Below are 109,315 nucleotides of genomic sequence, written 5' to 3' on the forward strand. Positions count from 1 at the left end.
GAGGCTGGCTGGTTTTCGATCGATTCGAGCCGGAATGCAGGCGGTGATGCACGACATCACGGCACTGCTGGCGCTGGTACGGCGACAGCCGCAGCCCAACCTGTGTTGAAACTTTGAATCAGCCCTGGGTCAAGGGACTAGTCGCAATGGGCTCACTACTTCCTCGCGCTCCCGGCTTATACTGAATGAGCTTCTGGCTCGTGTCACATGGCTCAAGAAACTTGGAACGTCAAGCTCATTGACAAGGGTCGCACTATGACCGTTCAAGTTCAAGCTACTGGGCAGGCAGAGGCTCGGCGCATTGCTGAGCATCAATATCCCGGATACAAGGCTATGACCGCGCAGAGAGCTTGATGGTCCGGCTCGGCTAGCTCAGCCCATACGGAAACATGATTCATGGCGTCAAGTGAGCAGCTCCGCGGCGAGATCTAGATCAGGCCATGTTTCCTTGCCATTGAAGCTGCTATAACAAAAAACTGTATTGCCATATCGCGCTGCAACGAAAATAATATGTCCTTCCATTCCGCGAGTGATGAAATTCTCGTGATCATTGAACTCTTCAATCTCTATGCCATCATAAGAATATCCGGTTGTCACTCTGTAGCAGGGGTGACCGCGCTTCCCATGGCTTATCGCCTCCGGGACCAAAACGGTGATGGAAGTTTCTTCAAGTAAGGCTGGGTCATAGATGCTTCCTGGGTCGAGCTGAAATGAGATAGAGCACTTCGAGGGTTGCGTGTTGACAACGAAGACTCCGTCTTGAAACGACCCGTCTGCGTTCTGAGGAGCGCCAATAATGGGAGTCTCCGAATCTGCGATGACTCCCTCGTTTCCAGTGTCTCCAACAGAGCCGCTCACAAGCAAGGCCTCGCATTCCTCTAGGTTGCCGTCAGTATTTTCAAGAATCTCGAGCAATATCTTGCTGATTTGCTGCTCCCTGCAGGACGCATTCAATAGCCTGACTTGCTCCTCCGACAGCTGCCCGAAGGCAAGATAGCCTGCTAGCTCTGTCTTGATGTAGATCGTCTTCGTCGCACGAGCTTGGCATCATCCATCATCTCCTGGCATCTCTCATACGACCCTAAAGCTGCGATGCTCTCCTTGGAGTGTTATGCATCCCGTGAATAGTTGAAGAGAGCTTCGGCTTTGGTTGCACGTGGGAAGCCAGGCGTTATTCGCACGAGCCATATGCCTCCACGGGCTCCCGGGCATACTTTGAGTTCATGGCCGCTGGCACCCTGTGGTCCCCAAGTCTTCGTTCTCCTCTCGCATGGCTCGGTTTGTTCCTTCCCGTCAGCTCGCGTCTTCAGCTCTTGGCGCAACATGGGGTTTTCTTAGACGTACTCCACCACTTGTCTTCGCCATGGCCGTTCTCGGCCTCGGTCTAACCACGGCTAGCGGAGTCCTTGTGAGGGGTATCCGCAATGCGAATGACACGATCACGGTGACAGGTGCCAGTACCGAACGCATCACCTCTGACTATGTTGATTGGTCTGTTGAAGTCACCCAGAGCGGTCCCACTCAGCAGGCTTCGTACCAGGGTCTTCAACCTGCTGTTGAGAAGACTGTTGCCTTCTTGAAGGCTCAAGGAATTCAGCCTGATGAACTGGAGCTGGACTCTGTGAAGTCAGAAAAGGAGATCGTTCGCGACCCCCGTACAGGTGAGCTTCGCTCCACCGTATGGACGACAAAACAGGCCGTTCTGATCGGTAGCTGGGACGTCGACAGGATTTACAAAATCTCTGGTCGAATTGGGCAGTTGATCGGTCAAGGCGTCCCTCTCACCATCAACGAACCGGCTTACACCTACACGAAGCTTGCCGAAAAGCGAGTGGACATGCTCGCCAAAGCAACGCGTGATGCCCGCAACCGCGCCCGAGCTATCGCCCGCCAGGCTGGTTCGAGCATTGGTGCGATCACCAATGCCGATACGGGCACCTTCCAGATCACGGTTCCCAATTCCACGGAGACGGCTGATTTCGGGTCCTACGACACCAGTACCGTTGATAAGGACATCACAGCTGTGATGGCCGTCACGTTCAGGGTGGATTGAGCATGAGGCCTGAAACACCCTTGGCGGCTCTTTTGCTGCTCATACCTATTCAGTCCCTGGCCCAACAGCCCGTGCAACCCCTCCCAAAAGTGGGAGGGTGCCCGCTGGGGTATTACGCCTCTGGGAGCTACTGCGCTCCGTCCAAGACCGGCAACACCCGTGGTGCCCTTGAGAAGATTGGCGGTAGCTGCCCGATCGGCTTCTACACCTCTGGCGCGTACTGCGTGAGCAGCCCCAGCAACCAGCGGCAAGCCATTCAAAAAACGGGAAGCAGCTGTCCACTGGGCTGGTACAGCTCCGGGAGCTACTGCGTGAAGAGCCGCTGATTGACAGCGGCTCCGTCTGGGTCAGACGACTCAGTCCTCTTCTACGGCGCCTGAGGGAATCAGCTTGATCTGTTTACGGCCCAGCTTGATCTCAAACTCATCACCCGGCTTGAGATCGAGCATGGCGGTGTAGGCCTTGCCCACCAGCAGGTTGCCGTTGCCTTGCACGGTGGCGGTGTAGCTGAGCTTGCGCCCACCCTTGCCCCGGCCAGCGCCGTCGTTACCGAGGCTCAGGCCTTTGGCCTCCAGCAGGGCTTCGTAGAAGGCGGTGAAGTTCAGGCGCTCGCTGCCATCTTTCTTGGTGCTCACGTAGCCGCAGCTGCGCACCAGATCGGATTTCGAGGCATCGCCCAGTTCCTTGACTTTGGCGAGCAATTCAGAGCCGGCGAGCATGGAAGCTGAGATTGAATCGACCTGACCGTAACGCGCTTCAGTGCCTGTCGCGAGGCTGATTCACCCCATTGTTCCCATAAAAAAGGGAGGCCTTGATGGACCTCCGCTGGATTGCAGGTTGTCATCCTCTGAAGTGGTTCGAGTGTAACACGCTGAACACCAGATCTGCCACTCAAAGGCTCTGCAGCAAACGCTCCAAGCGCACCAGTTGATAGCGATTGGCTTCTGTGGGCAGGGCGTTGTACATCGCCCAGCACGCTGCGCTTCCAGGCCAACTCGTACGTGGTGATCGTTGTGCAGGGGGATGGGTGTCATGGCTGGGTTGTAGTTCATGGAACTCGGAGCAACTGAAGAAAGTGTTCCCCGCTTGGGCGCCTCAGGCCCCTTGGTTGATCTCGATCCACCAACCCGTTCCGGTTCCTTCCACCATCCAGCGGCGACCCCAGTTGCGCTCGGAGTAGCGCAGGCCCTGGCCACTGCCGATGGCGGTGCTCACATAGCCGCCATTCACCAGATCGGCTTCTCCATTGGGGTCGTGGATCAGGAGCTGGCGCTGGGCTGGATCCCACCCGATCACCAGGCTCCAGTGGCCGCCTCCGGAAGGGGATGAGACAGGGCCCTTGTGCAGCCAACCCACCGGGGAAGGCATACCCCGCTTGAGCTGCTCATTAGCTGTTCAATGCAGCCATCCGTGCGGAAGCGCGCCTGCAACCCGAGGCTCTGCAAGGCCTTCACTTGGGCATTGGCATCGGTGGTGTCGCCATGGCGCTGCACCAACGCCAGATATTGATCGTCCCTTTGGCCGGGGCCTTTCAGGGCGCTCGGTTTCAGGAAAACAGCGGCCATGGCGCAGCTGGAGGAGAAGCACATGCGCGGGCCTTGGCTGGTGGCGCTGTCGTTCTGGCTCAGGTAGGGAACTGCCAGCTGAATCAGGGCAGAGGGGCTGACTTGCTTGGCCTGAGCGGCAGGTAAGGGCAGTGTGGTTTGTCCATTCCCTTGAGTGTGTTGCAGCTCTGCAGCCCTCCGCCGCTTGAGCCCTTCCACCGGCCCGTTTGGTCCTTTGCACCAGCGCGGCAACTCCTGCGCGATCACCACCGAAGGCGATTCGCCAGCCAAGCAGCGGCGCCGCAGGGTGGAACGCTCAAGGGCTCCCGCGCCGACGTTGAAGCAGAAGCTGATCAGGGCATCGCGCTGATGCGGCGTGAGGGTGACGCCGGAGAAGAGTCGATCCACTGCGCCGGCAGCCTCGGCCACGTCTTGCTTGAGCCAGGCCTCCGCTTCCTCCTGCGTGATCGTTAGCCCCGGCACCACCTCCGCACCGGTGTGGCCGTAGCCGATGGTCCAGGGAGCACCGCCACTGGCGGGGTCGGGGTAGGCGCTCAGGCGGCAGCCCTCCCAGGTTTTGAGCAGGGTCCAGCCCTCAGGGGTGAGTGGCATTGAGGAATCGCAGAGAACCCTTGAGGGTTCCGGCGCCCTCGGAACCCTTTCAAGCAGTTCGAACGCACTCCATGGATTCCCGCCGCCTGGTGGTTTGGATCTCCACCGGGATCCTCGGGTTCCAGGGAGCCACGCTGGCCTTTGACCTGCTCAACTGCACCGCCCTGAGCTGGCTCTACGTGCGAGCCCATGGGCTGGCGGCGCTGGAGCGACAGCCACAGCGACCCTCCGCCAGACCAATAACCGAGCACCCTGTAGCTCTGTTCTGCACTCGCCCCCAGGGCCGCATTGATGAGGCGGTGAACCAAGGGCTGAGCCTCCTGGCTGGACTCGCTTTGGGCGGTTCGGTCAGCGGTAAAGATCAGGGTCAGCCCTGAGGCTCAGCCCTTGATTGGCACAGCCTGGGCCCGGGCTCGTTTGAACGCGGCCACGACGCCGGCCTCAGAGGCCCACGGGTAAGAGCGGCAATGCACCTCGTAGGAATGTCCCATCGCCGCTGCCGCTGAGCCGCCGTCAATACCCCGCTGGTGGCACCGCAGGCTGTAGCTGTGACGGAAGCTGTAGGGAACCAGTCGCTCACCTGCGGTAGCCATCACCGCCTTGAGCTGGGTCCAGGCTGTCTGGCGGTTGAGGTAGGTCTTGAGACATTCGGCCGCACCATTGCCGCTCTCCAATGGGGGCAGCGTGATGTCACCAGTCAACCAACGGTTGAGCAGATCCCAGTTCTGCACAACACCGTCCTGGTCAATCAAAGGAAGCGGTTCCAGGCGTCGCGGCTCTGTGGCACCGCCGCCGCTGCGCTTGCTATAGCCGCACCACCAGTGGAATTCACGGGTGCTCGGATCACGCCGGATCGAGAGGTACAACAACTCGATGGGCCGTAGGCCCAGCTCACTGCAAAGCCGAATGGCATCGCTCCAGCGCCGGCCGGCCTCGTCATCCGGCAAAGCAGCAAGCAAATCGATGAGCTGCTGATCGGTGAGTGGATCCCCTTTGCGACTTGGCGATCCGTTGGCATGTTTCACGCCCACATGGGAACGCAGATCAGCTGGCGGGCTCCACAAGTCAGGAAAGGATTCACGCTCAACGCAGTAGCGCAGGAACTGACTAAGGCTCTGAGCACGGATCTGCCGCGCCCGACTGCCAGGCTCCCACTCGCGGATGCACTGATCCAGAAGATCATCGGGCCGACCAGGCGCCCTGTGACTGCTCAGCAGCTCAACTGCCATGGCAATCACCGGCTCGTAGTTCTTCTCCCAGGTGCTCGGCTTGATGGCATTGCCGTGCAGGATCTTCTGCTCTCGAAACCGCTCAGCGGCCTCCCGCCAGGGTTTCAGGGTCACCGGCGCCTTTCCCTCAAGCAGGTCTGCCGCTGAGCGGATCGAATGCCCCTCATCCACCAAGGCGTAGATGTTTCGAATCCGCACCAGGGCATCGCCGGTGGAGCGACGCGCCCAATCAAATGGCAGGGAGACGGTCTGCATCGAGCCGGCGGCATGCCGCACCTGGAGTCGCATCCCACCGCGATGCTCACGCACACTCCAGCCCTCGGCTGTCGAGGTGCGCACCGCGCTGCGGAACCCGGGAACCCAGGACTCTTCGAAACGGACAGACGGCATGGGTCACCGGAGCAGCCAAGACCAGCATGGGCCAAATGTGCGCAAGATGTGCGCAAGATGTGCGCAAACAGGCAGGACAAGGCAGGTCAGCGTCGCCGAGATCCCTTGCTATCACTAGAAATGCTAAATACGGCCAACCCCCTATCAGCTCTTTGGGAGCACTAGGTCGCAGGTTCGAATCCTGTCGCCCCGATTGATTTCTCAGGGATTGGGCTTTGATCTTCCGCTCAAATCCCGCTCAAAAACACGTTCGGATTGCGCTGGCTAACCCAGTCAGGGACTGCCCGGAGTTGGCATGGCCAGCCCCAGTAGCCTCCCGTGCGACCAAGCCTCAACGGCTGCGATCCCGTGTTGCGTCATCCCTAAACGCACCCATTTCCGTTCGCTGCTCCGCTGACGGATCGATCGCAGATCTCCTGCCCCCAGGAGCTCCTGTTCTTCGCATCCACACCGATGACCCACACCCCGCACTGGTCCGTGCAGCGTCAGGCAGGGACCCTGCATCGCTGGCGCTCCGCCGGCCTGCTCAAGCCAGGCGAGCACTTCCGCCGCAAGTTCCCGTCTCCCAATAGCCCGCTGCTGTATTACCTGGAACGGTGCGAGGAGGCCATGAACCACGCCTGCGCCCGCCCCTGGCAGCAGCTTGAGCGCGCACCCCAGTGCTCGCGTGAAAACCTCAGGCGGCGTTGAGCCTCAGGGCCAGCCTGGCAAGGAGGCTCAGCCCCTGGCTCACCGCCTCATCAATGCGGCCCTGGGGCCGAGTGCAGAACAGCGCCACAGGCTGCTCGGCTGTTGATCCGGCGGAGGGCTGCTCTGGCTGTCGCTCCACCACCGGCAACCCATGCGTCCGCACGTACAGCCAGCTCAGGGCGGTGCAGTTGAGCACATCAAACGCCAACGTGGCGCCCTGGAATCCCAGGATCCCGGTGGAGATCCAGACCACCAGCCGGCGGGACTCCATGGCCTGCGTCAACGAACAGCGCCATAGGGTTCCGGGGCCGAGCTCAGATCAGCTCGCGGAATTGCTGAGGCGTCAGGCCTGCATCGCGGGCGATCGCGCCCATCGTGATGGCATTGATCGGGTCATGGCGAGGGATGACCAGGCGGCGCTCGCCATTGCTCATGATCATGTGGCCGGATTCACGAACAACGCGGAAGCCGAGCTTCTGAAAGACCCGAACCGCTTCCTTCTGGCTGACCCCTGGCAGGCGCGGCATCAGACCGCTAGCTCCAGCGTCTCCACTGTCTTCACGCCGGCCTCCTCTGCCTCGACCTCCAGCCAGAGCTGGATGGCCTCGCGAATGTTCGCCAGAGCTTCATCGCGGGTGTCGCCCTGGGAGTGACAGCCGGGCAGATCAAGGCAACTCACTGACCAACCCTCGTCGGTTTCGAGCAGGCGTATGCGGTACGACATCCATGGCTCGGCAGTCTCTTCACCCTATCGGCGCCCACTGATAAGAAGCAGCCACTCGTGTGACCCCGCCGGAACCCTCAAGGGTTCTCTGCCTCGCCTCAATGCCACTCACCCCTGAGGGCTGGACCCTGCCCAAAACCTGGGAGGGCTGCCGCCTGAGCGCCTATCCCGACCCTGCCAGTGGTGGTGCCGCCGGTCGAGGCGCAAACGTCAATGGTGGCGTCAATCGGGTTGGTCGCCGTTAACCGGCTGAGCCAGGCCGGAGGCTGCTCAAAAGACTCGAGCCGCCAACCCGTGAGTGCTCAAGCCACGCCATGCCTGCTGCTGACCAGTTCACCGGTGCAGGCCACCGGCAGCAGGCTTGAGCGACCGCCCTCGTACCAGGCATCCACCAACGCCGTGGAGCACCTGGGTCTGATCCGGTGTGCCCACGTACCAAGGCGCCTCGGGATCGACCGACAGCTCCTCATGGAGCTGGAGCAGCCCCTCAAGGACGCAATCGGTGAGCTCGCTCTTCTCTGGCCAGTTGGCAGGCAAGGTCAATCATCCACCGATTTAGGCGCATCCAGGCTCGCCGGGTGAAGGCTCGGCCGCCCGTGCTGCCTACTCGCCGATGATGTGGCAGGCAATTCGCCGCCGTTGCGGTTTCGCCCTGTGTTCCCAGAGGTAAACCCCCTGCCAAATGCCTAGGAGCAGTTCTCCGCCATCAAGACTCAGCGTCAGGGTCTGGGCGGTGAGTGCCGTACGGATGTGGGCCGGCATGTCGTCGTCACCCTCGTCATCGTGCAGATAGGGGGTGCGCTTGCCGTTGCCGTCCAGGGGACCGCGGCCATCCTGCGGAACCACCGCATCCATCCAGGCCTGGAGATCCTTGAGCACCCGGGGATCGGCATTCTCATTGATGGTCAGGCTGCAGCTTGTGTGCAAGCAGCTCAGGTGCAGCACGCCCCGCTGCATGCCAGTGGAACGAATCCAGCGGTTGAGCTCCCCGTTGAGACGGGTGAAGCCTGGGCCTTTGGTCGAAACCTCGATCTGGTGGAGATGCTGTTGCATGGTCCAGGATTAGCAGGTCTGGACATCAAGCCCATGACCTCACTGCAACCCCACCTGAACAGGATGCTGGCTGGCTGTGTTGCGGTCTTGTTGCCGTTGCTGATTGGGCCTGTCATCGCCGCTGAGCACCAACTGCTGTTGCGACCGACCCAGGAGCGCTTTTCCAGTGGTGATCGGATCTGGTGGCTTGAATGGCGCCAGGGCAAGCAGGTGTTGCAACGCTGGGCTGCAGCCAGCGGCGCCGGCCAGAGCCAGGGATTGGACCGTCGCTGGAGCCCAGGCAATGGGGCGCCGCTGCCGGCTGGAACCTATGCCCTGGGTCGGCCAGAGCCATGGGGCCGCGATGTATGGATTGGGCTGGAGCCGCGGTTCTCAACGCGCCGCAGTGGGCTCGGCATCCACCACTGCTTCCCGGGAGTGGGGTGCATCTGCTTGCCGCAACGCCGTGAGCTCGATCAACTGGCTTCCTTGATCAGACGGCACGACATCCGCCGTCTGGTCGTAGTGCAGTGATACATGAAAGGATGGACTACGACAACTATTGCGGAGAAAAGAACTTAAGCCCGTTGCAAGCGAAGCAAATGACTCTGATGCTGCTTCAAAGGGTAGGGCCAGTATCTTCTATGGTTCCGGGCAAATTCTGTTTGAAGAATCTGTTAATCTACTTGTTCTTGGTGTATAGCAGGAATGGCCAGCGTCATGGCTGCGTTTCACGCTGCAGTGATCAGAGCATCGACTGATCCATTCTCCAGTAGACACCTTAGACGTGCTCTGCCCATTGACAATTAGAGTGTCTTCGTCATAGCATTGAGGCCACTTTAGTATAAAGATCCAATCTCGCCACCATGAAGCCTAAAGCTTTGCAGATCCCAAAGCGATTTCAAAAAAGGGAGCATGCTCCCGCTAAATCGTTTTAAGAAAAAACTTCTTGTCTGCATTGAATTCAATCATGCCGATGCCTGATGACAGCTTTCATGGGCCAATTGATGGGATTGACTTAAAGGATGCACTAGCCCTTGCGGCACACATAGAGCAGCTGCTCATGGCTGAGCAGCAATGGATACTGAATCGTTTGTCTTGGCTTTTCACCTCTCAATCCTTTCTGGTAACCGCTTTTGTTGTCCTTTTGGGCTCAGGTGATCATTCCTCCAGTGCCCATCTCTTGCGAATTGCACTACCTCTTTTGGGTCTATTCTGTTGTGTAACTGTAGCAATAGCCATTAGGGCTGCCGAGCGCGTGCGCAGGCCACTTGGAAACAGGCGCGCGTTCTTGTCAATGCTGATTAACGACATCGTTAAAAGCCCAATGCTGGTTCCCATGCTTGGATCAAGTAAGGCCCTTCGTGATCATCCATCGACGTTGCATCATGGTTCATTGCCGCACATTGTTTTGCCTTGGGCATTTGCCGTTCTATGGCTTCTGTTGTTAATGTCCCTGGGACTGTGAACTCAGGCAGTCTTTCTGCCACTCTCCTTCAATCGACGCCATAGCGCTGAATAGGCATGAGTCCCGTATTGCCGCCACTCGCCAACCGACTCTCCTGGGTGTTGGCGGCGAAGTAGTGAATCAAATTAAACACCAGACCACTCCATCCCGTCTGGTGGCTGGCACCAATGCCGGCTCCATTATCACCATGGAAGTACTCATAAAACAGCAGATGGTCCTTCCAGTGGGGGTCGCCCTGAAAGGTCTGCTGGCTGCCAAAGACTGGTCTAAGGCCTTCAGCATTGCGTGTAAAAATGGAGATGAGTCTGTGCGCGAGATGCTCGGCGATCTCATAGAGATTCGCCATCTGGCCGCTGCCTGTTGGGAATTCAACCTTGAAGTCCTTGCCGTAATACGTGTAGTAGACAGTCAAGGAGCGAATGATCGCGAAGTTGACTGGCATCCAGATCGGCCCGCGCCAGTTGCTGTTGCCGCCGAATAGGCCTGAATCGGACTCGGCCGGCAGGTATTGGACAACGTACTCCTGTTGATTGTGGACAAAGCGATAGGGGTCCCGTTCATGCCGTTTCGAGATCGAGCGAATGCCATGGTCACTGAGAAACTCATCAGGATCGAGCATGATCTTGAGCACGCGGCGAAGATTGGTTTCATCGAGGGCTGACATCATTTGTCGGTTGGCATAGCCCTTGAGCCTGATGTCGTGAAAAGAGCTTTGTTGGTCTGGGTATTTATCCCGCATCTGTTGCAAGATATCGCCAATTTCTGGAAATTGTTCCACGACATCCTGCTCGAACACCTGTACGGCGCACAATGGAATCAGCCCGACCATCGACCTGACTTTCAGCCGAGTTGAGCTGCCGTCGCTTTTGCGGAGGACATCATAAAAGAATCCATCCTGTTCATCCCACATGCTCTCGCTCGCATTGCGATTGACCATCGCGTGGGCGATTCTTAAATAGTGCCTGATGAATTTGGCTATGTATTCGCGATACATTTCATCGCTTCGAGCCAACTCAACGGCGATATTGACCATGGTCTGGGCGTAGAAGGCCATCCATGCCGTGCCATCGGCCTGCTCGAGCCGGCCGCCCATCTCTGTCGATTCAGTGCGGTCAAAAATGCCAATATTATCGAGACCAAGGAAGCCACCTTGGAACACACTATTATCATCGGCATCTTTGCGATTCACCCACCAGGTAAAGTTAATCAGAAGCTTGTGGAAGCTTTGTTTCAGCCACTGATGATCAGGTTGTCCGTGAAGTCCTGCATCGGTTAAGTAGACGAGATAGGTTGCCCAGGCATGCACGGGTGGGTTGACATCGCCGAAGTTCCACTCATAGGCTGGAATTTGCCCGTTGGGGTGCAGGTACCGGCTGCTCAGCATCAAGCTGAGCTGTTGCTTGGCGAAGCTCGGATCCACGAGTGAAAACGTCATGGCGTGGAAAGCAAGATCCCAGGCCGCGTACCAGGGGTATTCCCATTTGTCTGGCATGGAGATGACATCACAGTTGTTCATGTGATGCCACTGCTGATTTCTGAATCCCTGGCCGTTCATGGCACCCAGTGGGTCAATCCCACGTTGCTGGAGCCAGGGCGCAATGTCGTAGTTGTAGAACTGTTTGGACCACAGCATCCCTGCCACGGCCTGCCTGAGCACCAGCTGTTGCTCGGTGCTTAATCCAGCTGGCATCACCCTGGCGTAGTAGTCATCGCAGTCCTGTTTTCTGCGATGGAAGATCTGATCAAAGTCGTGATAGGCAGAATCGTTATTTGAGTCAGGCGTTGACTTGGTCAGTCGTAAGCGGATTGTGCTCGAGGCATGGGCACCAATCGAGAGGTGATGCACTGCGGATGCCTTAGTGCCGCGCTGGGATGGGTTGACAGCTGCCGTTTCGCCATGAACCAAGTAGCGGTTAATGCCACATTTGGTGTAGGGAGATTGATTGGGTTGTTGGAATACAACTTCTGTATTGGTTTCGTTGTCCGTGAACACCAGTTCATCAGCCCCCTGGCAGTGCAGCACGAAATCGCCAAGGTCGGGGTGGCTCGCATAGAGGCTGGTTGCACCTGATTCACCCGGCTGCGCCTGGATCAAGGGTCTCGCATTGCCGCCTTGCGTCCAAGTATTGCGACACCAGAGGGTGGGTAAAACAGCGAGGCTGGCCGGTTGATCGGAGCGATTGTGGACCGTGATCTGGATCAGTAGGTCTTCCGGATCAGCCTTGGCATACTCCACTTCAATATCGCAGTATTCATTGTTATCAAAAATTCCCGTGTCGATTAGTTCGTATTCTGGCTCATGGCGCGACCTTGCCTTATTTACGGTGACAAGATCATCGTAGGGAAAGGTGTTGAGCGGATACTTATAGAGGAAACGCATGTAGGAATGCGTTGGCGTTGAGTCGAGGTAGTAATAATATTCTTTGACATCTTCGCCATGGTTCCCTTCGCTGTTGGTCAGACCAAAGAGGCGTTCCTTGATGATCGGATCGTTGCCATTCCAGAGCGCTAAGGCGAAGCAAAGAAGCTGGCGGTCATCGCTGATGCCTGCCAGGCCGTCTTCTCCCCATTGGTAGGAGCGGGATCGTGCCTGATCGTGACTGAAGGATTCCCAGGCATTGCCATCGGGGCTGTCGTCTTCGCGTACGGTGCCCCACTGCCTTTCGCTCAGGTAGGGCCCCCATGTTCTCCATGGCTTGTGCCCCTGGTCGGCCTCCACCAGGCGCTGGTGTTCAGGCGACAGGGATTCTGAGGATTGGGTCTGGGACACCACCATGGTCGATGAACGTTTGAAATCAGGTCCAATCACCCTAAGAGTGGGTTGTTAAGTCTGATCCTGCTATCGGCTATTCGGTTGATGGCCCCCTGACTGACGGACACAAGCCCAAGAGCGTTTGCGCCGGAATGGGTCTCAAGTCATTGGGTGGGCAGGGAGCCATGAAAGGTTGGGGTTGCGACACCAAACCAATCTCTCGTGGATTCCCACGCCCGGCTCCATGCTGAGCTCACCGGCTTCGCCCCGTCTGCGACGAGCGTCACCTGGTGCTGTTGGGTTGGCTGGTCACCAGCCTGCTCCTCAACCAGACCGTCTGTTTTGACCAGGAGAAGCGATTCATCCCGCTGAACCGTTGCCTACCCGCCAGCTAGCAGCGCCGTTGCCGCCGTTGGTTCGCCAACGGTCAGATCGGTCCCGACGGGCTCTACGGCCCGCTGGTGCTCTGGGCAATTCAGCAGTGGCAAAAGCCAGGCCAGACCTTGCATCTGGCCCTTGACACCACGATGCTCTGGAACCTCTTCTGCGTCGTGGTGCTCTCCGTGGTCTGCCACGGCAGGGCGATTCCGCTGCTCTGGCAGACGCTGGAGCATCCCAGTGGCGAGCTGCTCGGTTGGTTGAGTCAGCAGTCGCGCTGGCGCTGTGAGGTGCGGCGTTTACGCCTGCCCCGCGGCCATTGCCGTGGGTTTCGGGATGTGCGGCTCTGGGATGGCGGCCACCGGGCCAATCTGGTTCTGGCCAGACCCGTTGGCATCACAGCCGCTGAGCCCTGATCGCTGGTCAGCAACCTGGAATCCAGCCTGGATCTGGTCTGGGCCGATGGCCAACGCTTCTGCACCGAGCAGCTCTTCCGCGACCAGACATCGGCAATCATCCAGTTGGAGCGCAGTGGCCTGCGAGATCCTGCTCGCATCCATCGGCTGCTGCTGGCGATCGCATGACCGTCTCTGATGAGATGTGTCCGTCAGTCAGGGGCTGGGCATCGGGCACCTGGAAGGCCGAGCGGAAGCCCCCTGGAGAAGGCCTCGAGGTGAGCAGGGGCCAAGGCCTTGACCGCTCCTGCAAAGCGGGGATAGCAGGCTGCCAGGCGGTTGAAGCAGCCCCAACAGAGCCGTGCCACCGCAGCCGCGGGAGGGGGGCTGTGCGTGATGAACCAACGCCACACGTCCCGGCGGCGGCAAGGAAACAACAGATCACGCGAAGCACCTGCGCCGTGTGACAACCTGAATTCCCTGCCGCCTAGTGGCGATCAGGGGCTTGCGGCTAATCCGTCTGCGCTAAACAGCAACTCAGGGCTGTGGGTGCCCCGGCTCAGAGGTTAACGATGGGGGCTGTCCAGAAAATCCAGTCCAGCTCAGGTTGTGGCAGCCACAGTCCATATTCTGCAGAGTTTAATCGCACAACTCCTGCAATTTACGCCGGCACAGCGATTTAGCATCGAACCCTATAGATATTGGCCAAGGCGAACAGTGTCTTTGGTTTGTGGTTATTCTTCTTGATGCCCCGGTGGCAGAAGTTCTGGAGTCCGAGTTGTCATTGGGTCACGCGAAATGGATGTTCCAGATTGTCGCGCACAGATTTGCGCCAACCGGCGGGACGCAAGCTAGAACTTCACGCTCAGTCCAGCCCATCCACCAGCAGCATAATTGATACCGTTGCCAACGGCTGCATCACCCCTGATCTTCAGAGCAACCGCACTTGAAAGATCAATCGTCACACCGGCCGTTACAGCAACAGAATGACGGCTAACAACTTCTGTGGGTAGTGCCAGCGACTGGCCAATCATGGTGACACCTACCGTATTGGCACCAACGCTTCCACGATACAGGTAGCCCACCTGCCCTTCTAGGACCATCTTGGTGTCTTTGCCCAAGGTTGTTTTCAGCATTCTCCGGGTGCCGATGCCAACGAAGCTTTGTCCGATGGCGACGTTTCGTCCGTTCACAGTGGCATTGGCAGAGCCACCACCAGATTCTGTGTAGGCACCCATCCATTGCTGGGCGTAGCGCAGCCGAGCTGTGGGCAGCAAGCTCCAGCCATTGAGTTCGCCTGCCTTGTATGTAATACCTGCCTCGGGTGCCAGCCACCAGCCACGAAACGATGCTTGGGTGCTGGAGTTACCGAGGTATGCCAGGTTGTCATTGACATAGCGTTGTTGCCTAAAGCTTTGAACGCCTCCGTAGAGTGCGAAGTCGAGGCTCAGATCTTTCCACCGCTTTTGTCCGTAAAGCCCCAAGAAGCCATCGTCACTCGAGTTGTTGTATGACTGCATCGCGCTGCCGTCTGTTGTTAGGCTTGTCTGTCCATATCCACCTAGTGCGCCCAGCATCAAGCTTTTGGAGCGCATGAAATCGTAGCCCATTGCGACGCCAGAGTAGATGTATTTTCTACTCAGGGTTGCGTCCGATCCTGAGTAGCTCGATGTCATTCCAAAGCCTCTTGCCCACAACGGATAGTCTTTATTGGTTCCGTTGAAGCGCCCAGGCGTGAGTGAGGATATGGTGCTTGTCATATCCCCCAAGGCATCAGTTGAGGCGGCAAAGAATGTTGGCTCGTAAGTTGCAAGCTGCTTTGTTGATGTATTGATAAAGACTGGAACAGGGCCATTCGCGCTGATGCCGCTAAGTGTGCCGGAGTAGTTGATGAGCTTTGAGTGGTTGGCGCCGGTCGTGATGCTGACCTGAGTGCCTGACCCAAGTTCAATTCCCCCGCCCAGGAATGAGCCATTAAGGAGGTTTAATGTGTTGCCGCTTCTTGAAAAGTGTATTGAGTTTCCGTGATAGCTAACAATTGTTCCCGAGTTGGTGACTGAGTTCGATCCGCCGCCTGCTCCGGCGCCAGCATTGATGCCTGCTGCTTCTCCGGGAGAAGTAGATGCACCTGTTGTGATGATAACCCCTGTGTTGGTAATCGTATTTAGGCTTCCGTTGGCGCGTATCCCTTCGGCATCATCGCCAGTCGTCCTGATTGTGCCATTGTTGATGATCCGGTTTGAATTGCTGCCCGTTGCGGCTGATATGCCGGTTGACAATACGGTTTCGATTAAGCCATTGTTGATGATCGCATTGCTATTGCCACTTACGCCTATCCCCCGAGCTGAATCCTTGAATGTCCGAATGGTTCCATTGTTGATGATGACACTAGATCCGCCAGTGGCGCTTATCCCATCTGCGTTACCTACGGCGCCGCTTCCAGTCGTCTGAATGCTTCCATTGTTGATGATTTGATTCGATCCTCCTGTTGCGCTAATGCCCTTGGCATCGTCGTCAGTGACGCTTATGCTTCCATTTGTTGTGACTGTTAGTGAATCGCTGCCGTTTAGCTCTGGCACCATGGGGCCCTGAGTCGTCGTCTGAGCACCGTTAATCGTTGTGTCAGCCGCGAGGCAATTGGGGTATGCGCTAAGGATCGCAAAATAGGCCAGTGCTTTTAATGGGTTGTTGTTTGAGGAACTTTTCATCTTTGCCGCATGAATAATCTGCATTAAAGCGCACCGCTCACCGGTTTTGTCTTTAAGCTTCTACTTTTTCATCTAAAACTTCGCTAAAGAAGCCGCCCGTCTCGACGATAATGGGTCAACTGCCTACCCTTTGCTGCGAGGTGAACAGGAGCGCGCCGGTTCCCTGTTCTCCGACGTCCCGATCGAGGATCGGAGTCCGGCCAGTCATCCGCTGTGGCCCCCGATTTCAGGACAGTTATCACCCCTCTGATCAGTACACCAGGGGGCTTGATGGAGCAGACCAATGCGTCGCTACAGCGAGGCCGCCAACGCTGATGTGAGAAGGCGGATGAGTCCGCCGCACCGCCAGACCGTCGCTCAGATCTCAGCAGACCTGGGTATTCACGTGGTCACCCTCTACAACTGGAGGAAGGCCTGGCGGTTGCAAGGAGCGCCAGGGAACGTTCACAGTGGTGCTGGAGACCGCAGGGCTCAATGCCACCGAGCTCAGCGCCTACAGCGGTGATTGGGGTTGGTACCTGGAGCAGGTTGAACGGTGGCGCCAGGCGTCCCAGGATGCCAACGAAAAGCCAGTGCTCGCCTTGTAGACGCTGTCCGGCGAGTTCGCCGAGCCGTAAGAGCAGAAGGAGCTCGAGAAGCTCCGTGCCCAGGATCAGAAGGCAATCAAGCGACTCCATCAGGAGCTCAGGCGCAAGGAGAAGGCCTTGCTGATCATGGATAAAGGCATGGCTGACTCCTATGGGTTGAATCAACGATGATTGAGCCATGATCCTCAGCTCCCCCGAGCGCCTCGCGTTCCAACAAGATCCTTGCCTGCCCGGGCATCCCGATCCCTATCCCATCTACGCAACCCTGCGGGAAGAAAATCCTGTGCAGTGGTGTGAGGGTCCCGGCCTCTGGGTCGTGCTCGGTCATCCGGAGTGCCAAGCCCACATGCGGGATGACCGCTGCAGCCGCCAGGACCACCTGGACAAGCTGATCCAGCGATTTGGAGACGAGCGCATTTTCCAGCGTCAGAAGGGAGATCTTCCCTTTATGGATGACAAGGTCCATGGGCGGGTCCGGCACCACGTGATGGCGGCCTTCCGCTCGATCGACCTGGAAGCGCTTGATCAGTTCTGTATTGAGTTCCTCCGCCAGCGGCTTGAGGGGGTACAGACGGGTGAATGGATCGACCTGATGCCTCTGCTGGCAAACCCCCTACCCGTTGTGGTTACAGGCCATCTCATGGGAGTGCCAGGCGAGCAACAAGGCCAGGTGCTTGAGCACGTTGGCGGCTTTGTGCGTGCCCGTGGTCTCACCCAAACGGAAGCGACGGCCAGCGGAGGTGATGCCGCGATGGACGTTTACCGCCGCTTCTTTGTTCCTCTGCTGCAAGAACGCCGCCGCCAGCCCGGGGACGATGTCCTCAGTCGACTGATCGGTACCCCCCAAGATGCCATCGAGCTCAGTGATGAGCAGCTGCTGCTGATCGTGTCCAGCAACTTCTATTCAGCTAGCATCTACACCGTGCCCCTACTGATCAGCAACGCCGCTTTGCAGTTGGCCCGGGAACCTGCACTCCTGCAACGTTTAAAGCAGGAGCCGTCTCTCCTGAACAGCTGCGTGGAAGAACTGCTCCGCTTTGATCCGCCAGCCCAGGCACTCAATGTGAGCGCGGTGCGCGAAACGATCGAGCTAGGCAGTTGCCGCATCCCTGCCGGCGATTCGGTCACGGCCTTGGTGGGAGCTGCCAACCGCGATCCGCGTGTGTTCGTTGAACCCAATCGCTTCCTCTTGGATCGCCAGCCCAATCCCCATCTCAGCTTTGCCCCTGGCGTGCACCAGTGCCTCGGCCTTCACCTGGCCCGGTTGGAGCTGCGGGCGGTGCTGCGAGCCTGGGTTGAACGATTCGAACGCCTGGAGGTGGATGAAGCGCGCAGCAAGCGTCTGGTGGGCGATCGCTTCCGTGGCTTTGAGCGGTTGATGATTCGCTTCTCCTAGGGACCGCCACTATGCCGATTCCTCAAGCACTGGTCGAGCGCTACCGGCGCCTTTTCCGCTTCTACGACCGCGATCGCGACGGTAGCCATTCCCTGTCAGGTGACTTCCAACCTGTTGCGGAGGAGCTTCATGGCCGCTGGGGTGATCGCCCGACGCCTTTCCCCGATTTGCTCGCCCTGCTGCTGTCCACCTACAGCCATGAAGTCGAAAGGCGCGATCTCGATGGCAATGGAGTCGTGGATGAGGAGGAATTTGTGGCCTCCCATGCCGTGGTGATCGAGGCTTTTGGCCGCTTGCCTCTGCAGGCGCGTGCCTTTATCGCCCAATCAGCGGGTCGATTTTTTGATTGCCTCGACCTCGATGGTGATGGCTGCTTGGATCTGGCTGATCTTGAGGCCTATGCCAGTGCCTTCGGCCAGCCAACTGGGGGTATTCAGTCCAATCTGGCGCGGATGCTGGCGGCGTTTGATTTGCCCCCCGATCGCCTGCCCAAGGCGGTGTTTTTGGAATTGGTGGCCCAGTATTGGTTTGATCCTTCAGGAGAAGCCCCCGGCCGCTGGCTGTTTGATTTGGGGGTGGAGTGTCACCCCTGATGGCCCCCCTGAGCTAACGCCCCGCTATGCGCAACGTCTCCAATCTGTTGGCGCCGCAGGAGCCAGAACTGCCTCCATCCTCTTCCCCATCCAGTTCTCCGCTGCCATCCCTTGGTCTGATGGCCATGGCGGTGGGAATCAGCGTGGCCAATCCTTACTACGCCCAGTCGTTATTGCCTTCCGTGGAGGTGGCCTTTGGCCTGCCAGCCGGCAGTGTGTTGTTGGGGCCGACGGCCACCCAACTCGGCATGGCCTTGGGCTTTTTGTTGCTGCTGCCGCTGGGCGATGGCACCGAGCGGCGGCGCATGCTCGCCCTCCTGGCCGCAGGTATGGCCCTGGCCTGTGGTGCTGTGGTGCTCTCGCCAACCTTTCCGCTGCTGGTGGTGAGCTGGTTTGCCCTGGGCCTGATGGCCCTGATTCCTTCGCTGTTGCCTCCGTTCCTCGCCGCCTTCACCCCCGAGCACCAGCGGGGCCGCATGCTCGGCATCGTGCTCAGCGGCCAGTTCAGCGGGATTTTGTTGTCGCGCAGCATCAGCGGTGTGGTGGCCCAGCTGTGGGGTTGGCGCGCGATTTATGCCATCTCTGCTGTGGCCATGGTGGCGCTGGCGCTGCTGTTTCGCCGCCTGCTGCCATCCTTGCCCCCTGCGGATACCCGGGGTTATTGGGCCCTGCAGCGCTCCTTGTTGCAGCTCTGGCGCGCCCATGCCCGGCTGCGGCGTTCCTGCTTCACCCAGGCCCTGCTGTTTGGCAGCTTCATGGCCCTCTGGAGTGCGGTGGCCCTGCATTTGAGCGCAGGCCCTTGGCATCTGGGCCCAGCCCTGATCGGTAGCTTTGGCCTCGTAGGCCTGACCAGCATCCTGGCGGCGCCAGGGGTGGGGCGCTTGGTGGATCGCCATGGCCCGGATCGGATTGTGGTCTGGGGTGTGGCCTGCGCCGGCTTGGGCGTGGTGGTGCTAGGGGTTTGGCCCAGCTCGCTGGCTGCCTTGGCCCTGGGCCTGATGGCGGTGGATTTGGGTGTGCAGGGCAGTTTTGTGGCCAACCAAGCCCGCATCTACGCCCTTGATCCGGCGGCCCGCAGCCGCATGAGCGGCCAGCTGTTTCTCACGGCTTACCTCGGAGCGGCAGCCTGTTCGGTTGCGATTTCTGTGTTCTGGAGCCATTGGCAGTGGCCAGGCACCACGGCCTTTGCCTTGGTTCTGGTCACCCTGGCATTGGTGTTGGAGTGCCAAGGGGCGGCTACGCCCCAATAGTAGGGAGGTAATAGGGAGGTAAAAGGTATGGGTTGGATGTTGTGCAGATTCTCTTCTCTCAGGGCTGGTCTTGATTCGCTGCGTAACCCCCCGGCTTCAGCACAGTTGTTGCCCTCCTGATTCTTGCATTCGATGGCTTGAGGACAAGATCTAACCTTAGGAATAGCTGAGCTCGTGAACAGGGCCAGCGCATAGACCTTGTGATTTGACAATGAGCTTCTGCTTTGAAGCGGAGGCCCAACGCCCACAGGGCTGACTTTCGGCCGGCCCTGCTGGGAGCCCTGGCCGCTGCGGCTCACCGGGATGTTGAACGAGCTGCCATCTCCGCCGACGTAGAGGGCGCTCAGTCCGCCCTTGGCAACGTTGAAGCGCAGTGGGCCCAGGCCGGCAGAGCGGCGGAAGTGGAAGCCCATGGCGATCAAAGGCTTGAGTGAACCCGCCGTTGCCGGATCGGCCCGCCAGCATGGGGATACCCGTGATCACCCCGTGCTTCTGAACCCCTTCTGCCCGCTCAGTACGGCAAAGGTGCTCGCCCTGAAGGCCACCGTGCTGTTGCTGCTCACCCTGCTGATCAAGGCCAGGGTGCAGATCGCGGCCGGCTCGGCCTTGGGCATCTTCCTCCTGTTGCTGCAGACCCTGGTGTTCCTGGCCATCAGCGGTGGCTTGGTGCTGGCGGCTGGTGGAGCTGCGGTCTACGCCACGCAGCGGCGCCGGTCGGCAGCAGCCTGAGCCTGCGCCATGGCCATTGAAGTCGCCCTCGCCATGCTGCAGCGGGATGGCCGCTGGCTGATGCAGCTCCGCGACGAGATCCCCACGATCGTTGCGCCCGGCTGCTGGGGACTCTTTGGCGGGCATCTTGATCCGGGCGAAACGCCGGAGCAGGCGCTGCGGCGTGAGTTGCTGGAGGAAATCAGCTGGCAGCCCCCAGCCCTGGAGCTGGTGATGGTGCATCACATCCATCGGCGCACGGCCCATGTGTTCCGAGGTGAGCTGTCCGTGCCGCTGGAGCAGCTGCAGCTGCTGGAGGGCCAGGACCTGGGCCTGGTGAGCCCGGAGGACCTCCTGTCGGGATCGATCTGGAGCACCAAGCTCGCCGCGCATCGCCCCCTGGCCGATGGACTGCTGGAGGTGATGCAGCATGTGCTCCAAGCAGAGGTCTGAACAAGACAAAGCCCGGAGCGTTGGACCTGTCCTGGCCAGGTCAGGAGCGCCTGCCCCTGGGCTGGCGTCAGGGCGACCTGCTGGTGGTCGAGCGCGACCATGGACACCAAGCTGAGTCACCACTGCAAGGGAAAGGCCGCGAAACCCTATGGGGTTGTTCGTTGCTGACTCCCTAATGCTGTGAGCCCAGCCCTCCGCGGTATGCCTTGATCTAGGGCCTCGGCCCTGCCGGTGGCCCCATCTCGGCTTTCTTCTCCTGTTGGACCCTTCGTTCTGGGTCAGCCGTGGTGCACCGCAGGGGAGAGCAGGTTCCCGGTGGTTTGCCTATGGGTCAATGTGCTGGATCGCACCGGAGCTGATCCTGGCTCAGCCCTTTCCGGCCTTGTCCTTGACGTCTTCGACGGCATTGCGGACATTGGCCTCGGCCTGCTTCGCCTTGCCGGCAAGACGATCTCCCTGGTTGCCAGTGACGTTACCAATCGATTCCTGAGTTTTGCCTTCAAATTCCTTCGCTTCAGCCTTGACGCGGCCTGCGGTGATGGCAAAGGGCATGGTAGATGCTCTGAAGATGAAGGCACTTGAGGCTTGGGCGGGAGAGCTGAAGAGCGGCATGGTCGTTAAGACCAGAAAGCTGAAGGCCATGCCCAAGCAAGTGGCGGCAAGCTGGCGCAGAGTACGCAGTTGGTTATTCATGGCGAGGATGGCGAAGGGTACAGGATGTTTGACGATAGGCAAAGACTGTGGCCGCCCATTCATCAGTACCAAGAATGGTCAAGATGCGGCCAATCATCGCTACTGTGTTCTGATCTTGACTATCTGACAAGAGAGTCGTGCTTCATGCCGCTATTCACAGCACGCTGCCCCGGCCTGCGACGAAGGAGATCAAGGCAAGCACGAGAAACACAACAAACAGAATCTTGGCGATGCTCATAGCAGATCCGGCGATGCCACCAAAGCCAAGGACTGCTGCGACGATTGCAATGACAAGAAAGGCTATGGCGTAATTGAGCATTAAAGAGCTCCTTAAAGGGTGTTGAGCATTTCGGAGATCTCTTGCTGGCTCTTGCCGAGCCTCTTCTGTAGATGGCCTAGGAATTCCTCTTCCTGGCCCTCTGCGTAGTTCACGTCGTTATCGGTGAGATCGGCAAACCTCTGCCTGAGTTTTCCTTTCAACTCGTGCCATTTACCCTTGAATTGGAGCTTGTTCATGATCAGGTCCGCAAGGTTCGTGGATCGATGTCAGAGCCTATGGAGCGACTGGATCACTGCCAAAGCAGAGACCGGATACCAGTGGCCTGTCACGCCATCGCTACTCTGATCTCACGATGGGTCTAGACTGGTTCTCTGAGTGCTGCAGATGTGCAGGAGATTTACGGCAATATCAGGTCCTTGTCGGGCTTGGCTGTTTCCAAGTGACCTCGGTCTCCGGTTGTCGTGCCTGCATCATTGTGATGGCCTACATGGCAGCAGCTATGGCTCATCGTTGCGCTATTGTCACCCGGCTGCAAAGAAGATCTTTGGCTTTAAAGTGCATGAGACAATTTGAATCATGCGAAGAGATGCGCAACTTTGGATTGCAGGCATCTGCGGTTGCAATGGGCAAAAAGACGCCTCGGAGAAGGTAAAGCCCGATGTGGCGGGATAGGGCATTTCCCTGTACACCCGGGACAGCAAAAAGAGGCCTCTTGTTCGGAGGTTATGTATGCATCTAACTTTACACGTCTGCTTCTGTTCGCAGGCAAGAAGATCCTGAGTGCACGTCAACCAGGAGGGGTGGCTAGGGGCTTGGCCGGCACCCAGGATGAAAATGCCTGGATATCCCTAAATGAAGATCGTCGAGGAGCCGTTAAGCGCGTTGCTGTTTCCAACAAAGTTAAATGAGTTGGTCGAAGATGTGAGCAATGGGACCACAATGATGGTTGGGCTCACTGAGATGCTTGGGCTAATCGAAACGGAAGGCGGCTGTGTGCTTGTAACCGGGGACGAGGTTGGGCGCTTTCTGCCGCCAAGAATCTGACTGCATTCGGCATCTCCAATTGCAGACAGGCCTTGATCTTGATGTTGCATGGATGCAGTAGATTTTGAGAGCATTTCTAAATCCGTATTTAGCGAAAGAAGATGAGGGGCGGACGAGAAAGGCTCGTGGGGGTCAACCCACGAGCCAAGGAGGCAAGCAGGTGCTTACTCCACAACAGCGAGCATCGCTAAAAAGCGATCTCAGCTCAGGGTGGAACCAATCGCATAGATGCCACTGCCGTTGAGGCTGTTGTAGTTGCTGTTGAAGTTGTAGCTATTGTTGGTGTTGTAGGAGTCCCTGATTCTGGTTACATAGCGATCTGCACGCGAGCTTCCACCGGAAAGCACTTCGCACTGCTTGTCTTCAAGAATGGCAAGGTTGGTCTTGGTGTTGTCTTGCGTAGGACTGGACCAATTGGTCCACCTCTCGTCTACAGGGCTTCGTTGGCTGAAGATGGTCGCCGCCACATCTGCTGCAGGTGAGAGGCAGGCGGTCATTCGATGTGCAGGCTTGTTCAGCGACTGTCATCACCCCTCCACTGGACGATCCAGTCACCCGTGCCGAGGTGCCGCTCCTCCGCCAGCTCCAGCGGACCAGCATCCGCGAGCACGATTCCCAAGGCACCAGCGCGGGCGATCTTCACGCTGCCGACTACAGGCACAGTGCCTGCCCCACCACCGCATGGGCGTGATGATGGCTTCCCATGCCCAGTGGAGCACCGTCCCTCCCGAAGCTGCGGGAGCTGGTGTTAGCAGTGGTTCGGCACAGTGAACCGCTGAAGCTGCCAGGGCTTTCCCCAGGCCGCCCCAGTCAGGTGGCGAACGCCCTGCTCAGCGCTCGGCGGTGACCAGCACCGGAGTGGGAGGAGCCGGCGTGCGGCCTCCACAGGTTTCCCAGCTGTTGAGTAGGGCAAAAAGTTCGGCCTCCAGGTTCTGCATCGCTGTGATCTTCTCGCTGATCTCACCGGCCTTGCGGCGGATCCGCGCCTTCAGGTCACGGCAGGTGCAGGCGCCCGAGCGCCGCGCCTCGAGGATCTGCCGCACATCCGCCAGAGGAAGCTCCATGGCCCGCAGGGTGCGAACCAGGCCCAGTTCCACGACTACCGCTTCATCGAAGAGCCGGTAGCCGCCCTCGCTGCGGCTGCTCGGCTGGATCAGGCCCTCGTCGCAGTAGAAGCGGATGGTCTTGACGGTGAGGCCGGAGCGGCTGGCCACCACACCGATCTGGAGGGACCGAGCAAGCACCACTTGACTCTCCACCTAGGGGAGACTGCATGGTAAGGCTGACCTCTTGTCCGTGTTCTGGCGATGCGCCCTGCTCTCTTCTCCCTGGCGCTGTTCGGCTTGCTGGCGGCCTTAGTCCCCGCCCGGGCCCAGTTGGATCCCCATCACGGCCACCAGCAGATGGTTGCTCCTGCCCCCGCATCAACGCCGCCCGCCGCCCATCACCATGAGCTCGGTCCGGCCGGCAGCACCTACGACCTGCGTTGGCTCGACGGCATGGTGCAGCACCACACAGGCGCCCTGCGCATGAGCGAGTTTGTGTTCGACATCGGCCAGCCCGGTGTGGGCGCACTGGCCAAGTCGATCTGGCGTGAGCAGGCCCAGGAGATCAAGGCGATGGGGCAATGGCGCAAAGCCTGGTATCCCGAAGCGCCGCTGTATCCCGTAGCCCTGAAGACCGGTGGCGATCCCAACAGCATCGAGAGCCTGGAGCGCATGAGCGCCGCCCACATCCAGGCGATGCAGATGATGGGCTCTACGCCCACACGGCAGAACCGCGTCATCTGGTTTCTCGAGGGAATGATCGCCCACCATGGCGGTGCGCTGGTGATGGCCCATGATGCCCTCAAGAAGAGCACCAACCCCACCATCTCGCGACTTGCCCGCGACATCATCGTGGCCCAGCGGCGCGAGATTCTCGAATTGCGCCGCATGCTCAAGCACGACGGTCTCGACAAACCCGAGTACTACCAATTCGATGCCCTCTTCTCGTTCTGATCAGCTTCCTCAAGGCCATGCCCGATGGCCAGCTGCCACATCCCCGGTGTCAACGACGTGGGGCAGTAGGTTTGGAGCAGCTGCTCAGCATCCTTGAGCTTGAGAGCACCTTGATCCAGGCGGATGCTCTTCACACCACGCAAGCGTTTTTCGCTGGTGCCTCGCCAAGGGGCCCGACGTGCCCCTGACGGTCATAGACGCAGTCTTCTCCGAAGGAGTAGGCAACCAGACAACCCTGCGGCGCCAGTTCCAAGGCACAACAACATGGCCGGGACACCTTCGTGACCCGCAGAGGCCATCAAGGGCCAAGAGCCCACGACCTCCTCACGAGCCTGCGGACCAAGCCAGAATCCTTAGTACGGCTGATCCGCCAGCGCTGGAGCATTGAAAACGGGTGGCACTGGCCGCGGGATACGCAGCTGCAAGAGGACGCGTACCGCTATGTGCACGCGGGCCAGCAGCAACGAAGCCACGACATCAAAGGAATGCTCGCCCTGGGAGGTGATACCTCTCGTGATGACTACCAGCCTGATCACCCCGATCCATGGGGACGAGAAAACAGCAGATTGATCTTGTCCCCATTCCCGGCGTGCAAGTCGAGTCAACAGGACACATCGATTCTGATGGCAGGCTGCCATTCAGCGCCCGACCCGAACTCCACGGATCGAGTTCATGAGGCCAAGCACATTGAGCAGCCAAACGACCACGGCTACCACAACCACCATGTTGAGGATCTGCTTGATCTTGCTATCCATTGGGATGTAGGTGTTGATCAGCCATAGCAGTACGCCAACGACAACAAGTACAACAATGAGCGAAATGAGATCCAATGGTGAGAGCCCTCAATTGATGGTGAACTGAGATACAGCAGAATGCCGCATGGGTATCGACGCACATAGGCGTGCTCACCGTGTCATCTTGACGAGCAAAGCTGCTCCAGAAGGTGCCATAAGCAGGGCCAATCCGCAGAGGCTGTGCACCATCCAGTTGATCGCAGCAGGTGCTGGCTTCAGCAATCTGCTCAGATCAGGCACAACCATGCTGAAACGCTCCGCCGCCCTTATGCTTGCGCAACAGGGTGGGGCTGCCAGCTGCCTGGTGTCGAACACGGCCGAGGGTGATCGGTTTCGCTTCCTTGGCGGAGCTCCTGGCTGGTCTGCCCGCCGTCAACCAGCAACGCTTGAAACCGTGATCCTGATGTCCCCAAACGGCACGATCTCAACGGTGGAATACAACGGACCTATTCGTGTTCGTCCAAATTAATCAGCCTGACGATTCCAAAGCCTAGGAAGGAATGATGGCTGGCCTCAAGCTCAAGGGTGACTAGAACAAAGTCAAGGGCAAAACCAAGCCAGTCGATGACGTCATCGAGGGTCTTTAGCTAGGCCGAGTCTGTGATCCGAGTTTTCTTGCTAGATCATCCCCGAATCCATGGTGTTTGACGGCTTGCTCAAGGAGCGAGGCTGGATTGGGGAGCAAGCTTGCTTCGGAGGTCGTGGAAGCTTGTCGCGTGTGGCATCCTTTGCGGATTCTCTGTTTTGGTTCGGTTCTAACGTTATTGAATTCAACATCATGGCAACGTTGAGATCATCGCGGGTTAGATGGCCATGGATATGATTGATAATGTCAGTTTCGATCCTGCCGCTGCCGACATGACCCAGGAAAAAATAGCAATCTTTTCCATGGCGCTCGGTGATCTCTTGGGCCAATGCATACCAGCGCATGGCTTGTTGGCACGTTGCAAACTGCCAACTCTTGTGCATATGGTGGCCTTCGAAGAAGGTCCATTCTTGGAGCTCCTGCTGGAAATGCTGGAATTCCCACGGGTCAAGCCCAGGCAAATGATCCACAAGTGTTGTCCTGATGTCAGGTCTTGATTTGCATTTGGGCATTAGGGTTGGTTGGTGCCCACTCAGAGCGCCGTAGATGAAGCCGCTGCATGGATGATGGCCTTGGTCGAATCCTCTACTTGCTGTGCAATATCCATGAGATCTGGATCGTGTGAGAGGGTGCTTAGCATGTCTACTGGTCGAATCATGCCAATCCGAGTCTGGCCGTCTTCTGTGTAGACAGAGATTCTGCAGGGAAGTGCCATATTCAGCGCCATGTCAGCGTTTAGCACTCTGGCTGCCTGGTGAGGATTGCAGACCTCGAACACACGGCAGTTTTCGTGGAACTCGATGCCCTTGATGCGTAGGGTATCGCCGAGATCATGCACAGCTAGTACTCCAAATCCATGGGATGCAACTGACTGCTTCAGGTCAGCACATGCCTGTTCGAATGATTTAATCGTTTTGCAGATGAAGAAAGGATTCATGTTGCTCATGCTTGTCAATGCAAGGTGTCTGTGTTCAGTGGCCGCCGATCAACCGTAGCAAGATGGTAACTATGGCAATCACTAGTAGCACATGAATCAGTCCTCCTAGCGTGAATGAGGTGACGACTCCAAGCAGCCAAAGGATGACCAAGATGATTGCAATTGACTCAAGTATGATTGTTGGATTTTGTCGTGAAAGTGTCTGGTCGGTAGGCATGGGTCTGATCGAGGATGGCAATGGCCAGTTCACCCGAAGCTATGCACCAATTTGCTTGGCTTTGCCTTTGAGTTGGTGCTCAGCATCACTTGGGAGTTCGCCATGGGACGATTTCAGGTGTCCTTCTTCTCCCTTGGCGGCTGCCCTGGCTTGGCTCGGCCATGCCATCGCGGGCAGGGACGTCAGCATGGCTAATGGGAAAACGGCGATGGATGTGAGCAGGGAAGCTGCAAATCTGCGGAGACTGCCAGCACATCTCCTTGAAGGATTCTGCATGGACCTATGGACCAGTTTATTCCTTTACAGTCCTAGTCACTCCAGGATCTAGCGAGTCGACATTCACCTCGATACCCCTACCTCGGAGAGTGCTTGCCCATCACAACGGAGTAGTCAAGCGCCCCTTCGAGGAGATCACAAGATATCAACGACTGCCCCCCATCTGCAGCGGTGTTATGCCTTCCGTGAAGGCATGATCGACTTCGCCAGTGCGCCGATCCCCGGCCAAGGTGTATGGATACGATGCAGCCTCCTGTAAGTGGAGGGTCCAGTGGCGGCTGAGCCCCTGAGAGTCGGCGAGATGGCGCAGCGCTTCGAACTCACCGTTCAGACGATCCACGTCTCAGGCGATGGTGGGTTGATCCAGCCCATCAGCCGCCGTGAGAGTGGTGACCGGTTGTGTCGCGGCGAGGTGTTCGCGCCGCTGACTCTGATCCGCACCCTCAAGGTGACGGACATCCCGCTCCAGGATCTGATCCGAATCCGGGACTCGTGGCTCGGACATCTGCACCAGGAGCTCAATGCGCTACCCAGTAGCTGGGAAGACTGCGGCGGACGCAACCCCTCAGCGGCCTGAAGTGCCATACCACTGGCGATACCACCTCGCCATCTGCTCAATCTCCTGGCTCTGTACGCGCACCATGGCGGCCTCCAGCTCCCGCAGCTTGGGGTGTTGGGTCTTCCACTGGGCATGGGAGGCCATCATTACCCCCATGCGGTGATGGGGAATCATCTGCTCGATGAAGGCGCGATCGAAATCGGGGGCCAGCTTCAGTGCCTCAAGGCTGGTGGCCATTCCAGGCATCCCCATCCCTGTTCCCATGCCCGGATGCCCTGTCCCCATGCCACCGGCTGTCCATGCCGGCACGTCGGTGCCGTACCACTCCCGGTACCAGCGGCGCATTTGGGCATTCTCTGCCGTCTGACTGGCCTTGATCTTCTGCGCGAGGGCCTTGAGTTGCGGACGCTTGGCGCGGGTGAGCGCCAGCTCAGCCATCGCGATCGCCCCATCGTGATGGGGAATCATCATCACCATGAAGTGTTGATCTGCGGACTGCTGGCCCATCGGCCCATGTCTTGGAGCCGGTGGATGGGCTGGTGTGATTGGTGCTGCACAAGCGGCAACGCCATGGCTGAACAGCAGGGCCGATACAAAGCCCGCACCCATGGACCATTGACGTGCATGTCCCCTGGTCATGCTGATTCCCCCCTGAGAACTGATGTCAGCTTGATCAGGTTTTGCTCGGTGCAAGACGGATCCGCCCCTGCCGGTTACGCACCACGTTGGAACCACCGTGTCCACTGTGATGGCCAAGGCCCGGGATGGTCATGGCTGTGCCGCTCGAACACAACCATGGAGCGTGCCAACGCCACTCGCCCACTGGGTGTTCTGAATCAGGCAGAACAGGCATCGCCCTGCCAGGCAGGCCGTCTTGGTGAACAGGAACAGAGCGTCGGGTCTAGCCCCCTCCAGGGCGGCACTGATGGCGAGCAGCAGTGGTAGTGGCATGGCGCAGAACTGATCCAGCAGTTCCTTCATCCCCAGCCCCAGAAGGGCTCCGGCGGCCAGCAAATCCAGGCCGGTGCGGTGGCTGCTGCCCTTGTCCATGTTGAGCAACAGCAGCAGGCCTATGTGCAGCGGCGAGAAGCCGATTGCCAGGCGAAAAGCGGCCAGCTCACCAACATCCCCCACCCCTATGACGCATGAGGGATTCTTGGTGCTCCTGTTGCTCTCCTCAGTTGCGGGATGCCGCGAGGTCTTCAAGCAACAGACGCACGCCGTGGCTCTGGCCTCGCAACGTTGTCCGGATCACCGTGTTGTGATCACCCGAGTTCACGGACTGAGGCTGGGAGTGCTTTGTGCTGCCGAGTTTGATCAAAAGTAAAAGGCGCCGTCTGTGGGATTCCGGCTCACGGCTCCGCAGCGGCTGGCGATTCGCCACAACGCTTGATGAATAGGAGTGGAGTCGTAGCGCACCAGATCCGGATAGCGCCTTCTCAGCAAATCCGTGCCCCGCCAGGCGTTGTAGTGGGGAATTCGGGAATTAACGTGATGACACACATGGGTTGAACCAATGCCGTGATGCAAGAAGTTGAGCACTGGCCCGTAGGGGCGGTCAACGGTTTGCAGGGCACCTTTGGTCCACGACCATTGCTCATTGGAGAAATGTGGAATCGTGATATCTGTGTGTTGGAGCCACGTGTAGGTAGCCAGCCAGAAGTTAATCACCAAGTAGGGAAGGCCATACACGCAGATCACGCGCACCGCTGAGGTCTGCATTGCCGCGAAGACCAATGCCAGCAGCATCACCAGCAAACCGAGATTTGAACGGATCATCAAGCCCCGGAATGATTTGGGGAAGAGCGCGCGTTGGCCATTGGCAAAGGGTTCCCCATTCCAGAAGTGGGAGGTGGGAGAGCCATAATCCTCGCCGCCAGTGGCTCCCAGGAATAGATACAGAGGCCAACCCAGGAGCAAATGGTTGATTAATGACAAGCTGCCAAAAAGCTTTGGTCCCAGCTGGGCTTTCAGTTTCTCAGTGATGCGCCCTGAGGTGGAGCTGTCCCTCGGTGGAACGTGGGTTTCACCGCCTTCCAAATGGTTGCAATGGGCATGGTGAACAGCGTGGCTGCGAACCCAACTGAAATAGGGAACCAGCAGCACGCTGTGCAACAGAAAGCCAACGCACGTTTCCAGCCGCCGATTGGGATGGAAGGCGTTGTGGCCACATTCATGGGCAATCACCCAGCAGCCCATCGCCACGGTGCCTGTGACAACGGCATAGACGATCCAAAGCAGGCTGGCGTTCAGCGTTAATGGAATTTGTGTGCCAACGCCATAGGCCAGCAGCGACAGGCCCACCGACATCGCCAGGCTTCCCCAGGCCTTAAGCGGGTGGAACTTGGTTAAATCCGATGGCAGGCAGCCCAGCAGCTCTGCCTTGCTGGGGTACGGATCGGCGGAGATGGGCTCCCCAGAGCCGCTTTGGCGCGAGAGAAGGGTGATGGGAGGCGTCAAGCGGGTTGCTGCATATCTGGGGGTCTTGGGCTGCAAGCTTGGATTTCCTTAACATTTTAAATCAGTGCGCACCCCGTCCGCGTGGGCCCGGGCGTTGCCCCTCAATCAAGGGCGTCGGGGTCACGTTTCACATTTCTTGACACTAGGCTGAGCTCCGTGCTGGCCGGCCCATGAACGACCTTTTGGCTGTTGTTTATCTCATTGGCTTTGCGGCGATCGGCGGTGGTGCCTTTGCGTTGATGACGCAATCTCTTCGCAGGCCACGCGGCCGGGGTCCGATCTCATCGACTCAGCAACCCCGAATGCTTCACCCTGAGGCCCCCGAACCTGGCCAGGAGGTGCTCTACGTGGATTTCAGCCGTGAACGGCTTGAGCTTCTGTATCAACAGAACCCTTGACTCTTCCGTTCAAGGAGCTCTGAAGAGCGCGATCCATCCAAGCAGCCTTGAAGGGGATGGCACCACCCATCTCTCCCTGCACGCAAGCGCCCTTCTGCTCACCCGCCTGTTGCGTTCCACACGGCTGTCGTGGGGCCATGCCTCCCAAACCGCTTGGCCCTCAGGGTCTGGGCCGCAGGACCAGCCAGGCAATCAGCAGGATGCTGCCGGTGCTCACCACCGTGAAGATCCAGTCGGCGTAGGGCGTCCAGGGCATCCAGCCAGCTTGCCGCAGCGATCGGCTGGTCTTCCTCTTCGCCAGCCTGATGGCCAGCGCTAACCCTTCAGTTCATCGGCTCCGTCTCCCGGGCTCTGCCGAGCAGCTGCTCTACCACCAGCTTGAGCAGCAGCGACACCAAGCCCACGCCGCCCAGCACAAGGGCAGCGCCGTAGGCCAGTTCGGTGTCGTACTGCTTGTAGGCGTCTTCCACAAACAGTGGAAGGGTTTGGGTCTGACCGGCGATGTTGCCGCTCACGACGGCCACGGCGCCGAATTCACCCAGGGCGCGGGCGGTGGTGAGGATCAGGCCGTACACCACAGCCCAGCGCACCGAGGGCAGGGTGACTTTCCAGAACACCTGCCAGTTGCTGGCTCCAAGAGTGCGGGCGGCCTCCTCCTGATCCCAGCCCTCCTCTTCCAACAGGGGGATCACCTCCCGGGCCATGAAGGGAAAGGTCACCACGATGGTGGCCAAGGCCATGCCTGGCCAGGAGAAGATGATCTTCCAGCCCAGGGTGCTCACCACGCCGCCCAGCAGGCCGTTGGTGGGGCTGTAAAGCAGCACCAGCATCAGGCCTACAACCACCGGCGATATCGAGAAAGGCAGGTCGATCACGCTGAGCAGTAGAGCTTTACCAGGGAACTGGCGACGGGCAATGGCGGTGGCGGCCGCTAATCCAAAGATCGTGTTGGCGGGTACGGCGATCAGGGTGCAGCGCAGCGTGAGCAGTACGGCGGAGCGCAGGTCTTCCGATTGGAAATTTTCCAGAAAGGGCGTCAGCCCCTTGGCAAAGGCTCCAGCCACCACTTCCAGGGCCGGTAGCAGGATGATCATGCCCACGTAGAGGCACGCGATCAGGGGGATCAGGAAGGAGGGTGAAGGTTTGGGAAAGGCTTGTGGCAGAGAGCGCAAGAACGCACGCATGGGAGCTCAGCGAAAGACAGGGTTCAGGCGGATGAGTGGATCGCAGTCGCCTTAGACGTTATGGGCGGGGTTGGCTTCCCAGTTACGCCCCCACACCTGCAATCCGTTGATCAGCAGCAGGCTGACTAGCGAGAACAGCAGCATCACCATGCCGATCACCGTGGCGGAGGCGAAGTCGTATTCCTCCAGCTTCTGGATGATCAAGGTGGGAGTGATCAGGTCTTTGAATGGAACGTTGGAGGAGATCATCACCACTGAGCCGTATTCACCCACGGCACGGCTGTAGCCCTGGGCTACACCAGAGAGGATGGCCGGCATCAGCTGGGGCAGCACCACCTTCAGTAGCGTTTGGCGAGGGCTAGCTCCGAGGCACCAGGCGGCCTCCTCCTGATCACGCTCCAGGGCTTCCAGCACCGGCTCCACGCTGCGCACCACGAATGGCAGTGAAATGAACACCATGGCAATCGCCACCCCCAGCCAGGTGAACGACACTTTGAGGCCAAAGAGCGCATTCAGCGGAGCTCCGAGCCAGCCGTTGGTGCTGTAGATCGCTGCCAGTGCCAGGCCCGCCACCGCTGTGGGTAAGGCAAAGGGCAGGTCGATGAGGGAATCCAACAAGCGCCGGCCCGGAAATGAACACCGCACAAGCGCCCAGGCGATCACGAGCCCGAAGATTCCGTTGAGCAGCGCTGCCAGCAGCGCCAAGCCGAAGCTGATTCGGTAGGTGGCCAAGGCCTCCGGCGTGGTAGCCAGCTCCCAGAACTGGCTAGGTCCTACGGCGGCGGCTTTCAGGGCCATGGTCCCCAGGGGCAGGAACAGCACCAGGGCCAGATAGAGCCACGTGATCCGCCATGACCAGCTCATCTGCAGCCAGCCCGGCCAGGTGAAGCCCCGGCGGCGAGCCGGGATTGCAGGTGCCATGAGCATGGTCGGCGAGATGGGCGGACCGTATCACCGCTTGCGGTCTCATTCAACGGTAGGCCGGTGGGGAAAGGGACAATGCTTTAGGCTTTCGGTGTTGCTTCCTTGGCTGTCGTCATGGGTATCCGGGTTGCCGGTGTGAGCAAGGAGTTCGGCTCCTTCAAGGCCGTTGACGAAGTCAGCCTTGATGTGGAGACGGGCTCCCTGGTGGCGTTGCTGGGGCCTTCCGGTTCTGGCAAAAGCACCCTGTTGCGCCTGATTGCTGGCCTTGAGGAGGCCGATGCGGGCCGCATTTGGATTACTGGTGAAGAGGCCACCTCCCGCTCGGTTCAGGAGCGCCAGGTGGGTTTTGTGTTCCAGCATTTCGCCCTGTTCAAGCACCGCACCGTGCGCCAGAACGTGGGCTTTGGGTTGGAGCTGCGTGGCTGGAAGCATGAGGCCATTCGCCGGCGCGTTGATGAACTCTTGGAGCTGGTGCAATTGCAGGGCTTCGGCAACCGCTATCCCTCCCAGCTCTCTGGCGGGCAGCGCCAGCGTGTGGCCCTAGCCCGGGCATTGGCCGTGCAGCCGAGGGTGTTGTTGCTGGATGAACCGTTTAGCGCCCTCGATGCCAAGGTCCGCAAAGAATTGCGTGCTTGGCTGCGCAACCTTCACGATGAGATGCACGTCACCACCGTGATCGTGACCCATGATCAGGAGGAGGCCATGGAGGTGGCCGACCGAATTGTGGTGATGAACCACGGCAAGATCGAGCAGATCGGCACACCGGCTGAGATTTATGACCAGCCAGCGAGCCCTTTCGTGATGAGTTTTGTGGGGGCCGTGAATGTCCTGCCCTCCCATGTGCCCCTTGCGGCCAACAGTCAAACGCAGGGGGATGTGTTCATCAGACCCCACGATCTGGAACTGCATCGCCATCCCCAGGACGGCAGCGTACCTGCTGTGTTGCGTCGCCTCACCCACATGGGCCGCGACATTCAGGCCGAACTCATCCTCGCCAGCGGTGAGGTGCTGATGGCTCAGCTGCCTCGGGAACGGGTTGATTACCGAGCCCTGAAAGCTGGTGATGAGCTCCATATCACCAGCCGTGAGGCTCGTACTTTTGTGCCGGACTTTGTGATCTGAGGCAGGACAGCCCACCCACATTGGGGCCATCGATGCAGGTGCACCGATGGCTTCTGCTTGATCGAGAGTGGGTGGTCAGGGCTGACTTGGAATCAGCAGATCGCTATCGCTCACACTGATCAAACGCCCTTCCAGGCGAAACCGGCTGAGTAGCTTCGTCACCGTCACGCGGGTGAGCCCGCAGAGATCGGCCAAGGCGCGGTGGGTGAGGTTCAGTTCACTCAGCGATAGCCGGCATCCATGGCTGTTCACCTGTCCGAAGGAACGGCCAATCCAGCTCAGTAGCGCCAGGAGCCGCTGTTCACCGGAGCGAATGCGGTGAATGGTATGAAGTTCCGCAAGCATCTGCCGCTCCCTGCGCAGGTAGCGGCGTTCATCCTCTCCCGATAACACAAGGTGCTCCACCACAACAGTGGTGAGGCATTGCAATTCAACAGGTTCCAGAGCTGGATGTTCCGAGCTGATTACATCACCGGGGCCCCAGAGCCCAAGGGTGATGCTCTCGCCGTCGAGGTCCCAGGTGGTTGTGCGGACATAGCCCTCATGTAGACGCCAGCTCATGCCCTCTGGGAGGGCGTCCTGGGGGTGAAGCGTCAGGCGCAAGGGTCGTTTCAGCAGAGAAGCGGTCATGGCGTCGCAGGGTGAAGGGGCGGTGCGTTCGTGGCAGATGGAACGTGGAACCACGGCATTCGCAGGCAACAGGCCATGGGGGGCGAGCAACGGCCTTTAGTATGCGATATCCCAATGGGCTTACCGGTATTTCTGGGCACATCCAGGTCCGTGCAGCGTCGTCACGCGGACGTTGATCGGCTGCCCTTGTGTTTTGAGGCACGTCGTCCAGGCGAGGGTGCCCGATACCTTCCTTTCGTTCCCGATCGTAAAACCGTGGATAGCTTCTCCTCGCGGCGGCGCGCGCTCCGTCGCCAGTTACTGCTCACCGGTTTGGCCGCGTTGCCCCTGGCTGCAACGGTCTCGGTCACCCTGGGCTCGTCGTTGGTTCAAGCTCAGCAACCGGCCAAGCCCCAGACGCTCACTGTGGTGTCTTATGCCGTGACCAAAACCGCTTACGACCAGATCTTCAAGCTTTTTGCCGCGGATTGGAAGAAGAAGACCGGTCAGGTGGTGAGCTTCAAGGGTAGCTACGGCGGCTCAGGCTCCCAGACACGAGCTGTGATTGACGGTTTGGAGGCTGACGTGGTCAGCCTGGCGATGGCTGCAGACGTGAGCAAGATTCAGCAGGCTGGTCTCATCAATCCTGGCTGGGAGCGCGAGAACCCCTATGGCTCCACGCCGATCAACTCCACCGTGGCGGTGTTCGTGCGGCCGGGCAATCCCAAGAAGATCAATGGTTGGAAAGACCTCGACAACAAAGATGTCGATGTGGTGCTCGCCAATCCGAAAACTTCAGGGGGTGCCCGTTGGAACTTCCTGGCCCTCTGGGGTGCCATCACCCGCACAGGCGGTACGGAGGCCCAGGCCCGCAGCTTCATCACCGGTGTCTACAAGAACGCAGACGTGCTACCGAAGGATGCCCGGGAAGCCACCGATGCCTTCGTCAAACGCCGCCAGGGAGATGTGCTTTTGAACTGGGAAACAGAGGCAATTCTGGCGAGGCGCAAAGGGGAATGGACGACGCCCTACCAGTTGTTCAGCCCCAACGTGCTCACAGAGCAGCCTGTCGCCGTGGTGGACAAGGTGGTGGATCGCAGGGGCAGCCGCAAGGTGGCGGAAGCCTTCGTGCGCTTCCTCTACACGCCTGCCGCGCAGAAGGTGTTTGCTGACAACGGTTTCCGGCCCACCACGCCGGAGGGCAAGGCCTATGCGAAGGGGAAATTCCAGGACGTGAGTTTCTTCAAGGTGGGCGACTTCGGTGGTTGGGCTGGAGTGGAGCGGAAGTTCTTCGGCAAGGGTGGGGTCTGGGATCAAATCTTTGCCAAGACCCGCTGATCCAAGAGCCTGACAGCGCGGCCTGCACCCATTGCCCCGGCGTCCAGCCGGGGCTTTTCCCCTGGAGTCAAACGCTGCAATTTGCCGACCGTCTAACCGTGGTAATTTTGAGGTCTTGTTGTCGATCGGTTTACGTGGCAATCACCTCGTCTCGGTTGCGCCCACTTCTGTTGGCCCTGGGCGGCTCGCTCCTGTTGGTGTCCTGCGGTTACTCCAAGGCCCCCTCCGCTAAGGATGGTGCCGGTGGGCAGCAGGAATTGCTGGTCGTCAGCTACGCCGTGACCAAGGGGGCTTACGACCGCCTTCTCCCTAAGTTCGTGGCCGACTGGAAAGCCAAGACCGGGCAGGAGCTCAAGATCCGCACGAGCTACGGCGGATCGGGCACCCAGACCCGCGCCATCATTGATGGCCTGGATGCTGATGTGGCCACCCTGGCACTCTCGGCAGATGTGCTCAAGCTGCAGAAGGCCGGTCTGATTCAGCCCGGTTGGGAGAAGGAGCTGCCTAGCGAAAGCATCATCACCAACTCAGCGGTGGCCTTCCTGACCCGGCCTGGCAACCCCAAGGGAATTCGCACCTGGAACGATCTGGTCAAGCCCGGCGTCACGGTGGTGACGGCCAACCCCAAGACCTCTGGCGGCGCTCGTTGGAACTTCCTGGGGCTCTGGGGCTCGGTCAGCCAGGCTGGTGGCAGCCAGCAGCAGGCTGAGGATTACGTCACCAAGGTGTACCAAAACGTCGAGAACCTGCCCAAGGATGCCCGTGAGGCCTCCGATGTCTTCCTGAAGCGGGATCAGGGTGACGTGTTGCTGAACTACGAAAATGAAGCCATCCTGGCCACCAAAACCGGTGATCTCAAGGCGCCCTTTGTGGTGCCGGAGGTGAACATCCGCATCGAAGGCCCCGTTGCCGTGGTGGATAAGGTGGTGGATCGCAAGGGCACCCGCAAGGCTGCTGAGGCCCTTGCTGCTTATCTCTTCACCGATGAGGCCCAGCAGATTTTCGCCGATGAGGGTTTCCGCCCCACCAATCCCACCGTGTGGGAACGGGTAAAGACGCGATTTGCGCCTGTGAAGCAGTTTTTCTCCGTGAATGATTTCGGCGGCTGGACCCAAGTGAATAAGGAGTTCTTCGACAACGGCGGCCTCTGGGACCGCTTGTTTGCCAAGTCGCGCTGATCCGGATGTGTGAACTGCTGGCCCTCAATGCCAACACTCCCACCGACATGGGGTTCTCCTTTCGCGGGCTGAGCCGTCGCGGCGGTGCCAGCGGCGAACATGCCGATGGCTGGGGGTTGGCCAGTTTCACTCCCGATGGCTCCGGGCTCAATTTGATTCGGGAGGACGCTCCTGCCGCCTTTTCTGGCCTCGCCGATCAGTTGGCGGACCGTTCGCCCAAGTCGCTGGTGAGCATCGCCCACATCCGCAAGGCCACCCAGGGATCGGTGGCTCTGGAGAACTGCCACCCCTTTGCCCGCAGCTGGCAGGGGCAAACCTGGGTGTTCGCCCACAACGGCAACCTCAGTGGAGATATCCCCGTGGGGGATCTCTACCGCCCGTTCGGCTCTACCGACAGCGAGGCTGCCTTTTGCTGGCTCCTCGAGCAGCTCGATCAATCCGGTGTGGATCCTCTCGATGGGCTGTTGCTGTTTGAGCAGCTGCACCGCTGCGCTGCCGAGCTGGCCGAACGGGGCACCTTCAATGCCTTGATCAGCAATGGCCAATGGCTCTTTGCCACCGCCACCAGCCGCTTGCACTGGCTGACGCGCCGGGCCCCCTTTCACAGCGCCACCCTGGTGGATCCCCCGCTGCAGGTGGATTTCTCTGTGCTCACCACGGCCAACGATGTGGTGACTATCCTCAGCACCGAGCCCCTCACCACCGACGAGTACTGGCAGCCCTTTCTCGCCGGTGAATCCCTGTTCTTCTGCGCCGGTGCGCTGCAGCAGCGCCGTCGCCATGGTGTGCGCCCGGCTCCCATGGAAGCGGTGGCCGTGCCCGGCGAATGATGGAGCCTGTCAGCCTCGCCGATGCCTCCCGTTTTTGGCTTCAGCTGGGGCTGGTGAGCTTCGGTGGGCCTGCAGGCCAGATCGCCCTGCTCCACCGTGAGCTCGTGGAGCGGCGGCGCTGGCTCTCGGAGCAGCGCTACCTACATGCCCTCAATTACTGCATGTTGCTGCCGGGTCCTGAGGCCATGCAGCTAGCCACCTATCTCGGCTGGCTGATGCACGGTGTGCCCGGAGGGCTGATCGCCGGTGCTCTTTTTGTGCTGCCCTCGGTGTTCGTGCTCACCGCACTGGCCTTCATCTATGCCCTCTGGGGGCAGCTGCCGCTCCTTGTCTCCGTGTTTGCGGTGCTGAAGCCCGCGGTTTTGGCCATTGTGGTGATGGCGGCATGGCGAATCGGCAGTCGCACCCTTCGCACTCCCCTGCTGGTGGGGCTGGCGATCACGGGGTTCCTATCCCTCACCCTGCTCAAGCTGCCCTATCCGCTGCTGGTGCTCACCGCTGGTTTGATCGGCGTGTTAGCCGCCCGTTGGCGACCCTCCTTGCTGCTGGCGATCAAGTCCCACGGAACCGGATCGAACACCGCTCGGCAGGATCAGCCTCGCCCCCTTCATGACGACGACTCCGAAACCCCGAACCATGCCCGCTTCTCAAAACGGCGGCTGGCGGTGACGCTGCTGGTCTGGGCCTTGGCGACGCTCTTGCCCCTGGCCGCACTGGCGAGTTTTGGCGGTTGGAACGGCATCCTGGCGGTGATGGGCCGCTTTTTCACGCGCGTCGCGCTGCTCAGCTTTGGTGGGGCTTACGCGGTGCTGCCCTACGTGGCCCAAGGGGCGGTGGAGCAGTTCCAATGGCTCTCGGCCTCCCAGATGCTCGATGGCCTGGCCCTGGGAGAAACCACTCCTGGCCCGCTGATCATGGTGGTGGCCTTTGTGGGCTTCATGGGCGGCTGGAACCAGGGCCTCGGCGCTGGCGTCGGCAACTGGCCCCTAGCCATTGCAGCGACACTGGTGACGGTCTGGTTCACGTTCCTACCGTCGTTCGGGTTCATCCTGGCCGGGGCTCCGCTGGTGGAAGCCAGTCGCGGCGATCTGCGCTTTGGCGCACCGCTGAGTGCCATCACCGCTGTGGTGGTGGGTGTGATCGCCAGCCTGGCGGTGTTCTTCGCTGGGCCGGTGCTCTGGCCCTCCGGTGTCTTCAATCCCGCCGCAGCCCTGGTGGTGGCCCTGGCGCTCTGGGCCCAGCTGCGGCTGGGCTGGAGCGTGCTCCAGGTGATCGGCGGCGCTGCTGCCGTTGGTGCGCTCCTGGCCCTGCTCACTCCGCTGCTGGGCTAACCCGCGGCTGGCGGCCCCCGGTGTGCCTCGCTTGAGTGGGTGGGCCAAGGCAGGTGCCTGCTGTGTTCGATCTCCCCCTGGCTGTGATCGCTGAGCCCCGGGATGGCTCGCCCGTGCTGGGTTTGGCCCGGGCGATTCAGCTGTCGGTGGCGCCGGTGTTCCTGCTCACTGGCATTTCCGCCCTTTTGGGGGTGTTGAGCACCCGGCTCACCCGCGTGCTCGACCGCGCCCGCCACCTCCAGAGCCAAACCCTGCCGACCAAGGGCGACGACCTCCAGGTGTTGAAACGCAGGATGCGGCTGCTCACCCGGGCGATCGAGAGTGTCACCGTGACCGGCGTGCTGGTGGCGGCCGTGGTGGCGGTCACCTTCGTGAGCGCTGTGGCGGTGGTGGACCTTGCCGCGATTGTGGTGCCCCTGTTTGTGCTGGCGATGCTCAGCCTGATCGGCGCCTTGCTGTTGCTGCTGCGCGATACCCAGATCGCCTCAGTGTTGATTGAGCGGCGGTTCTGAACGGCAGGCGCAGAGCGTGTCGAGGTCCGGGCGGCGGGTGAGGGCCAGGCGCCAGTGGGCCCAGAGGCCGTAGAGCCAGCCCGCCAGGGTCCCCACCAGGGGCCAGGTGGTGGGCGCATAGAGCCAGCCCAGGCCGATCAGCTCATAGGCAGCCCGGAACACGGCCAGGTCCTGGAGCACCGTGCCATCGGCACCCAGGGCATGGATTCGTCCCATGGCCTCGCGGTAGCTCACCCCGCCATGGTCCGATGGGTTGTAGGAGGCTGCATCAATGTCCACGAAGGCGAGTCTGGGGGCCTCGGGGTGCAGCGCCAGGTCGCGCCGCTGCAGGAATTTCACCTCGCGCAGGCAGAGCGGACAGCCCCCGTCGTAAAGCAGGGTGAGAGCGGCCACGGTTATTTCTTCCGGCAGTATTCGCCGCCCACGTTCATCCAGCCGGAGGGGCAGGCCTGGCCATTGGTGGGTTGCACCGTGTACTGCATCAACCCGAAGGTGCTGCATTTGCCGTTCAAGGTGTCCACATAACCCATGGGGCAAATGTTTCCCAGCTTTGGCACCACCCGTTGGGCTTGGACAGGGGCGATCGAACCCGCCAGCACCAGCAAAGCGCTGAGGCTGAGCAGGGCCTTGGTGCGCAGAGGGGTCATGGCGCTGTGGACTTCTGCCTGCAAGCCTAATGTCCCGTCCCGGAGACTTGCGTGCAAACTCGCTGGAGCTTCTCCAGGATTGAATCCGCCGTGGCGGACCAGTTGAACGGCGCCTTCGCCTTGTTGTAGGCGGCTACGAACTACTCGTGGCTTCCTGAAATAGTGCAGGCCAACTGCGCTGCAGTGGATCCGAGTAACTTTTGGCGGTAAAATATTCTTAAACGGGCGCAATTGCGCCCAAAAGCCGCCCAGAGTTTTCCACGTGTATCAGGGCTGACTGAATGTCATCTCATCGAGTTCCTGCAGTGCTGGGCGCCGACCCAGCCGAGCGTCCGGCCGATGTCATGCGCCACTGCCATCAGACCAGCCCGGATTGAGCGAAAGCCGTTGCAGCGCAACAGGTTGAGGGCCAAGGTGCGCAGCAGGGCCAGCACCTGAACACCATTCCGTTGGCTGTAGCGGTGGGCGTCCTCACCGAGTTGGGTGTCGCGGGGCCAATGCCACTGACGCCATCCGCGAGCGCTGGGTGGGTGCCAGCTGGATCGTTGAGCTGGTCAGCACCGGGGAAGTGCCTGTGGCCGCGGAACTGGGAGAGGATCTGCTGATACAGCCGGCGCTGGTTGTTTTTGACCGTCAGGAGCAAGTCGGCGCCCTGCTCTGTGGCGAGCTGAACAACGCGGCCGAGGTGTGCAGGGCATCTGTCTGGATCAGCACCCCCTCGAGTTCCATCGTGCTCAACAGGGCTTTCAGAGCCGCGCGCTCGTGGGAGTCGCCGGTGTCATTCGATCGCCGCTGGCAGGCTCCATAGGGTTATGCAGCCTGGCGGGTCGAACAGCTCGTGGCAGCGGCTGCGGGCCACCTCGAACACAATCCGTGCTTGGGCAAAGCAATGGGTCTTCGGGAAGCCTCGCTTCAGCACCGAGACGCCGCGAGGTCCCAGCACCCCCTGGGTGTTCCACCAACGCGCTGCGTCCATCTCGCCATGGTGGGCCACCACCAGGCGGAGCTTGAACAGGCGCTTGAAGTCAATCGTGGGGGACGAGCGGCGCATGGGTGGATTGTGCCCGTGCCGGGTGCTGACCAGTGGCCCTGCCATCAGTCCACCACCTCCGGATCCAGCTCCAGCCCCGGGTAGAGGAAGGCGCGGCTGAGCCGCTGGCAGTCGCCGGGGCTCACCGAGGCTTCACGCAGGGTGGCCTCCCAGCTGCTGGCCACGGCGTCGAAGATCCGTGTGGCGATCGCTTCGGCTTCCGCCGGCTTGAGCAGAAAGCGACCGGCCCCGGCCAGAATTGCCCGGCGATTGGCCCAGCGGCTGGGGCTGCGGTCCACCAGGCCGCAGGCCATGGCCAGGTCGCGGCGGGTCTCGGCTTGCAACGGTGCGGGCGTGAGGTCGTAGGCGGGGCTGAGCTGCCAGCTTGTTGACCTGGCCAGCAGCGCATGGTTGCGGGGGTGGTCGTCGATGTTCGAGACCGCGGCGTTGAAGCAGATCCGGCCGAACAGCTCCCGCAGATCCACCGTCGGCTGAGCACTGACGCGGCGCAGCTCATCGGCGAGCAGCAGATACGACCACCTGCCGCGATCGGTGGCGCTGTCATCAGCCTGCAGCAGGGTGATGGCGCTGACCATGCGATGGCGCCGGTATCCGTTCACGCTCCAGTCGCGGTCAAAGCGCTTGACCAGCAGCACATCGGCGTTTCCCACTCTGGTGAGGAGGCTTTCGGCCACCTGCAGCCCGCAGCGGCGGGCCAGCAACAGCAGGCCGTGCTCCACCCGTGGCTGGTTCCAGGTGTCAGAAGGCGCCGGGAACTTGGCCAGCCAGAGGGCGTTATCGGCCTCCACGGTGGTCTTGGGGCGGGCGCCGCCCATCGACGTGCCGGCCTGGCCAATCAGTTCCTCCACCTGCTCCAGGGCCGAGCCTGCGCGTAGGGGTTCCTCGCGGAGGATCGCATCAGCCGCCTGCTTGATGCGCTCCAGATCGAGGGTGCGGTGGAAGCGGCGCTGTGGCGCCGGTGGATCAACGCCGCGGCCAAAGCCCACCGCACCGCAGCGATCGTCCGGTCCGAGCAGCAGCAGATCGAAATCGCTGGGCTCCCCCAGGCCGCCATGGCGAGCGATCACCCGGCGTCCCCAGTGATCCGGCAGGGCATCGCGCAGCGCCCCGAAGAAGCCCCCCAGGCGGGCCCTCTCGAAGGGGCCCTGTCGCAGCCTCAGCTGCACCGGATCGAGCTCCACCGCGTCCGGCCGCTCCCGGTAGCGGCGGCCATAAACGAACGTGCCCACCGGCTGCCCCTGCCGATCGCGGCTCTGCGAAAACCGGCCCGCCGTGACGAACGCCGTGCTGCCCGGCAGGACCACATAGACGTAGCACTCGAGATCCGATGGCATGAGAGGAGAGCGCTAGAGCTGGGCGAGGAGGATCAGAAGTCGTCGTCGAAGCGTTGACGGCGAGGGGCCTGGCCGGGCTGGCGAGCGGCCTCCAGGGCCTTGCCTTCCGCATCCCGGTCGGGATCGGCCACTTCGGCCAGCTGATCGAGCAGCCCCAGCACCCAGAGGGCACCGAGGTAGGCGGCTATCGAGGTGCCGGGCTTGCCGCGCTCCACATCGGCCACGGTGAAGCGGCTCACGCCCATCCGCTCGGCCACATCCTCCAGGCGCCAGCGGCGCCGCAGCCGGGCGGTGCGGATGTTGCGGCCCAGCCTCTGCAGGGCCTGCTCCAGGGCCGCCGGCGGGTGCTGAACGAGGGGACTGAGCTGGGGCAAGCCGTCGAACCGAGCACGAAGGTGGGTTATGACAGCTTAAACGGCTTATAGGTTGCCTGATGGCACCATGAGCTACCACGGCAGAATCGGGGCCCTCTCCTGGGGCGTCGTTCCGTGGCTCCCTGCCGGTGCCCCGTTCCCCCGCCCTGACCAGCCAGACCCTGATTGCCCTGGGGCCCGAGCGACTGGCGGAGCTGCTGCTGGAGCTGGGCCGGCTCACCGAGGCGGCACCGCTTGACCCCGCCACGTTGGCGGAGCAGGTGTTCGAGGCCTTCTGTGACAACGGCTATGGGGTCTTCGACGGGGTGATTGGGCAGCTGAAGCAGGCGCTTGGGCCGGAGGGTCTGGCGCTGCTCAAGTCCCGGTTCGAGCAGCTGGCCGAGCAGCCGGTTCCAGTGCCGCCGCGCCAGGAGTGGCAACAGGTGGGCTGGGGCTCCGGCGGCCCCACCTACGCCCATGAGCGCGAGGAAAGCTCGCGGCAGTGGACCGTGAAGCTCGGCCTTCAGGACGTGACCACGGCGATGGGCGACATCGATGCCTACATCGCCCAGTACACGCCAGAACAGCAGGGCTATCCCCGTATTGCCGCTGGCCTTCCTCAGCGGCAGGACGAGGCCCAGGCCACCCGCTGGAACTTGTTTGCGCGCTGCTTCCGCAGTGACGTGCTGCGGGACTACCTCGATCGCCTGCCGGCCTTCGAGGATGCGCCGGCGGAGCTCATGCTGAACCGCCGCAACCAGCTCGATGGCGACCACTACACCCTGACGTCATCACCACCGCAAGCACCCGCAGCTGATGGCTGCACATCAACGCTGACCCATCCGCCTCGGACCTCCATGACGCTCAAGCCCGCCGACCTGATGGCCTACCTAAGGCGGCTGGTCGACCATCAGATGCTTCTCAGCCCAATGATCTGGGGCCCGCCGGGAATTGGTAAATCCAGCATCGTCGCCCAGGTAGCCGAGGCCTCGAACCTGGCCTTCATTGATGTGCGCCTCAGCCAGCTGGCACCCACGGACTTGCGTGGGCTGCCCGTAGCCATTCCCGCCAGCAAGACCAACCCCCAGAGCGGCATATCCGCCTGGTACCCGCCGGAATTTTTGCCGCGGGAAGGGCGTGGCATTCTCTTCCTCGATGAGTTGAACATGGCTCCCCCAGCGATGCAGGGAGTGGCCCAGCAGCTGATCCTCGACCGGCGTGTCGGCAGCTACGAGGTCCCGATGGCTGGTTCATCTGGGCGGCCGGAAATCGCAAGGAGGACCGGGCCTCAGTGTTCGAAATGCCGGCGCCCCTGGCCAACCGCTTCCTGCACCTCAGTGTCGGAGCGGACTTCGACAGCTTCAAGGCCTATGCCCTCAATCGGGGGCTGGCGGAGCCAGTGCTGGCCTTTCTCTCCTTCCGGTCAGGGCTCCTGCACCAGATCAGTCTCAAGGAACCAGCCTGGCCCTCGCCGCGCAGCTGGGAGATGGCCAGCCGACTGCATCTGGCGGGACTGGACGTCGACTCGGCGGTTGGCGAAGCTGCGGCCTCCGAGTTCCGGGCTTATCTCAGGATCTATGACCATCTCCCGAATCTGGAGCGGATTCTGGGAGGTAAAGGTGCGGGCATCCCCTTCCCCGAGGAACCCTCGAGCCGCTACGCCACCACCCTGGGGCTGACGCTGCGGGCCTCGGACGCCGATCAGGGACTCCGCGCCTTCGAGTGGCTGGTTGAGGCTGCGCCAGCTGAGTGGGTCCAGCTGTTCGCCAGTGACCTGATCGGCCAGATGCGGCGCAAGGGTCAGCTGGGGGCGCTGGCCCAACGCGTGGCAAAGGAGCCTCAGCTCCAGCAGTTTTTACGGGATTACCGGGAGCTCCTCCGTCAATGACAGGAGGACATGGCGGGTTCGATGCGCTGATCAGTGCCACGCGGCTGCGCTTGCGGATCCATGCCCCGTTCTTTGCTGCGCTGGCCCTCTTCGCCGAGATCCGGTTTACCGAGGCGGTGGCGATCGCAGCCACCGATGGCCGCACCCTCTACTTCAATCCGGATGCCTTTCAGGCTCTGACGCCCGCCGAGCGGGATGGCCTGTTCCTGCACGAACTGCTGCATGCTGCGCTGATGCACCCCATCCGTCGGGGGACTCGCGAGCTTGAACGCTTCAACATCGCGGCCGATATCGTGGTGAACGGCATGATCGTTGCCGACGGCAACACCCAGGTGCCAGCTGGAGCGGTTCATCGGCCCGACTTGGAGCATCTGAGCGCCGAAGAAATTTACGAGCTTCTGCACCAGCGGGGCGAGACAATCACGCTGCCCTTGTCAGATCTGCTTGCCGGGGGACCCGCCGAGACGAGTGGCCAGGGAGATGTCGATGCTCTTGCAGGCAGAGGAGCCCAGGCAGCCGGTAGCGGTGATGAGCTGATGGGGCTGCATGCGCGCCAGGCTTTGGAGGCTCACTGGAAGCAGGCGATTCAGCAGGCCCACGTTATGGCCCGCAGCCAGTCCCGCGGCGATTTGCCGATCGGCATCAGTCGTCATCTGCTGGCTGTGGCTGAGCCGGAACTGGATTGGCGAAACCAGCTCTGGCGCTACCTAGTCCATACTCCCAACAATTATTGTGGCTTCGACCGGCGCTTCTTCTACAAGGGTCTTTACCTCGACTGGCTGGAAGGTGAAAGCGTTGAGGTGTTTTGCTGCATCGATACAAGTGGCTCGGTGGGTACAGAAGAACTTGGACTATTCATGGGCGAATTGCTCGGCATTCTCTCGGCCTACCCGATGCTGCGCTGTCAGCTTTGGTATGCAGATGCCGACTGCTACGGTCCCTACTCGCTGGATGTCGATTCGGAGATTCCCATGCCGGAAGGGGGTGGCGGAACCAATTTCTGTCCCTTCTTCCGCGCTGTGGTTGATACCTGGAGTCGCCATCAGGAGGCAGTATGCATTTACCTCACCGATGGCTATGGCTCTTTCCCCGAAACCGAGCCAGAACTTCCGGTGCTCTGGGTTGTGATCCCCGGCGGTTTGGATTCCTCAGAATTCCCGTTTGGTGAGGTGGTGCGACTGCGGGGCCATCCCCCCTGAACTGCCTCCAGCTTTATCCGCCCCGTTTGTTGTTCACCTTTTCTTGAGATCTGAGTCATGTCATCTGATGCAACCACACCCGATCTCCGCGCACAGGCGCTGAACCCAGAGACGCCCCTAGAGGAACTCCTGACGCTGGCGGAGGACTACCCGAATGAGGTGCTCCGCAACCCAGTATTCGATCTCCTGCTGGTGGAGGACCCCGGCTTCCTCAGTCGGATGAGCGGTGCCGCTCAGCTGGCCATTCTCAAGGCCGATGGCTGTCCTGAATTCGTACGATCGCTGTTCGCAATCGGTAAGATCACCGTCTGGGCTCTTGAAGGCTACGAGGGGGAGTCGCATTTTTACGATTACACGCTTGATGACAAGGTGGTGCGACTCAAGGGAGTTGCGGGGGGCTGCGAGTGGTCCGAACTCATCCTGTCCCCTACCCTGGTGCCCTACTTCGTCGGCACTCTTCAGGATGAAGTGGAGAACGGCTATGGGGAACACCCAGCCACGACTTCTTTCCTGAGTGCGGTGCATCACCATTCCGAACAGACCGAAATTGGTGATTCGGGTAAAGACAAGCGTTACTTCATTCCTCCCACAGGTGCAGACGAAGGGACTGTCTTTCTGGATGGCAAGGAATACACCATTTATCGGGACCCCAAAGACCGGGACTGGAAGCGCCAAGATGCCAGCAAGATCAAGGATCTCAAGGCCATCGCCGAGCATTTCTTCCCGGCCTACGACGAGGGTGAACTGGATTACCAGGATGAATACGATGACAACGTGCGTCGTCCTTGGGAATATGACCACGTTGAGGGTTTCGAACTGTGCTGTAAGGCGGGACAGGGTTCTGTTGAGTTTGTTGAAGCTTCTGAAGATGAACTGCTGGAATTGACCTGGCAATTACCAGTCGCTGCACCCGAAGCGATTGGGGTGCTGGTGCATACCCCTCTGGGGGTCTGCGGAGACTACGGTCTGTTTGAGGAGATCGAGCAGCCTGAAGACATCGATGAGGTCGCCGACTTGGACGAACTGCGCTCACGCATCGAGGAGGAAGAGACTTGGGCCGAAGAGGTGGTCGAAACGTTCAGTCGTTTCGGCCAGCAGCTCCTGGCGAATATCTGCATTCTCGGTGTGGAGGATCCCGGACTGGTGAAGGTTCTGGTGCGCCCCTCAGATTCACCAGAACTCTTCGCTTCCCTTCATTACTGTGGTGGGCAGTCCTTCGCCTCGGGAAGTGTAGAGGAGGAGGATGTCCGCTTCCGTCTGGATGGGAATGAGTGGATAGCTCTGACTACTCTCTTGGAGGCGATTAGCGAGACAGGAGTATGGCGTGATCGTCTACTGTTCTCCGTTGCCACAGCAGATATCGAATTCAACTTCTGCGCTCCGGCCCAGACAACCTATATTAAGGGAAGTCTGGGCTGCGAGTTCAGTGCAGCCGTTGATCTGGATCTGGAACTGATCCAATGTCTGCCGCTGATGGATAATGAGCACGTCTGTATCCTCCAAGGCTATGACCATGGTGAATTCGAGACGGGCATCATGAACTGCGGCTTCTCTGGCGGTGGCTACACCTACACCCACCGTTCCCTGGAAGGTACCGTCTGGGAAGGGCTCGGGCTTGAACCGGCAAAGCCCTGAGTCGCCCCAGTCCCCTCGACTGCTGCAGGAGGCCATTCAGGTCTCTCTGCAGCGGCAGGGCCAACGGATTCTGAAGCGATACCACTACCCCCATGCCCGGGAAAGAGAGACTGCCCTGGATCGTCTTTCGCGCTGGGTGGATTTTAGTCGTGACTCCCCAGTGGTTCCTCGCCTCGAGGTCGGAGCGGTGCAGCTGTCCTCATCGGGGCTGACCGTTGAGGTTATTCAGGAATGCTGTCGTCGTTTGCCCCATCGCACTGGTACGGCAATGCTGCCTTATCTGGAACAATTGCAGGATGCTCTCGAGCAAGCCTGGGCTTCCGGGCTTGTTCACGGGGATCTCAACCGGAAGAACATTTTGTTGACGGCCTCGGGGTACCAACTTGTAGATATCGAGCCTTTGGTCTGTGTTCCACTTGCCTCAGGCAGTGTGTATCTACGGACAACACGACCCTATCTCGCCCGTGCCGATCGCGAGAAGGGTTCCGTCACCGTGATGTCCGACCGTTTGGGTTGGAACTGCTTCTCCGCCTGGATCAGAGAGGCTATTTCCCGTCCGGCTCTCGCCGCTAGTCAATTTGAGCCACAACGCCAATGGTCAGCCGACTGTTGTGCCTCTCGCTGATCGCTTGTACGGGTGGCATGCAAGGGAGACGTCATCCACTTGCAGTGATCGATCGTCAATCAAGTGATTGAGCACAAGTGCCAATCAGGAGCGTTGTCGGTGTGGACCATGGCGGACTTGGCGCCAGGACGGTACATCACGGCCACCAGTTTCAGCTCCTGGGCATCTGGCAGGCGATTGATTTCTGGGAGCTTCGCACTGCTGGTAGCACCAGGATGTTGACGCTCCACCTGCTTGGTGATGGAGGTGATGGTCGGCCCTGGCGCTTGGGTCCTTGTTTCCATGGGGCATCCCCGTGGTGAGATGGGGGCGCTAGCCGATTCCACCATGTCTCCCACTGCCGACCCTGTGGCCGCTCTGCAGGCGGATCTGACGGCGCTCCGCCGGGAATTGCGGGAGCTGCGGGGCATCGTCCTGGAGCTGCGGGATGGGGTGTTGGCTGGGCAGTCACCCGCTCGGCAGGCCCCCTCCGCGGTCGGGGGGGCGGCCGCCCTGTTAGCGCGGCGCAATGCTGAGCGTCTGGCTGGAGAGGTCCAGCGGCGCCACGCCCTTGGTCATGAAGATGAGGCCGATACGGAGATGGATCTCCTGATTGATCGGCTGCACGATCTAGCCCTCGACACTCGCGATGGAGCGCTGCGCCAGCATGACCACTTCGGTTGACGTTCCCCTCGCCATGACCGCCGTTCCCCTGAACGCCGCACAGATCACGTCTCTGTCCAGTGAGCTGCCGTTCTGGAGCTTGGTGAACGGCAAGCTGCAGCGGGAGCTCCGTTTTGTTGACTTCGTTGAGGCCTTCGGCTTCATGGCCAGGGTGGCCCTTGTGGCCGAGTCCATGGGTCACCACCCGGAGTGGAGCAACGTCTGGAATCGGGTGGTGATTGCACTCACCACCCACGACACCGGCGGACTTTCAAACCTGGATGTGGAGCTTGCCCGCCGGATTGATCGGCTGCTCTAACCAGCTGTTGGTTTAGACCAACACCGGCAGCTTGGCTGGTTCGCACTGCTGGAACCGTAGGTTGGGCTTCTCGCCAGCGCTGTCCACATCCACGCTGATGGTGTGGCCCGCGGTGAACGTCCCAGCCAGGATGCCTTTGGCGATCGGGGTTTCCAGTTCACGCTGGATGGCCCGCTTGAGCGGCCGGGCGCCATACACCGGGTCGTAGCCCACACCGGCTAACCAATCCAGGGCATCGGCATTGAGCTGTAGTTCCAGCTTCTTGTCCGCCAAGCGCTTGGCCAGCCGCTGCACCTGCAGTTCCACGATCTCGCGCAGTTCCTCCTGCTTGAGGCTGTGGAAGATGATCGTTTCATCCAGGCGGTTCAGGAACTCGGGGCGGAAGTGGCCCCGCAGGGCCTCGTTCACCCGCGCTTCCATCTCGCCGTGGCGAGCCGGATCGCCGGCCAGATCGAGGATGGAGGCGCTGCCGATGTTGCTGGTGAGGATCAGTACGGTGTTGGTGAAGTCCACCGTGCGGCCCTGGCCATCCGTCACGCGGCCGTCATCGAGGATCTGCAGCATCACGTTGAACACATCGGGGTGGGCCTTTTCCACCTCGTCGAACAAGATCACCGCATAGGGCCGGCGCCGCACCGCTTCGGTGAGTTGGCCGCCTTCCTCGTAGCCCACGTAGCCCGGAGGGGCGCCGATCAGGCGGCTCACGGCGTGCTTCTCCATGTATTCGCTCATGTCGATGCGCACCATCGATTCCTCGGCATCGAACAGCTGGCTGGCCAGGGCCTTGGAGAGCTCGGTTTTGCCCACGCCGGTGGGGCCGAGGAACAGGAAGCTGGCGATGGGTCGGTTGGGATCGCTCAGGCCGGCGCGGGAGCGCTGGATGGCATCGGCCACCGCCGTGACGGCTTGGGCCTGGCCGATCACCCGGGTGTGCAGTTCATCCTCGAGGTGGAGGAGTTTGTCCATCTCGCTCTGTACCAGCTTGGCCACCGGGATGCCGGTCCACTTGGCGATCACCTCGGCGATGTCGTCTTCGGTGACTTCCTCACGCAGCAAGGTCTTCTCGCTACCGCTGGCATTGAGTGCCTCTTCTTTGGCCGCTAGTTTTTTGTGCAACTCAGCCAGGGTGCCGTATTCGAGTTCGGCGGCCTTGTTGAGGTCGTAGTTGCGCTTGGCCTGCTCCACCTGCAGCTGCACCTGTTCGATCTCCTCCTTGATCGCGCCGAGCTCATCAATCGAGCCCTTCTCCTGTTGCCATTGGGCGTTGAGGGTGCTTTGCTGCTCGCTCAGGTCGGCCAGTTCCTTCTCCAGGCGCTCGAGGCGATCCCGGCTGGCGGCATCGGATTCGCGCCCCAGGGACAGCTTCTCCATCTCCAGCTGCAGGATGCGCCGATCGAGCTCGTCGATCTGCTCAGGTTTGGAGGTGATCTCCATCTTCAGGCGTGCCGCTGATTCATCCACCAGGTCAATGGCCTTGTCGGGCAAGAAGCGATCGGCGATGTAGCGGCTGCTCAGCACCGCCGCCGCTACCAGGGCGTTGTCGGCGATGCGCACGCCGTGGTGCACCTCGTAGCGCTCCTTGAGGCCCCGCAGGATTGAGATGGTGTCCTCCACCGAGGGTTGATCCACGAACACCTGCTGGAAGCGACGCTCCAGGGCCGGATCCTTCTCGATGTGCTGGCGGTGCTCATCGAGGGTGGTGGCGCCGATGCAGCGCAGTTCGCCTCTGGCCAACATCGGCTTGAGCAGGTTGCTGGCATCCATGGCGCCGCCGCTGGCGCCGGCCCCCACCACGGTGTGGATTTCATCGATGAACAGCACGATCTGCCCCTCGGAGGAGGTCACCTCCTTGAGCACGGCCTTGAGCCGCTCCTCGAACTCGCCGCGGTACTTCGCACCGGCGATCAGGGCGCCCATGTCGAGCGACACCAGCTGACGGTTCTGCAACGCCTGGGGCACATCGCCATTCACGATGCGCTGGGCCAGACCCTCCACGATGGCGGTTTTGCCCACGCCGGGCTCGCCGATCAGCACCGGGTTGTTTTTGGTGCGGCGGCTGAGGATCTGGATTGTGCGGCGGATCTCCTCATCGCGGCCGATCACCGGATCGAGCTTGCCCTCCCGGGCTGCGGCCGTGAGGTCGCGGCCGTACTTCTCCAGGGATTCGTAGGTGCCTTCGGGGTTTTGGTCGGTCACGGTTTGGCTGCCTCGCACAGCTTCGATCGCCTGCCGCAGTTTCGCGGCGTCCACGCCGCACTGCGAGAGCAGTTGTTTGCCGCAGCGGCCGTCGCTGGCCAGGGCCAGCAACAGATGCTCAATGGAGATGTAGCTGTCGCCGAACTCGCCCTTGAGGGTGTTGGCCTGATCCAGGCAGGCATTGAGGTCTTTGCCGAGGTACACGTTCTCGGGCGTACTGCTCAGGCTCGGCTGCGCGGCGGTGTAGGCCTCCACCTTCTGCAGCAGAGTGCCGACATCCACCCCTGCCTTCTCGAGAATCCGACCCGCCAGCCCCTGCTGGCTCAGTAGGGCCGCGACGAGATGGTTGGTGTCCATGTGCTGCTGGCGCTTCTGTTGCGCCAACTGCTGGGCCGCCACGATGGCGCCCCAGGCCTTCTCGGTGAACAGCTCAGCTGTGGGATGCATGGCGTGGTAACTGGGTGCAGAAACCGTATGGGGGCTGGTTGGGATGAGCGGTCAGGAGAACCGAACGGCCCGATTCGGTCCTCTCTCCTGAAGTGAGGAACACCGCCAGAGTTCGCCGGATTGCCGTCAGCGTGGCCTGCCGTTGTAAGAGACATTCACGACGGTGCGTCCATCGGGCGAGATCTGAACATCGGTTTCTCGCGTGGCCGCTGTGCCCAGTTGCTGCCAGCCGGGGGCTCCTCCCCGGAATCGGAAGAAAAAGCCCTGGCTATTGCTTTGCACGAGGCACGAGCCACCGCCATCGGCGGTTTTAAACATGCAGCTTGCTGGCACGTACACCGACAAGCCCCCGTTCGTGGTGATCGCCCAGTTCCGAGCCAGATTCACAGCGCGGACGTTGGCGTCACTCACCTGGGCCAGCATGGGCAGGCCGCTGAACAGCGCGGTCGCTGTGGCAACGCCCGCGGCCAAGCCGCACGCGCCGCGTAAGCCGTGATGCGGTTGCTTCATGACTTGGCCGATGAGGGAGGTAGCCCCTTCAGTGTGGCGAGGTTTCGGCTAATGGGCGCTTGTCGGCGGGTTGATCGCTGCTCAGCAGGTCTGAGTCGGCCTAGGGAGCCGGGAGCTGGGGAGATCCCTGCGGGAGAGTGCTGTCACGCCGAGGCAGGGGGATCACGCCTTGTTCTCCACCACACAACCGCAGGGGGCAACCATCAGGTCCGTAGATCGCATCCCCTGCCGACAGACAGCCCGACTTGTTCTTGGCCGCCACCTCCGAGGGCTTGATCCGCAACGGTTGAAAGGCCGTTGCCGACGGTTTCACAATCAAGGGGCATCTGGCTCCGAGACTGCGTTGTTGCCAATTGATCGCGTCAGGTGTAGGACCCAGCTGAGCCCATGCACGGCTTGGTGCCAGCCCCAGCCCCAGCGCCAGCAGCAGCCCGCCAGTCCAGGCGGTGCGCACGCGGAAGCTGGCAGGGGTCGGCATGATGGCCCACATCGTGATGGGCCCAGTGTGGCGGATGACTGACGAGACGGCCACGGCGCTGGTGAACCAACTGGCCGAAGAGTCGTTTGGCTTCGATGCCACCAGCCGGGATGCCGAGCGCAACTGCTGGTTGGTCGTGCATCGCCATGCCCACGGGGTGCTGCCCAGTGAGTACGACATCCGCGAGGTGCCGGAGGAGCTCTACCTGGCGGTGTTGGCGCGGCGACGCGAACTCAGCTGAGCCTTGCGATCGGGCGCAGCCGGGCTTCGCGCAGAAAGTCTGCGGCCTTGGATTGCTGCTCAACGGTGCTGAGATCCTCCGCTGAGATTCCATAGCCCAGTTGTTGGGCCGTGCGGCCCAACTCCTGCCAGCTGGCACAGCGATGCAGTTGGCGGCTCAGGCCATCAAGCTGCTTGGCATCCTTGATCAAGCGCAGGAGCTCGTGGCGGCTCATGGACTCTCCGCGGGGAGCCCCACCATGACGCCGACCCCTGCCTTTGGGCAGCTCCAGCCCATCAATCATCAGGACAAAAAAAACCGCCCCTGTTGGGGCGGCAAGAGTGTGGGCTGGGTGAAGGCCAACCGCAGCTGGGATTCAGGCCCAGCCCTTCTGAGACATGGACTCCACGTAAGCCGCCACGTCGGCAATGTCGCCGGCGCTCAGCTTGCCGCCGAAGGCGGGCATGGCGTTCTTGCCGTTGGTGACTTGGTACTGGATGGCCTCTTCATGGCCAGTGCTGTAGTTGGCCAGATAGGCCTCGAGGGCATCTTTCTTGAGGGTGCGCTCGGCGTTCACCACGTTGCCGCCACCCATGTGGCAGGCCGCGCAGTTGGCGCTGAAAATTTGGGCGCCGTGGTCGGCATCAGCGGCGAAGCTGGGGGAAGCGCCCAGCACCAGCGTCAGACAAAGAGCGATCAGGGAAAGAAGACGGCGCATGGGTGCTCGTTCAACCCGATCAAGGTAAGGGGCCGCACCCACCTGCGTCGTGGTTGCTGAAGAGGTTCGCAACAATTCAGAGCCTGCCTCGCTGGGGCAGGCCTGCATCTTCAAACACGGCCTCCAGGGTTGGGGCATGGCTCACCAGGCCGAACCGTTCCGGCGGGCTCACGGGCTGGTGCACGAAGTGGCGCTGGCGGATCGAGAAGCGATCCCAGGCATTCACCTCGATGCGCAGCAGCTTGATCAGGCCCTCGATCAGCCAGCCCTGGAGATCCACCCCCATGGGGGGGTACCAACTGCGCCGCCAACGGCAGAGGCGCTGCACCGTGTGATTCACACTCACCGGCGGTTGCCCTAGCACCAGCCGACGCACGGCACCCTGGCCCGGCTCAGGGTTGGCCTGGTGGGGCTGGGTGGCCAAGTGCACGCACACCCGCGCAATATCGGCGGCGTGGATGTAGTGGAACGTGGCCTCGGCCCGCAGCCACTTGGCCAGCCACAGCCAGCGGGCCCCTTCCTTGAGGCCGGCGGTGAGGTAGCTGGTGGGGAAGGGGCCGCTGCCATTCACATTCCCGCCAAAGACCAGGGTGGGAAACACGGCAACGATTCGCTCCGCCAGGGGGTGTTGCTCCAGTTGCTGCAGGCACTGGGCCTTGGTCTGGATGTATTCGGTGCCGTAAGCCATGGCCTCCGGCAGGATCTCCAAATCGCGGCTGAGGATGCTGGCGGTGGAGAAATAGATCACTTGCTCGAGCACCGCCGGGTCGGCGGCGGCGAGCATCTCCTTCACGGCCACCACGTTCACCTGGCGGGCTCGCTCCGGATCTCCCCAGGCCGTGGCGGTGTGGATGATCCGGCTGGCGGAGGCGATCAGGTCCTGCTGTGGGGCCACATCCCGAAGGTCGCCCACCAGCAGCGTGATGCGCGGATCGTTGGCAGGAACGGCCGTGAGCTTGCCGGGATCCCGCAGCCAGAGGAGCAGTTCCGCATCGGTTTCCCGATACAGCTGCTCCGCGATGTGCTGGCCAACGCAGCCCGAGGCCCCCGTGATCAGGATGCGGGCAGGAGCGCTGCTCAAGCGGCCGCTCCGATGCGCTCCATCACACTCTTGCCGGCTTCAAAGAAGGCGCGGCCGTTCTCCTCAGGGGTGCCGGGCAGGATGCCGTGGCCGAGGTTGAGGATGTGCTTGCGGCCGCGGGCCTTGCGCACGGTGTCGTCGATGCGGGCCTGGATCGCTTCGGGGGTGCCGAACAGCAGGCCGGGGTCCACGTTGCCCTGCACACCCACATGCTCGGGCAGGCGGGCCAGGCCCTCGGCCATGTCAACAGTCCAGTCGAGCGACACGATGTCGACACCGGTGCGGGCCATCCGCTCAATCACCCCGGCGCTACCCGAGATGTAGAGGATGAAGGGCGTATCGGGGTGGGTCTGCTTTACGAGATCCACCACCTTCTTCTGGTACGGCGCCGCGAAGGTGTCGTAGTCGGCGGGGCTGAGTTGACCGGCCCAGGAATCGAACATTTGAACCACCTGGGCACCGGAGTCGATCTGGTAACGCAGGTAGGTGGCGATCGATTCAGCGAAGTGATCCAGCAGCCGGTGCAGAAGCGCGGGCTCCTGGAAGGCCATCGCCTTGATCACGGCGTAGTTCTTGGAGCTCTTGCCTTCCACCACGTAGGCGGCCAGGGTCCAGGGGGCGCCCACGAAACCCAGCACGGCGGCCTCATTGCCCACGGCGCTGCGCAGGCGGGTGAGCACCTCGCCCACGAACGGCATGGTCTCGGCCGGTTGCAGGGGCCGCAGCGCCTCCACCTGGGCCAGGTTGCGGATCGGGTCCTGGATGATCGGGCCCTTGCTTTCGATGATGTCGAAGTTGATCCCCATGCCCGGCAGGGGCGTGAGGATGTCGGAGAACAGGATCACGCCATCGGGCTTGAAGGCGTGGAAGGGCTGCATCGAGATCTCGTAAGAGAGATCGGGGTTCTCCGAGCGTTCCCGGAAGCCGGGGTGGCGATCGCGCAGGTCGCGATACACCTTCATGTAGCGGCCGGCCTGACGCATCATCCACACCGGGGGCCGCTCCACCTGCTCACCTCGGGCGGCGCGCAGCAGCAGGGGGGCGGTTCCGGTCATGGGGTGAGTTCGGCGCGAGCCGCGAACTTACCCGAGCAGCCCCCCCATCGTGGCGCTCCAACTGGCGGTCTCCATTGCTTCGTCACAGACCTCCTGATCCAGCTCCTGGCTGCGCTTCTCATCCCGCTGGAACACGAGCACGGAGAGGGGAGGCAGGCAGAGGTCGAGGGAGTTCTCGTAGCCGTGGATGCCCCAGGTGTCGCTGAACTTGCCGCCCAGGTTCCCCAGATTGCTGCCGCCATAGCGCTCAGCATCAGTGTTGAACACCTCGCTGTAGTAGCCCGCCATCGGCACCCCCACCCGGTAATGGGCGTGGCTCTGGGGGGTGAAGTTGGCCACCACCACCAGCCAGCGGCCCGTGGTGCTCTCCCGCCGCATGAAGCTGATCACCGAGTGGCGGTTGTCGTTGCAATCAATCCACTGGAAGCCGTACTCGCTGAAGTCGTCGCCCCAGAGGGCCCGCTCCGACTTGTAGAAGCTGTTGAGGTCGTCCACCAGACGCTGCAGGCCCTGGTGGGGGGTGTGCTGGAGCAGGTCCCATTCCAGATCACCCCACACATTCCATTCGCCGCGCTGGCCGAACTCCATCCCCATGAAGATGGTTTTCTTGCCGGGGTGGGTCCACATGTAGGCCAGCAGGGCCCGCACGTTGGCGAATTTCTGCCAGTCATCGCCTGGCATCTTGTGGAGCAGGTTGCTCTTGCCGTGCACCACTTCATCGTGGCTGAGGGCGAGCATGAAGTTCTCGGTGTAGGCGTACCAGATCGAGAACGTCACATTGTTCTGGTGGAACTGGCGGAACCAGGGATCGAGCTCGAAGTAATCGAGCATGTCGTGCATCCAGCCCATGTTCCACTTGAGGTTGAAGCCCAGGCCGCCGATCTCGGTGGGCTGGGTCACCATCGGCCAGGTGGTGGATTCCTCCGCGATCGAGAGGGCTCCTGGGAAGTGCTGGAACAGCACATGATTGGCCTGCTGTAGGAAGCGCACCGCCTCGGTGTTCTCACGGCCGCCGTGCTCATTGGCAATCCATTCGCCATCGGGCCGCAGATAGTCGCGGTAGAGCATCGAGGCCACCGCGTCCACCCGGATGCCGTCGATGTGGAACTGCTCAAACCAGTACACGAGGTTGGCAACCAGGAAGTTGCGCACCTCGTTGCGGCTGTAGTTGAAGATCAGCGTGCCCCATTCCTTGTGCTCGCCGATGCGGGGGTCGGCGTGCTCGTAGAGGTGGGCGCCATCGAAGAAGGCCAGGCCATGGGCATCCTTGGGGAAGTGGCCGGGCACCCAGTCGAGGATCACGCCGATGCCTTCGGCGTGGCAGCGATCCACAAAGGCGCGGAATTCATCCGGTGTGCCGAACCGGCTGGTGGGCGCGTACCACCCCGTTACCTGATACCCCCAAGAGCCATCAAAGGGATGCTCCGAGATGGGCATCAGTTCGATGTGGGTGAACCCGCGGGCCTTCACATAGGGGATCACCCGATCGGCGAGCTCGGGATAGGTGAGCAGGCGGGCACCGGGCTTGAGATCGGCCGCTGGCACAGGCGCACGTGGCGTGCCATCGGCTTCGATGTAGGGCTGATAGGCACTGGCGTGCATCCAGCTACCCAGGTGCATCTCGTACACCGCGATCGGCTGGTCGAGGGGGTTGCGGCTGTCCCGCTCCTGCATCCAGGCGCTGTCGCCCCAGTGGTAACCCGCCAGGGGTTCAATGATGGAGCCGTTGTTGGGACGCACCTCGTGGCGGAAGCCGTAAGGGTCGGCTTTTTGATAGCAGTGGCCCGCTTGGGTGCGGATTTCATATTTGTAGATCTCGCCGGGCTTCAGGCCGGGCACGAACAGTTCCCAGCACCCCCCTAGGCGGGACTGCATGGGGTGATGGCGGCCATCCCAGCCGTTGAAATTGCCGAGCACCGACACGCTGCGCGCGTTCGGTGCCCACAGGCAGAACATCACGCCGGATACCCCATGGAGACTCACCACATGGGCGCCCATGCGCTCCCAGATGTGGTGGTGGTTGCCTTCGGCGAACAGATGGCGATCCATTTCGCCCATCCACTCCTCGCGGAAGGCCCAGGGGTCGTGGCTCACGTGCTCGATGCCGCCACGCAGCACCCGCACCTGGTAGACGCTGCCGGGATCGCCGGGCAGCTCCGCCTCAAAGATCCAGGGGTGGTGCGGGCAGCTCGTGGCTATGGCATTGCCGCCGGTGAGCAGTTCAACCCGTTCCGCCTCGGGCATCCACACCCGCACCACCCAGTTGCCGTTCTCCTGGGGCTGAGGACCCAGCACCGCAAAGGGGTGGTCGTGGCGACACTCCGCCAGGCGCTGGGCATCGTCCACCATCCAGTTGAGCTGAGCCAGCACAGGTTTGAGCGCAAAAGCGTGGCTGGGAGCTTAGGCCGCTTTTCCCTTGGAGCTCAGGTCCGGCTGCCGCTGAACCTCAGCGAACCGGTTGCGGTTGCGCAGGCTCTTCGGGGAAGTCAACACCGGTGATCTGATTGGAACCGTTGAGGATCACGAACAGGTTGTCTGTGAGGCGGTTGAATTCCACGTTCACCAGCACCAGGCGGGTGTCTGGGGTGCTTTCGCCTGATTCGACTGCCCGTCCGACGCGGACGAAGTTGCCAGTGATCCGCTGTAGTCCCAGCCATTTGCGCTGGAGGGCTTCCGGGGGGATCTCCTTTTGAAAATCAGGGCTCAGGAAGCTGTTGGCGGTGATGAAGTTCCCGGTGCTCACGGCTTCTACGAACTGCCGAGCCACCTTGCTGGTGTCGTCGTCGGTGCGGTCGATGTAGTAGCGGGTGATCTTCCCTTGAGGGTTCAGAACCATAAACACAACGCGATCGCCGGCGGCCGTTCGGATCTCGGCCTCCACCGTGCTGCTGTTCAAGCCGCTGCGCACGCTCAGCAGCTCATAGCTCAGCAGCTTGGGCTGGCTGCGCATCGTGGCCGCGATCATCGAGGGGCTGGTGATCGCTTGGCGCTCTGGCGCGAACTGAGCGAAGCGGGCATTGGCGTCGCCGCGTTTGATGGTTTCCAGGATGCGCGTCGCCGCGGCCCGGGCCTGCTCGACGCTCAGGGCAGGCGCAGCAGGTGTGCCGTTGGCACTTTGGGCGGCGGCAGGGGGCGTGAGATGAAGGATGGGAGCCAGGGATGCCATGCCTGCCACCAGCGATAGGGCAGCGAGGGTGGGGCTCAGGGAGCGCAGCATCACTGGAGCTCGTTGGAAGTCGGCTCAGTTTGCCGTAACCATTGGGTGGATGCCGAGCTGCGCGCCCGCCAGATGCAGTTCTAGGCCGATCACGCGATGGTCCATACCGCTGGGGCCCTGGGGCATCGCTCCGGTGCCAGGGTTCACCGCGATCTGGGGCCAGGCGGCAGCTCCTACGGAGAGACGCAGCCGTTCGCCGGGTTGCACGGTGAGCAGCAGTGGTTGTAAGGCCACCCGCCTGGTCTGCAGGGTTAGGCAGCTGGCCCCGAGGAAGCGGGCCACTCCCGTACTTACCTGCCGAACCTCCCCCCGGCTGTTGAGCACGGAGAGGGCCACACAGAGATCAAAGCCCGGTTGATCGGCGCAGACCGGCAGCTCCAACAGTGGCCGGCCCAACACTTCAGTGGCCTTGCCGAACGGGGCTGAGCTGAAGCAGGCCACATCGGCGCGGTTGTCCAGGTCGGCCCGGTCCACCACGCCGGCATCGAGGCCTAGGTGGCCGCCTCTGCCGGGTAGGGGTCTCCAGGGGTCGTGCACCAGCACCACTGTGCCGCGGCTGGGTCCGGTCCCTAGCACCCCTTCGCTGGCATCGATGGCGGCCAGGCCGTCGCTCACCAGGCCCCAGTGCTGGCCGCTGCTCACCCGGGGGGAGCGGGCGCACCACTGGCCTGTGCCCAGGTCGGCCATCAGTTCACCTGGGGGTTTGGCCTTGTCATGCCGGGGCGTCTCGCAGCCCTTGAGGTGGCGATCGAAGAAGGCCAGCTGCAGCCTGTCAATGCCGCCCTGCCAGTTCAGGTGGGTCCAGGCGCCGATGCGCAGGCGCTGGTCGCTGTTGCCCTGGTGGGCTCGGTGCCAGAGCTCCAGCACTCCATCCAGGTAGGGGTCGTGCCAGCCGCCGATCTGCAGCATGGGCCGGCTCCAGATCGCACCCAGGGGCTCGTGTTGGGTCCAGCCCACTGGATCGGCGGGATCCCGCTGCAGCCAGGCCAGGCCCATGCCACGGGGATCGTGTTGCCGCAGCAGGCTTAGCCCATCCGTCAGAAAAGCCCCGCTGGCCAGGCTGGAACGGATCGCCTGCCAACCATTGGTGTTGGCTTGCCGCCGGCAGCTTTCCGCCGCCAGTTGCAGGGCCCAGCCCAGGCCGAGGGCCCACCAGTGGGCGTCGCCGCTACTGGCCCAGTGGCGCCGTTCATCCAAGCCGGCCATGGCGGGTGCCAGGGCATCGGGCAGCTGGCTTGGATCGTTGCTGAGCAGTTGGCTCAGGCCCTGATAGGAAAATCCGTAGGTGCCGACTCGGCCATTGCACCAGCTCTGGCTGCGCAACCAGCCCAGGGTTTCAGCACCATCGGTACCCTCCTGGGCGAAGCCCCCGAACTGGCCTTCCGAGCAGCCCCGGCCTCGCACGTCCTGAACCACCACGGCGTAGCCATGGCTCGCGTACCAGTGGGGATGGGCATAGGTCACCGTGGAAGCAATCGCCCGGCCGTAGGGCTGACGCATCAGCAGGGTGGGCCAGGCCCCGGGGCCGCTGGGGCGCCACACCCGACTCACCAAGGTCGTGCCGTCGCGGGTGGTGAACCGCGCGTCGCTCACGCCAATGTTGGCGATGCCCTGCGGCACCTCAGCGCACGTCCGGGCAGTGCAGACCCACCACGTAGGTGCTGAGGATCTCCGCGTCCGTGGTGCTCAGGCCCTGGCGAGCAGCCAGCTGGGCCACAGCCTGGGGCGAGGTGTAGGAGAGGCCCTGGGCATTCAGGGCGCGCAGCTCGGTGCACAGGGCCTTAGCCCGCTGGGGGTTCTGCTTCACGGACTCCAGCAGCGAGGAGTTGGCCAGAGCGGGAGCAGCCGCCAGGCTGGCCAGCAGAGCCGCTGCCATGGGCAGGCTGCGGGACAGGCGATGGGTCACGGCGGGGCGGGCCGGGTGGCCTGCCGGGAGGGAGTGATTCCATTTCAGTGGTGGCGGCATGCCGCCCACGGCGGGTGTGGGTCAGTTCCCGGAGCGACTGGACGCCGCCTGGGCCTGCCCAATCCAGCGCCTGAGGGTGGCGGCTGTCACCCGCGCGGGCGCCATGCCCAATAGGGAGCGTTCCAGGCGTCCCAGCTGGGTGAGCAGTTGCTGGGGTGAGGCCTCCGCCAGCCCCTTGCAGCTGGCGATGCCGGCGTAGAGCAGCAGGGCCGCCTCCTCAGGTTCCAGGCCCACCTGCACCACCAGCCGGGCCTGGCCCCGCAATTTGATCAGCTGCCGTTCCAGGGCACCGCCGCTGCGGCAGAGCAAGCGCAGTTGGGTATCCGTCTGCAGAGCCAACTGCTCCCAGCTGGTGATGCCGGCAGCCTCAAGCGCAGCCTGTTCCTTGCGGAAATGGCTCGGCAGCGGGTAGAGGCGAGCGGCGCTCAGGGCACCAGGGTGACGCTGCCGTCACGCAGATCGCGGATGGCCTCGGCCAGGATCACGGGTCGATCGCTGCCGGCACCGGCGGGCTCCACCCGGCGGAGCCGCACATGCACCAGGTCGTCGTCGGTCTTGCGGCCGCTGCCCCGCAGGTTGAGAGCCACCTGTTCCACACTGGGCTGGAAAGCCTCTGGCTCCATGTTGGCCGGTGCGGCAGCGATCACCAGATCGCTGCCGTTGTCGTACACCACCGGCACGCTCACGGCTCCCACCACCTGGGCCCGGGGTGAGTAGCTGATGGCGAAGGCCAGGCAGGAGACCGACAGCAGCACCGTGAAACTTGTGACGCCCACCAGGCGGAAGCGGATGCCCCAGCGGGCCACAAAGCCCACCACCGTGAGCACGGCCAGCACCCCACCGGCGATGCCGAGCCATTGGCCAGCCGTCAGCAGCAGGGGATCGGCAAGCATGTCGGATCGGGGGGCAGGAAAGATCACCTTTATATTGCGGCCTCCTCAGCCGCTGACTGCCACGGGCCGATGGGGCTGCAGCCTGAGGATTCCACCGCTTCTTCCCCCGGCACCTTGCGCCGTGTGGTTCCCGGCCTGGCGTTGTCCTTTGGCCTGCTGGGGGCCGCCTGGTTCGGCGCCGATGCGGCGGGTGCGGCCCTCTACCGCCAGCTCAAGCCGTGGCTGGAACGCCAGGTCGGGCGGGCCATGGGCCACCCCCTGGAGCTTGGCCCCTATCAGGGCCTGAGGCCCTGGGGGCTCAGTGCTGGGTCCAGCCGCTTTCAGCCGGGGCTCGATAACCCCTCTACCATCGCTGTGTCCGGGGTGTCTGTGGGGTTCGACCCCCTGCGCAGCCTGGTGCAGCGTGCCTGGGTGCTTCCGCTGCAGCTGCGTGACGCCCGGGTGCAGCTGCGCCGCAACAGCCAGGGCTCCTACTGGAGCCTGGGGGCGATGGCTCCCGGCCGCGAGCCGCCCCCGCTGTCCCTGCGCATCCACCTCCAAGGGCCAGCCGAGGTGACCCTGGCCCATGCTTCTGGTGCACCGCTGCGCTTCGGCCTGCAGGGAGAGAGTGAGCTCCAGTTGCGTCGCCGCCAGATCAGCCTCAGTGGTGCTGCGCGGCTGGCCCAGGGCGGCCAGTTGCGGTTTGCCGCCGCCGGCAACTGGCAGAGCCGTGCCTGGCGGGCGCAGCTGATGCCGCAGCAGCTGCGTCTGGCCCCACTTGTGCCTCTGCTGCCCAGTGGCCTGCAGCGCCAGCTGTCGGGCCGGCTCGACGGCCGCGTGCACGGCCGGATCCTGCTGCAGCAACCGGGGCAGTTGGCATCGCCGCAGGAGGCAGCCGCCCCCCGCTGCCAGGGCGCCCTCGCCATTGATGGGGTCCAATGGCGTTGGGGGGTCTTACCGGCACCGCTCCAGGCGGATCGCCTGGACCTGGGCTGTGAAGCCCAGCGCTTGCTGCTCAGGCGATCCAATCTGCGCATGGGGGCTTGGCAGGGCCAGTCCCAGGGCAGCTTGGCCCTGGGGGGAGCTCAGGCCGGCCGTGTGCAGCTGCGGCTCGATGCCCGCAACCGGGCAGCGGGCCACCGGTTCCGGGCGGATCTGTCGGGCCCGTGGCGGCACCCCGACCTGCGCCTCAGCGGCAGCCTGCAGGTGTCCAAGGTGAGGGGCCAGCCCCCCCGCCGGTTCGATCTGCTCGGGCTGGTGGTCCTGGAGAGCCGCCGGGGCTTGCGCCTGGACCTGCGCCAGCTCAGCCTGCGTCGTGGTGACACCCAGCTGCGGGCCAAAGGCGAGCTCTGGCCCCGCCTGGCCGTGACCAGCGACCCCTTCACCCTGGGGGCAGATCTGCTGACACTGCACCCGGCGTTGCGCCAGCTCCTGGGCCCCTCAGCCCGGGTGAATGCCGAGCTGGACCTCAGCGGCAGCCTGTCCCAGCCCCAGCTGGCCTTGGCCCTGCACCAGCCCAACAATCCCCTGCTGGGCTCCACCCGGGCGCGCCTGCGTTGGGCCACTGGCCTGCTCAAGCTGGAGAGCCTGAGCTCCCCCGAGCTCACGGCCCAGGGGGAGCTCCCCCTGGGCTTCGGCCGTGCCCCTGGGGTGCAGATCGGCGCCTTGCGCCTGCAGCTGGATCTACGCCGCTATCCCCTGGCCCGCCTGGCGCCACTGATCGGCTCCAAGCTCCATGGCCAGCTTGATGCCTGGGGATCGATCAGCGGTTCGTTCCAGGATCTGCGGCCCGATTTCCAGCTGGTGATGCAGGCCCCTGGGGCCGGCCCCGTGCTGCTCAACGAAACCTGGAGCGGCGCCCTCACGGCCCGCAGCGGGGGTGGGGGAGACCTTCGCCTCGTGCCCCAAGCCCCGGCAGCCCCCGGCAACCTGCAGGCCCTCCTGGATCGCCGCTGGCTTCCCAGGGCCGTGCAGCTGAGCCGGGGCGGCGGCAACCTCAGCTTCAGCGGCAGTCCCAGCCGCTACACCTGGATCTCATCGGCCTTCCCCCTGAATGGCCTGCAGCTGGCCATGGGGCCCCGCTCTACCCGCCAACCCCTGCAGGGCAGCCTCAGTGGCCGGGGGGTGTTGGATCTGCAACCCCTGTGGATGCGCGGCACGGTGCAGGTGGACCAGCCCGTGCTGTTGGGGGTGCGCGGACGCCGGCTGGTGGCCAGCGGCGAGTACCGGGACCGTCGTTTCAGCGTGAGTGGAGCGCTGGATGCGGACCAGGCCTCTCGCATCGGCCTGCAGCTCAAGGGAGAGCGGGGTGGTTCGATCTGGAGCCGTTTCGAGGGACGGCAGCTGGCCTCCCCCCTGCTGCGCCAGTTCCTCGCCGCATGGCCCCTGTGGCGTGGTGATCCGCAACCACCCCCTGGAGCGGCAAAGGATCTCGGCACCCTGGTGATCGACACCCTCGGTGGCAGCCTCTCCGATCAACTGGCGGCCCTCGAGGCAGCCAAAGCGCGGCTGGCGGAGTCGCTGGCTGTGCAGAACGCTCCGGGGCGCCGCCTGGCTCTGGCCGATCTGGAGGGCCTCGTGGATGCGGATCTCACCCTGCAGGGCTCCAGGGCAGATCGCCTGGTGCTGGACCTGGCCGCCCGCGGCCATCTCTGGTTGCAACGGGATGATCGCGATCTGGCCCTCGGCGCTGAGCCCTTCACGGTTCGGCTGCAGGGCCCCCTGCGCCAGGGGGGAGGCCGTTTCAGCTTTGAGCATCTGCCCCTCTCCTTGCTGGCGTTGCTCTCGCCGGTGCCGGCCTCCCTGCGGGGGGGCTTGATGGCCCAGGGGCGCTACAAGCTGGGCGGCGCTCGCCCGGAGCTGGAGGCTTCCCTGGGTCTCCAGCAGGCCGAACTGCAGGGGCGTTCCCTCAGCCTCGAGCGGGGCCTGGTACGCCTGGAGCCCCAGGCCATCGCCGTCGATTGGTCACTGCGCAGTGGCGGGGCCGCCAACAGCCTCGATTTGCGGGGTCAGGTGCCCCTCCAGCGCGATGCCACCGGCCTGGAGTTGCGGCTCTCCAGCCGTGGCGATGGGTTGCACTTTCTGTCCGCTCTCGGCGGCGAGGGCGTGCAGTGGCAACAAGGTGATGCGGACCTCCAGCTTCTGGTCCGCGGGAGCCTCAGCGACCCTATCGCCAATGGCTTCCTGCGCTTCAGGAAGGGTGTGCTTCGCGTGGCCGGCCAGACCATTCGCGATCTGGAGGCCACCGTGTTGTTCGACTTCCAGGAACTGGAACTGCAGCAGCTCACCGCCAGGGTGGGCCCCAGCGGTTCGCTCTCTGGCTCCGGTCAGCTGGCGCTGGTGCAGGAGCGAACGGCTGCCCCACGGTTGCTCAAGCTGCAGTTGAAGCAGGCCCCCTTTGCCGTGCCGCGGCTGCGGGCCCAGGTGGATGGCATGGTGTTGGTGAGTGGGGCCCTGGTGAGACCAGTGCTCTCCGGAGAGCTGCAGCTCAGTCGTGGCAGCCTCAATGTTCGGCCCGGGCAGCTGGCCACGGAGACCGAGGCCCGGAAACCCGTCAGCGTCCGGGAATTGCTGGAAGCGAAGTGGGACTTCCGCCAGCCCCTGGTCGTGATGGGTGCCGACCTGGAGAGCAACACCAGCCGAGATCTGCGCGAGACCGTTCCCAATCTGCCGTTGATCAGCCTCAACGGCCTGCGACTGCGGTTTGGGCCTGACTTGGCCGTGACGGTACCCAACGTCCTCAACTTCAACACCGGTGGTGTGTTGACCCTCTCCGGTCGGCTGGATCCTTCCATTCAGGCCCGTGGGGTGGTGCGCTTGTTGAACGGTCGGTTGGGCCTGTTCACCACCACGTTCAGCCTCGATCCCAGGGCCCCCAACGTGGCCATCTTCACGCCCTCGCTTGGACTGATTCCCTACATCGACATCGCCCTGCGGACGCGCGTGTCGGACACCTTGGGCACGACTGACGCCAGCCGTTCCAGCATCTACGACTGGAACGTGGCCGAGCCCACCAGCGCGATCGATCAACTGCGTCTGGTGAAGGTGATGCTCACCGCTACGGGCCCCGCTGATCGGTTGGCCGAGAACATCCGTCTCAGCAGCACGCCGCCACTGCCTGAGGATCGCCTCCTGGCGCTGGTGGGCGGCAATTCGCTGGTGGGTCTGATCGGTGGCAATGCCGGGGCCGCCCTCGCCACGGTGCTGGGCCAGTCGCTGCTGTCGCCCTTGGTGGGTGGGCTGAGCGAGGCCTTTGGCCAGAGGCTCACCTTCGCCCTGTACCCCACCTACTTCACCCCGGCGGAGGCCGTTGCGGTCGAAAACCGGTCCCGCCGCCTTCCCTCCCAGTTGGTGCTCGGTTCTGAGATCGGTTTAGACCTCACGGAGCGCTTCAACGTCTCCGTGCTCGCCGCCCCCAATCGCAGCGACATTCCGCCGCAGGTCACGGTGCGGTATCAGGCCAGTGATCTGCTGGGTGTGCAGACCTCCGTGGATACCGAGGGGCGCTGGCAGAGCCAGCTGCAGATTTTCCTGCGTTTCTAGGGTTGGCGGGTGCGCCCCTGGCCCCGCTTGCGATGCCCGAGCTGATTGGTGTGGATCTCGGCGGCACCGCCATCAAGCTCGGCCGCTTCAGCCCCGAGGGTGAACAGCTGGATGTTCTGCAGGTGCCCACTCCCCAGCCCGCCATGCCTGGGGCCGTGAGTGTGGCCATTGCTGAGGCGGTGCACCAGCTCGATCCCGCCCATCTGGCTGATCGGGTGGGCATCGGGTTGCCCGGTCCAATGGATGCGGCTGGGAGGGTGGCTCGTATCTGCATCAACCTGCCGGGCTGGCAGAACGTTCCCCTGGCGGATTGGCTGGAACCCCAGTTGCAGCGGCGGGTCACCCTCGGCAATGACGGCAACTGTGCCCTGCTGGGGGAGGCCTGGTGTGGGGCTGCCCGGGGCAGCCGGGATGTGGTGCTGCTCACCCTCGGCACCGGCGTTGGTGGCGGGGTGTTGCTGAACGGCGACCTGTTCACGGGCCACGGGGGTGCCGCTGCTGAGCCCGGTCTGATCTGCGTGGATCCAGAGGGGCCTGCCTGCAACAGCGGTAACAACGGTTCGCTGGAGCAGTACTGCAGCATCGCTGCCCTGGGGCGCCTGTCGCCCTTGCCGCCGGAAGAGCTCTCGCTCCGTGCCCAGCAAGGTGATGCCGAGGCCCTTGCGGTGTGGGACACCTATGGCCGCTGGCTCGGGATCGGCATCAGTTCGCTTGTGTATGTGCTCACCCCTGAGCTGGTGCTCATCGGCGGGGGGCTCAGTGCCGCCAGCGTCCATTTCATGCCGGCGGTTCTGGCGGAGGTGAACCGGCGGGTGCAGGCGGAGAGCCGCGCGGGTCTCACGATCCGCTCCTGTGCCCTTGGCAATGGTGCTGGTCGTCTGGGGGCCGCCAAGCTGGCGCTGGACCGACTGGGATGATGCGCCCAGAGCCTGCATCTGCGCGTGAGCGTTCCTGATCCCTCTCCAGAACTGCTGCAACGGGCCATCGCCGTGCGAAGGTCCGCCGTGGCCCTTGGCCAGTGCAGCGATCCCGAGCGGCACCAGGCGGTGCTGGCCATGGCCGATGCCCTGGAGGCCTCGGCTGCCTTGATCGTGGCGGCCAACCGTGCCGATCTGGAGGCCGCGGCGGCCGATGGTTTGGCGCCGGCACTGGTGGCACGCCTCAAGCTCGATCCCGCCAAACTCAGCTCGGCGATTGAAGGGGTGCGCCAGGTGGCGCAGTTGCCAGATCCCCTCGGTGTGCGGCAGCTCCACCGGGAATTGGATCAGGGCCTGGTGTTGGAGCGCCTCAGTGTGCCGCTTGGGGTGGTGGGTGTGATCTTTGAAGCCCGCCCCGATGCGGTGATGCAGATCGCCTCCCTGGCGATTCGCTCCGGCAATGGCGCGATCCTGAAGGGGGGCCGTGAGGCCAGCCGTAGCTGCGCCGCCATCGTTGCGGCGTTGCAACGGGGGCTCGCCTCCTCGGCGGTGTCGTCCGACGCGCTCACCCTGCTCACCTCCCGTGAGGAGAGCCTGGCGTTGCTCAAACTTGATGGGCTGGTGGATCTGATCATCCCCAGGGGGTCGAATGAGCTGGTGCGCTTCATTCAGGACAACACCCGCATCCCGGTGCTGGGCCACGCGGATGGCATCTGCCACCTGTATGTCGACCGGGAGGTGGATATGGCCCAGGCGGTGGCCGTTGTGGTGGATGCCAAGACCCAGTACCCCGCGGCCTGCAACGCCATCGAGACCCTTTTGGTGCACCGCGATGTGGCGCCAGCGTTTCTGGCGATGGCGATCCCGGCGCTCGAGGCTGCTGGTGTGGAACTGCGGGGTGATGCCACCTCCCAGCAGCTCGGTGTGGCCAAGCCCGCCAGCGACGACGACTGGCAAACGGAATACTCCGATCTGATCCTGGCGGTGAAGATGGTGGCTGATCAGCAGGAGGCCCTGGCCCACATCGCCCGCTATGGCTCGCGCCATACCGATGCCATCTGCACCACCAACGACACCACTGCTGAGCAGTTCCTGCGTGGGGTGGACAGTGCCGGTGTGTATCGCAACTGCTCCACGCGCTTTGCCGATGGCTTTCGCTACGGCTTTGGAGCTGAGGTGGGCATCAGCACGCAAACCTTGCCGCCCCGTGGGCCGGTGGGATTGGAGGGTCTGGTGACCTATCGCTACTTGCTGCGCGGCGATGGCCACATCGCCGCCCACTACGCCAGTGGTGAGCGCGCCTTCACCCACCGCGATCTGCCCCTGTGACCGGCGATCAGATCCTCGTGCGCGGCTTGCGCCTGTGGGCCCATGTGGGGGTGCTGGAGCAGGAGCGTCTGCTTGGCCAGTGGTTCGAGCTCGATCTCAGCCTGGGATTCGATCTCGGCGAGGCGGCTACCCGCGACGTACTGGCTTGCAGCCTTGACTACAGCCTCGCCATTACTGCTTTGCAACAGCAGGCCCGCGTGATCAGCTGCCTCACCATCGAGCACTACAGCGAGCAGATTCTCGATTGCCTGGAGCGCCTCTACGGGCCTGTGCCCATGCAGGTGGAGTTGCGCAAATGTCGAGCGCCGGTTCCTGGTTTCTCCGGCACCGTGGCGGTGTCGCGTTGCCGCCACGGGCGCTGATGGCGGCTCCACCGCCGCTGGTGATGATCCATGGGCTGTGGGATACCCCCCAGTTGTTTCGCCGTCTGGAGCAGGAGCTGCGTCACCGGCGCCCGGATCTGGAGCTCTACGCGCCCCCTTTGCCCCACCGCCTGGGGGCTACCCCCATTGCTGAGTTGGCAGCGCGCTTGGACGCGTTGATTGAGGCCCGCTTTGATCCGGCCACCCGCCTGGATCTGCTGGGCTTTTCCATGGGTGGCGTGATCGGCCGCACCTGGTTGCAACTGTTGGGTGGCCATCGGCGCCTGCGCCGTTTCACCTGCCTGGGCAGCCCGCAGCAGGGAACGCTGGCGGCCCAGCTGGTGCCCCGGGCACTCTTTGCGGGTATTGCGGACATGAAGATCGGCAGTCCGCTGTTGCGCCAATTGGATGCCGACCTCCTCGCCTTGCATCGGGTGGAGTGCCGCAGCCTCTACTGCCTCACTGACCTCACCGTGTTTCCGGGATGGCGGGCGGTGCTGCCCGTCGGTCCGCGCCAGGCCGTGCCGGTGTGGACCCATCGCCAGCTGATTCTTCACCCGCAGGCCCTCGGACGCCTGGCGGATGTGCTGTTGGCCCCTTGATCGGGATGGATCTCCGGCCGGGGCCCTGGCTCACACGGTCACCAGGCCGGAGTGGCGGATCAGCGCCTCGCTGGAGGGCTGGCGGCCGCGGAAGGCCTCGAACACAGCCTTGGGATCAAGGCTGCCGCCGAGGCTGAGCACCGTGTCGCGAAAGCGACGACCCGTCTCCTGGATCTGGGTTTCATTCTCGAGGCCCACAGCTTCAAAGGCCTCAAAGGCATCGGCACTGAGCACCTCGGCCCACTTGTAGGAGTAGTAGCCCGCTGCATAGCCGCCGGAGAAGATGTGGCCGAAGCTGCAGAGGAAGGCGTCTTCATCGATGGGGGGGAGCACCGTGGTGCTGGCCGCGATCTGGCGGCGCAGTTGCTCGGGGGTCTGGCCGCAGCCCGGGTGCCACTGGCTATGCAGCCGCATGTCCGTGAGGGCGAAGTGCACCTGCCGCAGGGTGGCGGCCCCGCCCATGAAGGTGCGGGCGGCCTTGAGCTTGGCGAATTCCTCCTCCGGAAGCGCTGCACCGGTCTGCCAGTGGCGCGCCATGCCCAGCAGAGTGGCCCTGTCGTAGCACCAGTTCTCCATGAACTGGCTGGGCAATTCCACCGCATCCCACTCCACGCCGTTGATGCCGGCTACCTGGGGCCGCTCCACCGTGGTGAGCATGTGCTGCAGGCCATGGCCGAACTCGTGGAAGAGGGTTTCCACCTCCTCGAAGGTCATCAGGCTTGGGGTCTCCCCTACCGGTGGGCTCTGGTTGCAGATCAGGTAGGCCACCGGCAGCACCGGGGTGCCATCGGCCTGCACCGACCGCACCAGGCACTCATCCATCCAGGCGCCGCCGCGCTTGCTGTCCGGGCGGCTGTAGGGATCGAGGTAGAAGGCGGCAATGGCCTTGCCGGTCCGCGCGCCCGCGCCGGCTCCCTCCAGCACTCGGAAGAAGCGCACATCCGGATGCCATACCGGGGCTTCCCCATCGGCTGCCTCGATGCGAATGTCGAAGAGGCGGCCGCAGAGGCTGAACAGGCCCTCCAGTACCCGCGGTAGGGGGAAATAGGGGCGTAGGGCCTCGCTGTCGAGCTCGAAGCTCTCCTGGCGCAGCACTTCGGCCCAGTAGGACACATCCCAGGGCTTGAGGTCCGAGGCCTCCGGCGCGCCGTGGCGGGCGGCGCAGGCCCGCAGGGCCTCCAGTTCCTGCTGGGCCACGGGATGGGCGGCCCGCCGTAGCTCCTCCAGCAGTTGCTCCACCGCCGCTTGGGAATCGGCCATCTTGGCGGCGAGGCTCACTGCGGCCCAATTGGCATAGCCCAGGCGTTGGGCCTGCTGGCCCCGCAGGCTGAGAATCTGCTCGATCAGCGGCCAGTTGTTGAGGTCGGCGGCGCTGCCTTCGCCCTGGCCGGAGGCGCGGCCCACATGGGCTTTGTACAGCTGCTCCCGCAGGTCGCGGCGGCGGCTGTATTTCATGAACGGGGCGTAGCGGGGCATGTCCAGGCCCAGCAGCCAGGGTCCCGCCGCCGCCGTGCTGCCCTCCGCTCCAGCGGAGCGGGCGGCCTGGGCCAGTTGGTCCAGCAGGCTGGTGGGCAGCCCGTCCACGTCATTGGGGCCGGTGAGGCTGAGGGTCCAGCTGTTGGTGGCATCCAGCACCTGGTTGCCGAAGCGGGTGGAGAGCTCCGCCAACTCCTGGCTGGCGGCGTTGAACGCCTCCTTGGCCTCGCCGCTGAGGCCAACCCCGCGCAATTGCATGTCGCGCAGCTCGGCGACCAGGATCCGCTCTTGCGTGGCATCAAGGTCTCTGCTTTGCCCTTGTAGCTGCTGCAGCGCTCGATAGATCACCTGGCTCTGGCCAGCCCGGTTACCGAATTGCACCACCGCCGCCTGCTGGCTGGCGTGGGCTTCGCGTAGCTCGGGGCTGTTGCACACGCCATTGAGATGGCTAACCACGCCCCAGCTCCAGCGCAGGCGTTCCCCCATGCGCTGTAGGGGGTCCATCACCTGGTGCCACGCCAGGGGGGTGCGATTGCTCAGGGCCTGCTCCAGCTGCTGCTCCAGGGCAGACAACTCATCCTGCAGCTGCCCCATCAACGCGGGGATGTGGGCCTGCACCTGCTCGGCCGTGATGGCCTCAAACGGCGGCAGGCCTTCCCCCAGCAGGATTGCGGGTACTGGGATGGGGCTGGCGGTGCTGCTGGCGCCGGACATCAGGGAATCGAGCCGCAGGGACGGCCATCGGAGATCCCCCCATTTCAGCGGAGATTCGAGCTCTGGTGCCGTTCAGCCCAGGGCGGGAAGCCGACCGATCGCCACCACGGTGTGGCTGGCCAGGTTGGTGGCTAAAGCGGTGGTGGTGGCCTCGTAGAGATCGATGGCCACCCGCGGCCAGAAGCCGATCACCAGGGTGGGCACCAACAGGCTCAGACCAATCACCAGTTCGCGGGGTTTCATGTCGCCCACTACCGCCAGGGCGGGAATGCGAGGGCCGAAGAACACCCGGCGGCAGAGGCTGAGCAGGTAGATGGGGGTAAGCACAACGCCGATGGCGGCGAGCACCACGGTGATGACGCGGAAACCCACGGTGAAGCCGTCATTGCTGGTAACCCCGAGGAACACGGTGATTTCGCTGACGAACCCGCTCATCCCCGGCAGGGCCAGGGAGGCCAGGGAGCTAGCCACGAAGAAGGCGAACGTGATGGGCAGGGCCTTGGCTAGGCCGCCCATGTTGGGAATTGAAAGGGTTTTGGTGCGCTCGTAGAACACCCCGGTCACGAAGAACATGGCGGCGGCGATCAGTCCGTGGCTGATCATCTGCAGCATTGCCCCGCTCATGCCGAGACTGTCCACGGCGCCGATGCCCAGCAGCACAAAGCCCATGTGGCTCACGGAACTGCAGGCGATCCTGCGTTTCACGTTGTCCTGGGCAAAGGCGTTGAGGGCGCCGTACACGATGTTCACAATGCCCAGCACGATCAGGGCTGGAGCCAGCTGCAGGTGGGCCTCCGGCAGCATCTGCACGTTGAAGCGAAGCAGGGCATAGCCGCCCATCTTGAGCAGCACCCCGGCCAGGAGCATTGATACCGGTGCATTGGCTTCGCCGTGGGCATCCGGCAGCCAGGTGTGCAATGGGAACATCGGCAGCTTCACGCCGAAGCCCACCAGGAAGCCCAAGTAGCACAGCAGGCCGAAGGTTCCACCGGGGCTGCGGGCGGCCAGCTCACTGAGGTTGAGGGTGAAGGGCCCGTTGAGGGCCAGGGCCAGGCCGCTCAGCAGGATCAGCAGTGAGGCGGTGGCGGTGTAGAGGATGAACTTGGTGGCGGCGTACTGGCGCTGGTGGCCGCCCCAGATGGCGATCAGCAGATACACCGGCACCAGTTCGAGTTCCCACGCCAGGAAGAAGAGCAAGAAGTCCTGGGAGAGGAACACCATCGCCTGGGCGGAGGCCTGCACCAGCAGGAGGGCGAAGTAGAGGCGACTCTTCTTCTGGATATTCCAGCTGGCCGCCACCGAGAGCAGCGTTACCAGGCCGGAGAGCACCACCAGGGGGGCTGAGAGGCCATCGGCCGCCAGCGACCACTCCAGGCCAAGGGAGGGCACCCATGCGAACCGCTCCACCAGCTGCAGACCCGCCACGGAGCCGTCGTAGTGCTGGCTGAACACGTAGAGCATCAGCACCAGATCCGCCAGCAGCACGGCGAGAGCAGCGGTGCGGGGCAGTTTTGGATCGGTGCCGTCGCCGGGCAGGAGCATCAACAGCGGAGCTGCCACCGCTGGAAGCAGGGTGATCAGGCTCAGCCAGGGAAAGGAGTCGGAGAGGGTGGACGCGGCCGTCAGGGGCAGGTTGGCGTCCATCTCAGCCTTGGCTTGGGTTACTGGAAGTGGGCCGTCAACAGTCAGCGTATGGGCTTTGCAGCAACGCGGCTGTCTGTTTCTCGATGAGCCAACGCTAGCCGATCGACCTGGGTATTTGTACTCAGGGCTGCTGGCCTAGGGCTTCGGTTCAGAGGTGGCGCCAGCGGCTGCCGGCCTGCTGGAGTTGCAGTACCTCAGCTCTCGACGCTACGCCTTCGGCCTCCCAGGCCCTCACCATGGCGCGACTCACGGCACCGGCGCTCTCCTTTTTAGACAGCGCCAGGATGCTTGGGCCCGCGCCACTGATCACACAGCCCCAGGCCCCGGCCTGAATGGCCGCCTCGCGCACCTGCCGGCCGCCCTGGATCAGGCCCCAGCGGTAGGGCTCGTGGATCCGGTCATGCATGCCATCGGCGATCAGATCGCCGTTGCCTGTGCGCAAGCCCTGCAGCAGCAGGGTGAGGGAGCCGAGGTTGGTCACGGCATCGGGGATGGAGATCACCTTGGGCATCACCCGCCGGGCTTCACTGGTGGAGAGGCGAATGGACGGGATCGCCACCACCGCCATCACCTCCGGTGACCACTCGCAGCGCACCACCCGCCAGCGATGTGAGGCTGCCTTGGCGGTCATGCAGAGCCCTCCCAGCAGCGAGGGCACCACGTTGTCGGGATGCCCCTCGATGTCGATGGCTAGCTCCAGCAGCTTTTCGCGGCTGAGCGGCTCCCCGATCAGGGCGTTGGCACCCATCAGCCCGGCCACGATGGCGGTGGCACTGCTGCCCAGGCCCCTGGCCGGTGGCACCGCCAGCCGGACCCGCGCCTCCACGGCAATCGGCTGCTCTCCGGCCTCCTTCCACACCCGCTGAGCGGCGCGGTACACAAGGTTGTCTGGGCCGCCGCGGAGATGGGAGCCCTCACTGCCCTCAATGATCAGTTCGAAGCGCTCGCCATCGCCCTCGATGCAGCGCATCTCGAAGTGATTGTTCAGATCCAGGGCTGCTCCCAGACAATCAAATCCTGGGCCGAGATTGGCTGTAGTGGCCGGTACGTCCACCACAACCCCCTGTCCGATGCGGGGGCGCACCATGCGATCCGTTCTGCTGGGGCTCAGTGTCCCACCCGCCGGTTACAACGCCAGCAGCATCCGGGCGCGGCAGGCCGCGCTGAACAGGCCGGCCCCGGCTTCGGTGAGGGCCTTCACCGGCACCTGGTTCACCACCGCGCTGAGTCGGCCCTTGTGGGCAAACGGCCCAAGAAACGCCTCCGTAGCTAGCTGGTCCAGCAGCTTTCCGGCGGTGCCTCCGCCGATCCACAGCCCCCCCAGGCAGAGGGATTGCAGCACCAGATCACCGGCAACGCTGCCGTAGGCGCCCAGCCAGATGCTGAGGGCGTGTTGGGCCAGTGGATCCCCCGACTGGGCTGCGGCGGCCACCAGAGCCGGAAGATCGGGCCGATCCGGAGCGGCGGCGGTACTGGTGGCCCAGAGCTGGCTCGGCTGATGCAACGGATGGGGGGTGGATCCGGTGTGCTGGCTCAGGCACCAGCGGAACACCTGCCCCAGGCCAGGGCCGCTCACCACCCGTTCAATTGACACGCGCTCTAGCCCTTGATCCTGAAGCAGCCATTGCTTCAGCTGCCATTCCGCGTCGGTGCGGGCGGCAAACTCGCCATGGGCGGCTTCGCTGGCCATGGCCATCAGCCCCCGCGGGCCGGGGATTCCCATGGCTACGCCGAGTCCGGTGCCGGCGCCGAGGATCGCGATCGGTGCCCCGGAGATCGCAGGCTTGTCCACCAGGGTGTGCTGCTGGTGAGCCTGCAGGTGGTTGAGGCCGTAGATGAGCACGGCGAAGTCGTTCACCAGCTCCAGGTGCTCAATGGCACAGGCGTTCTGGAGGGCGTGTTCCTCCAGCATCCAGGGCAGGTTGGTGAGTTGCACCCGCCCCCCCTGCACGGGGCCGGCAATGGCCAGGCAGGCCCGTTGGGGCCGATCCGACAATGGCTCGAGGAAGTGGTTCAGCAGCACGGAGAAGTCGTGCCACTCGGCGGAGCTGTAGCGCTCGCGGCGCTGCTCGATCAGCTGATCACCGTTCACCCGGTAGGTGGCCAGCAGGGTTTTGGTGCCGCCGATATCCCCGGCCAGGATGGTGGTCATGGCAGTTCCGAGCGTGATGGGAGTGGCCTGGGATCAGAGCTGCAGGCCAGCCGACCGGTCCTGGCTGGCCTGGCTGGCTGCGTTGAGCAGGTTCGCCACAGCCACGCTGCCCAGGTCACCGTCGCGGCGGCTGCGCAGGCTCACACTCTGGGTTTCCGCTTCCTTGGCGCCGATCACACCCAGCACGGGGATTTTCATCTGCTCGCCGTTGCGGATCAGCTTGCCGAGGCGGTCGCCGGAGTGGTCGATCGTGGCGCGCACTCCCGCGGCCTTGAGCTGCCCCAGCAGCTGCTGTGCGTAGGGCATCACCTCATCGGTGACGGGCAGGAGGCGGATCTGCTCGGGTGCCAGCCAGAAGGGGAAATCGCCCGCGTAGTTCTCGGTCATGATCCCGAAGAACCGTTCCAGCGAGCCGAAGATGGCCCGGTGGATCATGATCGGTCGCTGGCGGGTACCATCGGCGGCCACGTACTCCAGCTGGAAGCGTTCCGGCAGGTTGAAATCGAGCTGGATGGTCGAGCACTGCCACATCCGGCCGATGGCATCCTCGATCTTGAGGTCGATCTTCGGCCCGTAGAAGGCGCCGCCGCCCTCATCGATCTTGTAGGCCCAGCCCTTGCGATCGAGCGCCTCGATCAGGCCGTTGGTGGCCAGCTCCCACACGGCGTCGTCGCCGATGGACTTTTCCGGGCGGGTGGAGAGGTTGATCTCGTAGTTCCGGAAATCGAAGGTGGAGAGGATCTGTTCGGTGAGATCGAGGATGCGCAAGATCTCATCGCCGATCTGGTCCGGTAGGCAGAACACGTGGGCATCGTCCTGGGTGAAGCCGCGCACCCGCATCAGCCCGTGCATCACGCCGGGGCGCTCGTAGCGATACACGGTGCCCAACTCGGCCCAGCGGATCGGCAGCTCCCGGTAACTGCGCAGGGTGCTGGCGTAGGTGAGCACGTGGAACGGGCAGTTCATCGGCTTGAGCTGGTATTCCCGCTCATCCACCTGCATGGGGCCGAACATGCTCTCGGCGTAGAAATCCAGGTGGCCTGAGGTTTTCCACAGGCTGATGTCGGCCACGTGGGGGGTGTAGAGCAGCTCGTAGCCCGCGTCGAAATGGGCCTGGCGCCAGAAGTCTTCGATCAGCAGGCGCATGCGGGCGCCCCGGGGGTGCCAGAACACCAGGCCGGCGCCGGCCTCATCTTCGATCGAGAACAGATCCAGATCGGTGCCCAGGCGGCGGTGGTCGCGGCGCAGGGCCTCTTCCTTGCGGCGCTTGTATTCCGCTAATTGTTCAGGGGTTTCCCAGGCGGTGCCGTAGATCCGCTGCAGCTGGGCCTTGGTTTCATCGCCCCGCCAGTAGGCACCGGCCACGCTTTCAAGCTCAAAGGCCTTGGGGTTGAGCTCGCTGGTGTTGGCCACGTGGGGGCCGGCGCACAGGTCCCACCAGTCCTCTCCCAGGGTGTAGAGGCTGATGGGTTCCTGGATGCCCGCCAGGATCTCCAGCTTGTAGGGCTCGTTCTGGGCCTGGATCCGGGTTTCGGCTTCGGCGCGGCTCACCTCGATCCGTTCCAGCGGCAGCCGGCGGCCGATGATCTTGCCCATCTCCTTCTTAATGGCCTTGAGATCGGTCTCCGTAAAGGGTTCGGGATTGTCGAAGTCGTAGTAAAAACCGCTTTCGGTCCAGGGGCCGATGGTCACTTGGGCCTGCGGGAACAGCTTCTGCACCGCCATGGCCATCACGTGGCTCATCGAGTGGCGAAGACGCAGCAGCTGGGGGCTCTCGCTGGTTTTGGGCAGCGTGATGGCTGGGGTCGTGGTGGTGGCGTCGCTGCTGCTCAGGGCTGAATCGGCAGAGCGGGTCGCGGTCACGGCAGGGAGGCAGGCAACCCTGATCCTACGCAGGAGAAATCGGTCTCCTTAGGCTAAGGACGTGACCATTCCCTCCCCCTCCCCCGATTCCGTCGAGCTGCTGGATCAGCTGTTGCAGTCGTTGTTTGGCGACTTCGACCACTGGTTTCGCCGTGGCCTGGTGCTGCTCGATTGCACTCCCGAGGGTCTGCTGCCTCCCGGTGAAGCGGAGGCCCTGCAGCGTGACATTCAGGTTGCTCTGGCGGAACTGGCGGCCGCCCGCGCCCTGCGCAGTGCCGCCCCCACGGCGATGGCGGTGGACATGGACGCCATGGCCCCCTGGCATCGCCTGATGATGCGGATCTGGAGCCTCTCGGCCCTGCTGCGCCGCGCCGGCGTGGCCTTGCCCCAGGCGCCGGAACCACCGGCCATGCCCCCCCGACTCAGCGGATTCGATGGCTAACCGCCTGCAATGGCCAGAGCGGCGTTTTGTGGCGGTGGCCTACGGGCTCTGGGCCTTAGGGCTGGTGGGCGTGTGTGGCCTGCAGCGCTTCTACAATCGCAAGCCCCTCAGCGGCACCCTGTGGCTGCTCACCTTTGGCCTGTGTGGCATCGGTCAACTCGTGGATCTCTTCCTGATCCCCGAGCTCACCAACCAGGCCAACCAGCCGCTGCTGCTGGAGCAGGCCCTGGCCAAGCTGGATGGGCTGGGGCCTGCGGGCAGCGCGCGTTTGCCCCTTGATCGGCAGTTGTTGGCCCTGGCCCGGCGCAGTGGGCCTGCTGGCTTCACCCTCAATGACGCGCTGTTGGAGCTTGCCTTGCCGGCCGAGACCCCGCGGGAGAGGGTGCGGGAAGAGCTGGAGCGGCTGCTCCACGACCACCTGTTGGATGTGGGCAACGACGAGCGGGGCCGTGTTGTCTATCGCGAACCCTGAGGTTCAGGCCGGATTGCTAACACGCTTGAGGCTTTCCCGGTAGAAGCGGGTGAGATCTTCTGCCTGTTTCACGGGCTGCCCGTAGGCGCTCATGCCGGCCAGGGTGGGGAAGGACGCCCACTCCTTGGCCAGTGTGGCTATGGATTCCGGGGTGAGTCCGCTGCTGTCGATGCTGTCGAGCACGCCGCGGCGGTCGATCAGGTAGAGGGCGGCCTGGTCTTGGCTGGCGGGATCGAAGCTCTCGAGCTGCAGCTTGCGGGAGGCTTCCTTCCAGGTGGTGGGCAGAAACTGGTAGGCGCCCGCTGCTGCGCTGGTGTAGCGCTTGGTGACCACGATCTCCGGATGGCGGGCCAGGCTGGCGAATCGCCCCCCTCCGTAGAGGGTGTGGTAGCCCTCACGGCTGCCCCGCTTCCAGGTGCCCTCGGCATAGCGGATGGTGTTCAACAGGGCCCGCCGCTTGGGCGTGATCGCGTAGCTCTGGACGTGCGGCTTCTCGGCCAGGGGAGCGGCTTGGGTGGTTGCCTGAGTGGCTGCCTGGCTGCTGCTGTCCAGCGCTTCCACCAAGGGTCCGGCGGCCAGCAGGGCGAACGCAGCGCAGCAGGCCGCCAGGGGGGCGCGGGTCTTGGCAGGAAAGCGGCGAACCATAAGCACTGAAGGAAGCAGGACTCCAGAGAGCTTGTTGCTCAGGCAGGGTCCAGGGCGAGACCCCCGGGAGCCGAACTGGACAAACGGGTCTTGCTATGCGTAGGGCTCGCCTGTTTTGCTGGGACTCGCTTGGGATCCTTGAGAGGCTCCTGGCCTGCTGGTTCTGGGGTGGTCCCATTTGCCCCATGGTTTGTGCTGCCGAAGGGCTGGATTGATGCGGCTTTCTGATTAGGCAAGTTAATCAATCCTTCGGGATTGATCAGTGCGGACCTAATGGCGCTGCAGGAAGCCGAGGGCTTCGCGGGTGCGCTCCAGGGTGGCCTGGGCCACGGTCTCGGCCCGTTCGCGGCCGTGGGCCAGGACGCGGTCCAGTTCGGCGGGATCGGCGCTCAGTTCGGCGTAGCGCTCCTGCACGGGGCGTAGGGCCTCCACGGCGGCTTCAGCCAGCAGCGGCTTGAAGGCCCCCCACCCCATCTGGGCGCACTCCTCAGCGGCGGCATCCCGGCCCAGGCCGCTCAGGATGGCGTAGAGGCCGAGGAGGTTGTCGGTTTCCGGGCGCTCGGGGTTGCCGAACTCCAGTCCTATCACCGGATCGGTTTTGGCCCGTTTGATCTTCTTGGTGATCACTTCAGGCGGATCCAGCAGGGTGATGCGAGACCCCTCGTTGGGGTCGCTCTTGCTCATTTTGCTGCGCCCGTCGGTGAGGCTCATCACCCGGGCGCCCTCTTTGAGGATCAGAGGTTCGGGCACCTTCAGCACCGGAATCAGTTCCCCATCGGCGTCCTTGTGTCCGAAGCGGGCATTGATGCGTTGTTGGGCGATGTCGCGGGCCAGCTCGAGGTGCTGTTTTTGGTCTTCACCCACCGGCACCAGGTCGGCGTCATAGAGAAGGATGTCTGCGGCCATCAGCACCGGGTAATCCAACAGGCCCACGGACACCTGATCGCCCTGCTTCAGGGCCTTTTCCTTGAACTGGATCATCCGCTCCAACCAGTTCAGTGGCGTGACGCAGTTCAGCAACCAGGCCAGCTCACTGTGGGCGGCGACATGGCTCTGCACGAACACGGTGCTCCTGGTCGGATCAATGCCGCAGGCCAGGTAGAGCGCGGCGGTCTTGCGGGTGTCAGCCGCCAGTTGCCTCGGGTCATGGGGCACGGTGATGGCGTGCAGGTCCACCACACAGAAGAAGGTCTCGTGGCTGTCCTGGAGATCCACCCAGTTGCGGATGGCACCGAGCCAGTTGCCCAGATGCAGAGCGCCGGTGGGCTGAACCCCGGAGAGAACCCTTGCGCGTTGCATCAGTGAAACGAAAAAGTTGGCGGGATTCTGCCGTCTGGCCGAACCCCGCCGGCTCGATTGGATCAGGCGTCGCTGTTGCCGGCCTCGGCAACCACCTCGCTGGCGGGCTCGGTCGCTTCCGCAGGCTCGGCAGCGGCGGCAGCGGCGTCGCTCTCCGCAGCTGGAGCCGCCGGGGCCGCTGGGCGGCTCGGCCTGGCAAAGGGATTGGGGCGACTGCCACCACGCTCGCCACGGCCTTCACCGCGGCCATCGGGGCGGCCACCGCGACGCTCACGGTCCCCTTGGGGACGGGCACCACCGGCGGCCCGTTGCTGGGCTACCAGTTCCTCGAGCTTGCCCTCCTCGAGCAGCTGGGCCACGGTGCGGATCGAGAGGCCCAGGGCGGCCACGGTGGAGCGCAGGCCGAAGGCCTCCTGCACGGCACGGGCGGCACGCATCTCGTTGTCGCTCAGGCGGATGCGGAAGCCACCGGGTTCACGGTTGCCCCCATCACGGCCGCCACCCTCGCGGTTGCCGCGACCGCCGCGAAAACCAGCCTGACCACCATCGGAGCGGCCGTCGCCGCGCGCTTCCTGGTTGGTTTCGTTGATCCCGTCGGCCATGGCCGCACACCCATCTAAATCAGGGGCAAGTGTGACGCATGGGGGTGGCCGGAGGCCAGCACCATTGCAGTTGATGGACCTCGTCGCTGCCCCCGCGGGCCAACACCAGCAGGGGCACCGGCGAGGGGCCTGGCGCCTCCACCTGCCGGCGGTAGAGATCCACCAGTCGCAGGTAGTGGGTGAGGGTCCAACCCTGGTTGCCTGCATCCTGCACATGCCAGAAGCGGCGCAGGGCCTCCGAGCAGGCCTCCCGGCCGAATTCCTCCCAACACTGCTCCTGGGCTTGCTGGCTGCTGCGGCCCGCCTGGCGCAAAGCTCGGAACCGCTCGAGCTCCGGGACCTCACCGCTGGCATCAGGGGGCAGGACCTGGGCCAGCTCATCCACCCGCACCACCTTCAACCGCAGCCAGCAGCGTTCGAGCAATAGCACTGGGCGGCTGCCTTCCCAGGTGCTGTGCTGTTGCTGGTCGGCGATCAGGGCGGTGGTGCGCTCCTGCAGGCGTGGGGTGAGCAGCGAGGCCAGTTCAGCCATGGGCCCCACGGAAGGTGATGGTTGGGATGGCGTATTCGCGGGGTTCCAGGTGGATCGTGCAACGCACCTCGCCGAACCGGGCCTGGAGATGCTCTTCCACCAGTTCGGTGATCCGGTGAGCGGTGGGCAGATCATCGGCATCCACCACCATATGGAGCTCGATGAACACCCGCTGGCCGAGGACACCGCGGCTGGCGATGTCATGCACATTGAGCACGCCGGGTACCGCCATGGCCACTTCATGGATGGCCTCGGGTGCGATGGCAATCTGATCCACCAACCAGGGGAGGTTGGCGCGTAGCACCCGCCAGCAGGACAGGAACAGCAAGAGGCAGAGGGGCATGGCCATGGCCACGTCCAGCCAGGTTTGCTTGAGCACCAGGACGGCACTCAGGCCTAGCAGCACCAGCACGGTGGTCCAGAGATCGCCGCTGGTGTGCCTGGCATCGGCCAGAAGTAGGGGACTGTTGAGTCGTTTGCCCTCGCTGCGCTCGTAGGCGGCCAGCAGCAGGTTGCAGCCCAGCACAATCAACAACACCAGCAGATCGTGGCCATCGAGGCGCAGGGGCTGCACAGCCGTGACGATTCGCCCCACGGCTGTGCGCAGGATCTCCACGGCTGTGAACAGGATGAAGCCGGCGATGGCTAGGGCGCCCACCGCTTCGTACTTGTCGTGGCCGTAGGGATGGTCCCGGTCGGGCTTGGGATCGGACAGACCATTGGTGATCAAGCCCAGCAGGCTGGACAGGCCATCGGTGGCGCTGTGCATGGCGTCCGCCAGCAGGGCCAACGACCCGCTTTTCAGGCCCACGGCGAGTTTGAGCACGCTCATGCCCACATTCACGCCGAGGGCGATCAGCAAGGCCCGCTTCACCTCACGGCGCGAGTCGCTGCGGTGGGGGCTGACCAGGGTTGGGGTGGTGGCTGCCATGGGCCAGCTGGAGAACCGCAAGCACTGCCCAAGCTATTGGGTCTGGGCAGAGAGCACCAGTTGAGCTAGAGAGGCAGCGCCAGAACGGCTCATTCCTGCTGCCCGGGGCGGCAGGGCGCGAGCCTCCGCTTCCCGTTGACTGCACCTCTGAGCCCCTCTCCTGCGGCACCCCAACCGTTCACGGTGTCGGCACCGCTGCCCGCCATGGCCCTGCGGCGGTTGTGGCCGCTGGCGCTGCCGCTCGTGGGCGGTTGGCTGGTGCTGGACAGCCTGGATATCCAGTTGTCGTCGTTGGTGAGCCTTGGGGTGGCGGCCGGTGGACTGTGGTTGCTGCGGGGGCGTCGACGGCCCAGCGCTCAACGCTGGCCCCGCACCGCTGCGGGTTGGCTCGAGCGCTGCGACACCGTGTTAGCGGCCTTTGAACGGCTGGAGGGAGTGGAGGCCTGCGCCGACCAGCAGAGTGTCCGGCAGCAGGCCCTAGCGGTGCTGCGGGCGCGGCAGCAGCGCGGGTATCTGGATGTCGCGGTGGTGGGTTCTCAGCTCCCCGATCCCAGTCTTGGTACGGCCCTGGCTGAAGCCTGCCGCGCGGCTCTGCCATTGAGGTTGCACTGGACCCACCCGCTTTCGGCCTATAGCCCGGACTGGCAGTGGCCCGAGTTCTTCCGCCACTGCGACCATCTTTTCTATTGCCTCGATTTGCCCCTGCGGGCCTCCGATCTGCGCTGGTTGGAGGCCCTGCCCCAGGGGCAGCCTGTTTGGCTGTTGGTGCAGCGCACTGCCTGCGCTAACTGGTCGGCTCGTGAGCGGGAATTGAACGGGCAGCTGCCCGAGCAGCTGCGGGACCGCTGGCTGGCCTGGAGCTCCGCAGAGCCTGGGGCTTTGGCCCAGGCTCTGGCCCCGCTGGCCCAGAGCCTGGCGGGTTCCGGCCAGCAACAGCTGGAGCACACCCAGCGGCGCTGCCTCGAACAGTTGCATGGTGTCTGGCAGCTTGAGCTGGAAGGGCTGCGGCGCCAGCGCTGCCAGGGGCTACTCCAGCGCACCCAGTGGACCGTGGCGGCAGGGGTGGTGATGGCCCCTCTGCCCAGCCTGGATTTGCTGGTGTTGGCCGCAGCCAATGGCTTGATGCTTCAGGAGATGGCCCGCCTCTGGGAGTGTTCCTGGACCCTGGAGCAGCTGCAGGCCGCCGCCGCTGAGCTGGCCAAGGCGGCCCTGACCCTGGGGGTGGTGGAGTGGAGCTCCCAGGCCCTGGCCTCCCTGGTGAGGCTCCATGGCGCTACCTGGCTGGTGGGCAGTGCCCTGCAGGCCCTCAGTGCCGCCTATCTCACCCGGGTGGTGGGGCGTGCCATGGCCGACTACCTCGCTCTGGCCTCAGGGGTGCCTGAAGCGGAGCTTCAGGCACTGCTCCAGCGCCAGGCGCCTCTGCTGGTGGCGCGGGCCGCCGAAGAGGAGAAAGTGAACTGGAGCAGCTTTCTCCAGCAGGGGCAGGAGTGGTTGCGCCAGCAGGGCAGCGGCGGCTCCGCTGGGATGGTGCCCTCCTTGCCAGCCGCGTGACGCCACCGGGGACGAACCCGGCGCCAACCCAGGGCCAAGAACAAGGCTTTAGCTAACTTCATGAAGGTGTCATGAAGTACTTCATGAATAACAATTATCGCTTGCGAACTTAACTTTTCCTCCTGGAATTGTTTGGCTTGCCTCCGTAGCGTGGCCCTGCCACATCCTGTGGCCACCCTGTACTCATTCGGTTCCATGTCCACTGCCATCCGCAGCGGCCGCGCCAGTAGCTGGGAAAGCTTCTGTCAGTGGGTTGCCTCCACCGACAACCGCATTTATGTGGGTTGGTTCGGTGTGCTGATGATCCCCTGCCTTCTGGCGGCCACCATCTGCTACATCGTGGCGTTCATCGCCGCTCCCCCCGTCGACATCGACGGCATCCGTGAGCCCGTTGCCGGTTCGCTGATCTACGGGAACAACATCATCTCCGGTGCTGTCATCCCTAGCAGCAACGCCATCGGCCTGCACTTCTATCCCATCTGGGAAGCGGCCAGCCTCGATGAGTGGCTGTACAACGGCGGCCCCTATCAGCTGGTGGTGTTCCACTTCCTGATCGGCATCTCCTGCTACATGGGCCGTCAGTGGGAACTCTCCTACCGCCTCGGCATGCGTCCCTGGATCTGCGTGGCCTACAGCGCCCCGCTCTCGGCCGCCATGGCTGTGTTCCTGGTGTATCCCTTTGGCCAAGGCTCCTTCTCCGATGGTATGCCGCTGGGCATTTCAGGCACCTTCAATTTCATGCTGGTGTTCCAGGCTGAGCACAACATCCTGATGCACCCCTTCCACATGCTGGGTGTGGCCGGTGTGTTCGGCGGCAGCCTGTTCTCCGCCATGCACGGCTCCCTGGTGACCTCCTCCCTGGTGCGTGAAACCACCGAGGCTGAGTCCCAGAACTACGGCTACAAGTTCGGCCAAGAGGAAGAGACCTACAACATCGTGGCTGCCCACGGTTACTTCGGTCGCCTGATCTTCCAATACGCCTCCTTCAACAACAGCCGCAGCCTGCACTTCTTCCTGGCTGCCTGGCCCGTGGTTGGCATCTGGTTCACGTCCATGGGCGTCAGCACCATGGCCTTTAACCTGAATGGCTTCAACTTCAACCAGTCGATCCTGGATGCCCAGGGCAAAGTTCTGCCCACCTGGGCCGACGTGCTCAACCGCGCCAACCTCGGCATGGAAGTGATGCACGAGCGCAATGCTCACAACTTCCCGCTCGACCTGGCGGCAACGGATGTTGTGCCCGTGGCGATGACCGCACCGGCCATCGGTTGATCGGGGCCTAGGCGCCTCGACTCCATCGCCCTCGCTACGGCGGGGGCTTTTTTGTGCCCTGGCCTCGTCCGCGGACCAGCCCAGCCCGCAGCGAGAATGGCTGAAGCCCCCCGCTCCCCGCTTGGATCAGCACTGGCCCTGGTGGCCCCTCTTGCCGCTCTACCCTTATGGCCAAAGGCGCACCGTGGTGCGCGAGCTGATCCCTGGAGAGCTGTGGAGCTTTGAGCAGCTCCAGGGCGTGTTCTATGTCGCGGTGCCGATCCGCATGACTGTGGCACGGGTGCGCGGTGGGCTCATGCTCTACGCCCCCGTGGCACCCACCGCTGAACTTCTGCAACAGCTCCGCGACCTGGAACATCAGCACGGACCCGTGCGCTCGATCGTGCTGCCCACGGCCTCAGGCCTAGAGCACAAGCTGCCCGTGCCGGCCATGGCTCGCGCCTTCCCGGAGGCTGAGGTGTGGGTGACCCCCGGCCAGTGGAGTTTTCCCCTTCCCCTGCCCCTGGCTTGGTTGGGTTTTCCAGTGGGTCGTACCCGGGTGCTGGCGGAGCAGGGGTTTCCCCATGGGGATGAACTGTGTTGGGAGTCCCTTGGTCCCATCGATCTGGGCCTGGGCCGTTTCCAGGAATTCGCCTGTCTGCACCGCACCAGTGGGGCCCTGCTGCTCACCGATGCCCTTGTGGCCATTGGTGCGCAGCCGCCGGAGTTGTTCAACGCCGACCCCACCCCGCTGTTGTTCCATGCCCGTGATCGGGGCGATCAGCCCCTGCAGGACACGGCGGACCAGCGGCGCCGTGGCTGGCAGCGGCTGGTGCTGTTTGCCTCGTACCTACGCCCGGATGTACTGGCGGTGCCCCAGCTCCAGGAGCTGCTGACCCAGGCCTTTCAGCCGGGCCTGCGCAACCCCCGCAGCTACTTCGGTCTCTATCCCTTTCGCTGGCAGCCGGGCTGGGAGGCCGCCTTTGATGGTTTGCTCCACCAGGGGCAGCCCTGCCTGCAGATTGCCCCTGTGCTCGAGCGGCTGGTGTTTCCCAGGGCTCGTGACCCCTTGCTGGCCTGGTTGCGCCGTCTCGCGCAGTGGCAGGAGATCCGCTGGGTGGTGCCGGCCCACTACGACGCGCCCGTGCCCTGTTCAGCGGTCCAGCTGGAGGGGCTGGTCAAGGCTATTGAATCGCGCCCCTGGGCCCCAGAGGAGGGCAACTGGGCCTATCTCGCCCAGCTGGATGCCTTGTTGCTGCGTAGCGGTGTTGTGCCGGAGCAGCCCGGAGTCTGATGCCGTGCCACTAACGCGGTTCAACCCGGAAGCGCCCCCGCGTTCAGAGCTTCAGCTCGCCGGGATCTGCATCGAGGTCGCCATCGGCGATCAAGCTGGCCTCCAGCTCCATGCGCTGCTCCATTTGGCGCAGGAAGTAGCCAGTCATCATCGCGGAGGCCAGCAGGCCGGCCAAGTGATCACGGCTCGCGGTGATCTTGACGTCAAAGTGCTCGCCGGGAAGCATCCCCAGCAGCCCCTGCACGTTGTGGCGAATAATGTCCTGAATATCGCCACTGGCCGAGCGGGCGACCCGCTGCAGAACATCGGGAGACTGTTCCTGCAGATATTGGATCAGCGAATTGCTGCCCGCGGCTTCGCTATCACTCGTCAGGAACTCCGGGTTGAACATCTCCGGTGCGCTCCGCGTCACGGTTGCACCCTACCCCAGCTGTTCATCGCGATCGGGACGGGTGAGGTCGGAGAACCGAATCGGACCGAGCCTGTTCAGAGGCCAATAGCGGAACACCGCCGTGCCGATCACTTCCGAGGTTGGTAACGGCCCCCAGAGATGGGAATCGAGGCTGGCGTTGCGGTTGTCTCCCAGCACCAGCAGAGATCCCTCTGGAACAGTCACGGGCCCGAAGCTGTAGTTGATCGGCTCGGGCCGCCAAGGCTCAGCCACCGCTTCACCATTGCGGATCAGGTTGCCGCCAGCAACGGCCACCTGGTCGCCGGGCTGACCGATCACCCGTTTGATCAGCGCGGCTTTCGGGTCGTAGCCCCCCTCCACCAAGGCTGGCGGCGCGTGAAACACCACGATCGCTCCATAGGGCAGGCCTTTGCCGAGGTGGGGCCGCACTTTTTCCACGAGAATGCGGTCCTGCAATTGCAGGGTTGGCAGCATCGAGCCGGAAGGAATCCAGCGCGGTTCGATCACGGCCCATCGCAGCAGTAGCGCTGCCGCCAGCCAGAGCAGCACCGACCGCCAGGCCTTGACACCAGAGGGGGATGACGGGGGGGCTTCGCCCATGGGCCGCGGACCGTTCAGCATGATCGCCTCATCCTGCTCACCTGGCTGTTCCGGTGCCTGCCCCCGCCGTCCCCTGCAGCGCCGAGGCCAACCTGCGGGCTTCCCTCACGCTGCTGCAGGCGTTGCGTGCCCTGGGGCTGCGGCGCCTGGTGCTCTGCCCTGGCAGTCGTTCCGGGCCGCTTGCGGTGGCTGCAGGTTTGTTAGCCGCCCATGGAGTGCAGTTGCTCACGGCTGTGGATGAACGGTCCGCGGGCTTCCTGGCCCTGGGCCTGGGCCGCGCCGATGGTGCTCCTGCGGCGCTAGTCACCACCTCCGGTACGGCCGTGGCCAACCTGTTGCCCGCGGTGGTGGAAGCCGACATGGGGGCCGTGCCGTTGCTGCTGCTCACGGCGGATCGCCCAGCTCGCTTGAAGGGCTGCGGTGCCAATCAAACCGTGAACCAGGAGGATTTCTTAAAGGCCAGTTGTCGCCTGGTTGGATCCGCTGATCCCCAGGGCCTAGCGGCGATGCCAGCCAGCGCCATTGAGGCCCTGGCTGGCCAGGCCTGGAACGCTTGCATGGGGGCTCCGCTCGGGCCGGTGCACCTGAACCTGCCCCTGGAGGAACCCCTCCATGCCGATGCCACTGCGCTCCAGCGCCTGAAGTGGCTCGCAGCTGAGCCGGTGCTCCCGGGCCTCGCTGCCGGCGCCACGGCCTGCCCAGCCACCCGCCAGCAGGGCCCGGATCCCTGGACAGTGCTCGATCCCGATGGGGCCGGTGTGGTGGTGGCGGGCCCCTGGCGCGGCACCGCCGCGCAGCTGCCGCCCTTTGCCGCTGCCCTGCTGCGCTGGCAGCAGCGCACGGGTTGGCCGGTACTGGCCGATGCCCTTTCGGGGCTGCGGGGCTGGCCGGGACTGGAGCTGGTGCACGGCTACGACCTGCTACTCGCTGACCCCCCCACCGGGCTCGCCGCCCCACAGCTGCTGCGGCTGGGTCCCATGCCGGCCAGTCGCCGCCTGCAGCAGTGGGTCGCACAGAGCGCCGGCCCGCAACTGCTGATTGCGGAACAGGACCCCCGCAACCTCGATGCCAGCGGCACGGCCACGCTCCGCTGGGCTGCAGGGCTGGAGGCCTGGCTGGAGGCCTGGCCCCACGGGTCCTGGCCGGCTGAAGCGAGCCCGGCCGCGCGGGGCCTGGCCGGGCGCTGGTTGGCTGCGGATCAGCGGACCCAGGGCGCCCTAGATCGCGCCTTGCCCGTTGCGGGGCCCGCCAATGAGCCCGCCCTTGCACGAGCCCTGAGCCGGCTGCTGCCGCCTGAGCTGCCCCTGATGTTGGCCAGCAGCAGCCCCGTGCGGGACTGGGAGAGTTTCAGTGGAGCCGATGCCGCCCACCGGCCGGTGTTCGGTTTTCGCGGGGTTTCTGGGATCGACGGCACCCTCTCCATCGCCTGTGGCCTGGCCCTGGCCCTGGGCAGGCTGGTGCTGCTCAGCGGAGATCTGGCCCTGCTGCACGACAGCAATGGCTGGCTCTGGGCCCAGCAGCTGCGGACCCAGGGCGTGCAGCTCACCGTGATCGTGGTGGAGAACGGCGGCGGCGGCATCTTTGAGCAGTTGCCGATCCGCCAGGTGCCTGGGGCTCCCCTGGATTTCGAGAGGCTGTTTGCCATGCCCCAGGCCGTGAGCCATCCCGCCCTGGCGGCAGTTCATGGTGTGCCCAGTTGCAGCCTGGAGGATGGCGATGGCCTGGCCGCTGCCCTCGGCTGGGCCCTGGAGCAGCCCGTAGCGCTGCTGGAGGTGCGGACGAACCGCCAGCAGGATGCGGTTCTGCGCCAGCAACTGCGCCGCAGAATGGCCTGAATGCCCCGTCTGCTGCGCGTTGATGCCGCCGTCTTCCCCCCAGGCCAGCCCCCAGTGGATCCCGCAGGGGACCTACGAGGACATCCTGTTTGACCTGAGTGAGGAGGGCCTGGCCCGCATCACCATCAACCGGCCCCACAAGCGCAATGCCTTTCGGCCCAAGACGGTGATCGAACTGTTTGATGCCTTTTCGCGGGTGCGCGACAACCCGGCTATCGGGGTGGTGCTGTTCACGGGCGCGGGCCCCGCCGCTGACGGCGGCTATGCCTTCTGCGCAGGGGGGGATCAGAGCGTGCGCGGCGATGGTGGCTACGTGGGCGATGACGGCCTGCCCCGCCTCAACGTGCTCGATCTGCAGCGGTTGATCCGCAGCCTGCCCAAGGTGGTGATCGCCCTGGTGGCGGGCTATGCCATTGGTGGCGGTCAGGTGCTGCACCTGCTCTGTGATCTCAGCCTGGCGGCGGAGAATGCCGTGTTCGGCCAAACAGGCCCCCGGGTGGGCAGCTTTGACGGTGGTTTTGGGGCCAGTTACCTGGCGCGCCTTGTAGGACAGCGCAAGGCCCGGGAGATCTGGTTCCTGTGCCGCCAGTACAACGCCCAGCAGGCGCTGAGCATGGGCTTGGTGAATGCCGTGGTGCCCCTGGAGCAGCTGGAGCAGGAGGGGGTGGCCTGGGGCCGGGAGGTGCTGGCCCACAGCCCCACGGCGATCCGCTGCCTCAAGGCGGCCTTCAATGCCGAAACCGATGGCATGGCAGGCCTCCAGGAGCTGGCCGGCCAGGCCACCCACCTCTTCTATCGAACGGAAGAGGGCCAGGAGGGCCGCAACGCGTTTCTGCAGAAACGCCACCCTGATTTTTCGTCCTCCCCCTGGCTTCCCTAGCTAGGAGTAGCAAAGATCTGCTGTTCCGCCGTCGTGTTGCGGTTGCCATCCCCTGTGGGCCGCACCTTGTTGCTGGCAGGGCTTGTGCTGGTGCCCACCAGTCCCCTGCGGGCTCGCCAGGCCGATCCGATTCCCCCGGCGGCTCCGGAGATCAGCGATGCGGTGGCCCTGCGCAGCGTGCCTCCCGCCCTGTTGCAACTGTCCGGCCTGCAGCTGGTGCTTGACCGGCAGAAGCGGCAACTGATGCTGCTAGAGAACGGCACCCTCAAGCGCCGCTATCCCGCTGCCGTTGGCACGGTGGGCTGGGAAACCCCGGCCGGTAGCTTCCAGGTGTTGAGTAAGCAAGTGAACCCGGTGTGGGAACACCCGGTCACAGGGGCCGCCATTCCTCCAGGCACGCAGAATCCCCTGGGCAGCCGCTGGATCGGGTTCCACCGCGACTGCTCCGGGCGTCAGGGCTGGGATGGTGAGCGCTACCTCGCTGTGCAGGGCTGCACCGTGGCGGGATTCCACGGCACCCCCCATCGCTGGACGGTGGGGCGGGCCGTGTCCCATGGCTGTGTGCGGCTCTACGAAGAGCACGTGCAGGAGGTGTTCGAGTGGGTGCAGGTGGGCACACCGGTGACCGTGCTGCCCTGAGGGATCAACCCGGACGCCGCCCGTAGTATTGGCCCCACTTAGAGCCGGGTCCTGCCATGCGCGTGCTGTTCGCTGCAGCTGAATGCGCCCCGATGGTGAAGGTGGGTGGCATGGGCGATGTGGTGGGCTCGCTGCCCCCCTCCCTGAAGGCCCTTGGCCACGATGTGCGGCTGATGATGCCGGGCTACGGCCGGTTGTGGGCCAAGCTCGACATCCCGGCAGAACCGGTGTGGCGGGGCCACACCATGGGCACAGACTTCGCCGTCTATGAGACGCGCCACCCGAGTAACGGCTTGCCGCTCTACCTCGTGGGGCATCCGGTGTTTGACCCGGAGCGCATCTATGGCGGTGAGGACGAGGACTGGCGCTTCACCTTCTTCGCCAGTGCCACGGCTGAATTCGCTTGGAATCACTGGAAGCCGGAGGTGCTCCATTGCCACGACTGGCATACCGGCATGATTCCGGTGTGGATGCATCAGGACCCCGAGATCAGCACGGTGTTCACCATCCACAACCTCAAGTACCAGGGTCCCTGGCGCTGGAAGCTTGAGCGGATGACCTGGGTTCCCTGGTACATGCAGGGGGATCACACCATGGCGGCCGCTCTGCTCTATGCCGATCGGGTGAATGCCGTGTCGCCCACCTACGCCCAGGAGATCCGCACGCCGGAATACGGCGAACAGCTCGATGGCCTGCTCAATTACGTGAGCGGTAAGCTGCGCGGCATCCTCAACGGCATTGACCAGGACGACTGGAACCCCGCTACGGACGCCACCCTCCCAGCCAGCTACTCCGCTGACAACCTCGCCGGCAAGGCTGTTTGCAAGCAGGTGCTGCAGGAGCGCATGGGCCTGGCGGTGAATCCTGAAACCTTCCTGATGGGCATGGTGACCCGGCTGGTGGACCAGAAGGGTGTGGACCTGCTGCTGCAGGTTGCCGATCGCGTGTTGGCCTATTCCGACAGTCAGATCGTGGTGCTTGGCACGGGGGATCGGAACCTCGAATCGGGTTTGTGGCAGATGGCGGCGCGCCATCCCGGCCGCTTCGCCGTGTTCCTCACCTACGACGACGCCCTGTCGCGGTTGATCTACGCCGGTAGCGATGCCTTTCTGATGCCCAGCCGGTTTGAACCCTGCGGGATCAGCCAGTTGCTGGCGATGCGCTACGGCTCCATCCCCGTGGTGCGCCGCGTGGGTGGCTTGGTGGATACTGTGCCCCCCCATGATCCGCGCCACCACAGCGGCACGGGGTTCTGCTTCGACCGCTACGACCCCCTCGACTTCTACACCTCGATCGTGCGCTCCTGGGAGGCCTTTCGTCATGCCGCTAGCTGGCGTGAACTGCAGCAGCGCGCCATGACCGCCAACTTCAGCTGGGAGCGCTCGGCCCTGGAGTACGACCGCCTTTACAGGGAAGTGCGGGGGGTCAAGGAGCCCAGCCCGGATGCGGAGGCCGTGGGGCAGTTCTCCCTTGGCCAGGATGCCGATCCCAGTCGCCAGGGGGTCGATGCTCAGGCCGAGGCGCCGGCGTCGGTGGGAGCTGGCTTCCGCAATCCGCTGGCATTGCTGCGACGCCGCAACCTTGGCTGAGGGCGTCCCGGTCCATGGGTCGTGAGCCCCTGGCAAACCAGCCGCCGCGCTCCGATCTGCCGGCTTCTTATCGCAACCCCTGGACCGCCCTGGGCGATGACCTACGGGCTGTCTGGGCAGACCTGGGCCTGCGGCTTCGGGAGCTCTGGCGCCGTAATGGCGAGGGCTCCCTGCCACGGCCCCGCTGGTGGCCCCCGGACCTCGTCCCCCTCTTTTGGCCGTTGTTGCTCGCCGCGGCGGTAGCCCTGGTGATTGCCGCGGGGCTGGCCGTGCAGCGCTGGTATGACTCGCGCGCAACGCCTCCCAGCCCGATGGCGACTACCGAGTTGTTATCGGCGCCGGAGGCTGATGGGCCAGGTGAACCGGTGCTCGAGCCACAACCTGAACTAGGGCTGAAACCTGAACGGCCCATCGGGGCCGACTTGCCGGCGCAGCCTGAGCCCATCCCCGATCTGGACGCGCAAGCACCACCAGAGCCCGCACCCACGCCTGCGCCTGATCCCCTGGCCTCCTTGCTGCAGCGCCCGGAGGCCAATGGCCTGATCCTGGCGGCCACCGCAGAACCGGCCGCGGCCACCCTCACCCTGCAGGTGCGTAGCACCTTCCTGGGACTGTCGGCTCCTGAGCAGCAACGGCGGGCCGATCAATGGCAACAGTGGGCCCAGGAGCTGGGCTACGACCATCTGCTGTTGCGCGATTCAGGCTCTGGCCTGCTGGCACGGGATGCCCTGGTGGGGAGCGGCATGATCGTGCTCACAGCGCCCCGCCCGTCCTGAAGCCGATGCAGCTGAGCCAGTTGATCCAGCACTGGGGCCAGCCCCTGGGCGCGTCTGTGGATGGCACGCAGATCCTGGGTCCGATCTGCACAGACAGCCGCACTCTGGAGCGGGGCCAGCTGTTTGTGCCGCTGGTGGGCGAGCGCTTCGATGGCCATGGCTTCCTGCCGCAAGCGGCAGCGCTGGGGGCCCAGGCGGCCCTGGTGCAGCGCAACCGCAAGGGGGAGGTGCCGCCCGGCTTGCTCCACTGGCTGGTGGATGACACCCTTGCCGCCTACCAGCAGCTGGCCCTCTGGCACCGCCAGGCGTTGGCGTTGCCCGTGGTGGCGGTCACGGGTTCTGCCGGCAAGACCACCACGCGTGAGTTGATTCGCGCGGTATTGCAGCCCCTTGGCCCGGTGTTGGCCAGTGTGGGCAATGAAAACAACGACATCGGTGTGCCCCTCACCCTCCTCAAGAGCGGTGAGAAGCACCGGGCGCTCGTTGTGGAGATGGGCATGCGCGGGCTGGGCGAGATTGAGCGCCTCAGCGTCTGTGCTGAGCCGGATCTAGCGGTGATCACCAACATCGGCACGGCCCACATCGGCCGGCTCGGCAGCCGGGAGGCCATCGCCACCGCCAAGTGTGAGATCACCACGGCCCTCAAGCCCGGGGGCTGCGTGGTGATTCCCGCCGGCGATCCCGTGCTGGAAGTCGCCCTGGCTGCGGTGTGGAGCGGGCGGGTGCTGCGGGTGGCTCTGGAGGGGGAGGGTTATGAATCCCAGGCCGATTGGGTGGGGCGGCTGGATGCCAGCGGCCAGACCCTGGAGGTGGCCGGAACGGTGCTGCCGCTGCCCCTAGAGGGTCAACACAATGCCCGCAACCTGATGCTGGCCCTCGCTGTGGCGAGTGAACTGGGGCTCAACGTCGCTGCACTGGAGGCCTTGCAGGTGGATCTGCCGGGAGGCCGGAGCCGTCGCCTCAGCATCGGCGGAGTTTCGGTGCTCGATGAGACCTACAACGCCTCCCCGGAGGCCGTGCAGGCGGCCCTGGCCCTGTTGCAACGCCAACCCGGCCGCCGCTTTGCCGTGCTCGGCACCATGCTGGAGCTCGGCGATCAGAGTGTGGCCTTGCATTGCCGTGTGGCGCAGCATGCCCGGGAGCTGGGCCTCGACGGGCTCGTGATTGTGGATGCTGGTGCCGAGGGCCAAGCCATGTTGGCGGCTGCCGCGGGGCTGCCCCGGCTGGCGCTGGTGTCCAGCCCGGCTGAGGCAGCGGAGCAGCTCTCCACCTGGATCCAGCCTGGCGATCAGCTGTTGCTCAAAGCGAGCCGGGGCGTGGCCCTGGAACAGATGCTGCCGCTACTGGCCACCCGCTGGGCTGATCCGCTGCCCAGGGGCTGAGCCCTCAGAGCTGCACCATCCCGCAGCGCATGCCCTTGAGCACGGCCTGCACCCGGTTGTTCACGTCCAGGGTTTTCAGGGCCGCTTGGTGTGGGTGCGAGCAGTTTCCTCACTCACGACCAGCTGCTTTGGGATCTCCTTGTCCGTTAGACCACTGGCCAACAGATCGGGCACCTCGTATTCCCGGGGCGTGAGGCGCGGGCAGCTCAGATAGGGCAGCGTGCCGGTGCGCAGGGATGGGCTGCGATAGGAGTGGTGGCCCATCACGGCAATTACGGCCGCCTGCAGCGGTTTCTGGTCTTCGATGTAATCGGCCTCGGCTACCACCGCTTCGATCCACTCCGCCTCGCTGTACCCCTGGGGGATGGCATCACCCTATGCAAGCACCACCAGTTTCAGGGAGGCCTCGTCTGTGACGGCGCAGCCGATCAGATTCGGTGCACTAAAGCTCTCGCATAGGCAGCGCAGAAAGAAGAGCCCCTTCATGGCCAGCGCCACTTTGTACCGGCGAGGCAGGCAGTGGTGCAGGGTGTCCAACCGACTCCAGCAGACTGTGCGCTGAATCTTCTTGAGGCTGCGATTCTCGGCGATCAGCATCTTCATCGCCTTGCAATAGAGCTGATAATTGGCTTCAAGTTCGCCAATGGTGATGCTGGGGGTCAGGCTCATGACTCACGGGAGCGATGGTCGTCGGTGCTGGCTGGTCAGTCGTCGTAGACCCGGCACTCCGGAGCTGCGGGGTTGAGATCGCAATAGAGTTCGAGGGGGCTGGGATCCTTCTGCTCATCAGGATGGTGGGCTTTGTACTCCTCTAAATCCTTGATTTCGGCCTCGAGATGTCCGGCCTTGGCTTGATCGCCGCTGCGCCGTGCCTGCTCAAGCTCAGTCCGATCCTTGGCGAGATGGGAATCGATGTTCTCCATGGGAAAAGTGTTGAGATTGGCCTGGTCAAAGCCTATGGCGTGACGGTGTCTTGCACCGCTTCATGGTGCACTGATGGATCCACTCATGCACAAACTGAGATTATTGATCTGTTGCGTTTATTGCGGCTAGGTACTTCTACTCCTGGCCGTGACTGGATGTCTGCGTTGGGCCTGATTTTCCCTCTCCAGTGCTCAGCATGTAGAGCGCACGAGTACTACCCCCATAGGGGGCAATCCCTGTGGTGCTCGCGATCGGATGCTGGTCGAATCCGTTCAGCCAGCGGGCAGGATGGTCTCGAGATCTGTGATCGCGATCAGCCAGTTACATCGCGGAGTTCCTTGCTTGCACGCTCTGGTAATGCCATCGCCGCTGATCGCGGGTCCCTTAGGGTTGTGGGCGAAACATCCCGGTCCGCATGACCCTCGACTCCTTCAAGGCATTTGCTTCCCTCGTGGGCTCGGATGCCGCGGTGCGCAGCCAACTGAGGGCCGCTGCCAATGCCGATGAGGTGGTGGGTGTGGCCGCCAGCCATGGCCATCACTTCAGCAAAACCGTGCTGCTGCGCCAGCACGCCGAAGCCCTGAGCCAGGCGCACGATCACGAGCTCGAAGGCATCAGCAGCTGGAGCGATGCCCTGATGCACTGCTTCGGCGTGAGCGACAAGGACTGAAGCGAGTCCCCACCCCCCAGCGGCTCAGCTGGCGCTGGGGGGCTGCCAATGCTCCTTCACCAGTTGCTTAGCCCGGCCCAGGGCGAGAGCTCCGGCGGGTACGTCCTTGGTGAGGGTGGAGCCTGCCCCCACGGTCACGTTGGCGCCCAGGTTGATCGGTGCCACCAGCACGCTGTTGGCACCGGTTTTGCTGCCGGCGCCGATCACGGTGCGGTGCTTGTTCACGCCGTCGTAGTTGGCCGTGATGGTGCCGGCGCCCACGTTCACCCCTGCTCCCAGGTCGGCATCGCCGATATAGCTGAGGTGATTCACCTTGGAGCCGGCGCCGATCTGGCTCTGTTTGATCTCCACGAAGTTGCCCACCCGGCAGTCTTCGGCTAGCTCCGCGCCAGGCCGCAGCTGGGCGAAGGGGCCGATGCTGCAGTGGTCGCCCACGCTGGCCTCCCGCACCACGGAGTAGAGCACCTCCACGCGAGTGCCCACCTGGGCGTTCTCCAGCAGAGAACCGGGGCCGATGTGGCAGCCATCGCCAATGCTGGTGTTGCCGCGGAAATGGCACTGCGGCTCCACCACCACATCGCTGCCAAAGCGGGTGCCATCGCTGAGGGTGCAGCTGGAGGGATCCACGAAGGTCACCCCTTCGGCCATCCAATGCTTGCGCAGCCGGTCCTGCAGCACGGCCTCGCACTGGGCCAGCTGAATCCGATCATTGATGCCGCTGATCTCCTCGGCATCGGCCACCTCCAGGTGCATGGCCGGGCTGAGCATCGCCACGGTGTCGGTGAGGTAGAGCTCGCCCTGGTCGTTGTCGGTGGTGAGCTTGGGCAGCACCTCCGCCAGCTTCGGCCAGTTGAAGCAGTAGATGCCGGCGTTGGTGAGGCTGTTAAGCCGCTGCTCGTCACTGCAATCGCGGTGCTCCACGATGGCGGACACGGTGCCGGCCGCATCGGCGAACACGCGCCCGTAGCCGCTGGGATCGGCCAGGCGCGCGGTGAGCAGTGTCACGGCGGCGCCGCTGGCGCGGTGCTGGGTCAGCAACTGCTGGATGGTCTGCTCGCGCAGCAACGGCACATCGCCGTTGAGCACGAGCAGATCCCCCTGGAACCCGGCGAGCGGTTCGAGCAGCTGCTGCACGGCATGACCCGTGCCGTTCTGGGGTTGTTGCAGCACGTAGTCCAGGCCCGGGTGGCTGGCCAGGGACGCCTCCACGCGCTCGGCCTGGTGCCCCACGATCAGCAGCTGACGCTCCGGGTTCAGGGGGCGGCAACAGGCCAACACCCGTTCCACCAGGGTGGCGCCTGCCAGCGGTTGGAGCACCTTGGGCAGCACGCTTTTCATGCGGGTGCCCTTCCCTGCGGCCAGAACGGCAACGGCGAGCATCGGCGGGAAGCGGTAACTGGCCGGGAATCTAGGCGCCGCCCATGGCTCAGGCCTGCAGGCGCTGCAGGTCGTCCCAGAAGGTGGGATAGGACACGGCCGCTGCCTCCGCCCGCTCCAGGCTGGTGGCGCCCCGGGCGATCTGGGCGGCTACCGCCAGGCTCATGGCCACGCGGTGGTCGGTCTCGCTGTCCACGGCGGCGCCGTGGAGCTCCACGCCACCCTGGATCGCCATGCCATCGGCGAACTCCTCGATGCGCGCGCCCATGGCCCCCAGCTGACGGGCCATCACCGCCAGCCGGTCGGTTTCCTTCACCCGCAATTCCTCCGCCCCGGTGACCCGGCTGATGCCCTCGGCACAGCAGGCCGCTACCGCGAGCACCGGGATTTCATCCACCAGCCGCGGGATCAGTTCCGCGCCGATGCTGAAGGCCTGCAGGGGGCCATGGGTCACCCGCAGGTCGCCCACGGGTTCGCCTGCCACATCGCGGGCATTGAGCAAGTCGATGCGGGCCCCCATCTGTTCCAGCACGTCGAGGATGCCGGTGCGGCTGGGGTTCAGACCCACGTTCTCCACCGTGAGGTCGGCGCCGGGGGTGATGGCACCAGCCACCAGCCAGAAGGCGGCGGAGCTGATGTCGCCGGGCACGACCACCTCCTGGCCCCGCAGGCTGGCGCCGGGGGTGATGGTGACCTCCGTGTTGCCGGCCCCGCCCACGCTGAGTTGGGCGCCAAAGGCCCGCAGCATCCGTTCGCTGTGATCGCGGCTCTGCACCGGTTCGATCACGGTGGTGCAGCCCTCCGCCGTGAGGGCCGCCAGGATGATGGCGCTCTTCACCTGGGCCGAGGCCACCGGGGTGTGGATCGTGGTGCCGCGCAGGGGAACCCCTGCAATCGCCAGGGGTGCCAGGTTGCCGCCGCTGCGGCCGGAGATACGGGCCCCCATCGCACTGAGGGGGCCGCCCACCCGCTGCATCGGCCGGCGCCGCAGCGAGGCATCGCCATTGAGCACGAAATGCCGGCCGCTGCGGCCTGCCAGCAGGCCGAGCATCAGCCGCATGGTGGTGCCGGAGTTGCCGCAATCCAGCACATCCTCCGGCTCCTGGAAACCGTCGAGGCCCACCCCGTCCACCAGCACGGGCTGCCCCGCCTCGATCGGCGACACCGCCACCCCCATGGCCCGCAGGCAGGCGGCGGTGCTGAGCGGGTCCTCGGCGGGCAGCAGGCCATCAATCCGGGTGGTGCCTTCGGCGATGGCACCGAACAGCAGCGCCCGGTGCGAAATCGACTTGTCGCCCGGCACCCGCACCGTGCCCCTCAGGCTGCGGCCAGCGGTGGTTCCCAGGGCGAGCGGCATCGGGGCAAGGCGTCTGGGGCGAGCGTAGGCAGTGGCCGTTCGGCCCAGTTACCGCTAACACGTCTTCAGCACTCCCCTTGGCCCGTGGCCGAACACCTCGACGCTGTCTTTGCCTTCCTCGGGCAGATCCAGGCCGATGCCCAGTTGCGGGCCAGCCTCAACGAGGTGTGCACCGCCGACGAGGTGGCCGCCATCGCCGCGCAGCGGGGCTTCAGCTTCACTCCAGCCAGCCTGCTGGAGCTGTTTCAGCGTTGCAATGAGGCCCCGGTGGCGCGCTCCGGCCTGATGGATGAAAAGTTGATCCGGGTGTATTTGCAGCGCGCGGCCCTCAGCTGAGCGCCAACCTCAGCCCAGCATCAGGCCGCCGTCATTGCTGAGGCTCTCCTGCCAGCTGCGCAGGTCGTAGATCAGTTCCTCCAGGGTGAGGGCCGCCAATTCCCTCTCCATGGCCTGGTGTAGGCGGTGGCTGAGGCTGAGCATCACCCGTTCCTCGGCGCGGCCAAACTCCGCTGGCTCCGCGGGTTGGCTGAGCATCGGCTGGGCCCCCACCGCCTGCAGCACGGCGCCCACGGCGATCTCGCGGGGATGGCGCTCGAGCCGGTAGCCACCCAGGCGCCCCCGCCGGGCCTCCACCAATTGGGCTCGCCGCAGTTGCAGTAGCAGTTGTTCGAGCATCGGTGCTGGTAGATCCTGCGCCGCGGCGATCTCGTTCACGGAGCGCCATTGCTGCGGGGTTGCGGCCAGTTCGAGCAGGGCCCGCAGGGCCTGCACTCCCGCCTTGCGCAGCATCAGCTGGGCTGGCTGGGTCGCATCCCTGCGAGGCGCTCCAGCACGTGCTCCAGGGTGTAGCCGAACAGGGCGGGATCCGGATTGGTCTGGCCCAGGTCGTCGAGCCCCAGTTCGCTCCAGCGCCCATCAATGCGGGCCTCCAGCTCCGCCGGCCGGCTGAGGGGCTCTCCCCAGGGGTGTCGCCGTTCGGGCCCCACCTTGGTGGTGGCATCGATGGCCAGGCGCCCCCCCAGCCCTAGTTGCTCGCTGGCGAAATCCAGGGTGTCAAACGGGGTGTTCTCCAGCACGAACAGATCCCGCTGGGGATCCACCAGGGCGCTGATGGCCCAGATCACCTGGCGGGGGTCGCGGATGTTGATGGTTTTGTCCACCACCACCACGAATTTGGTGTAAGTGAACTGGGGCAGGGCGCTCCAGAAGGCCATGGCCGCCCGCTTGGCTTGGCCGGGATAGGCCTTGTCGATGGCGATCACCGCCAGCTTGTAGCTGAGGCCCTCCATCGGCAGGAAGAAATCCACGATCTCCGGGATCTGCTGGCGCAGGATCGGCGTGTAGATGCGGTTGAGGGCAATGGCGAGCATGGCGTCCTCCTTGGGGGGGCGGCCACTGAAGGTGGTGAGGAACATCGGCTGGCGCCGCTGGGTCACGCACTGGAAGCGGATCAGCGGGGAGGGCTCCATCCCGCCGTAGAAGCCCATGTGATCCCCGAAGGGGCCATCGGCCAGCTCCTCCCCGGGGGTGATGGTTCCCTCGAGCACCACCTCGCTGTGGGAGGGCACCTCCAGGTTCACGGTTTTGCATTTGGCCAGCCGCACGCCCTCGCCGGCGTAGAGACCCGCGAACAGCCACTCACTCAGCTGCACTGGGATCGGTGTGGCCGCCGCCATCACCAGCAAGGGATGCACGCCGATGGCAATGGCGATCTCCAGCTTTTTGCCCATGGCCGCCGCCTTGCGCAGGTGCCTGGCCCCGCCCCTCACGCTCAGCCAGTGCACGGTCATCGTGTTCACCGACTGGCGCTGCAGCCGGTAGACCCCCACGTTGGGAACGCCGGTTTCCGGATCCTTGGTGATCACCAGGCCGAGGGTGATGATTCCGCCGGCATCGCCTGGCCAGGGCCGTAGCAGCGGCAGAGCATCGAGGTTCACGGCATCGCCCTTGAACACCTGCTGGTGGCAGGGAGGGGTGAGATCGAGATCGGGGCGGGCTTTCACCAGATCCCAGAGCACCCCCCCGAAGCGGGTGAGCTCCTTGAGGCCCTTGGGGGGGCGGGGCTGCTGCAGTAGAGCCAACCGTTCCCCTAGAGCCTCGAGTTCCTCGGGCTGCTCCATGCCCATGCTCCACAGCACCCGCTCCTGGGTGCCCAGCAGGTTCACGGCCACCGGCATGGAGGAGCCGATCACGTTCTCGAACAGCAGGGCCGGGCCACCACAACTCAACACCCGGTCGGCGATGGCGGCTAGCTCCAGGTCGGGGTCCACCGGAGCGCTGATGCGTCGCAGCTGACCGCGCTGCTCGAGCACCCCGAGAAAGCCGCGCAGGTCGCGTTTGGCCGAACCCATGGCCACGAACTCCCGATTGCCTGCCTCGTGGTGCCTACTCTGACGCACCCACCCCGTTGGCGGCGGCCGTGCTGATCTCCTACTTCCATACTTCCGAGTGCGTCCCGGCGCTGAAGCCCCCGGCCCAGGCCGGCCCCGATGCGGCGGTGGTGATCGACGTGCTGCGGGCCACCACCACGATTGCCTGGTCGCTGCAGAACGGTGCGGAGGCGATCGAGGCCTTCGCCGATCTCGGCGCCCTGGATGCTGCCGCTGCCGCCTGGCCCGCTGATCTCTGCCTGCGGGCCGGGGAGCGCGGTGGCAAGCGGGTGGAGGGCTACGACCTCGGCAATTCGCCCCTGGCGGTGACCAACGACGTGGTGGGAGGGAAGCGCATCTTCATGAGCACCACCAACGGCACACGCTCCCTCGACAAGGTGCGGCCCGTGCCCCTTCTGGTGACGGCCTGCCTGCCCAACCGCACCGCCGTGGCCAAGCGGCTGATTGCTGCTGAATCCACCAACGTGTGGATCGTGGGCAGTGGCTGGGAGGGGGATTACTCCTTGGAGGACAGCCTGGCAGCCGGAGCCGTGGTGTCCGCGGCCATGGAGCTGGCGGTGGCGCCCCACGTTGGGGTGCGCTGCGGCAATGATGAGGCCCTCGCGGCCCTGGCTCTCTGGCAGCAGTGGCGCCATGAGCCAGAAACCTGTCTGCGGGCCGCCAGCCACGGCCAGCGCCTGATCGGAATCGGCAACCACGATGCCGACTTTGCCTGTTGTGCTGCGGTGGATACACTCACGATCGTGCCAACCCAGACCAGTCCCGGGGTGATTCAGGCCGGCTGAAGCCGCGCCCACTACAGTGCCGACGACGGCGAGAATCCAGCGGTGACAAGCTTTCTGGCGGCAGCGATTCAGCTCACCAGCACGCCGGATCCAGAGTTCAATTTTGCGGCTGCCGAGGAGCAGATCGAGCTGGCCACCCGGCGCGGCGCCGAGTTGGTGGGCTTGCCCGAGAACTTCGCCTTCATGGGCGACGACGAGCGCCGCCTCGAGCTCGCTCCCACTCTGGCCGAACGGGCCCAGCGTTTTCTGGTGACCATGGCTCGCCGCTATCAGGTGACCCTGCTTGGCGGGGGCTACCCCGTGCCCGCCGGCGAGCGGCTCACTTATAACCGCGCTGAGCTGGTGGGCAACGACGGCCAGATCCTGGCCACCTACGACAAGATCCACCTCTTCGACGTGGATCTGCCCGACGGCAACACTTACCGGGAATCCGCCACGGTGCAGCCCGGTGATGCCCTGCCGCCGGTGGTGGAGGTGCCAGGCCTGTGCCGGGTGGGCCTGTCTATTTGTTACGACGTGCGCTTTCCTGAGCTCTACCGACACCTGGCCGAAGAGGGCGCCGACGTGCTGTTCATCCCTGCCGCCTTCACGGCGTTCACCGGCAAGGATCACTGGCAAGTGCTGCTGCAGGCCCGTTCGATCGAGAACACCGCCTACGTGGTGGCACCCGCCCAGACGGGCAGCCACGGCGGCCGCCGCCAGACCCATGGCCACGCCCTCGTGATCGATCCCTGGGGAACGGTGTTGGCCGATGCGGGCGTGGGGCCGGGCCAGGCGGTGGCTCCGATCGATGTGGGCCACCGCCAGCGCATCCAGGCCCAGATGCCGAGCCTGAGGCATCGTCGTCCAGCCCTGTTCTGAGCCGGTGATGCGGGCTACAGGATCTCGGCGGTTGTTGCTAATTCGTCTGCTGGTGGCGGCGCTGGTGCCCTTGGGCAGCTTGGCCATGGCTTTGCCCGCCTGGGCTGGCAGTGCCCTCTCGGCCTGGCGGATCAACCGCGAAGGCGCCCTGGAGTTGCGCACTTCTCCCAACAGTTCGGCCCAGGCCTTCTTTGAAGAGGGGCGGGGCGGTGTGGGGCCACGGGTGTGGGTTGATCTCCCCGGCGCTCCGCAGCGCACCCGCACCATCCCCGGCTCCGGCGTGGTGCGCCAGGTGCGGGTGGGTAGGCCCAATGCCAGCACCACCCGGCTGGTGGTGGAGTTTCAACCCGGTACCCGCCTCGACCCCCGCGGGCTGAAGTTGCTGGGCACGTCCCGCGATCGCTGGCGTATGGACTTCGGCGCCGTGGCCGCCGGCCTTGCTCCCCTGGGGGAAGGTGATCTCGAAGCCCCTTCGGCCCCCAGTTGGCGGGCGACGGTCCCTGAGCGCGCCGTGCTGCCCAGCGGCCCGGTGCCCTCGGCGGCCTCCCTGCCGGATGTGCCCCGGGGCCGGTACAAGGTGGTGATTGACCCGGGCCATGGCGGCCCGGATCCCGGCGCGGTGGGCATCGGTGGGCTGCGCGAAACCGATGTGGTTCTGGATGTGAGCCTGCAGGTGGCCCAGCTGCTCCAGGCCAAGGGCATTCAGGTGCTGCTCACCCGCACCTCCGAGGTGGATGTGGACCTACCGCCCCGGGTGGCCTTGGCCAACAACAGCCGCTCCGATGCCTTCCTGAGCATCCACGCCAATGCCCTAAGCATGGCCCGGCCGGATGTGAACGGCATCGAGACCTTCTATTTCGAGAGTGCCCGCTCCCGCAACCTGGCCCAGGCGGTGCAGGAGCAGATGCTGGCGATCTCCCCGGGGAGTCCGGATCGGGGGGCTCGGCCCGGTCGGTTCTTCGTGATCCGCCGCACCGTGATGCCAGCAGCCCTCGCGGAGATGGGCTTCGTGACGGGGCAGCTCGATTCCCCGCGTCTGGCTGATCCAGCCTTCCGGCGCCGGATGGCGGTGGCCATCGCCACGGGAATCTTGAATTACTTCCTTCAGAACCCATGAGTGAAGCGCCGATCGGCATCTTTGATTCCGGGGTCGGCGGCTTGAGTGTGTGGCGCCAGATCGTGGAGCAGCTGCCTGGCGAATCCACGCTCTACCTCGCTGATCGCGCCCATGTGCCCTATGGCAACCGCACGGCGGCGGAGATCCAGTTGTTCTGCGAGCGGATCACCGAGCGCCTGGTGGATGATGGCTGCAAGGCCGTGGTGGTGGCCTGCAATACCGCCTCCGCCGTGGCCCTGCGCGGGCTGCGGCAACGCTTTCACCAGCTGCCGATCCTGGGCCTCGAGCCCGCCGTGAAGCCGGCGGTAGCCCTCACCCGCTCTGGTGTGGTGGGGGTGATGGCCACCCCCGCCACCTTTCAAGGCGAGCTCTACCGCGCCACGGTGGGCCAACACGCCTGCGATGTGCGTGTGGTGGAGCAGGTGTGTATCGGCCTGGCGGATCTGGTGGAACGGGGGGAGCTGGATGGCCCTGCCTGCGAGGGCCAGCTGCGTCAATTCCTGCAGCCGATGCTGGCGGCCGGTGCCGACACGATCGTGCTGGGCTGCACCCACTACCCTTTCGTGATCGACACGATCCGCCGCTTGGTGGGTCCTGGGCTGGCGGTGTTGGATCCGGCGCCGGCGGTGGCTCGCCACCTCGGTGAGGTATTGGCCTATCGCGGCTTGCGCCGGCATCAGCTCCAGCCCTGCCATCGCTTCTTCACCACGGGCGATCCCCACGGCTTTGATCAGGCTGCCCAGCGGCTGGTGGGGGTCACGGCCGCCAGCCAGGCGCTGAGCTGGATGTGTGATGGATCGACCAGCCTGGCGCTTCATCCCCTCTGAGCCTGCGGCCAGTGGTCTGAGCCTTCTAGGATCACCGCACCGCAGGGGGTCATGGCAACGGTCGCAGAGCTGCTCCAGCCCGTCGAGGCCGACCTCGAGGTTCTGCTCAGCGATTTGCGCAGCCTGATCGGTGCTGGGCATCCGATTCTCCAGGCTGCGGCAGAACACCTGTTCAGCGCCGGGGGCAAGCGCATTCGCCCCGGCATCGTGCTGCTGATTTCCCGGGCCCTCTCCAGCGATGGCGAGCTCAGCCCCCGCCACCGGCGATTGGCGGAGATCACCGAGATGATCCACACCGCCTCCCTCGTCCACGACGACGTGGTAGATGAGGCCTCCACCCGCCGAGGCGTGGATACGGTGCACAGCCGCTTCAATCACCGGGTGGCGGTCCTGGCTGGCGATTTCCTGTTCGCCCAGGCCAGCTGGCACCTGGCCAACCTCGACGATCTCGAGGTGGTGAAGCTGCTCAGCCGCGTGATCATGGACCTCGCCGATGGCGAGGTGAAGCAGGGCCTGTTCCGCTACGACACCGGCCAGAGCTTCGAGACCTACCTCGAAAAGAGCTACTGCAAAACCGCCTCCCTGATCGCCAACAGCGCCCGGGCGGCCGGCGTGCTCAGCGGGCTGCCGGAGACCCATCTGGATGCCCTCTATCGCTTTGGCCGCCAGTTGGGTTTGGCTTTCCAGGTGGTGGACGACATCCTTGACTTCACCGGCAGCGATTTGCAGCTGGGGAAACCCGCCGCCAGTGATCTGGCCAGTGGATATCTCACCGCTCCTGCCCTCTATGCCCTGGAGGAGCGTCCTGCTCTGGCGGGCTTGATTGAGCGCGAGTTCAGCCAGGAGGGGGATCTGGAGCAGGCCCTGGAGCTGGTTCGGGGCAGTGAGGCCATCCCCCGCTCCCGGGCCTTGGCCGAGGGCTTTGCCAATGAAGCCCGCGAAGCGCTCACCTGGCTGCCTGCTTCCGAAAGCCGCAGCGCCCTGCTGGCCCTGCCGGAGTTCGTGCTCAGCCGGCTGTACTAGGCCTCCGGCTCACTCCAGGTCGTCCAACGGCAGCTCCCGCAGCGACCGTAGACAGCGTGCCTGCGGCGGATAGTCCTTGGGGTGGAGGTCGGCGGCGAGCACCACCATCACCTGGCAGCCAGCGGCCACGGCCGAACGGGCCCCGGCCAGGGAGTCTTCAAAGGCCCAGCACTGGCTTGGCCTCACCCCGAGCCGCTCCGCTGCCAGCAGAAACACATCCGGGGCAGGCTTGCCGGCCTTGAGCTCGGGGTCGTCGCCATGCACCCGCGTGCGGATCGGCTCCAGCCAGGGGTGGGCTGCCGCCTTGAGGGCCACGGCCTGCCGGGCGCTGCTGGTGGCCATGGCCATGGGGATGGCCAGCTCGGCGCAGCGGGCCACCAGCTCGGGCGCACCCGGCATCGGTGGCGCCTGCACCAAAAGGGCCTCGGCAATGGGTTGGCGCACGGCCAGCAGTTCATCGCCACTGAGGCTTGGCCCGCCATCGGCCGCGATCCACGCCAGCACCTGGGCGGTGCAATCGAGCCGTCGCCGCCCCCGCAGGGCAAGCAACTCGGCCGGGGCCAGGCTTCTGCCGAAATGGGCAGCCGCTTCACTCCAGGCCCGGGCATGCAGCGGCTCGGTGTCGAGCAGCAGACCGTCGAGGTCGAACAGGCAGGCGGCGGGTCGAACCATGCCGCCATTCTCAACGACCACAGGCCTGGCCTGTTACAGCAGGGCCTCTGGCGCCTGTTCCTCGCTTGAATAGGCCGCATCGGCTGCACCCTTGCTTCCCACCGCCATGACAGAGGTCCAGTCCGCTGCCGCATCCACGGGGCCCACGATCGAATCGGTGCTGCAGGAGCAGCGGGTGTTTGATCCCCCGGCGGCCTTGGCCGCCTCGGCGCGGATTGGCTCGCTGGAGGCCTACTGGGCCTTGGCGGCCAGGGCCGAGGCCGATCCCGATGCCTTCTGGGACGAGCAAGCCAGGGAGCACCTGCACTGGTTTGAACCCTTTCACACGGTGCTCGATTGGAGTAACCCTCCCTTCGCCCGCTGGTTTGAGGGTGGCCGCACCAACCTGAGCTTTAACTGCCTCGATCGGCACCTCGATGGCCCCCGGGCCGACAAGACGGCGTTGATCTGGGAGGGGGAACCGGGCGACACCCGCACCTTTACCTACCGCCAGCTGCATGCCGAGGTGTGCAAGGCCGCCAATGCCCTCAAGGCCCTCGGCATCGGCAAGGGGGATCTGGTGGCCCTCTACATGCCGATGGTGCCAGAGGCGGCCATTGCCATGCTGGCCTGCGCCCGCATCGGCGCCCCCCATTCGGTGGTGTTCGGTGGCTTTTCGGCCGATGCCCTGCGCGATCGCCTGATTGATGGCGAGGTGAAGGCGGTGATCACCGCCGATGGCGGCTTCCGCAAGGACAAGCCCGTGCCCTTGAAACCAGCCGTGGATGAAGCCTTGGGGGCGAACGGCGGTGCGCCGAGTGTGCAGGCGGTGCTGGTGGTGCAGAGGTTGGCCGGGGCCGGAGGCACCTGCGTCATGCAGGCCAACCGGGACCACTGGTGGCACGACCTTGTTGACGGCCAGAGCGCCGACTGCGCGGCCGAGCCCATGGAGAGTGAAGACCGCCTGTTTGTGCTCTACACCTCCGGCTCCACCGGTAAGCCCAAGGGGGTGGTGCACACCACCGCTGGTTACAACCTCTGGGCCCACCTCACCTTCCAGTGGATCTTCGACATCCGCGAGGACGACATCCACTGGTGCACCGCCGACGTGGGCTGGATCACGGGCCACAGCTACATCGTGTACGGGCCGCTCTCCAATGGCGCCACCACGGTGATGTACGAGGGTGCGCCGCGCCCCTCCAATCCCGGGGCCTTCTGGGAGGTGATCCAGAAGCACAAGGTGAGCATCTTCTACACAGCGCCCACGGCGATCCGTGCCTTTATGAAGAGCGGACGCGCGGTGCCGGATCAGTACGACATGAGTTCTGTGCGCATCCTCGGCACGGTGGGGGAGCCGATCAATCCCGAGGCCTGGATGTGGTATCGCGACGTGATTGGCGGTGGCCGCTGCCCGATCGTGGACACCTGGTGGCAGACCGAAACCGGCGGCGTGATGATCAGCCCCCTGCCCGGCGCCACACCCACGAAGCCCGGCTCCGCCACCCTGCCCCTGCCGGGTATTGCCGCCGACGTGGTGGACCATGACGGCAACTCCCAGGCTGCCGATCAGGGCGGCTACCTCGCGGTGCGGCGTCCGTGGCCGGGAATGATGCGCACCGTGCACGGCGATCCGGAGCGCTTCCGCAAGAGCTACTGGGAAGAGATCAAGCCCTCCGATGGCAGCTGGTTGTATTTCGCTGGTGATGGCGCCCGCCGCGATGCCGATGGCTACTTCTGGGTGATGGGCCGTGTCGACGACGTGATCAATGTGTCGGGCCATCGCCTCGGCACGATGGAAATCGAGAGTGCCCTGGTGAGCCATCCCGCCGTGGCAGAGGCGGCCGTGGTGGGCCGGCCCGATGATCTCAAGGGCGAGGGCATCGTGGCCTTTGTGACCCTGGAGGCCGGCCGTA

The 109,315-nt window shown here is 63.7% G+C and carries 115 protein-coding genes and 4 pseudogenes (1 of these 119 cut by a window edge); 54 read left to right on the forward strand and 65 right to left on the reverse strand.

Annotated elements, in window-relative coordinates; all coding sequences use genetic code 11:
• Positions 1-402 precede the first annotated feature (402 nt).
• Positions 403-915 carry a hypothetical protein gene (locus tag KBZ14_RS03180; RefSeq protein ID WP_255116863.1) on the reverse strand — a complete coding sequence of 171 codons (513 nt, stop codon included), beginning with the start codon at positions 913-915 and terminating at the stop codon, positions 403-405.
• A gap of 448 nt (positions 916-1,363) precedes the next feature.
• On the opposite strand from KBZ14_RS03180, the gene KBZ14_RS03185 reads away from it, so the two are divergent.
• Positions 1,364-2,053 (forward strand): SIMPL domain-containing protein, encoded by a 690-nt coding sequence (locus KBZ14_RS03185; protein ID WP_255116864.1) that lies wholly within the window; start codon positions 1,364-1,366, stop codon positions 2,051-2,053.
• 356 nt (positions 2,054-2,409) lie between these two features.
• Here KBZ14_RS03185 and KBZ14_RS03190 read toward each other — a convergent pair whose 3' ends face one another.
• The 3 genes from KBZ14_RS03190 to KBZ14_RS03200 all read right to left on the reverse strand — a co-directional run bounded on the left by KBZ14_RS03190 (position 2,410) and on the right by KBZ14_RS03200 (position 4,209).
• Positions 2,410-2,772, reverse strand: coding sequence for an AbrB family transcriptional regulator (locus KBZ14_RS03190; RefSeq protein WP_255116865.1), 363 nt, complete (start codon positions 2,770-2,772; stop codon positions 2,410-2,412).
• Between the two features lie 376 nt (positions 2,773-3,148).
• Positions 3,149-3,349 carry a hypothetical protein gene (locus KBZ14_RS03195; RefSeq protein WP_255116866.1) on the reverse strand — a complete coding sequence of 67 codons (201 nt, stop codon included), beginning with the start codon at positions 3,347-3,349 and terminating at the stop codon, positions 3,149-3,151.
• Positions 3,346-4,209, reverse strand: coding sequence for a lysozyme (locus KBZ14_RS03200; protein WP_255116867.1), 864 nt, complete (start codon positions 4,207-4,209; stop codon positions 3,346-3,348). The genes KBZ14_RS03195 and KBZ14_RS03200 overlap by 4 nt, the downstream gene beginning before the upstream one ends.
• A 71-nt stretch (positions 4,210-4,280) precedes the next feature.
• Between KBZ14_RS03200 and KBZ14_RS03205 the strand changes: the two genes are divergently transcribed.
• The gene (locus KBZ14_RS03205) at positions 4,281-4,586 is read left to right on the forward strand and encodes a hypothetical protein (RefSeq protein ID WP_255116868.1); all 306 of its coding nucleotides are present in this window, start codon (positions 4,281-4,283) and stop codon (positions 4,584-4,586) included.
• 3 nt (positions 4,587-4,589) lie between these two features.
• Here the strand turns inward: KBZ14_RS03205 and KBZ14_RS03210 are convergent, their stop codons facing one another.
• Positions 4,590-5,828 (reverse strand): site-specific integrase, encoded by a 1,239-nt coding sequence (locus tag KBZ14_RS03210; protein WP_255116869.1) that lies wholly within the window; start codon positions 5,826-5,828, stop codon positions 4,590-4,592.
• A 453-nt stretch (positions 5,829-6,281) separates the two neighbouring features.
• Between KBZ14_RS03210 and KBZ14_RS03215 the strand changes: the two genes are divergently transcribed.
• On the forward strand, positions 6,282-6,518 hold the full coding sequence (locus tag KBZ14_RS03215; protein WP_255116870.1) for a hypothetical protein: 237 nt from the start codon (positions 6,282-6,284) through the stop codon (positions 6,516-6,518).
• Here KBZ14_RS03215 and KBZ14_RS03220 read toward each other — a convergent pair.
• From KBZ14_RS03220 to KBZ14_RS03230, 3 genes are read right to left on the reverse strand one after another with little or no spacing between them, the layout of a single operon-like run.
• A complete protein-coding gene (locus tag KBZ14_RS03220) occupies positions 6,505-6,789 on the reverse strand; it encodes a hypothetical protein (RefSeq protein WP_255116871.1) in 285 nt (94 codons plus the stop codon). The genes KBZ14_RS03215 and KBZ14_RS03220 overlap by 14 nt on opposite strands.
• 43 nt (positions 6,790-6,832) lie before the next feature.
• Positions 6,833-7,045: a type II toxin-antitoxin system HicA family toxin gene (locus tag KBZ14_RS03225; protein ID WP_255116872.1), complete on the reverse strand. Its 213-nt coding sequence runs from the start codon at positions 7,043-7,045 to the stop codon at positions 6,833-6,835.
• Positions 7,045-7,242: a type II toxin-antitoxin system HicB family antitoxin gene (locus KBZ14_RS03230; RefSeq protein WP_255116873.1), complete on the reverse strand. Its 198-nt coding sequence runs from the start codon at positions 7,240-7,242 to the stop codon at positions 7,045-7,047. The genes KBZ14_RS03225 and KBZ14_RS03230 overlap by 1 nt, the downstream gene beginning before the upstream one ends.
• A 101-nt stretch (positions 7,243-7,343) precedes the next feature.
• On the opposite strand from KBZ14_RS03230, the gene KBZ14_RS03235 reads away from it, so the two are divergent.
• Positions 7,344-7,487, forward strand: coding sequence for a hypothetical protein (locus KBZ14_RS03235; protein ID WP_255116874.1), 144 nt, complete (start codon positions 7,344-7,346; stop codon positions 7,485-7,487).
• Positions 7,488-7,575: 88 nt separating this feature from the next.
• Here KBZ14_RS03235 and KBZ14_RS03240 read toward each other — a convergent pair whose 3' ends face one another.
• Together KBZ14_RS03240 and KBZ14_RS03245 are read right to left on the reverse strand one after the other, a co-directional pair.
• A complete protein-coding gene (locus KBZ14_RS03240; RefSeq protein WP_255116875.1) occupies positions 7,576-7,785 on the reverse strand; it encodes a hypothetical protein in 210 nt (69 codons plus the stop codon).
• A gap of 63 nt (positions 7,786-7,848) precedes the next feature.
• Positions 7,849-8,295, reverse strand: a pseudogene (locus KBZ14_RS03245) (secondary thiamine-phosphate synthase enzyme YjbQ); the annotation flags it as partial.
• Positions 8,296-8,385: 90 nt separating this feature from the next.
• Here KBZ14_RS03245 and KBZ14_RS03250 point away from each other — a divergent pair.
• Together KBZ14_RS03250 and KBZ14_RS03255 are read left to right on the forward strand one after the other, a co-directional pair.
• Complete coding sequence (locus KBZ14_RS03250) at positions 8,386-8,808, forward strand: hypothetical protein (RefSeq protein ID WP_255116876.1); 423 nt, start codon at positions 8,386-8,388, stop codon at positions 8,806-8,808.
• Positions 8,809-9,244: 436 nt separating this feature from the next.
• A complete protein-coding gene (locus KBZ14_RS03255; protein ID WP_255116877.1) occupies positions 9,245-9,742 on the forward strand; it encodes a hypothetical protein in 498 nt (165 codons plus the stop codon).
• Between the two features lie 28 nt (positions 9,743-9,770).
• Here KBZ14_RS03255 and KBZ14_RS03260 read toward each other — a convergent pair whose 3' ends face one another.
• A complete protein-coding gene (locus KBZ14_RS03260) occupies positions 9,771-12,518 on the reverse strand; it encodes an MGH1-like glycoside hydrolase domain-containing protein (protein WP_255116878.1) in 2,748 nt (915 codons plus the stop codon).
• 437 nt (positions 12,519-12,955) lie between these two features.
• Here KBZ14_RS03260 and KBZ14_RS03265 point away from each other — a divergent pair, with 437 nt between their 5' ends.
• Entirely contained in the window at positions 12,956-13,288 is a 333-nt protein-coding gene (locus KBZ14_RS03265; RefSeq protein WP_255116879.1) for a hypothetical protein, read from the forward strand.
• 830 nt (positions 13,289-14,118) lie between these two features.
• Here KBZ14_RS03265 and KBZ14_RS03270 read toward each other — a convergent pair.
• Entirely contained in the window at positions 14,119-15,999 is a 1,881-nt protein-coding gene (locus tag KBZ14_RS03270) for an autotransporter family protein (RefSeq protein WP_255116880.1), read from the reverse strand.
• A 304-nt stretch (positions 16,000-16,303) separates the two neighbouring features.
• Between KBZ14_RS03270 and KBZ14_RS03275 the strand changes: the two genes are divergently transcribed.
• From KBZ14_RS03275 to KBZ14_RS03305, 7 genes are all read left to right on the forward strand, one after another.
• Positions 16,304-16,480 carry a helix-turn-helix domain-containing protein gene (locus KBZ14_RS03275; protein ID WP_255116881.1) on the forward strand — a complete coding sequence of 59 codons (177 nt, stop codon included), beginning with the start codon at positions 16,304-16,306 and terminating at the stop codon, positions 16,478-16,480.
• Complete coding sequence (locus KBZ14_RS03280; RefSeq protein ID WP_255117083.1) at positions 16,428-16,562, forward strand: hypothetical protein; 135 nt, start codon at positions 16,428-16,430, stop codon at positions 16,560-16,562. Before KBZ14_RS03275 ends, KBZ14_RS03280 begins: the two co-directional genes overlap by 53 nt.
• Before the next feature lie 178 nt (positions 16,563-16,740).
• Positions 16,741-17,958, forward strand: coding sequence for a cytochrome P450 (locus KBZ14_RS03285; protein WP_255116882.1), 1,218 nt, complete (start codon positions 16,741-16,743; stop codon positions 17,956-17,958).
• A gap of 11 nt (positions 17,959-17,969) precedes the next feature.
• Positions 17,970-18,551, forward strand: coding sequence for an EF-hand domain-containing protein (locus KBZ14_RS03290; RefSeq protein ID WP_255116883.1), 582 nt, complete (start codon positions 17,970-17,972; stop codon positions 18,549-18,551).
• 125 nt (positions 18,552-18,676) lie between these two features.
• Complete coding sequence (locus KBZ14_RS03295; protein ID WP_255116884.1) at positions 18,677-19,801, forward strand: MFS transporter; 1,125 nt, start codon at positions 18,677-18,679, stop codon at positions 19,799-19,801.
• Between the two features lie 411 nt (positions 19,802-20,212).
• Positions 20,213-20,530: a hypothetical protein gene (locus KBZ14_RS03300; RefSeq protein ID WP_255116885.1), complete on the forward strand. Its 318-nt coding sequence runs from the start codon at positions 20,213-20,215 to the stop codon at positions 20,528-20,530.
• A 9-nt stretch (positions 20,531-20,539) separates the two neighbouring features.
• Positions 20,540-20,962, forward strand: a complete 423-nt coding sequence (locus tag KBZ14_RS03305; protein WP_255116886.1) for an NUDIX hydrolase — start codon at positions 20,540-20,542, stop codon at positions 20,960-20,962.
• A gap of 366 nt (positions 20,963-21,328) precedes the next feature.
• On the opposite strand, the gene KBZ14_RS15805 is transcribed toward KBZ14_RS03305, so the two are convergent.
• The 3 genes from KBZ14_RS15805 to KBZ14_RS03320 all read right to left on the reverse strand — a co-directional run bounded on the left by KBZ14_RS15805 (position 21,329) and on the right by KBZ14_RS03320 (position 22,171).
• Positions 21,329-21,655, reverse strand: a complete 327-nt coding sequence (locus KBZ14_RS15805; RefSeq protein ID WP_315856121.1) for a CsbD family protein — start codon at positions 21,653-21,655, stop codon at positions 21,329-21,331.
• 154 nt (positions 21,656-21,809) lie between these two features.
• Entirely contained in the window at positions 21,810-21,974 is a 165-nt protein-coding gene (locus KBZ14_RS03315) for a DUF1328 domain-containing protein (protein WP_255116887.1), read from the reverse strand.
• An 11-nt stretch (positions 21,975-21,985) separates the two neighbouring features.
• Positions 21,986-22,171: a CsbD family protein gene (locus KBZ14_RS03320; protein WP_255116888.1), complete on the reverse strand. Its 186-nt coding sequence runs from the start codon at positions 22,169-22,171 to the stop codon at positions 21,986-21,988.
• Between the two features lie 616 nt (positions 22,172-22,787).
• On the opposite strand from KBZ14_RS03320, the gene KBZ14_RS03325 reads away from it, so the two are divergent.
• Positions 22,788-22,979, forward strand: coding sequence for a hypothetical protein (locus KBZ14_RS03325; protein ID WP_255116889.1), 192 nt, complete (start codon positions 22,788-22,790; stop codon positions 22,977-22,979).
• A gap of 200 nt (positions 22,980-23,179) precedes the next feature.
• On the opposite strand, the gene KBZ14_RS03330 is transcribed toward KBZ14_RS03325, so the two are convergent.
• The 3 genes from KBZ14_RS03330 to KBZ14_RS03340 form a co-directional block, all read right to left on the reverse strand.
• Entirely contained in the window at positions 23,180-23,476 is a 297-nt protein-coding gene (locus KBZ14_RS03330; protein ID WP_255116890.1) for a hypothetical protein, read from the reverse strand.
• 17 nt (positions 23,477-23,493) lie between these two features.
• Positions 23,494-23,622, reverse strand: coding sequence for a hypothetical protein (locus KBZ14_RS03335; protein WP_255116891.1), 129 nt, complete (start codon positions 23,620-23,622; stop codon positions 23,494-23,496).
• A gap of 187 nt (positions 23,623-23,809) precedes the next feature.
• Positions 23,810-24,223 (reverse strand): MerR family transcriptional regulator, encoded by a 414-nt coding sequence (locus tag KBZ14_RS03340; RefSeq protein WP_255116892.1) that lies wholly within the window; start codon positions 24,221-24,223, stop codon positions 23,810-23,812.
• A 63-nt stretch (positions 24,224-24,286) separates the two neighbouring features.
• Between KBZ14_RS03340 and KBZ14_RS03345 the strand changes: the two genes are divergently transcribed.
• A complete protein-coding gene (locus KBZ14_RS03345) occupies positions 24,287-24,979 on the forward strand; it encodes a DUF305 domain-containing protein (RefSeq protein WP_255116893.1) in 693 nt (230 codons plus the stop codon).
• A gap of 638 nt (positions 24,980-25,617) precedes the next feature.
• Here the strand turns inward: KBZ14_RS03345 and KBZ14_RS03350 are convergent.
• Positions 25,618-25,809 (reverse strand): Thivi_2564 family membrane protein, encoded by a 192-nt coding sequence (locus KBZ14_RS03350; protein WP_255116894.1) that lies wholly within the window; start codon positions 25,807-25,809, stop codon positions 25,618-25,620.
• Positions 25,810-26,586: 777 nt separating this feature from the next.
• Here KBZ14_RS03350 and KBZ14_RS03355 point away from each other — a divergent pair.
• The gene (locus KBZ14_RS03355) at positions 26,587-26,856 is read left to right on the forward strand and encodes a hypothetical protein (RefSeq protein ID WP_255116895.1); all 270 of its coding nucleotides are present in this window, start codon (positions 26,587-26,589) and stop codon (positions 26,854-26,856) included.
• A gap of 35 nt (positions 26,857-26,891) precedes the next feature.
• Here KBZ14_RS03355 and KBZ14_RS03360 read toward each other — a convergent pair whose 3' ends face one another.
• A complete protein-coding gene (locus tag KBZ14_RS03360) occupies positions 26,892-27,296 on the reverse strand; it encodes a DUF302 domain-containing protein (protein ID WP_255116896.1) in 405 nt (134 codons plus the stop codon).
• Positions 27,297-27,330: 34 nt separating this feature from the next.
• Positions 27,331-27,513, reverse strand: coding sequence for a lmo0937 family membrane protein (locus KBZ14_RS03365; protein WP_255116897.1), 183 nt, complete (start codon positions 27,511-27,513; stop codon positions 27,331-27,333).
• 547 nt (positions 27,514-28,060) lie between these two features.
• On the opposite strand from KBZ14_RS03365, the gene KBZ14_RS03370 reads away from it, so the two are divergent.
• Positions 28,061-28,366, forward strand: a complete 306-nt coding sequence (locus tag KBZ14_RS03370) for a helix-turn-helix domain-containing protein (protein ID WP_255116898.1) — start codon at positions 28,061-28,063, stop codon at positions 28,364-28,366.
• On the opposite strand, the gene KBZ14_RS03375 is transcribed toward KBZ14_RS03370, so the two are convergent.
• The 5 genes from KBZ14_RS03375 to cysT form a co-directional block, all read right to left on the reverse strand.
• Positions 28,355-28,855, reverse strand: coding sequence for a DUF305 domain-containing protein (locus tag KBZ14_RS03375; protein ID WP_255116899.1), 501 nt, complete (start codon positions 28,853-28,855; stop codon positions 28,355-28,357). The two genes, KBZ14_RS03370 and KBZ14_RS03375, sit on opposite strands and share 12 nt — an antisense overlap.
• Positions 28,856-29,116: 261 nt before the next feature.
• Positions 29,117-29,482 (reverse strand): hypothetical protein, encoded by a 366-nt coding sequence (locus KBZ14_RS03380; protein WP_315856122.1) that lies wholly within the window; start codon positions 29,480-29,482, stop codon positions 29,117-29,119.
• 183 nt (positions 29,483-29,665) lie between these two features.
• On the reverse strand, positions 29,666-30,808 hold the full coding sequence (locus KBZ14_RS03385) for a fatty acid desaturase (protein WP_255116900.1): 1,143 nt from the start codon (positions 30,806-30,808) through the stop codon (positions 29,666-29,668).
• Positions 30,809-31,529: 721 nt separating this feature from the next.
• Positions 31,530-32,390, reverse strand: coding sequence for a sulfate ABC transporter permease (locus tag KBZ14_RS03390; RefSeq protein ID WP_255116901.1), 861 nt, complete (start codon positions 32,388-32,390; stop codon positions 31,530-31,532).
• A 51-nt stretch (positions 32,391-32,441) separates the two neighbouring features.
• Positions 32,442-33,311: a sulfate ABC transporter permease subunit CysT gene (gene cysT / locus KBZ14_RS03395; protein WP_255116902.1), complete on the reverse strand. Its 870-nt coding sequence runs from the start codon at positions 33,309-33,311 to the stop codon at positions 32,442-32,444.
• Between the two features lie 117 nt (positions 33,312-33,428).
• Between cysT and KBZ14_RS03400 the strand changes: the two genes are divergently transcribed.
• Entirely contained in the window at positions 33,429-34,436 is a 1,008-nt protein-coding gene (locus tag KBZ14_RS03400; protein ID WP_255116903.1) for a sulfate/molybdate ABC transporter ATP-binding protein, read from the forward strand.
• A 75-nt stretch (positions 34,437-34,511) separates the two neighbouring features.
• Here KBZ14_RS03400 and KBZ14_RS03405 read toward each other — a convergent pair whose 3' ends face one another.
• Positions 34,512-35,066 (reverse strand): Crp/Fnr family transcriptional regulator, encoded by a 555-nt coding sequence (locus KBZ14_RS03405; protein ID WP_255116904.1) that lies wholly within the window; start codon positions 35,064-35,066, stop codon positions 34,512-34,514.
• Between the two features lie 255 nt (positions 35,067-35,321).
• Between KBZ14_RS03405 and KBZ14_RS03410 the strand changes: the two genes are divergently transcribed.
• The 5 genes from KBZ14_RS03410 (at position 35,322) to KBZ14_RS03430 (ending at position 40,234) form a co-directional block, all read left to right on the forward strand.
• The gene (locus KBZ14_RS03410) at positions 35,322-36,383 is read left to right on the forward strand and encodes a sulfate ABC transporter substrate-binding protein (protein WP_255116905.1); all 1,062 of its coding nucleotides are present in this window, start codon (positions 35,322-35,324) and stop codon (positions 36,381-36,383) included.
• Between the two features lie 134 nt (positions 36,384-36,517).
• Positions 36,518-37,561 (forward strand): sulfate ABC transporter substrate-binding protein, encoded by a 1,044-nt coding sequence (locus KBZ14_RS03415; RefSeq protein ID WP_255116906.1) that lies wholly within the window; start codon positions 36,518-36,520, stop codon positions 37,559-37,561.
• Positions 37,562-37,566: 5 nt separating this feature from the next.
• Positions 37,567-38,391 carry a class II glutamine amidotransferase gene (locus KBZ14_RS03420; protein WP_255116907.1) on the forward strand — a complete coding sequence of 275 codons (825 nt, stop codon included), beginning with the start codon at positions 37,567-37,569 and terminating at the stop codon, positions 38,389-38,391.
• Complete coding sequence (gene chrA, locus KBZ14_RS03425) at positions 38,391-39,722, forward strand: chromate efflux transporter (RefSeq protein ID WP_255116908.1); 1,332 nt, start codon at positions 38,391-38,393, stop codon at positions 39,720-39,722. Before KBZ14_RS03420 ends, chrA begins: the two co-directional genes overlap by 1 nt.
• A 53-nt stretch (positions 39,723-39,775) precedes the next feature.
• Positions 39,776-40,234, forward strand: a complete 459-nt coding sequence (locus KBZ14_RS03430; protein WP_255116909.1) for a DUF2721 domain-containing protein — start codon at positions 39,776-39,778, stop codon at positions 40,232-40,234.
• On the opposite strand, the gene KBZ14_RS03435 is transcribed toward KBZ14_RS03430, so the two are convergent.
• From KBZ14_RS03435 to KBZ14_RS03460, 6 genes and pseudogenes are all read right to left on the reverse strand, one after another.
• The gene (locus KBZ14_RS03435) at positions 40,208-40,627 is read right to left on the reverse strand and encodes a thiol-disulfide oxidoreductase DCC family protein (RefSeq protein ID WP_255116910.1); all 420 of its coding nucleotides are present in this window, start codon (positions 40,625-40,627) and stop codon (positions 40,208-40,210) included. The genes KBZ14_RS03430 and KBZ14_RS03435 overlap by 27 nt on opposite strands.
• A gap of 2 nt (positions 40,628-40,629) precedes the next feature.
• A complete protein-coding gene (locus tag KBZ14_RS03440) occupies positions 40,630-40,881 on the reverse strand; it encodes a hypothetical protein (protein WP_255116911.1) in 252 nt (83 codons plus the stop codon).
• A gap of 26 nt (positions 40,882-40,907) precedes the next feature.
• Positions 40,908-41,021, reverse strand: a pseudogene (locus KBZ14_RS03445) (IS630 family transposase); the annotation flags it as partial.
• A gap of 638 nt (positions 41,022-41,659) precedes the next feature.
• Positions 41,660-41,932 (reverse strand): BrxE family protein, encoded by a 273-nt coding sequence (locus KBZ14_RS03450; protein ID WP_255116912.1) that lies wholly within the window; start codon positions 41,930-41,932, stop codon positions 41,660-41,662.
• A 44-nt stretch (positions 41,933-41,976) separates the two neighbouring features.
• A complete protein-coding gene (locus tag KBZ14_RS03455) occupies positions 41,977-43,266 on the reverse strand; it encodes a type II toxin-antitoxin system HipA family toxin (protein ID WP_255116913.1) in 1,290 nt (429 codons plus the stop codon).
• Positions 43,267-43,298: 32 nt separating this feature from the next.
• A complete protein-coding gene (locus KBZ14_RS03460) occupies positions 43,299-43,640 on the reverse strand; it encodes a helix-turn-helix domain-containing protein (RefSeq protein WP_255116914.1) in 342 nt (113 codons plus the stop codon).
• A 128-nt stretch (positions 43,641-43,768) separates the two neighbouring features.
• Here KBZ14_RS03460 and KBZ14_RS15810 point away from each other — a divergent pair, with 128 nt between their 5' ends.
• From KBZ14_RS15810 to KBZ14_RS03485, 5 genes are all read left to right on the forward strand, one after another.
• A complete protein-coding gene (locus KBZ14_RS15810; RefSeq protein ID WP_255116915.1) occupies positions 43,769-45,298 on the forward strand; it encodes a DUF6880 family protein in 1,530 nt (509 codons plus the stop codon).
• A 205-nt stretch (positions 45,299-45,503) separates the two neighbouring features.
• Positions 45,504-46,706 (forward strand): vWA domain-containing protein, encoded by a 1,203-nt coding sequence (locus tag KBZ14_RS03470; RefSeq protein ID WP_255116916.1) that lies wholly within the window; start codon positions 45,504-45,506, stop codon positions 46,704-46,706.
• A gap of 57 nt (positions 46,707-46,763) precedes the next feature.
• Positions 46,764-48,341 (forward strand): hypothetical protein, encoded by a 1,578-nt coding sequence (locus KBZ14_RS03475; RefSeq protein WP_255116917.1) that lies wholly within the window; start codon positions 46,764-46,766, stop codon positions 48,339-48,341.
• A gap of 952 nt (positions 48,342-49,293) precedes the next feature.
• Positions 49,294-49,629 carry a hypothetical protein gene (locus KBZ14_RS03480; RefSeq protein ID WP_255116918.1) on the forward strand — a complete coding sequence of 112 codons (336 nt, stop codon included), beginning with the start codon at positions 49,294-49,296 and terminating at the stop codon, positions 49,627-49,629.
• Positions 49,630-49,642: 13 nt separating this feature from the next.
• Positions 49,643-49,927, forward strand: coding sequence for a 4a-hydroxytetrahydrobiopterin dehydratase (locus KBZ14_RS03485; RefSeq protein ID WP_255116919.1), 285 nt, complete (start codon positions 49,643-49,645; stop codon positions 49,925-49,927).
• Positions 49,928-49,939: 12 nt separating this feature from the next.
• Here KBZ14_RS03485 and clpB read toward each other — a convergent pair whose 3' ends face one another.
• Positions 49,940-52,570, reverse strand: a complete 2,631-nt coding sequence (clpB, locus tag KBZ14_RS03490) for an ATP-dependent chaperone ClpB (protein ID WP_255116920.1) — start codon at positions 52,568-52,570, stop codon at positions 49,940-49,942.
• Positions 52,571-52,696: 126 nt separating this feature from the next.
• Positions 52,697-53,080 carry a hypothetical protein gene (locus tag KBZ14_RS03495; protein ID WP_255116921.1) on the reverse strand — a complete coding sequence of 128 codons (384 nt, stop codon included), beginning with the start codon at positions 53,078-53,080 and terminating at the stop codon, positions 52,697-52,699.
• A 512-nt stretch (positions 53,081-53,592) separates the two neighbouring features.
• Here KBZ14_RS03495 and KBZ14_RS03500 point away from each other — a divergent pair.
• The gene (locus tag KBZ14_RS03500; protein WP_255116922.1) at positions 53,593-53,799 is read left to right on the forward strand and encodes a DUF8662 family protein; all 207 of its coding nucleotides are present in this window, start codon (positions 53,593-53,595) and stop codon (positions 53,797-53,799) included.
• Here KBZ14_RS03500 and KBZ14_RS03505 read toward each other — a convergent pair.
• From KBZ14_RS03505 to KBZ14_RS03550, 10 genes are all read right to left on the reverse strand, one after another.
• On the reverse strand, positions 53,792-54,013 hold the full coding sequence (locus KBZ14_RS03505) for a Nif11 family protein (protein WP_255116923.1): 222 nt from the start codon (positions 54,011-54,013) through the stop codon (positions 53,792-53,794). The genes KBZ14_RS03500 and KBZ14_RS03505 overlap by 8 nt on opposite strands.
• Before the next feature lie 141 nt (positions 54,014-54,154).
• Complete coding sequence (locus KBZ14_RS03510; protein ID WP_255116924.1) at positions 54,155-54,496, reverse strand: c-type cytochrome; 342 nt, start codon at positions 54,494-54,496, stop codon at positions 54,155-54,157.
• Positions 54,497-54,572: 76 nt separating this feature from the next.
• On the reverse strand, positions 54,573-55,577 hold the full coding sequence (locus KBZ14_RS03515) for an NAD-dependent epimerase/dehydratase family protein (RefSeq protein ID WP_255116925.1): 1,005 nt from the start codon (positions 55,575-55,577) through the stop codon (positions 54,573-54,575).
• The gene (gene hemE / locus KBZ14_RS03520; protein WP_255116926.1) at positions 55,574-56,632 is read right to left on the reverse strand and encodes a uroporphyrinogen decarboxylase; all 1,059 of its coding nucleotides are present in this window, start codon (positions 56,630-56,632) and stop codon (positions 55,574-55,576) included. The genes KBZ14_RS03515 and hemE overlap by 4 nt, the downstream gene beginning before the upstream one ends.
• A gap of 27 nt (positions 56,633-56,659) precedes the next feature.
• On the reverse strand, positions 56,660-58,981 hold the full coding sequence (gene glgB, locus KBZ14_RS03525) for a 1,4-alpha-glucan branching protein GlgB (RefSeq protein WP_255117063.1): 2,322 nt from the start codon (positions 58,979-58,981) through the stop codon (positions 56,660-56,662).
• A 97-nt stretch (positions 58,982-59,078) separates the two neighbouring features.
• Complete coding sequence (locus KBZ14_RS03530) at positions 59,079-59,849, reverse strand: DUF3887 domain-containing protein (RefSeq protein WP_255116927.1); 771 nt, start codon at positions 59,847-59,849, stop codon at positions 59,079-59,081.
• 24 nt (positions 59,850-59,873) lie between these two features.
• Entirely contained in the window at positions 59,874-61,469 is a 1,596-nt protein-coding gene (locus KBZ14_RS03535; RefSeq protein ID WP_255116928.1) for a CocE/NonD family hydrolase, read from the reverse strand.
• Position 61,470: 1 nt separating this feature from the next.
• The gene (locus KBZ14_RS03540; RefSeq protein ID WP_255117064.1) at positions 61,471-61,725 is read right to left on the reverse strand and encodes a DUF8664 family protein; all 255 of its coding nucleotides are present in this window, start codon (positions 61,723-61,725) and stop codon (positions 61,471-61,473) included.
• 111 nt (positions 61,726-61,836) lie between these two features.
• Positions 61,837-62,244, reverse strand: a complete 408-nt coding sequence (locus tag KBZ14_RS03545; RefSeq protein ID WP_255117065.1) for a DUF4332 domain-containing protein — start codon at positions 62,242-62,244, stop codon at positions 61,837-61,839.
• Positions 62,241-62,708: a DUF2518 family protein gene (locus tag KBZ14_RS03550; RefSeq protein WP_255116929.1), complete on the reverse strand. Its 468-nt coding sequence runs from the start codon at positions 62,706-62,708 to the stop codon at positions 62,241-62,243. Before KBZ14_RS03550 ends, KBZ14_RS03545 begins: the two co-directional genes overlap by 4 nt.
• A 69-nt stretch (positions 62,709-62,777) precedes the next feature.
• Here KBZ14_RS03550 and KBZ14_RS03555 point away from each other — a divergent pair, with 69 nt between their 5' ends.
• Genes KBZ14_RS03555 through KBZ14_RS03575 form a run of 5 tightly spaced genes read left to right on the forward strand, consistent with a single transcriptional unit; the run spans position 62,778 to position 70,439 of the window.
• The gene (locus KBZ14_RS03555; RefSeq protein ID WP_255116930.1) at positions 62,778-67,229 is read left to right on the forward strand and encodes a translocation/assembly module TamB domain-containing protein; all 4,452 of its coding nucleotides are present in this window, start codon (positions 62,778-62,780) and stop codon (positions 67,227-67,229) included.
• A 32-nt stretch (positions 67,230-67,261) separates the two neighbouring features.
• Complete coding sequence (locus KBZ14_RS03560; RefSeq protein WP_255116931.1) at positions 67,262-68,146, forward strand: ROK family protein; 885 nt, start codon at positions 67,262-67,264, stop codon at positions 68,144-68,146.
• A gap of 24 nt (positions 68,147-68,170) precedes the next feature.
• Positions 68,171-69,475 carry a glutamate-5-semialdehyde dehydrogenase gene (locus KBZ14_RS03565; RefSeq protein WP_255116932.1) on the forward strand — a complete coding sequence of 435 codons (1,305 nt, stop codon included), beginning with the start codon at positions 68,171-68,173 and terminating at the stop codon, positions 69,473-69,475.
• Complete coding sequence (locus KBZ14_RS03570; RefSeq protein WP_255116933.1) at positions 69,472-69,837, forward strand: dihydroneopterin aldolase; 366 nt, start codon at positions 69,472-69,474, stop codon at positions 69,835-69,837. Before KBZ14_RS03565 ends, KBZ14_RS03570 begins: the two co-directional genes overlap by 4 nt.
• Positions 69,837-70,439, forward strand: coding sequence for an esterase/lipase family protein (locus KBZ14_RS03575; RefSeq protein ID WP_255116934.1), 603 nt, complete (start codon positions 69,837-69,839; stop codon positions 70,437-70,439). Before KBZ14_RS03570 ends, KBZ14_RS03575 begins: the two co-directional genes overlap by 1 nt.
• A gap of 30 nt (positions 70,440-70,469) precedes the next feature.
• Here the strand turns inward: KBZ14_RS03575 and KBZ14_RS03580 are convergent, their stop codons facing one another.
• The 5 genes from KBZ14_RS03580 to thrS form a co-directional block, all read right to left on the reverse strand.
• A complete protein-coding gene (locus KBZ14_RS03580) occupies positions 70,470-72,629 on the reverse strand; it encodes a M3 family metallopeptidase (RefSeq protein ID WP_255116935.1) in 2,160 nt (719 codons plus the stop codon).
• 72 nt (positions 72,630-72,701) lie between these two features.
• Positions 72,702-74,273 carry an NAD(P)H-quinone oxidoreductase subunit 4 gene (locus KBZ14_RS03585; protein ID WP_255116936.1) on the reverse strand — a complete coding sequence of 524 codons (1,572 nt, stop codon included), beginning with the start codon at positions 74,271-74,273 and terminating at the stop codon, positions 72,702-72,704.
• A gap of 148 nt (positions 74,274-74,421) precedes the next feature.
• Positions 74,422-75,360 carry a homoserine kinase gene (thrB, locus tag KBZ14_RS03590; protein ID WP_255116937.1) on the reverse strand — a complete coding sequence of 313 codons (939 nt, stop codon included), beginning with the start codon at positions 75,358-75,360 and terminating at the stop codon, positions 74,422-74,424.
• Positions 75,361-75,399: 39 nt separating this feature from the next.
• Complete coding sequence (locus tag KBZ14_RS03595) at positions 75,400-76,425, reverse strand: glucokinase (protein ID WP_255116938.1); 1,026 nt, start codon at positions 76,423-76,425, stop codon at positions 75,400-75,402.
• Positions 76,426-76,458: 33 nt separating this feature from the next.
• On the reverse strand, positions 76,459-78,168 hold the full coding sequence (gene thrS, locus KBZ14_RS03600) for a threonine--tRNA ligase (RefSeq protein ID WP_255117066.1): 1,710 nt from the start codon (positions 78,166-78,168) through the stop codon (positions 76,459-76,461).
• Between the two features lie 181 nt (positions 78,169-78,349).
• On the opposite strand from thrS, the gene KBZ14_RS03605 reads away from it, so the two are divergent.
• Together KBZ14_RS03605 and KBZ14_RS03610 are read left to right on the forward strand one after the other, a co-directional pair.
• The gene (locus KBZ14_RS03605) at positions 78,350-78,730 is read left to right on the forward strand and encodes a DUF2605 family protein (protein WP_255116939.1); all 381 of its coding nucleotides are present in this window, start codon (positions 78,350-78,352) and stop codon (positions 78,728-78,730) included.
• Positions 78,723-79,202 (forward strand): TM2 domain-containing protein, encoded by a 480-nt coding sequence (locus KBZ14_RS03610; protein ID WP_255116940.1) that lies wholly within the window; start codon positions 78,723-78,725, stop codon positions 79,200-79,202. Before KBZ14_RS03605 ends, KBZ14_RS03610 begins: the two co-directional genes overlap by 8 nt.
• 3 nt (positions 79,203-79,205) lie before the next feature.
• On the opposite strand, the gene KBZ14_RS03615 is transcribed toward KBZ14_RS03610, so the two are convergent.
• The 5 genes from KBZ14_RS03615 to KBZ14_RS03635 all read right to left on the reverse strand — a co-directional run bounded on the left by KBZ14_RS03615 (position 79,206) and on the right by KBZ14_RS03635 (position 83,211).
• A complete protein-coding gene (locus tag KBZ14_RS03615) occupies positions 79,206-79,847 on the reverse strand; it encodes a glycoside hydrolase family 24 protein (protein WP_255116941.1) in 642 nt (213 codons plus the stop codon).
• A gap of 270 nt (positions 79,848-80,117) precedes the next feature.
• On the reverse strand, positions 80,118-81,146 hold the full coding sequence (gene trpS, locus KBZ14_RS03620; RefSeq protein ID WP_255116942.1) for a tryptophan--tRNA ligase: 1,029 nt from the start codon (positions 81,144-81,146) through the stop codon (positions 80,118-80,120).
• Between the two features lie 62 nt (positions 81,147-81,208).
• Entirely contained in the window at positions 81,209-81,748 is a 540-nt protein-coding gene (locus KBZ14_RS03625; protein ID WP_255116943.1) for a hypothetical protein, read from the reverse strand.
• 19 nt (positions 81,749-81,767) lie between these two features.
• Complete coding sequence (locus tag KBZ14_RS03630; RefSeq protein WP_255116944.1) at positions 81,768-82,280, reverse strand: hypothetical protein; 513 nt, start codon at positions 82,278-82,280, stop codon at positions 81,768-81,770.
• Positions 82,273-83,211: a cation diffusion facilitator family transporter gene (locus tag KBZ14_RS03635; RefSeq protein ID WP_255116945.1), complete on the reverse strand. Its 939-nt coding sequence runs from the start codon at positions 83,209-83,211 to the stop codon at positions 82,273-82,275. The genes KBZ14_RS03630 and KBZ14_RS03635 overlap by 8 nt, the downstream gene beginning before the upstream one ends.
• 135 nt (positions 83,212-83,346) lie before the next feature.
• On the opposite strand from KBZ14_RS03635, the gene KBZ14_RS03640 reads away from it, so the two are divergent.
• The 3 genes from KBZ14_RS03640 to KBZ14_RS03650 all read left to right on the forward strand — a co-directional run bounded on the left by KBZ14_RS03640 (position 83,347) and on the right by KBZ14_RS03650 (position 87,307).
• The gene (locus tag KBZ14_RS03640; RefSeq protein WP_255116946.1) at positions 83,347-84,762 is read left to right on the forward strand and encodes a YcjF family protein; all 1,416 of its coding nucleotides are present in this window, start codon (positions 83,347-83,349) and stop codon (positions 84,760-84,762) included.
• Between the two features lie 195 nt (positions 84,763-84,957).
• The gene (psbA, locus tag KBZ14_RS03645; protein WP_255116947.1) at positions 84,958-86,034 is read left to right on the forward strand and encodes a photosystem II q(b) protein; all 1,077 of its coding nucleotides are present in this window, start codon (positions 84,958-84,960) and stop codon (positions 86,032-86,034) included.
• A gap of 151 nt (positions 86,035-86,185) precedes the next feature.
• Positions 86,186-87,307, forward strand: a complete 1,122-nt coding sequence (locus KBZ14_RS03650; protein ID WP_255116948.1) for a DUF4336 domain-containing protein — start codon at positions 86,186-86,188, stop codon at positions 87,305-87,307.
• 43 nt (positions 87,308-87,350) lie between these two features.
• Here the strand turns inward: KBZ14_RS03650 and KBZ14_RS03655 are convergent, their stop codons facing one another.
• Complete coding sequence (locus KBZ14_RS03655) at positions 87,351-87,698, reverse strand: DUF760 domain-containing protein (RefSeq protein ID WP_255117067.1); 348 nt, start codon at positions 87,696-87,698, stop codon at positions 87,351-87,353.
• A 30-nt stretch (positions 87,699-87,728) separates the two neighbouring features.
• Positions 87,729-88,319, reverse strand: a complete 591-nt coding sequence (gene lepB / locus KBZ14_RS03660; RefSeq protein WP_255116949.1) for a signal peptidase I — start codon at positions 88,317-88,319, stop codon at positions 87,729-87,731.
• Between the two features lie 53 nt (positions 88,320-88,372).
• Between lepB and menD the strand changes: the two genes are divergently transcribed.
• Genes menD through KBZ14_RS03690 form a run of 6 tightly spaced genes read left to right on the forward strand, consistent with a single transcriptional unit; the run spans position 88,373 to position 95,420 of the window.
• The gene (gene menD, locus KBZ14_RS03665) at positions 88,373-90,154 is read left to right on the forward strand and encodes a 2-succinyl-5-enolpyruvyl-6-hydroxy-3-cyclohexene-1-carboxylic-acid synthase (RefSeq protein WP_255116950.1); all 1,782 of its coding nucleotides are present in this window, start codon (positions 88,373-88,375) and stop codon (positions 90,152-90,154) included.
• Positions 90,155-90,176: 22 nt separating this feature from the next.
• The gene (gene menB, locus KBZ14_RS03670) at positions 90,177-91,034 is read left to right on the forward strand and encodes a 1,4-dihydroxy-2-naphthoyl-CoA synthase (RefSeq protein ID WP_255116951.1); all 858 of its coding nucleotides are present in this window, start codon (positions 90,177-90,179) and stop codon (positions 91,032-91,034) included.
• A 42-nt stretch (positions 91,035-91,076) separates the two neighbouring features.
• On the forward strand, positions 91,077-91,673 hold the full coding sequence (locus tag KBZ14_RS03675; RefSeq protein ID WP_399210624.1) for a L,D-transpeptidase: 597 nt from the start codon (positions 91,077-91,079) through the stop codon (positions 91,671-91,673).
• Between the two features lie 56 nt (positions 91,674-91,729).
• Positions 91,730-93,262, forward strand: coding sequence for a glycogen synthase GlgA (glgA, locus tag KBZ14_RS03680; RefSeq protein ID WP_255116952.1), 1,533 nt, complete (start codon positions 91,730-91,732; stop codon positions 93,260-93,262).
• A gap of 14 nt (positions 93,263-93,276) precedes the next feature.
• A complete protein-coding gene (locus KBZ14_RS03685) occupies positions 93,277-94,038 on the forward strand; it encodes a hypothetical protein (RefSeq protein ID WP_255116953.1) in 762 nt (253 codons plus the stop codon).
• A 5-nt stretch (positions 94,039-94,043) separates the two neighbouring features.
• Positions 94,044-95,420 carry a UDP-N-acetylmuramoyl-tripeptide--D-alanyl-D-alanine ligase gene (locus tag KBZ14_RS03690; RefSeq protein WP_255116954.1) on the forward strand — a complete coding sequence of 459 codons (1,377 nt, stop codon included), beginning with the start codon at positions 94,044-94,046 and terminating at the stop codon, positions 95,418-95,420.
• 4 nt (positions 95,421-95,424) lie between these two features.
• Here the strand turns inward: KBZ14_RS03690 and KBZ14_RS15815 are convergent.
• The 3 genes and pseudogenes from KBZ14_RS15815 to KBZ14_RS03705 form a co-directional block, all read right to left on the reverse strand.
• Positions 95,425-95,957, reverse strand: a pseudogene (locus KBZ14_RS15815) (response regulator transcription factor).
• 21 nt (positions 95,958-95,978) lie between these two features.
• A pseudogene (locus tag KBZ14_RS03700) lies at positions 95,979-96,089 on the reverse strand (DUF3136 domain-containing protein); the annotation flags it as partial.
• A gap of 35 nt (positions 96,090-96,124) precedes the next feature.
• On the reverse strand, positions 96,125-96,343 hold the full coding sequence (locus KBZ14_RS03705; protein WP_255116956.1) for a CP12 domain-containing protein: 219 nt from the start codon (positions 96,341-96,343) through the stop codon (positions 96,125-96,127).
• 416 nt (positions 96,344-96,759) lie between these two features.
• Here KBZ14_RS03705 and KBZ14_RS03710 point away from each other — a divergent pair, with 416 nt between their 5' ends.
• The gene (locus KBZ14_RS03710; RefSeq protein ID WP_255116957.1) at positions 96,760-97,014 is read left to right on the forward strand and encodes a Nif11-like leader peptide family RiPP precursor; all 255 of its coding nucleotides are present in this window, start codon (positions 96,760-96,762) and stop codon (positions 97,012-97,014) included.
• 24 nt (positions 97,015-97,038) lie between these two features.
• On the opposite strand, the gene glmU is transcribed toward KBZ14_RS03710, so the two are convergent.
• Positions 97,039-98,394 carry a bifunctional UDP-N-acetylglucosamine diphosphorylase/glucosamine-1-phosphate N-acetyltransferase GlmU gene (gene glmU, locus KBZ14_RS03715; RefSeq protein WP_255116958.1) on the reverse strand — a complete coding sequence of 452 codons (1,356 nt, stop codon included), beginning with the start codon at positions 98,392-98,394 and terminating at the stop codon, positions 97,039-97,041.
• A gap of 46 nt (positions 98,395-98,440) precedes the next feature.
• Positions 98,441-99,748 (reverse strand): 3-phosphoshikimate 1-carboxyvinyltransferase, encoded by a 1,308-nt coding sequence (gene aroA, locus KBZ14_RS03720; protein WP_255116959.1) that lies wholly within the window; start codon positions 99,746-99,748, stop codon positions 98,441-98,443.
• An 84-nt stretch (positions 99,749-99,832) separates the two neighbouring features.
• On the opposite strand from aroA, the gene KBZ14_RS03725 reads away from it, so the two are divergent.
• Complete coding sequence (locus tag KBZ14_RS03725) at positions 99,833-100,084, forward strand: Nif11-like leader peptide family natural product precursor (RefSeq protein ID WP_255116960.1); 252 nt, start codon at positions 99,833-99,835, stop codon at positions 100,082-100,084.
• A 9-nt stretch (positions 100,085-100,093) separates the two neighbouring features.
• Here KBZ14_RS03725 and KBZ14_RS03730 read toward each other — a convergent pair whose 3' ends face one another.
• Positions 100,094-100,537: an Rrf2 family transcriptional regulator gene (locus KBZ14_RS03730; protein WP_255116961.1), complete on the reverse strand. Its 444-nt coding sequence runs from the start codon at positions 100,535-100,537 to the stop codon at positions 100,094-100,096.
• Positions 100,537-102,099 (reverse strand): UbiD family decarboxylase, encoded by a 1,563-nt coding sequence (locus KBZ14_RS03735; RefSeq protein WP_255116962.1) that lies wholly within the window; start codon positions 102,097-102,099, stop codon positions 100,537-100,539. The genes KBZ14_RS03730 and KBZ14_RS03735 overlap by 1 nt, the downstream gene beginning before the upstream one ends.
• A 68-nt stretch (positions 102,100-102,167) precedes the next feature.
• Here KBZ14_RS03735 and KBZ14_RS03740 point away from each other — a divergent pair, with 68 nt between their 5' ends.
• The 5 genes from KBZ14_RS03740 to sds are packed head-to-tail and all read left to right on the forward strand — an operon-like array spanning position 102,168 to position 106,751.
• A complete protein-coding gene (locus KBZ14_RS03740) occupies positions 102,168-102,923 on the forward strand; it encodes a 2-phosphosulfolactate phosphatase family protein (RefSeq protein WP_255117069.1) in 756 nt (251 codons plus the stop codon).
• A 42-nt stretch (positions 102,924-102,965) separates the two neighbouring features.
• A complete protein-coding gene (locus tag KBZ14_RS03745) occupies positions 102,966-103,784 on the forward strand; it encodes a carbon-nitrogen hydrolase family protein (RefSeq protein ID WP_255116963.1) in 819 nt (272 codons plus the stop codon).
• 7 nt (positions 103,785-103,791) lie between these two features.
• Positions 103,792-104,901 carry an N-acetylmuramoyl-L-alanine amidase gene (locus KBZ14_RS03750; protein ID WP_399219586.1) on the forward strand — a complete coding sequence of 370 codons (1,110 nt, stop codon included), beginning with the start codon at positions 103,792-103,794 and terminating at the stop codon, positions 104,899-104,901.
• Positions 104,898-105,728, forward strand: coding sequence for a glutamate racemase (gene murI / locus KBZ14_RS03755; RefSeq protein WP_255116964.1), 831 nt, complete (start codon positions 104,898-104,900; stop codon positions 105,726-105,728). The genes KBZ14_RS03750 and murI overlap by 4 nt, the downstream gene beginning before the upstream one ends.
• A gap of 51 nt (positions 105,729-105,779) precedes the next feature.
• Complete coding sequence (sds, locus tag KBZ14_RS03760) at positions 105,780-106,751, forward strand: solanesyl diphosphate synthase (protein ID WP_255116965.1); 972 nt, start codon at positions 105,780-105,782, stop codon at positions 106,749-106,751.
• Positions 106,752-106,760: 9 nt separating this feature from the next.
• On the opposite strand, the gene KBZ14_RS03765 is transcribed toward sds, so the two are convergent.
• Positions 106,761-107,423, reverse strand: a complete 663-nt coding sequence (locus tag KBZ14_RS03765) for an HAD family hydrolase (protein WP_255116966.1) — start codon at positions 107,421-107,423, stop codon at positions 106,761-106,763.
• 106 nt (positions 107,424-107,529) lie between these two features.
• Here KBZ14_RS03765 and acs point away from each other — a divergent pair, with 106 nt between their 5' ends.
• On the forward strand, positions 107,530-109,315 hold the 5' portion of the coding sequence (gene acs / locus KBZ14_RS03770) for an acetate--CoA ligase (protein WP_255116967.1). It continues 221 nt past the right edge of the window; only the first 1,786 of its 2,007 coding nucleotides appear in the window; the start codon lies at positions 107,530-107,532; the stop codon falls past the right edge of the window.

The sequence above is a fragment of the Synechococcus sp. HJ21-Hayes genome, from assembly GCF_024345835.1.
Lineage (GTDB): Bacteria > Cyanobacteriota > Cyanobacteriia > PCC-6307 > Cyanobiaceae > Vulcanococcus.

Bases quoted from the DNA above. Each gene is read 5' to 3' on its own strand.
- KBZ14_RS03185 (WP_255116864.1), top strand. From the start codon at position 1,364: ATGGCCGTTCTCGGCCTCGGTCTAACCACGGCTAGCGGAGTCCTTGTG.
- KBZ14_RS03190 (WP_255116865.1), bottom strand. From the start codon at position 2,772: ATGCTCGCCGGCTCTGAATTGCTCGCCAAAGTCAAGGAACTGGGCGAT.
- KBZ14_RS03200 (WP_255116867.1), bottom strand. From the start codon at position 4,209: ATGCCACTCACCCCTGAGGGCTGGACCCTGCTCAAAACCTGGGAGGGC.
- KBZ14_RS03205 (WP_255116868.1), top strand. From the start codon at position 4,281: ATGGATTCCCGCCGCCTGGTGGTTTGGATCTCCACCGGGATCCTCGGG.
- KBZ14_RS03210 (WP_255116869.1), bottom strand. From the start codon at position 5,828: ATGCCGTCTGTCCGTTTCGAAGAGTCCTGGGTTCCCGGGTTCCGCAGC.
- KBZ14_RS03215 (WP_255116870.1), top strand. From the start codon at position 6,282: ATGACCCACACCCCGCACTGGTCCGTGCAGCGTCAGGCAGGGACCCTG.
- KBZ14_RS03220 (WP_255116871.1), bottom strand. From the start codon at position 6,789: ATGGAGTCCCGCCGGCTGGTGGTCTGGATCTCCACCGGGATCCTGGGA.
- KBZ14_RS03225 (WP_255116872.1), bottom strand. From the start codon at position 7,045: ATGCCGCGCCTGCCAGGGGTCAGCCAGAAGGAAGCGGTTCGGGTCTTT.
- KBZ14_RS03230 (WP_255116873.1), bottom strand. From the start codon at position 7,242: ATGTCGTACCGCATACGCCTGCTCGAAACCGACGAGGGTTGGTCAGTG.
- KBZ14_RS03235 (WP_255116874.1), top strand. From the start codon at position 7,344: ATGCCACTCACCCCTGAGGGCTGGACCCTGCCCAAAACCTGGGAGGGC.
- KBZ14_RS03255 (WP_255116877.1), top strand. From the start codon at position 9,245: ATGCCGATGCCTGATGACAGCTTTCATGGGCCAATTGATGGGATTGAC.
- KBZ14_RS03260 (WP_255116878.1), bottom strand. From the start codon at position 12,518: ATGGTGGTGTCCCAGACCCAATCCTCAGAATCCCTGTCGCCTGAACAC.
- KBZ14_RS03270 (WP_255116880.1), bottom strand. From the start codon at position 15,999: ATGCAGATTATTCATGCGGCAAAGATGAAAAGTTCCTCAAACAACAAC.
- KBZ14_RS03275 (WP_255116881.1), top strand. From the start codon at position 16,304: ATGAGTCCGCCGCACCGCCAGACCGTCGCTCAGATCTCAGCAGACCTG.
- KBZ14_RS03285 (WP_255116882.1), top strand. From the start codon at position 16,741: ATGATCCTCAGCTCCCCCGAGCGCCTCGCGTTCCAACAAGATCCTTGC.
- KBZ14_RS03290 (WP_255116883.1), top strand. From the start codon at position 17,970: ATGCCGATTCCTCAAGCACTGGTCGAGCGCTACCGGCGCCTTTTCCGC.
- KBZ14_RS03295 (WP_255116884.1), top strand. From the start codon at position 18,677: ATGGCGGTGGGAATCAGCGTGGCCAATCCTTACTACGCCCAGTCGTTA.
- KBZ14_RS03300 (WP_255116885.1), top strand. From the start codon at position 20,213: ATGGCGATCAAAGGCTTGAGTGAACCCGCCGTTGCCGGATCGGCCCGC.
- KBZ14_RS03305 (WP_255116886.1), top strand. From the start codon at position 20,540: ATGGCCATTGAAGTCGCCCTCGCCATGCTGCAGCGGGATGGCCGCTGG.
- KBZ14_RS15805 (WP_315856121.1), bottom strand. From the start codon at position 21,655: ATGAATAACCAACTGCGTACTCTGCGCCAGCTTGCCGCCACTTGCTTG.
- KBZ14_RS03315 (WP_255116887.1), bottom strand. From the start codon at position 21,974: ATGCTCAATTACGCCATAGCCTTTCTTGTCATTGCAATCGTCGCAGCA.
- KBZ14_RS03320 (WP_255116888.1), bottom strand. From the start codon at position 22,171: ATGAACAAGCTCCAATTCAAGGGTAAATGGCACGAGTTGAAAGGAAAA.
- KBZ14_RS03325 (WP_255116889.1), top strand. From the start codon at position 22,788: ATGAAGATCGTCGAGGAGCCGTTAAGCGCGTTGCTGTTTCCAACAAAG.
- KBZ14_RS03330 (WP_255116890.1), bottom strand. From the start codon at position 23,476: ATGACCGCCTGCCTCTCACCTGCAGCAGATGTGGCGGCGACCATCTTC.
- KBZ14_RS03345 (WP_255116893.1), top strand. From the start codon at position 24,287: ATGCGCCCTGCTCTCTTCTCCCTGGCGCTGTTCGGCTTGCTGGCGGCC.
- KBZ14_RS03355 (WP_255116895.1), top strand. From the start codon at position 26,587: ATGGATATGATTGATAATGTCAGTTTCGATCCTGCCGCTGCCGACATG.
- KBZ14_RS03360 (WP_255116896.1), bottom strand. From the start codon at position 27,296: ATGAATCCTTTCTTCATCTGCAAAACGATTAAATCATTCGAACAGGCA.
- KBZ14_RS03365 (WP_255116897.1), bottom strand. From the start codon at position 27,513: ATGCCTACCGACCAGACACTTTCACGACAAAATCCAACAATCATACTT.
- KBZ14_RS03375 (WP_255116899.1), bottom strand. From the start codon at position 28,855: ATGGGCCAGCAGTCCGCAGATCAACACTTCATGGTGATGATGATTCCC.
- KBZ14_RS03390 (WP_255116901.1), bottom strand. From the start codon at position 32,390: ATGCGTGCGTTCTTGCGCTCTCTGCCACAAGCCTTTCCCAAACCTTCA.
- cysT (WP_255116902.1), bottom strand. From the start codon at position 33,311: ATGGCACCTGCAATCCCGGCTCGCCGCCGGGGCTTCACCTGGCCGGGC.
- KBZ14_RS03400 (WP_255116903.1), top strand. From the start codon at position 33,429: ATGGGTATCCGGGTTGCCGGTGTGAGCAAGGAGTTCGGCTCCTTCAAG.
- KBZ14_RS03405 (WP_255116904.1), bottom strand. From the start codon at position 35,066: ATGACCGCTTCTCTGCTGAAACGACCCTTGCGCCTGACGCTTCACCCC.
- KBZ14_RS03420 (WP_255116907.1), top strand. From the start codon at position 37,567: ATGTGTGAACTGCTGGCCCTCAATGCCAACACTCCCACCGACATGGGG.
- chrA (WP_255116908.1), top strand. From the start codon at position 38,391: ATGGAGCCTGTCAGCCTCGCCGATGCCTCCCGTTTTTGGCTTCAGCTG.
- KBZ14_RS03440 (WP_255116911.1), bottom strand. From the start codon at position 40,881: ATGACCCCTCTGCGCACCAAGGCCCTGCTCAGCCTCAGCGCTTTGCTG.
- KBZ14_RS03450 (WP_255116912.1), bottom strand. From the start codon at position 41,932: ATGCGCCGCTCGTCCCCCACGATTGACTTCAAGCGCCTGTTCAAGCTC.
- KBZ14_RS03455 (WP_255116913.1), bottom strand. From the start codon at position 43,266: ATGCCATCGGATCTCGAGTGCTACGTCTATGTGGTCCTGCCGGGCAGC.
- KBZ14_RS03470 (WP_255116916.1), top strand. From the start codon at position 45,504: ATGACAGGAGGACATGGCGGGTTCGATGCGCTGATCAGTGCCACGCGG.
- KBZ14_RS03475 (WP_255116917.1), top strand. From the start codon at position 46,764: ATGTCATCTGATGCAACCACACCCGATCTCCGCGCACAGGCGCTGAAC.
- KBZ14_RS03480 (WP_255116918.1), top strand. From the start codon at position 49,294: ATGTCTCCCACTGCCGACCCTGTGGCCGCTCTGCAGGCGGATCTGACG.
- KBZ14_RS03485 (WP_255116919.1), top strand. From the start codon at position 49,643: ATGACCGCCGTTCCCCTGAACGCCGCACAGATCACGTCTCTGTCCAGT.
- clpB (WP_255116920.1), bottom strand. From the start codon at position 52,570: ATGCATCCCACAGCTGAGCTGTTCACCGAGAAGGCCTGGGGCGCCATC.
- KBZ14_RS03495 (WP_255116921.1), bottom strand. From the start codon at position 53,080: ATGAAGCAACCGCATCACGGCTTACGCGGCGCGTGCGGCTTGGCCGCG.
- KBZ14_RS03500 (WP_255116922.1), top strand. From the start codon at position 53,593: ATGACTGACGAGACGGCCACGGCGCTGGTGAACCAACTGGCCGAAGAG.
- KBZ14_RS03505 (WP_255116923.1), bottom strand. From the start codon at position 54,013: ATGAGCCGCCACGAGCTCCTGCGCTTGATCAAGGATGCCAAGCAGCTT.
- KBZ14_RS03510 (WP_255116924.1), bottom strand. From the start codon at position 54,496: ATGCGCCGTCTTCTTTCCCTGATCGCTCTTTGTCTGACGCTGGTGCTG.
- hemE (WP_255116926.1), bottom strand. From the start codon at position 56,632: ATGACCGGAACCGCCCCCCTGCTGCTGCGCGCCGCCCGAGGTGAGCAG.
- glgB (WP_255117063.1), bottom strand. From the start codon at position 58,981: ATGGTGGACGATGCCCAGCGCCTGGCGGAGTGTCGCCACGACCACCCC.
- KBZ14_RS03530 (WP_255116927.1), bottom strand. From the start codon at position 59,849: ATGCTGCGCTCCCTGAGCCCCACCCTCGCTGCCCTATCGCTGGTGGCA.
- KBZ14_RS03540 (WP_255117064.1), bottom strand. From the start codon at position 61,725: ATGGCAGCGGCTCTGCTGGCCAGCCTGGCGGCTGCTCCCGCTCTGGCC.
- KBZ14_RS03550 (WP_255116929.1), bottom strand. From the start codon at position 62,708: ATGCTTGCCGATCCCCTGCTGCTGACGGCTGGCCAATGGCTCGGCATC.
- KBZ14_RS03555 (WP_255116930.1), top strand. From the start codon at position 62,778: ATGGGGCTGCAGCCTGAGGATTCCACCGCTTCTTCCCCCGGCACCTTG.
- KBZ14_RS03560 (WP_255116931.1), top strand. From the start codon at position 67,262: ATGCCCGAGCTGATTGGTGTGGATCTCGGCGGCACCGCCATCAAGCTC.
- KBZ14_RS03575 (WP_255116934.1), top strand. From the start codon at position 69,837: ATGGCGGCTCCACCGCCGCTGGTGATGATCCATGGGCTGTGGGATACC.
- KBZ14_RS03580 (WP_255116935.1), bottom strand. From the start codon at position 72,629: ATGTCCGGCGCCAGCAGCACCGCCAGCCCCATCCCAGTACCCGCAATC.
- KBZ14_RS03585 (WP_255116936.1), bottom strand. From the start codon at position 74,273: ATGGACGCCAACCTGCCCCTGACGGCCGCGTCCACCCTCTCCGACTCC.
- thrB (WP_255116937.1), bottom strand. From the start codon at position 75,360: ATGGTGCGCCCCCGCATCGGACAGGGGGTTGTGGTGGACGTACCGGCC.
- KBZ14_RS03595 (WP_255116938.1), bottom strand. From the start codon at position 76,425: ATGACCACCATCCTGGCCGGGGATATCGGCGGCACCAAAACCCTGCTG.
- thrS (WP_255117066.1), bottom strand. From the start codon at position 78,168: ATGAGCCACGTGATGGCCATGGCGGTGCAGAAGCTGTTCCCGCAGGCC.
- KBZ14_RS03610 (WP_255116940.1), top strand. From the start codon at position 78,723: ATGGCTAACCGCCTGCAATGGCCAGAGCGGCGTTTTGTGGCGGTGGCC.
- KBZ14_RS03615 (WP_255116941.1), bottom strand. From the start codon at position 79,847: ATGGTTCGCCGCTTTCCTGCCAAGACCCGCGCCCCCCTGGCGGCCTGC.
- trpS (WP_255116942.1), bottom strand. From the start codon at position 81,146: ATGCAACGCGCAAGGGTTCTCTCCGGGGTTCAGCCCACCGGCGCTCTG.
- KBZ14_RS03625 (WP_255116943.1), bottom strand. From the start codon at position 81,748: ATGGCCGACGGGATCAACGAAACCAACCAGGAAGCGCGCGGCGACGGC.
- KBZ14_RS03630 (WP_255116944.1), bottom strand. From the start codon at position 82,280: ATGGCTGAACTGGCCTCGCTGCTCACCCCACGCCTGCAGGAGCGCACC.
- KBZ14_RS03635 (WP_255116945.1), bottom strand. From the start codon at position 83,211: ATGGCAGCCACCACCCCAACCCTGGTCAGCCCCCACCGCAGCGACTCG.
- psbA (WP_255116947.1), top strand. From the start codon at position 84,958: ATGTCCACTGCCATCCGCAGCGGCCGCGCCAGTAGCTGGGAAAGCTTC.
- KBZ14_RS03655 (WP_255117067.1), bottom strand. From the start codon at position 87,698: ATGTTCAACCCGGAGTTCCTGACGAGTGATAGCGAAGCCGCGGGCAGC.
- lepB (WP_255116949.1), bottom strand. From the start codon at position 88,319: ATGGGCGAAGCCCCCCCGTCATCCCCCTCTGGTGTCAAGGCCTGGCGG.
- menB (WP_255116951.1), top strand. From the start codon at position 90,177: ATGCCGCCGTCTTCCCCCCAGGCCAGCCCCCAGTGGATCCCGCAGGGG.
- glgA (WP_255116952.1), top strand. From the start codon at position 91,730: ATGCGCGTGCTGTTCGCTGCAGCTGAATGCGCCCCGATGGTGAAGGTG.
- KBZ14_RS03685 (WP_255116953.1), top strand. From the start codon at position 93,277: ATGGGTCGTGAGCCCCTGGCAAACCAGCCGCCGCGCTCCGATCTGCCG.
- KBZ14_RS03690 (WP_255116954.1), top strand. From the start codon at position 94,044: ATGCAGCTGAGCCAGTTGATCCAGCACTGGGGCCAGCCCCTGGGCGCG.
- KBZ14_RS03705 (WP_255116956.1), bottom strand. From the start codon at position 96,343: ATGGAGAACATCGATTCCCATCTCGCCAAGGATCGGACTGAGCTTGAG.
- KBZ14_RS03710 (WP_255116957.1), top strand. From the start codon at position 96,760: ATGACCCTCGACTCCTTCAAGGCATTTGCTTCCCTCGTGGGCTCGGAT.
- glmU (WP_255116958.1), bottom strand. From the start codon at position 98,394: ATGCTCGCCGTTGCCGTTCTGGCCGCAGGGAAGGGCACCCGCATGAAA.
- aroA (WP_255116959.1), bottom strand. From the start codon at position 99,748: ATGCCGCTCGCCCTGGGAACCACCGCTGGCCGCAGCCTGAGGGGCACG.
- KBZ14_RS03730 (WP_255116961.1), bottom strand. From the start codon at position 100,537: ATGCTGCGCAAGGCGGGAGTGCAGGCCCTGCGGGCCCTGCTCGAACTG.
- KBZ14_RS03735 (WP_255116962.1), bottom strand. From the start codon at position 102,099: ATGGGTTCGGCCAAACGCGACCTGCGCGGCTTTCTCGGGGTGCTCGAG.
- KBZ14_RS03750 (WP_399219586.1), top strand. From the start codon at position 103,792: ATGCGGGCTACAGGATCTCGGCGGTTGTTGCTAATTCGTCTGCTGGTG.
- murI (WP_255116964.1), top strand. From the start codon at position 104,898: ATGAGTGAAGCGCCGATCGGCATCTTTGATTCCGGGGTCGGCGGCTTG.
- sds (WP_255116965.1), top strand. From the start codon at position 105,780: ATGGCAACGGTCGCAGAGCTGCTCCAGCCCGTCGAGGCCGACCTCGAG.
- KBZ14_RS03765 (WP_255116966.1), bottom strand. From the start codon at position 107,423: ATGGTTCGACCCGCCGCCTGCCTGTTCGACCTCGACGGTCTGCTGCTC.